This is a genomic window from Pandoraea sp. E26, from assembly GCF_000681415.1.
GTDB lineage: Bacteria > Pseudomonadota > Gammaproteobacteria > Burkholderiales > Burkholderiaceae > Pandoraea > Pandoraea pnomenusa.
Genome location: NZ_AYXJ01000006.1, coordinates 1 through 115343, shown reverse-complemented (window position 1 = coordinate 115343; position 115343 = coordinate 1). Strand labels below are relative to the sequence as shown.

Genomic DNA, 115343 nt, shown 5'->3' with positions numbered 1-115343 from the left:
TGCCGGCAGGCATGGAAGACTTCCACGCCATCGAAGCCCACGGCCGGCGCTGTCTCGAGGACGGCGCGCTCGCTCGCCGGTGCGCGCAGGTCGGCCCGGACGATGTCGCCCAGATTCTCTACACCTCGGGCACCACGTCGTTCCCGAAGGGCGCCATGGTGCGGCACGGCGCGCTGCTCGGGAACAACCACTACGCGGCGCAGTGCCTGCGACTGACCTCTCGCGATCGCTACTTGTCGTGCGTGCCGCTGTTTACCGCCACGGGCACGTTCTACACCCTGGCGATGGCGCTTTCCGGCGCGGCGATGGTCATCGCGGACCAGTTCTCCGCAAAGCTGTTCTGCGAGCTGGTCGAACGTGAGCGCATCACCGTGAGTTTCTTCGTCGATACCATCGTGCAGGATCTCAAGGCGTTTCCCGACGTCGGTCGATACGACCTGTCGAGCCTGCGAACCGGCACGGGCGCACCGCTGCCCACGGCTTCGTTCGAGTGGGTGAGCCGCACGCTCGGGGTGCCCGAACTGGTCAGCGCGTACGGCATGTCGGAGACATCGAACGCCGTGGTGCGAACGCGCTGGGACGACCCGTACGAGAAGCGCTCCCGCACCAACGGCAGGCCAGTGCGCGACGTACGGATCCGCATCGCGGACATCGAGACCGGCGAGCCGCTGCCAGCGGGCCAGATCGGACAGATCTGCGTCTCCGGCTACGTGGTGATGAAGGGCTACTACCGCATGCCGGAGGAGGATCGCAAGGCCATCGACGCGCAGGGATGGCTGCTTACCGGCGATCTCGGCGAGCTCGACGGCGACGGCTATCTGACCTATCGCGGGCGCGTGAAGGAGATGATCAAGCCGGGGGGCTTCAATGTCGCCACGCAGGAGATCGAAGTCTTCCTCAAGACTTATCCCGGCGTGCGTCAGGCAGTCGTGGTCGGGGTGCCGGATGCGCGTCTGGGCGAAGTGGGCTATGCGTACGTCGAGCGCCAGACGGGCGCGGACATTTCGCCGCGCGCGTTGCAGCAATATTGCCGCGAGCATATCGCGAGCTACAAGGTGCCGCGCTATGTCGAATTCGTCGACGCCTGGCCGCTTACCGGAAGCCAGAAGATTCGCAAGCTCGAATTGCGCGAGCGCGCGACGCGCAAGCTCTCGGCCGGCGACGGCGACCCGCAGCACGTTTGGCGCGACGCGGCGGAGCGCGTGGATGAACCCACGCACATCAGCGATAGCGAAAGCGCGGGCGCCGGCGGTGGCGGCAACGACAAGGGGACGCTCGCATGATTCGCTACCTCGCGCGCCGGGTGGCGCAATCGCTGATCACGGTGCTGCTCGTCACGCTGGTGATCTTCCTGATCGTGCGGCTCATCGGCGATCCGACGCACCTGATGCTGCCGCCGGAAGCGACGGAAGCCGATCGGGCGGTGCTACGTCACCAGATGGGGCTGGACCGTCCCGTTCCGGTGCAATACGCCAGTTATCTCTGGCATCTGCTACAGGGGCAGCTCGGCATGTCGTACCGGTTCTCGCGGCCGGCCCTCGACGTGGTGCTCGGCGCGTTGGGACCGACGCTGCTGCTCACGACGTCTGCGCTGGCGCTGGGCATTCTGGTGGGCGTGCCGCTGGGCGCGGTGGCGGCCGTGCGCCGCGGCGGCGCGGTGGATCAGTGCGCCAAGCTCTTCGCGGTCCTGGGGCAGGCGGCGCCGCCGTTCCTGTTCAGCCTGCTCTTCATCCGCCTGTTCTCGATTCAGCTGTCATGGTTCCCGACCAACGGCTATGGCACGTTTTCGCATCTCGTCATGCCGGCCGTGGCGCTGGGCTGGTATTCGGCGGCGGGCATCATGCGGCTCACGCGTTCGAGCATGTCCGAAGTGCTCGACACCGAATACATCAAGTTCGCGCGCATCAAGGGGGTGCCGGAGCGCACCATCATCTTCCGGCACGCGCTGCGCAATGCGCTGCTGCCGATGATCACCTTCACCGCGCTTCAGTTCGGCATTCTGATGGGCGGCGCCGTGTCGGTCGAATTCATCTTTTCGTGGCCGGGCATCGGTCGTCTGATCCTCGACTCGATCTCGAACCTCGACTACACGGTCGTGCAGGCCGCCGTCACGGTCGGCGCGCTGATCTTCACCTTGCTCAACCTGGCGGTGGACGTGCTCTACGCCTACGTCGATCCGAGGATTCGCTATGCATGAGGCCACTCCCCTCGACTTGCAGCAACGTCCGGCCGAGACCTGTGTCCCGGTACCGCAAGCGCGCGCGCGCCGCCGCCTTTGGCGCGACGTCCAGCTCTGGTCGTGCCTTGTGCTCGCGCTGGCCCTGATCGTCGTCGCGCTCGCGCCCCAGTGGTTCTCGCCTTACGACCCCAATGCGATTTCGTTGAGCGACATCCTCAAACCGCCCTCGGCGGCGCACTGGTTTGGCACCGACCAGCTCGGACGCGACCTGCTCTCGAGAGTGATCTGGGGCTCGCGCATCTCGCTGTACGTGGCGTTCTGCGCGGTGCTCATCGCGGGGATTTTCGGCAGCCTGTTCGGCATAGCGGCGGGGTTTCTCGGCGGATGGGTCGACGCGGTGGCGATGCGGGTGGCCGACATTCAGCTGGCCCTGCCCGCGGTCATTCTCGCCTTGGTGCTCGTGGGCGCCATCGGCTTCAGCGTCTTCAATCTGGTGATCGTGCTGAGCCTGGCCAACTGGGCGCGCTTCGCCCGGGTCACGCGTTCCGAAGCGCTCTCGCTGCGCTCGCGAGACTTCGTCTTGCTGGCCAGGCTGGCGGGCGCATCGCGCTTTCGGGTGATGTTCGCCCACATCGTGCCCAACGTGGTCAACACCTTCATCGTGCTCGCCACGCTCGATATCGGCACGATCATCATTCTGGAAGCGACGCTCTCGTTCCTCGGTCTCGGTGTCCAGCCGCCCACGCCGTCGTGGGGCGCAATGATCGCCGACGGACGCGGTTATCTGGAGACCGCGTGGTGGATCTGCGGCATTCCGGGCATGGTCCTGATGGTCACCGTGCTGCTGGCGAACCAGTTGGGTGACGCGTTGCGCGATCGCCTGAGCCCAACGATGTCGAGGGGGTGGTGATGAGCGTTCATCCACTGCTCGAGGCGCGCCATCTCACCACGATGCTGCGGGGCAAGCACGGCGTGGTCACCGCCGTCGACAACGTGAGCCTGCGCGTGGACGCCGGCCGGTCGCTCGCGCTGGTCGGCGAGTCCGGGTCGGGCAAGAGCATGACATGCAACACATTGCTCGGCCTGTTGCCGTCGAACGGCCGCCTGGTGCACGGCGAGGTGCGCTACAAGGGGCGCGATCTCGCAAGACTGTCGTCGGCGGAGATGGCCAAGGTTCGCGGGCGCGAGATCGGCATGATTCTGCAGGACGCGATGACCTCGCTCAACCCGCTGCTGACCATTGGCGATCAGGTAGCCGAAATCTTTCGCGTGCATCAGGGCATACGCGACAAGGCCGAACTGCGCCGCCGAAGCGTGGAAGTGCTCGAGCGCGTGAAGATCCCGGCCGCGCTGGAGCGGCTCGACAGCTATCCGTTCCAGTTCAGCGGCGGCATGCGCCAGCGCGTGTCCATTGCCATCAATATCGCGCTCTCGCCCGAGTTGCTGATCTGCGATGAGCCCACGACGGCGCTCGATGTCACTGTCCAGTTGCAGATACTCAAGCTGCTTCGGGAGCTTCAGCAGCAGCGCAACATGGCGCTCATCTTCGTCACCCACGATCTGCATCTGGCGTCGCAGTTCTGCGACGACGTGGCGATCATGTATGGCGGCCGCATCGTGGAGTCAGGGCCGATTGCCGATGTCTTTGCGCGCCCGGCCCACCCGTACACCGCCGGCTTGCTTCGCGCCGTGCCGTCGCTCGGGCGGTATGAAAAGCGGCTCGAGGCGATTCCGGGACAACAGCCGGGTCTGACGGACTGGCCGCAGGGGTGCCGGTTCGCGCCGCGCTGCCCGCTCGCCACCGAGCAATGTCGGCGTCAGTATCCGGACTGGTTCGAGTGGCAGGGTGGCGCGCGGCGCAGCGCTTGCTGGCAGACGATGCAGATGCTGTCGAAATCGGCGCCGCCGGCCGGTCGTACTGATCCGGCAACGTCCGCGCGCAGGGAGGTGGCGTGATGTCGCAACCGTATCTTTCGGTTCGAAACCTGAGAAAGACCTACGACGTGCGTCGCGGGTTGCTGGGCCGTGCGCGCCCGCTTCATGCGGTGGCGGACGTGAGCTTCGACGTCGAGCCAGGGGCGACCTTCGGACTCGTCGGCGAGTCGGGCTCCGGCAAGAGCACCATCGCGAAGATGCTGATGCTCGCCGAACCGGCCACGAGCGGCGACGTGATGGTCGACGGGCGGAACGTCCGGCAACTCGACGCGGCCGCCCGGTCGGCGTTTCACCGCGTGTTGCAACCGGTGTTGCAGGACCCGTACAGCGCTCTCAATCCGCGTATGCGCATTGGCAGGATCATCGACGAGCCGCTGCGCATTCACCGCACGCTGGACGACGCGTCGCGCGCTCGCCGTGTGGCGGAGTTGCTGCAACTTGTCGGATTGCCCGGCGCAGCGCAACGCAGGTTCCCGCACGAGTTGTCGGGCGGACAGCGTCAGCGCGTGGCGATCGCGCGTGCGCTCAGCCTGAGCCCGCGCTGCATGATTCTCGACGAGCCGGTGTCCGCGCTCGATGTGTCGATTCAGGCGCAGATTCTGAACCTGCTCAAGGATCTCCAGGGCACGCTCGATCTGACGTATCTGCTGATCTCGCACGATCTCGCGGTCGTGGCTTACATGAGCCAGCGCATCGGCGTGCTGTATCTCGGCGAATTCATGGAAGTGGCCGATACCGCCACGCTCATGCAGGGCGCGCGCCACCCTTACACGCAGGCGTTGATTGCCTCGGTCGATGCGCGCGGCGGGCACGGGGCGCAGGCGGTGGCCGGCGAGATTCCGTCGCCCATGAATCCCCCGGCGGGGTGCCCGTTTCATCCACGCTGCCCGCACGCGCTCGCACGCTGTCGAGAGGAAAAGCCGGTGGCGCGGGAGATCGCGCCGCGCCACTGGGTGACGTGTCATTTCGCGGAAACGATTCCCGTCGCGACAGCGAACACCGCTGCGCGCGCCATCGGCCCGAAGGCGATAGAAGCCGCCCATCGCTCCGCTCCGGAGGCTCAGGCGGTCCCCTTTCAGGAGGCAACATGAATTTTGCGGAAACCCCCTCGTTGTCCAGGCAGGGCAACCCCGACGTGCTTGCAGCGCTCGAAGCCGTCGTGCAAAGCCGCTTTCCGGCGCGCGAGCGTGCATGTCACGACGCGGCTGCCATGCCCTTCGAGAATCTGCAGGATCTGTTCGAGCTGGGCTTGCTCACCGCCACGGTGCGAAAAGAGCACGGCGGCCTGGGCAGCAACGTGATGTCGGACGATCCGGCCACCTTCCTGCAGGCCATGCGCCGCGTGGCGCGCGTGTCGCCGGGTACGGCGCACTGCATGCAGGTGCAGAACCACGTGGCGTGGGCGATCGACGAACTGGGCACCGACGCGCAGCGCGAGCGGTTCGTCAAGCCGATGACGCAAAAAATGAGCGTGTCGTCGTTCGTCGGCAGCGAGGCGGGCCGCAAACACATGTACGTGCTCAGGACCACGGCGAAGAAGGTCGAGGGCGGCTACATCGTCAACGGCAACAAAAACTATGCCACCAACGGTTACGAGAACGGTGTCGCCATCGTGTTCGCGACCATCGAAGGCGAGACGGAATACTTCAAGTCGCACCTGATGGTCATCGTCGAGCCGGGAATGGAGGGCCTCACGATCAATCACGACTGGTACCGCCCGACCGGCATGCGCGTGTGCCCGAGCCCGGAGATCTATCTGAACGATGTGTTCATCGACGAGCTGCACGTGCTGGGAGAGCCGGGCGTGTATCCGCGCGGGCGCTGGCAGGGGCGCTTTCATCTCGGCTTTACCGCGAACTACCTCGGCATGATCGAAGGCGCCTATGAGTGGGTGCGTCGCAGTCTCGTCGAACGCGGCCGGGGCAAGGATCCGTTCGTGCAGTTGCGCATGGGCGAGGCGAAGACGCAGTTGCACGGCGCGCAGGTGGTGTTCGAGAACGCCATCGATGCCTGGCGGGCGGGAGACGTGCAGCGCGCCGAGCTGATCTCGATGCAGGCCAAGTCGATCTGCGCGCACGCCGCCCTGGAGATGTCGCATACGCTGATCATGCTGGCCGGCTCGACAGCGCTGTTCGACGAATTTCCGCTTGCGCGTCTGATCCGGGATCTGAATACGCACATCCTGCACGTCGGACACGACAAGACCGCGCAGATCGTTGGGGCGGCCGAACTCGGCGAATCGTTCGATTCGACGCTCCAGCGCTGAGCGCGTGCGTCGATTTCGTCAATCTTGTCTTCGAGAGTTTCCATGGATTTTCAGCTCACCGATTCGCAGCGCGAACTGATCGACGCGACCGAGAAACTGTGCCGTCAATTGCTCCCGCTGGCGAAAGAGGCCCACGAGGCCGAAGCGCAAGGCGACTTCGCGCCCTTGCAGCGACTGCGTCGCCAGATGGCCGAAGCCGGGCTGCTGGCGCTGAACATGCCACAGGAGTACGGCGGCATGGGACTGCCGCTGCTCGAGACGTTGTTGCTCATCCAGACCATCCAGCGTGTGGATTCGACAATGGGCGGTCTGGCGCACCGTACGTCCACGGGCGCGATTGGCGCGGTGCTGGAGCTCGGCACGCAGGCGCAGAAGTCGCGCTTCGTCGCCGGTGTGGCGCGCGGCGAGATCGGGGTGTCGATCGGCATCACCGAGCCCGATGCCGGTTCGGCCGCCACGGCAATGAAGACGCGCGCGCGCATCGAGGGCGACGACGTGATCATCAACGGCCAGAAGATCTTCATCAGCGCGGCCCGGGGGCATCACTTCACCATGCTCTACTGCCGTTTTGGCAACACCGGGCGCGCGAGCGACATCGGCGCGATCATGGTGCCTCACGATGCGCCCGGTTTTACGTGCAGCGGCGGTACGCTGAACATGGCGGGCGAGCGGCAGTACGAGCTCTACTTCGACGACTGTCGCGTGCCCCGGGCGAATGTCCTCGCCGAGAGCCGCGCGTTCGCCAAGCTCATCAGCGTGTACAACGTCGAACGCCTGGGCAGCATCTCGCGCATGCTGGGATCGGCGCAGGCCGCTTTCGACTTCGCACTTCAGTACGTTCAGGAACGCAAGCAGTTCGGGCGCGAACTTGCCGACTTTCAGGGGCTGCAATGGATGCTGGCGGACATGAAGGTCAAGTTCGAGGCAGCGCAGTTGCTGACCTGGCGCGCCGCGGCCAACACCGCGAGCGGGCTGCCTTCGCCGCTCGAGACGTCGGTGGCCAAGGTGTACGTGGCGCAGGCGGCCAAGGAAATCTGTGACGACGCGATTCAACTGCTCGGCGGCTACGGCTACATGACGGAGTACCCCGTGGAGGGGCGCTACCGCGAAGTGCGCGGCGGTTCGATCTACGGCGGCACGCTGCAAATTCACAAGAACATGATCGCGGGCCATCTGCTCGGCCGGAAGAACAGTCAATGGGCGACGACGTCCGGGGAGTCGACCGAATGAAGGCGTCTGCCCTTGGTGATCGCGATCCGGTCATCGTCGACGTCGTGAGAACGCCCGTCGGCCGACGCGGTGGCGCCCTGCGCGAGTGGCACGCGGCCGCGCTGCTCGCCCAGGTGCTGGGTGCCGTGCTGGCGCGCACCGGCGTGCCGGCCGATGCGATCGACGACGTGGTCGCGGGCTGCGCAACCCAGGTTGGCGAACAGGCCGGTAACATTGCGCGCACCGCGCTGTTGATGGCGGATTTTCCGGTGACGGTGCCGGGGACGACTGTCCAACGTGCCTGCGGTTCATCGCAACAGGCCATTCACTTTGCCGATAACCTGATTCGCGGCGGCACCTGCGACGTGGTGATCGCCGGCGGCGTCGAACTGATGTCCAAGACGCAAGGGGGCAACGATGACCCGCGATACGGCAAGCGCTATCCCGACGCACTCGTCGAGCGCTTCTCGATGCCGTCGATGGGCATTGCGGCCGAGCGCATTGCGGCGCACTGGAAGCTCGAACGTGCCTATCTGGACGAACTGGCGTTGCGAAGCCACGTGCTGAGCGCGGCCGCGTACGACGCGGGCAGGTTCGCCCGCCAATGGGTGCCGGTCACCGGCGCCGACGGTGAGCCGCTTGCGCGAGACGAAGGGGTGCGTCGCGACACGTCGCTGGAGAAGCTCGCTTCGCTCAAGGCGTCGTTTCGCGATGACGGCCGGGTGACGGCGGGCAACGCGAGTCAGGTCTCCGACGGCGCGGCGGCCGTGCTCCTGATGACGGCGGCGAAGGCGCGCGAGTATGGCCTTCGCCCGCGCGCCGTGTTGCGAGCACAGCTGGTCGTCGGCGTGGATCCCGCGATGATGCTGACCGGCCCGATCCCGGCGACACAACAGATTCTCGCGCGCAGCGGGCTCGCGCTCGAAGACATCGACCTGTTCGAGATCAACGAAGCGTTTGCGTCGGTGCTGGGCGCGTGGCTCGCCGAGATCCGGCCCGACCTGTCGCGCGTGAACGTCAACGGCGGGGCGATTGCCATGGGACACCCGCTGGGGTCGACGGGCGCCCGCCTGATGGCCGGACTCGTCGATGAACTCGAAGCGCGCGGCGGACGTTACGGGTTGCAGTCGATGTGCTGCGGCGGAGGGCTGGGAACGGCCACGATCGTGGAGCGCGTGGAGTGATGGCGCATGGGCGCAGGCAACACTGGCAAGCACGAGGAGCGAGGCGATGACGGAAATCGACCGTTCATGGATCGGCACGACCGCGCAGGCGTTTCGGGTTGACGTCGAACGCGGCGCGATTCGTAAATTTGCCGACGCGATCGGCGACGACAACCTTTTGTACCGTGACGACGCCTTTGCCCGCCGTCACGGCTACGACGGCATTGTGGCGCCGCCGACGTTTCCGACATGCTTTCGCGCGTCGCAGGATCCCCCGTGGATCGCCACGCTCGACCGACGTCGTATCGTCGCGGGGGAGATGGGGTTTCACTATCACCGGCCCATTGTGGCCGGCATGCGGTTCGAGTGCCGTCTGCAACTGGTCGGCATCGACGACAAGGAGGGCGCACGCGGCGCGATGTCGCTGCTGCGCCAGGTGATGTCGGGGCATCTCGTGGGCGACGACGGTTTGGCGCACGAATGCGTTTTCACCGTGCGACGCACCACCGTCTATCGGTCTGCGCAGCAGGTGACGTCGAGGAGTCTGGCATGAACGGGATGCATCTGTTGCATGCGCGCGTGGGCGACACCTTTGCGCTCTCGGTGCCGGCGGTGACCACCACACAACTCGTGCGCTATGCCGGGGCCTCGGACGACTACAACCGCATTCACTACGACCAGGGGTACGCGCAGGAGGCGGGACTGGGCGGTGTGATTGCTCACGGCATGTTGACGATGGGCTTCATGGGGCGCGCGGTGTCGGACTGGGCCGGACCGTCGGCGGTCATCGTCGATATCGAGGCGCGCTTCAATGCGCCGGTGCGTCCGGGCGACGCCGTGATGGTGGTCGGCACGGTGGCCGATTGCGCGCAGGGTGACGATGGGCGGCGACGCCTGCGTTGCGACATCGTGGCACGCGTGGGCGACCGGACCGTCGCCCGCGGGGCGGCGGTGGTGGCGGCGCCTCGCGCTCAGTGAGTGAAGTCGCATCCGGTACCGTGCAATACCGATCGGCATGGCCCCAGGGTCACGGGGTCGGGCGCGTCGCGGTGCGATGCGACAGGATTGTCATGATGCTTTTCGAGGAGGCTTCCGTGAACGCCACGTTCGATGCCAGCCATTTCCGTCACGCGCTGGGTCGCTTTGCGACCGGCGTGACCATTGTCACGACGACCACGCCCGACGGCACGCCGATCGGGCTTACGGCCAACTCCTTCAATTCGGTGTCGCTCTCGCCGCCGCTCGTGCTATGGAGCATCAACAAGCGCTCCCGCAGTCTCGAGGTGTTCGAGACGTCGGGGCGATTCGCGATCAATGTATTGTGCGCGGATCAGATGCCGCTCGCGGCCCGGTTCGCATCGCCCGTGCCGGACCGCTTCGAAGGGGTGCAATGGCGCAGCGGGCGCGGGGGAATGCCCCTTTTCGACGGTTGCGTGGCGTGGTTCGAATGCAATCTGACGTTCAAGTATGAGGGCGGCGATCACTTCATCTTCGTCGGCGAAGTCGTGGATCTCCACCATTGCGACCGGGTACCGCTGCTGTACGCCGCGGGCGCCTACGGCGTGCCTACGCCGCATCCGGATCTCGCCATCGGGTGACGCGGCCCACGCTGCGCAGGGTAGCGCTATTCCCAGCGCAGCGATTCGACCTCGAGCTTCTTCTCCAGTGCGCGCACTTCCTTTTGCAACAGTTTCGCCATTTCGATGCGCCGCTCGCCCGAGAGCCGGGATTCGATGGCGGCGATGCTGATCGCCGCATACGGGGTGCCCTGCCGCGGACGAATCGCCAGCCCGATGGCCGAGACGCCCGGCAGAACGTCTTCTTCGTTGATCGCGTAACCCGCCTCGGCCGATATCGCCATGGCGTGCTCCAGTCGCGACTGGGTGGAATTGCCGAAGCTCGCGAGACGTCCGGCGTTGGTCGCCATGACCCGTGCGCGCTCGTCGGGCGGGAGCGCGATGAGCAGCGCGAGACTCCCTGCGCCCACGCCGAGCGGACGGCGTCCACCGATTTCGAGCGTACGCGTCTGAATCGGGTAGCCGCCTTCGATGAGGTCGATACAGACGGCGTCGAGTCCGCTGCGCACCATCAGGAAAACCGAGTCGCCCGACTTTTCCGCCAGTGCTTGCAATGTGGGTTGGCACAGCTCGCGCAGACTGAAGTGCGGGGAGGCGGCCAGCCCGAGTTCGTAGACCACGTGCCCGAGATGGTAGTGCCGGGTCTCGCGGTTCTGCATCAGCATGCCTTGCGCGACCAGTCCCTTGACGATGCGGTGCGCCGTTGGCCGCTCCAGCGACAGGGCGTCGGCAATATCGGACAGGCGCAGGCCTTTCATGCCGTGTGCGGCCACTTCGCGCAGCACGGTGACCGCGCGGTGGATGCTCTGGGTGCCGAGCGGCGGCGTGGCACCCGCGGGAGTCTCCGGAGGGAGGGGGGCGCTGGCGTTCGCTTTTGGCCTGCGAGCCTTCGGCGCGGTTTCGACGCTTTTTGTGGACACGGTGGAAAGTGGAGCAGAGGATTGCACGCTATCGGAGGCCGGCACAATGGGCCATCGGACAAAGGGACTTCGGATTCCCGGTCCGATTAACGTGATCGTACTATATCCACTTCCCGCCGCGTTCACCTAGGCCGAACGCAACGCCGTTTTCAGCACCTTGCCATAGTGGTTCTTAGGCAGTGCGTCGAGCGCCACATATCGCTTGGGGCGCTTGAACCGTGCGATATGCGCCAGGCAGAATGCGTCGAGAGCGGCGCTGTCGAGCGTGTCCCCCGGGGTGCAAACCACGTACGCGACCACGACTTCGCCCCACTCGGCGTCCGGCTCGCCGATCACGGCCACCTCCGCGACGCCGTCGGCGCGCAGCAGCACCTCCTCGACTTCGCGCGGATAGATGTTCGTGCCGCCCGAGATGATCACGTCCTTCGAGCGGTCCTTGAGCGTGAGGTAGCCGTCGTCGTCCAGCACACCGATATCGCCCGTCCACAGCCAGCCGTCGCGTAAGGTTTTCGCCGTCGCCTCCGGATTGCGCCAGTAGCCCTGCATCACTACGTCGCCGCGCACCACGACCTCGCCGGGCGTGCCCGCCGCGACCGGCTCGCCGTCGTCGTCGACCACGGCCACTTCCACCATGGCATGCGCGTGGCCGACCGACGCCAGACGCGACGCCCAGCGCGGATGTTCGCTCGCCGCGATAGCCTCGCGCGGGAGCACCGTGATCGTCATCGGTGACTCGCCCTGGCCGTATATCTGCACGAAGCGCGGTCCCATCACCGACAGCGCGCGCTCGATGTCCGCCGCGTACATTGGCCCGCCGCCGTAGACGAGCGTCCTGAACCCGTCCGACTTTGCCTCCGTGGCCTGCGCATGCCGCACCAGACGGTTCACCATGGTGGGCGCCGCGAAACACGAAATGTTCCCCAGTGACGCCGCCAGGGCGAACATCTCCTGCGCATCGAACCCACCGGACGCGGGAAACACGTGGCCCGCCGCCTGCATCATGAAGATCACGCTGTAGAGTCCCGCCCCATGTGACATCGGGGCCGCGTACAGGGTGCGGTCCTCGCGACCGGGTGTGTCGACGTCCGTCAGGTAGCACGCGGCCATCGACCACAGGTTTCGATGGGACAGCATCACACCCTTCGGCCGCCCGGTCGTTCCAGACGTGTAGAAGATCCACGCCATATCGTCGTTTCCGCGCGACGCGACGGCGCCAGGCCGGAGGCTGCCCGCTGAGTGCCCGCTTCCTTGACTCGCTTCGACCTGGAGCCACTCGGCGACGCGGCTGTCCTCCGGTGTCATGCGCACGACCGACGGCGACACGAATTCGGCGATGGACTGGAGATCGTCCGCCTGCGCCAGCAGAATGTCCGCCGCGGCGTCGCCGACGATGAAGGCCGCCTCGCGCGGATGCAGCTTCGCGTTGATCGGCACGGCGACGAGCCCGGCCCACCAGATCGCATACAACCACTCGAGGTACTCGGGCCGGTTGCGCATCCACAGCGCCACTCGAGCGCCGTCGGCCAGCCCCATCGAGCGCAGGCCGGCAGCCAGGCGTGCGCAGCGCCGGGCGAGCGTTGCGTAATCGTGCAGCGGCGTGTCGCCAAGATACGTCGCGATGTGATCCGGATACCGCTGCGCGGCGCGGGCGAGGGTATTGGCAATGTTCATGACGACCTCGCCACACCGGTACTGCCCGCACCGACGGCGTCGGCGGAGGCCGCGCGGCGCGTCGTCACCGTCAGGAAGACGAAGAGCAGCAGGCCGTACACGAGCACCATCACGCCGAGCGTGGTCATGCTCGCGCCGTAGCCGCCGAAGGTGTCCTTGGCCCATCCCGTCAGATAAGGCCCGACGAAGCCGCCGAGATTGCCGACCGAATTCACGAGGCCGATGCCCGCGGCCGCGGCCGCGCCCGTCAGGAACATCGGCGCCAGCGGCCAGAAGAGAATGTTCGACGCCAGAATACCGGCTGCCGCGATACAAAGGCCCAGAATGCCCACGTAGGGAGATGCGGCATTGCCGGCCATCACCAGGCCGACGGCGCCAATCGCGGCAGGCAGCAGGATGTGCCAGCGACGCTCGCCGGTCTTGTCGGAGTGGCGCGCATTCACGACCATCGCCACGCCTGCACAGATGTACGGCACCGCGCTGAGCAAGCCGGCCTGTGTGTTGTCCAGTCCGCCGATGCCCTTGAGGATCTGCGGCATCCACAGCGTGATACCGAACAGGGCCGTGATGTTGCAGAAAATCGCGAATGCCAGCAGCAGCACCTTGCCCGAGAGCAGCGTCTCCATGACGCCGTATTGACGGGCGCGCTCCTTGGCCGCCTTTTCCTGCGCGAGCGTGCGCACCAGCCATTCACGTTGCGCATCGGTGAGCCACGCGGCTTTGTCCGGCGCATTGCCCAGCACGAAGTACGCCACGACGCCCACCACCACGGCCAGGCCGCCTTCGAGCAGGAACATCCATTGCCAGCCGCGCAGTCCGGCGAACTCGTGAAACGACGTGAGGATCGCAGTGGAGAGCGGCGCGCCGATCAGCACGGCAAGGGGCAGCCCGAGAATGAAGATCGCCGTCGCGCGGGCCATGGCGCGTCCCGGAAACCACAGGCTCAGGTACAGCACGATGCCGGGAAAGAAGCCCGCCTCGGCCACGCCCAGAAGGAAGCGCATCGTGTAGAACGAGGTTTCGCCGGAAACGAAAGCGAAGCCCGCCGATACGATGCCCCACGTCACCATGATGCGCGCGATCCAGATTCGCGCGCCGACGCGATGCAGGATCAGGTTGCTCGGCACCTCGAAAACGAAGTAGCCGAGAGAGAAGATACCGGCACCGAAACCATAAACGGTGGCGGTGAATCCCAGATCGCCATTCATGTGCAACGCCGCGAAGCCGACGTTGACGCGATCGAGGAACGCCACGATATAGCAGAGAATCAGGAAGGGCAGGATGCGGCGAAAGAGTTGGCCGATCGTTTCCTGCGCGATGCGCGAGTCCAGTGCGGCGGCGTTATCGCCGTTCGCGACCGTTTGGCTCGCCTGTGTTGCGATGGTCGGGTTCAAGGGGTGTCTCCGTCATAGTTCTGTTTTGGAATGCTGACCACTACCAACTGCTTGCCACGGACTGCGTGACGCTACTGCCAAACGGCAAGAAGATACGAATGCGGCTCGCCTACCGCTTGTAGTCGTGCCCGTCCCGCTCAAGCAAACGCAACAGCGACGGCCATTCGCGATCGCCGGAGCCGCGCAGATCGTTCACCCACTGATGCGCGGTCAATTCCGCGATCTCGCGCGACGGAATCCGCAGGGCCGCGCCAGTGCTCTGCGCCAGCAGCTGCGCCCTCGCGGCTTTCTCCAGATAGAACATCTCGACGAACGCATGCCCGACCGAGCGGCCCACCGTAAGTGTGCCGTGATTGCGCAGAATCATCGCAGCACAGTCGCCCAGGTCGGCCAGCAGCCGCTCGCGCTCGTCGATGGTGAGGGCGATGCCTTCGTAGTCGTGATAACCGAGCCGGCCCACGAAGCGCATGGCATGCTGGGTGATCGGCAGCAACCCGTCTTCGAGGGCGGACAGCGCCATGCCCGCTTCGGTATGCAGATGCATCACGCAGGCGGCGTCTTCGCGCGCCGCATGAATGCAGCCGTGAATGACGAACCCCGCCGCGTTCGGTCGGTGGGGCGACTCGCCCACGACACGCCCGTCGAGATCGATCTTCACCAGATTCGACGCGGTGATTTCGTGAAACGACAGGCCGAGCGGGTTGACGAGAAAGTGATGGTCCGGGCCAGGCACGCGCGCCGACAGATGGGTGTAGATCAGGTCGTCCCACCCGTTGAATGCGCAAAGCCGGTAGGCCGCCGCAAGATCCTCGCGCACGCGCCGCTCTTCCGGCGTAATGCCCGTGTCGGCAAGCCGCTCGCCGACGGGCAGGTCAAAGGAAGAAAAAACTGTGTCAGACTTCTGCATCCCGTTCTCCGAGCCGATGCACCGTTGGCAGGGTTGCCTGCCGAATAGCTTTCGATACGGTGCTATTATTTATGAACTAAACGTTTAGTTTAGTATTTGTCCGGACACAACGAATGTCAAGTCAGTCGAATCCCGAATCTCCGGCGCCCGGTCGGCGCGGTCGCAAGCGCAGTGTCGAAGCGGAGCGCGCCGTACTCGATGCGGCTTATCGTCTGTTGCTGGAGCAGGGGCTGCACGCCACCACGATGGAAGCGATCGCCACGGCGGCAGGCGTGAGCAAGGCCACGATCTACAAGTGGTGGCCGAATCGGGCCTCGGTCATCATGACCGCGTTCCTGCGCGAAGCGGGGCAGGCACTGCCGTATCCAGAAGAGTTGCAACTCGACAGCATCTTCGCGCGTCTGCTGAAGATGGCCGAAGAATTCTGCGGACCGATGGGCACGATGATCAGCGCCCTGATCGCGGAGGGGCAGTCAGACCCGGAGATCGCACAGGCATTTCGCGACGGCTACGTCTCGGCACGACGCCAACAGGGTGTGGAAATCGTGCGCGATGCGATTGCACGTGGCCTGATCAAGCCGGGCGATCCCGACGTCGTGCTCGACATCCTTTACGCGCCGCTTTACTACCGTCTGCTCGTGGGCCACAAGCCACTCACGCGCGCGTTCGTCCGCGAACACGTCGATCTCGTAATGCAGGGGCTGCTGGGCCCCAACGGCACCGTACCCGAATTGACCCGCACACGCTCGCGGAGCGCCGGCACAGGTGTTGGGAAAACCTCGCGGGCACGAAGTCCGGCGAAAAAAACAGCTTGACGTCTCCAGCGGGGTTGCGGATAAACTAAACGAATAGTTTAGAAAATAAAGCGACCACATCATCCAATGGAGACGCGCCGTATGAACACATCCTCTGGCCGCGCGAAGCGCGATTCCCTGAACGCATTGCGCGATCGCGGGCATGCTGTGGTGGTGACCGGCGCGAGCGGCGGTATTGGGTTGGCGGTGGCGAACCGTTTGCACGACGATGGCTGGCATGTGGTGGCGACGGATCTGGACACGGCCCGGTTGAAGGACGTTTTCGGCGCGCGTGCGGGACAGGCGCGTTTGCAGCTTTCGGCGCTCGACGTGACCGACCACGGGGCGGTCGATGCATTGGCGGCGTCGCTGCGCGAGCGCGGCGTGGCGGGCCTGGTGAACGTGGCGGGTGTGCTGCAGGATGTGGTGCCCATGCTTGGCATGAACGACGACATGCAGCGGCGCGTGTGGGAAGTGAACTACTTCGGTGCCCAGCATTGTCTGCGGGTGTTTGCACCGCTCATGACGCAGCTGGGTGCCGGCGCCGTGGTGAACATCACGTCGATCAACGAACTGCGCCCGTTGCCGCTGCATGCGTATTCACCGGCGAAGGTGGCGTTGGGTGCGCTCACCCAGCTTGCGGCGGGCGAGCTGGGCGCGTCCGGCATTCGTGTGAATGCGGTCGCGCCAGGCTTCACGCTCACCCCCATCTTCGAGGACAAGCTTGCAACAGGCAAGCGCAGCGCGGCTGCGATCGAGGCCCATTCCGCACTGGGGCGGCTGGTGGGGACCGACGAAATCGCCGCGGCCGTGAGTTTCCTCATGTGCGACGAATCGAGTGCCATCACGGGCGTGAGTCTGCCGGTCGACGCGGGATGGCTCGTGAGTTCGCACTGGATGAACTTCCGCGAACTGGCCCACTCCTGAAAGTTTGGATAGGCACCCTGAAGAAACTCAAGACATTTCCGTAGAAGCCTCGAATTTCAGCACCTACGCGCGAATGATCGACGACCCTCCGACCGCCATCCAGGAAGCGCTGCATCAAACGCCATCTTTGCGGCGGCCGTCGTCGGATCGCCGTGTTGTCGGCGATCCGACGAGGTGACGCATCAAAACGCCCGACGGAAGATCTCCTCGATCTCGGCTTGCTCGGCGCGTCGCGGGTTCGTGAGGCCGCACGCGTCCTGCATGGCGTTCGCCGCCAGCGTGGGAATGTCCGATGTCTTCGCACCGAGTGCCTCGAGACCGGCCGGAATGCCGATGTCCTTCGACAGGCGCCGGATCGCGGCGATGGCCGCCTTCGCACCTTCCTCGGCGCTCAGTCCGTCGACCTTCTCGCCCATCGCCTGTGCAATGTCCCTCAGGCGCGCGGCGCTCACACTCGCATTGAACTCCTCGACGTGCGGCAGCAGCACCGCGTTGCACACGCCGTGCGGCAAGTCGTAGAAGCCCCCGAGCTGGTGCGCCATCGCGTGCACGTAACCGAGCGACGCATTGTTGAAGGCCATCCCCGCCAGGAATTGCGCATAGGCCATGTTCTCGCGCGCCGCCATGTCGTCGCCGTGCGATACGGCGCGACGCAGGTTCTGCGAAATCAGCGTTACCGCCTTGAGCGCACACGCGTCGGTAATCGGCGTGGCGGCCGTCGACACGTAGGCCTCGGTCGCGTGCGTGAGTGCGTCCATGCCCGTGGCGGCGGTCAGCCCCTGGGGCATCGCCACCATCAGGGCCGGGTCGTTGACCGACAGCAACGGGGTCACGTTCCGGTCCACGATCGCCATCTTCACGTGCCGCTTCTCGTCCGTGATGATGCAAAAGCGCGTCATCTCGCTCGCGGTGCCTGCCGTGGTGTTGATCGCGACGAGCGGCAACTGCGGCTTCTTCGATTGGTCAACGCCTTCGTAGTCCGCAATGTGCCCGCCATTGGTCGCGCACAACGCAATGCCTTTCGCGCAGTCGTGCGGCGAGCCGCCGCCGAGCGAGATGACGAAATCGCACTGATGCTCGCGCAACATCGCCAACCCGGCTTCCACGTTGCTGACCGTGGGGTTCGGCTTGGCGCCGTCGAACACCACCGACTGAATGTCCTCTCGTGCCAGCAGCCCGGCCACCTTGTCGGCGACGCCGGCCCTGGCGAGGCCCGCGTCGGTCACGATCAACGCGCGGCGGAACTGATATTGACGCAAGGCGGCAATCGCCTCGTCGAGACTGCCCACGCCCATCATGTTGACGGCGGGAATGAAGAATGTCGTGCTCATGGTCATGCTCCTGATCTGTTCTGTGAGGGGCACACCGCGCGCGCTGCCGACGGCATCGTCGCAGCCGGCCGGACGCGCCGGCGGTGTCCAGAATCAACGCTTGCAAGCACTGAGGACAGCATCGCACCCAGGGCGCGATGTGTCCTTGATCTGCTGCAAACCGGGCAAGGAATAGAGCGAACGCTCAAAAGAACCCGAGCGGGTTGACGTCGTAGCTCACCAACAGATTCTTCGTTTGCTGGTAGTGGTCGAGCATCATCTTGTGGGTCTCGCGTCCGATCCCCGACTTCTTGTAGCCACCGAACGCCGCGTGCGCGGGATAGAGGTGATAGCAATTGGTCCACACGCGCCCGGCCTGGATCGCACGCCCCATCCGGTAGGCGCGATTGATGTCGCGTGTCCAGACCCCGGCGCCGAGACCGAACTCGGTGTCGTTCGCAATCGCGAGCGCCTCCGCTTCGTCCTTGAACGTCGTCACGCCCACCACCGGCCCGAAAATCTCTTCCTGGAACACGCGCATGCGGTTCTCGCCCTTGAGCAGCGTGGGCTGGATGTAGAAGCCCGAGGCGAGCGGGCCGTCGAGCATTTCGATGCCGCCGCCGGTGAGTATCGTGGCGCCTTCCTTGCGGGCGAGGTCGAGATACGTGAGGATCTTGTCGAACTGCTGTTGCGACGCCTGCGCGCCCACCGCGGTTTCCGTGTCGAGCGGATCGCCGCGCTTGATGCGGGCCACGCGCGCCATGACCACTTCCATGAACGGCTCGTAGATCGACTCCTGCACGAGCGCGCGCGACGGGCATGTGCACACCTCGCCCTGGTTCAGGAAGCCGAGCACCAGCCCTTCCGCCGCCTTTTCGACGAATTCGGGTTCACCGCGCATGATGTCGTCGAAGAAGATGTTCGGCGACTTGCCACCCAGCTCGACCGTGCTCGGGATCAGGTTGGCGGCCGCGCGCGCGAGAATCTGTCCGCCGATCGGGGTCGAGCCCGTGAAGGCGATCTTGGCGATCCGCCGGCTTGTCGCCAACGCCTCTCCCGCCTCCTTGCCAAAGCCCTGCACAATATTGAGCACCCCAGGCGGGAGCAGATCGCCCACGAGCTCGGCAAACAGCGTGATCGAGAGCGGCGTCTGCTCCGCGGGCTTGAGCACCACGCAGTTGCCGGCAGCCAGCGCGGGCGCGAGTTTCCATGCCGCCATCAGCAACGGAAAATTCCACGGAATGATCTGACCCACGACGCCCAGCGGCTCATGGAAGTGGTATGCCGCCGTGTGGGCGTCGATCGCGGCCGCCGTGCCTTCCTGCGCACGAATGCAGCCCGCGAAGTAGCGGAAGTGATCGATGGCGAGCGGCAGGTCGGCGGCGAGCGTCTCGCGCACAGGCTTGCCGTTGTCCCACGTCTCGGCCACGGCGAAGCGCTCCAGCTGGCTCTCGAGCCGGTCGGCGATTTGCAGCAGAATGCGCGAGCGCGCCTGTACCGAGGTCTTTCCCCATTGCGGCGCGGCGGCGTGGGCCGCATCGAGGGCCAGCTCGATGTCGGCGCCGCCGGAGCGGGGAAACTCGCCGATCACCCCGCCCGTAACCGGCGACGTGTTGGTGAAATAGCGTCCTTCCACGGGCGGCACGAATTTGCCGCCAATGTAGTTCTCGTAACGCGGTTGCAGGGACAGCAGGGCACCGGGAGTGCCGGGAGGGGCGTATCGCATGTCGTGTCTCCGGATATTGTCGTGTCGGTGGCGCGGCGGCCACGCCACACCCCCAAAGCAATTCGCGGGCCACCCCGGTGCGCGCCAGGCGCCACGGGCATGGCCGGCACGCTGCCCGGTGCCGGGTGTGCCGATTCCGTGACACATCTGTGCCATGCCATGACGGGGGTGTCTCACCGTCGTGACAGGCAATCGCCCTGTGCCGGTCGATTGACATAGCGCATTGCAAACCCCCCCGGCATGCGACATGCTTCAGGGACGAATACGAGATCCGCAGATCATCCGGCAGGGGGAGACGACCAATGCCAGTCAATACCGAGTCGGCACACGCGCGCCGTGTGCTGAGCGTTGCCCAAGGGCGCCCGGCGCCGGGCGCCGCCGAGACCGACCCGAATATCGCCAGCTCGTGGCGCCGCTGCCTCGACGCGCATGCGCTCGACCCGGGCGCGCGCATGGCACCGCGCGTGCTCGCGTCGTCGGAGCTGCGCGAGCGACGCAGCGCGATGGAGCAGTTGCGTTCCGTGTCGATGCCGGTGCTCGAACGCTTGCAACGACAGTTGATGAATCCGCACCAGGCCGTGTTGCTGAGCGCGCCCGACGGCGTCATCGTCGATTCGCGGCTCCAAGACGGCACGCGCGACGACTTCCATCGCGCCGGTCTGTGGCCCGGCGCGGACTGGAGCGAATCGTGCGAAGGCACCAACGGCATCGGCACGTGCGCGGTCGAGCGCACCCCCGTCATCATCTGCCAGCAGGATCATTTCCGGGCGTTGCATACGCCGCTTACCTGCACGGCAAGTCCCGTCTTCGCGCCACACGGCGATCTGCTCGCGGTGATCGATGTGTCTTCGACGCGCGCCGACCTCACGCGCCAGAGCCAGTTTCACACGCTTGCCCTCGTCAACCTGTCCGCCAAGGTTGTGGAGAGCGAGTATTTCTTCCAGCACTATCGCGACGAATGGCTCCTGCAACTCCAGGAGCAGGCCGATCATCTCGGCGGTTTCGCGCAGGCGCTGGTCGCGTTCGACGACGCCGGGCGGGTGCTCGCCGTCAACCAGAGCGCGCTGAACCGGCTCGGCACGACGCGCGAGGGCATCGTCGGCACACGCGTGGACCGGTGGTTCGCGCAGCCGCTCGACGCGCTGTTCGCGCAGGCGCATCCGACGCCCGGCGCCTGCTGGCCCATTCGGACACATACCGGGGAAGCGCTGCTCGCGATGGTGCGCGCGCCGCTGCGCTCGGTGCGTGCGCCACGCGCGTCACCCGGTACGGCGACGACGCTGCACGGCGAGCGCGTCAAGCCATTCGCTGATGCCACGCTCGCACAGGCGTTCTCGCGCGCCTGCCGCGTTTTCGCCCACGACGTCCCCGTGCTCATCCGTGGCGAGACCGGGAGCGGCAAGGAAGTGTTCGCGCGCGCGGTGCACGCCGCCAGTGCGCGGGCCAGCGGCCCGTTCGTGGCATTGAACTGCGCGGCCATCCCCGAATCGCTGATCGAGAGTGAGTTGTTCGGCTATGTCGGCGGCAGCTTCACCGGCGCGCGCAAGGAAGGGATGAACGGCAAGCTGTGGCAGGCCAACGGCGGTACGTTGTTTCTCGACGAGATCGGCGACATGCCGTTTGCGATGCAAACACGCCTGCTGCGTGTGCTGGAGGAGCGCATGGTGTCGCCGCTTGGGGGCGGCGAGCCCGTGGCGCTCGACATTCGCGTGCTCAGCGCGACGCATCGTGACCTGTCCGAGCGGATTGCCGCGCGGGAGTTTCGCGAGGACCTGTTCTATCGTCTGAGCGGTCTCGAGGTCAGCGTACCGCCGCTGCGAGAGCGCGAAGACAAGCGTGACCTGATCTTCCAGCTACTCTCGCAAACGGACGCGCACGGCCGCATCGCGCTCACGGACGAAGCGCAGGAGCGCCTGTGCGCTTATGCGTGGCCTGGCAACGTGCGTCAGATGCGCAGCGTCATTCGCACGCTCGTCGCGCTCAGCGAGCAGGATGTGATCACGGTGGATGACTTGCCGCAGGCGTTGCGCGAAGCGCGCGGCTCGATGCCGACCGGCGCCGGGCCGGAGGTGCCGACGGAGGCGCCGCTGGAAGCCGCGGAGCGTCAGGCGCTGCGCGCCACGCTCGACGCCTGCCAGGGTCAGGTCAGCGCCGCGGCGCGCAAGCTCGGCGTGAGCCGCAACACGCTGTACCGCAAGCTCCGGCGCTTCGGCCTGTTGCGGGGGTAAACGCTCCGGATCGTCGCGACGGGTGACGATCCGGTGCAGACTTACTTCGACGGGATCGGTGTTGCGCGATCCACCGGCACGGCGGTCACGCTGTTCTGCGGCGAGCCGTCGATGAGCTTGTCGGAGTAGGTGAGGTAGACCAGCGTATTGCGCGCCCTGTCGACCATGCGCACGATGCGCAGTCGCTTGAACAGCGGCGACATGCCCTCGGAGAAGACCTCCTCTTCCTTCGGCAATGGGCCGGTGAACGAGATCGGCCCCACCGGGCGGCAGGCAATCGACGCTTCCGCCCTGTCCTCCGCGAGGCCGACCATGCCTTTCAGGCCGCCCGTCTTCGCGCGCGAGACGTAGCAGGTGACGCCTCGGACCTTCGGATCGTCGTAGGCGTCCACGACGATCTTGTGATCCGGTCCCAGGAACTTGAATGCGGTGCTGACGTCGCCGATGCGCTCGGCATGCGCCCAACCCGCGGTGATCATCAATGTCAGTGCGACGGCTGTCTTCTTGAGCATGTCCTGTCTCCGGCAGCGGGAGCAGGCGTGTGTCGCCTGCCAAATCCGTGCCCGTGCGTGCCGGATTCTACTCGCGTCCCATGTTCGACGTGCGAAGCCATTGTGTGAAGGGCGTCGGGTCCATATCCGAGGTGATGTACAACTGGCGCCGTGCCGCGTCGTACATGGCGCCGAGTCTGGCGAGTTCGTCTTTCGCGCCATAGGTGTCGCCGCTCAGGTAGCGCCGCGTCGGCCGGGCGTCGGGCGGCATCGCCATGTTACGCAGGAGCGCGTCGTCCGCACGCGGTGTGGTGCGCGCCAGATCGAGCAACCCGATGAAGCCGCTCTGCCGGGTGCTGTCCGCGGGCGTGATGAGCGATATCGATTCTCTGGCGCGGGTGAGCGCGACGTAGAACAGGTTCTTCTCGCTCTCCAGCGGCGCGAACGGGTTCGGGAACTCATTGCGTTCGAGATAGGGCATGACGACGTGATCGAATTCCCGGCCCTTGACGTTGGCGACGGTGTCGATGCTGATGCGCGCCTGAGTGCGGCCCTGACGCGCGCCGGCCAGGCGCGCCATCATCGCCTCGAAATAGGCGGCGAGCGGGGTGTCGTCCTGGGGCAGCGTCGAGGCGAAGGCGCGCAGCGACCGCTCGACGAGGTCGACGTCGTAGGGCCGGGCGTACAGGCGTGTGGCGACCGACTGGAAGTCGACGCGTTGACGGATGCGTCGGAACGCTTCGCGGGCGGTGAGGGTGGCGGCGTCGGCGCGCAGCTCGCGAATCAGGCGTCCGATGTTGGCCGCCGGCGTCTGCTGCGGTGCGCCCAGCAGATACGACGTATAGATCTGTTCGAGCAGTTCGGGGTGTTTTGCCGTCAACTGGTACTGATCGCGCGTGAGACGGATGTTCGCGAAGATGCCGAGCACCGCGGCGACCGACATGCGCTCGCGTTCGTCGATGGTCTCGTGCGCGCGCAGCGTCAGCGCGAATACCGCGCGAACGAAGCGGATCTCCTCGCGGAACTGGAATCCTTCCTTGTTCGGCGATTCGAACGGCATGTCCGCTTGCCACAAGGCCTGCTCGATGGCCGCGCCCTGATGCCAGTCTCGCAACAGCACGGCGCACGTGGCGCGCCGGTCGCTGTCACCCAGCCATTCGCGAAGGTCGGCAAGCACCGCCCGGGCGGTCGCGTCTGCGTCGCTGCCGGTCGTGATGACCGCGACGGGCGTGTGGCGTCGCACGAACGATTCGACGGCCTTGCGTTTGAAGGCGCCCACCGGGTAGGCGATGTGCGGTCCGTGACGGAACGTGCGCGTGAGCGGGTAGGTCGCGGTGCCGGAGAAGTCCGCGTGAAAGCGCTCGCCCATATAGGCGTCGCTCGCCCCCATGGCGCCGTGAATCACCTGATCGCGATCGCCCACGCCGACGAAGCGGCAGTTCAGGGTGCGCAGCAAATGGCGCAGCACACGATACGAGGCTTCGTTGAAATCATGCTGCTCGTCGCACACGATCAGTCGGCATGCGGCAAAGTAATGCGGCGCCACGCTGTCGCTGTCGATCAGTCGGGCCAGATCGTATGTGGCGTCGAAACGGTCGCGGAAAAGCGGTTCGTCGCGAGAGCCTAGACGCTCGCGCTCATAGGCTTGCGTGACGGCGTATTGCGCTCGTGTGACGTCGAGCTGGAAAAGACGCTCGTCGAGCAACTCCTCGTCCACGTCGTCGAACAGTGCGCCGCCGGCCTTGAGCTTGCGCATGGCCTCGAGGCACAGCGCCACGTTGATGTGGTTGTCGTCGAAGGCGCCGGCCGGATGGCGGTGCCCCAGTTCGTCGCGCAGCGTCTGCATCGCGTCGGCGAGGTAGCCGGTGAGGAAGCTGTCGCGTTGCACCCGGCGGGCGCGGTCGTTGGCGCAGGGCAGGGCGTCGAGCACGTCGTGGCTGTAATCGTCGAACGTCGACACGCGCACGCGCTTGCACAACTCCGGGTGGATGCCGCTGCGCTGCAACCGCGCGCGCAGCACGTCGGCCGCCGTGGTCGTGAAGGTGAGCGCGAGGATCTGCTCGGGCGGCGTGCCACCGGCGATGGCCTCGCCGATGCGTGCGACGAGCGTGGTCGTCTTGCCCGTGCCCGCATTGGCCATGGCGATGCAGATCCGCTCGCCGGCCAGCGCGATGGCGATCTGCTCGTCGGTCAGCGCCGGGCCGTTGGGCACGAATCGCGGCACGCGAGCGGGAGATGTCGTGTCGCTCATGACGTCAACCTTTGTTTGCTGAGGGCGGAGCGGCGGACACCGTGTTGCGCGTCTGCCGGATGTGGCACGGATTTTACCTGCGTTGCCTGGCGCGCCGCCGGTACCGTCGCGACAATGGAGGCGGAACGAGGACTGGCGAGAGGGGAAGTCGCCAGGGCGACGCCCGGAGGGCGCTTCGCGTGTGCGTCGGGCGCCGTCCCCGCGCGCCAGTTGCCGACCGACGTCAAATACGATATAGTCACGCCTCTTCGCGCGGGGGGTATAGCTCAGCTGGGAGAGCGCTTGCATGGCATGCAAGAGGTCAGCGGTTCGATCCCGCTTACCTCCACCAAACGAATGACGGTTTTCCGTCCCCTTCGTCTAGAGGCCTAGGACATCACCCTTTCACGGTGAGTACAGGGGTTCGAATCCCCTAGGGGACGCCATCTATCGGCAGCGGTGTGACTTTGGCACATCGATGCCGGCCGGCGTCGGATTCGGCAAAACGAAAAAGCCGGATGTCTTCACGACATCCGGCTTTTTTGCGTTCGGCGCCTTCGGAAGCGCGGCTTACCGATAGCCGTCCGGGTTCTGCATCTGCCAGCGCCAATGGTCGGCGCACATGCGATCGATGCCGTACTCGGCTTCCCATCCCAGCAGGGTGCGGGCCAGATCGGTCGCCGCATAGCAACTCTCGATGTCGCCCGGGCGGCGCTCGGTCACCTTGAACGGCACCGGGCGTCCGCTGGCCGCTTCGAATGCCTTGATCACCTCCAGCACGGAATAGCCGCGCCCGGTGCCGAGGTTGACCGTGAAGCCCCGGTTGAGCCGCTGGAGCGATGCCAGCGCGGCCAGGTGACCGCGGGCGAGATCGACCACGTGGATGTAGTCGCGGATGCCCGTGCCGTCCGGTGTGTTCCAGTTGCCGCCGAACACGTTCACCGCGGGGCGTTTGCCGATCGCTACCTGCGCGACGAACGGCATCAGGTTGCTCGGCACGCCCACGGGGTCTTCGCCGATGCGTCCGCTCTCGTGCGCGCCCACCGGATTGAAATAACGCAGCAACGCGATACGCCAGGCCGGGTCGGCCGTCGCGACGTCGTTGAGGATGGTCTCCGCCATGAGCTTCGTCTGCCCGTACGGGTTCGTTGCCGATAGCGGGAACGACTCGTCGATCGGAACGGACGCGGGGTTGCCGTAGACCGTGGCCGACGAGCTGAAGACGAGATCCTTGACGTTGAAGTCCCGCATCGTCTCGACCAGCGCCAGCAGGCTGTCGAGGTTGTTGCGGTAGTACTCGACGGGCTTTTCCACCGATTCGCCCACCGCTTTGAGGGCCGCGAAGTGAATCGCGCCGGTGAAGCGGAAGCGCGCGAACAGGTCGGCTAGCAACGGCTTCGAGCAGGCGTCTCCCTCGATGAAAACAGGCGCGCGTCCGGCGAGTTCGCCGACGCGGACCACCGACTCGCGGTGGCTGTTGACCAGATTGTCGACGATGACGACGTCATAGCCGTGCGAGAGCAGTTCGACGCACGTATGCGAGCCGATGTAGCCTGCGCCGCCCGTGACGAGAATGGTTCCGGAATTGTTCATGTGTTGCGTTCCAGGCACGATGTGCGTTGCCTATTCGACGGTGACGGATTTTGCCAGATTGCGCGGTTTGTCCACATCCGTGCCCCTCGCGCACGCGGTGTGATAGGCCAGCAGTTGCAGCGGCACCACGTGAAGCACCGGCGAGAGTTTGCCATAGTGCTCCGGCATGCGAATGACACGAATGCCCTGCGCGCTGCTCATTTTCATGTCGTCGTCGGCCAGCACGAAAAGTTCGCCACCGCGCGCGCGCACTTCCTGCATGTTGGATTTCAGCTTCTCGACGAGCACGTCGTTCGGCGCGACGGTAACGACCGGCATCTGCTCGCTCACAAGGGCAAGGGGGCCGTGCTTGAGCTCTCCCGCAGGATACGCCTCTGCGTGGATATACGAAATTTCCTTGAGCTTGAGCGCGCCCTCGAGGGCAATCGGATAATGCAGTCCGCGCCCCAGGAACAGGGCGCTCGGCACGCTGGCGAACTTCAGCGACCAGTCGATCAGTTGCGGCTCCAGCGCGAGCACGCTCGCGACCGCCGCCGGCAAGTGGCGCAGCTGCGTGAGGTAGTCCGCCGCGCCGTCGGCGTCGATACGACCGCGTTCCACGCCGAGCGTGACCGCCAGCGTGAATAGCGCGACGAGCTGGGTGGTGAAGGCCTTGGTCGATGCCACGCCGATCTCCGCCCCCGCGCGGGTGATGAACGACATCGCCGTCTGACGCACGAGCGCGCTGGTGGCGACATTGCAAATCGCCAGCGTGTGTTCGTGACCGAGATGCTGGGCGTGCCTGAGCGCGGCCAGCGTGTCGGCGGTCTCGCCCGATTGCGAGATGGTCACCACGAGCGCTTGCGGATTGGGTACGGATTCGCGATAGCGGTATTCGCTGGCGATCTCGACCTGCGTGGGAATGCCGGCAAGCGACTCCAGCCAGTACTTCGCCGTCAGCCCGGCGTAGTAGCTGGTGCCGCACGCGAGGATCAGGACGCTGTCCGCGCGACCGAGCGCCTCCGCGGCAGCCTCGCCGAACAGGGCCGGCGAGAACGCGGCGATGCCGGAGATCGTGTCGGCGATCGCGCGAGGTTGCTCGAAGATCTCCTTTTGCATGTAGTGCTGGTAAGGCCCGAGCTCGACTTCCGCCTGATAGGCGGCCATGGTGCGCACCGGGCGCGTCGCCTCGACGCCACGACTGTCGAGGATCGTCACCGTGTCGGGGGTAAGCAACGCCACGTCGCCCTCCTCGAGATAGGTGAAGCGATCGCAGCGCCCGGCAAGCGCAAGCGCATCGGACGCCAGGAAATGGCCGTCCGGCGCGAAGCCGATCACGAGCGGCGATCCCTGCCGGGCGCACACCAGGCGTCCGGGTGCGTCGTCGCTGACGACGGCAATCGCAAACGCGCCATGAAGTTGCGCAATGGCCGCTCGCACCGCCTGCACGAGATCACCGCGCCCGCCGCCATGCAGATGGGCATCGACCAGATGCGCGATGACTTCGGTATCGGTCTGGCTGGCAAACTCGTAACCCTTGGCGCGCAGCGCGTCGCGCAGGACTTCATGGTTCTCGATGATGCCGTTGTGCACCAGCCCGACGCGGTCGCGCGAGAAGATCGGGTGCGCGTTTTCGGTGGCCGGCGCGCCATGGGTCGCCCAACGGGTATGCGCGATGCCGAGCGGCGCGGCCAGGGCCGCCTCGGCCGCCTGCGCCCGCAGTTCGGCAACGCGCGCCACGCTGCGCACGCGGGTGAGCTTCTGTTGCGCATCCAGCACGGCGACTCCGCACGAGTCGTAACCGCGGTATTCGAGACGCCGCAGTCCTTCCACCAGCACCGGCACCACGTCGCTGCGCGCAACGCCGCCTACGATTCCACACATGACTTTCCCCTAAAGGCAATTGACGGGTGGCACCCCATGCGCCGTTTCGGCGAACGATGGCGCGTGCCTGCCCTGATTGATATTCCGCTCATGGATGTCCGGCATTTCGGTCGCGGTGAGCCGGTGTCGCTTACCTGCCTGTCCTGTTGCCTCGCGACCTGTTGGCGCCTCGCTGGTGGCCCGGCCGGGTCTCAATCCAGCGCGGACGCCGGATTGACCTGCATCAGATGGCCGTCGCCGACGTACGGCACGAGTCCGTCGGCACGGATGCGGTTGACGGTCTGTCGGGCACATGCGACGTCGTCCGGCGGGCAATAGTCGATCGCGATGACGGGAAGCCCGTAGTTCTCGCGAATCTCGCGGGCGCGGGCGAGCAGCCATTCGCGATCCTTGTCGGACACGGCCACGTAGCGGCGCTGCGCCTCGTCCCAACCGCGATAAAGCGACTCGAAGGCCACCGCCGAGACGTCGTCATGCACTTCGGGCATCAACTCGAATCCCCGGTTCATGATGACCTCGGCGCGCGGAAAGCGACGATGAATGCGTTTGATGACGGCGACCAGACCGGCTCGCTGCCGCGCGCGCTCGGCGTCGGTCCTGCTCACGAGCTGGTACGAGTCGAGCGTGTCGAGGAAAAAACCGCGGTAGCCGTTGGCCCATAGCGGCGCGATAACCTTGTCGACGAAGAACTGCGGCCATCCCGGCGCGGACTGGTCGATGACTTCGGACTTCCATTCGCCGTTGCGGCCGATGCGCCAGGCTTTGGGCATGGCCTTGTAGTAGTCGCGCGAGGGCAGCACTTCGCCCACGCTGACATACGCGATCCAGCGCATGCCCTTCGGTTCCGCGCCGGAAGCTTCCGCGACCTTCGGGACGAAGCCGTTGTCCGGCTCCACCACCGCCTGATCATATCCGGCGAATGCGCTGGGATCGATCGTCTCGCCGTAATAGAACGCGATGCGCCCGGGCGAGGGCGCCTGTGCCGACGCCGCATTGAGAAAACAGCCGGCGAACAGGCCCGCCATGCCGCGGGCGAGTCGCATCAGTGCTCGGCTGCGCCGCGCGGGCGGCCGCTGTATCGTCTTGTCGGACATATCGACGTCAGGCCAAATCGTCAGTGCTGGTTCTGCAGCATGTAGGTTTCGTATTCCAGCGCGTCGAGGCGCCGGTCGAGCAGTTGCATCGCGACGATGACGACCACCGCCAGCGCGAGCGCAAATCCGTATCCGTAGGTGTTTGGGCCCAGCATCAGCGTACCCCATGTGAACACGCCGTTGGCGACGACCATCGCGAACGTGAGCGCCAACACCGTCAGGCGCCGGTCGAGATAGAAGAAGATGTTCAGAATGCCCAGGAAGAGCACCTGCAAGCTCGCGGAAATCACGTCGATGTGCAGCAACGGCAGGTACAGCACGGAAATGCCGATCAGCCGCAGCAGATGGTCGCCGAACGCGAAGATCAGCAGCGTCACCACGGCCTGGATCTTCAGGATTTCATATAGACCGGTGCGCACGGAGCGCACCATCATGTCGCGCGACTCTTCGATGTACTTGAGCGTGCCGCCGGTGCGCACCGCGTTGTAGAACTGGTCGTAATACTCCACGAAGTCGGTCTCGATGCGCAGCAGGAACACCGCCATGCCGGGAATCACGCAGAGGTACGAGATGAACACCGGGAGATCGTAAATCACCGACGCGCGCAGCGGTCCGATCACGTCCTGCCCGGTCACCGGGTAGAACCAGAACATGAACTTGTCGAGCCAGATGCCCAGGTTGAAGAGCAACCCGACGAACATCAGCGACGGATAGGAGAAACGGCGATCGAACACCTGCCAGAGCAGGTACTCGTCGGTGCGGTAGTTGCGGTGAATCAGGCACCCCATGCCGAGCAGCAGGATCAGGTGGCCGATGACGAAGCCGCCGAGCAGGCCTTCGAGTCCATGACGATTGAGCAGCACGGCGCTCACCACCGTGACGCCGTATCCGACGAAGAAGATCGCCAGAATGGCGCGGTACTGCTTCACGCTGGTGAGAAACAGTACGCCGATCCAGATGTTGCTCACGATCACGAAGCCCGCGAGCATCAACAGGCGATAGCCCGTCGACTGGTCGCGGAACGCGGTGAGCGCGAGGATCAGACCGATGAGCCCGGTGCCGACGGTCGTGACGAGCGAGACCGCGTTGTAGTTCGGGAGCACCAGATCGGGACGCCGCTCGAACAGGCGGTCGCTCAGGAATCGCGTGAAGGAGAGTTGCAGCACACCGGTGACGACCAGGCTGAACGCGATCAGGTAAGTGACCGACACCTGGAACTGCACGATCAGACCGGGCGGCTGAACGACCGCCAGGCTCATCATGCCGATGAGCAGGATGCCGAGAATCGACAGAATCAGCGGGCCGGCGCTGATGACGCCGGCGTAGCCATAAGCCGCAAGCGTGCTCGTCAGCGTGTCGCGCCGCAGGATCTTGCGCAGTTCGAAGCCAATGCCGGCCATCAGACCCCTCCCGCTGCCGTGGCGCGTTCCGAGCGCGCGAGCAGCATCTCGTACAGATGACGATAGGCGTCCTGCATCTGTCCCAGTGTGTAATAACGTTCCACGCGCGCGATCGCGGCGCGTTGCGCGGCGTGCCAGGTCCGCGGTTCGAGCAGGTCCACCACGGCCTGGGCGAAGTGTTCGGGGTTCGCGATCTGCACGACCTTGCCGGCCGCGCCGAGCGCCCGGTCCTCGTCGCCCAGCCCCTCGACCAGTTGGCGGCACGATCCGACGTCGGTCGTGACGACCGGCACACCGGCCGCGTAGGCTTCGAGCACCACCAGCGGCAGCGCTTCGGAAATGGACGACAACGCGACGACGCCCACCTGCGGCAGGATGTCGGCGACGTTCTGGAAGCCCAGGAACCGCAGGTTGTCTTCCATGCCGAGGCTCGCGGCGATGTCGCGACATTCCTGCGCGTAGGCCGGATCTTCCTCCTCCGGACCGACGATCCAGCCTTGCAGGCCGGGCATCTGGCGGCTGGCGATGAAGATCGCGCGAATGAAGGTCTTGATGTCCTTGATGGGGACGACGCGACCGATCAGCGCCACGACGGGCGGGATTTCGGCGGGGCGTCGTGCGCGCAGCGGCGCGAACTTTTCCACCGGAATGCCGTTCGGGGTATTGCGTGTCTTGTGCTCGGGAGCGCCGTCGGCGATCTGGCGCAGACGATTGCCCTCGAACAGCGCGGTGATCTCGTCGGCGGCTTCGTAACAGACGCGCCCCAGTGCCTCGAAGAAGCGCACCCACAAATCCTGGAAATAGCCAACGCGCGAAATGTCGCGCTCGAAAAGACCACGGTTGTCGCGAATCCATTGCCCCTGGAGCAGGTCGATCTTGCGCTCCTTGGTGTAGATGCCGTGCTCGGAGACGAGCAGGGGGCGCTGGTGCTTGAAGCGCAGCAGCGCGCCGAGAAAGCCCGCATAGCCCGTGGACACGGTGTGATATACCCGGGCAGGAACCAGCTGGTCGCAAATGCGTGCGAGCTGCCAGAGCGGCTTGTGCATGATCCGCACGGTCCAGAAGTAGTCGGTAAACGAGGGGTCCAGACAGTACTTCTTGTAGCGCTCGGAAATGACGTCCCAGGATCGGCGGCTGTGCAGGAAGTTGGCCTCGCTGATCTGGCCGTCGTCGCCCATCATGGGGATCACGTCGTGAATCAGCTTGCCGATGCCCTGCAGGTCGTTGCGCTGGCGCAGCATGTCGTGCATCTTCTCCATCTGCGCGAACGCCTGCGCATCGCCTTCGACGGCACGCACCGGGGGCGGCGCATCGAACTCGTAGAGATAGTGCTCTTCGAAGTGCACGATGTTGTCATGCAGCTTGTAGACCTTGTCGCCGTAGTCTTCCCGGCGGCTGCCGATGAACACGACGGCAAACGTCAGGTCGGGGAACGCGCGGATCATCTGATCCACCCATGACGACACGCCTCCGCGAACATACGGGAAGGTGCCCTCCAGAAGCAACGCGATGTCTGCCGGCCGGGCGAGACGTTCGGATGTACGCATTAGCGGGTCCAGAAACGCATGACGGGATTGAGCGTCGGTGTGGACGTACCACTCCCGAGGCTGGCGAGCATGGGCCCGACCCGTCCGTATTGATGTTTGAGGAAGGCGACTTCGGCAAGCCAGGGCACGAGCCGGTCGGCGGGGAAGTGATGCGCTTCCGCGCGCTCCAGGCATGCCTGAGCCTCGTCCGGATCGCGGCGAAGCAGCGCGCAGCGGCCCAGGAGATACCACATGGCGGCGTCGCTCTCGCGATGCGCGAGCGCTTCGCGGGCATACTTCTCGACCTGCCCCAACGTGAATCGGTAGACCTCGCCGCGCACGAGATTCTGATAGATCAGCTCCCAGTACAGCTCGGCCAGGCGGTGACTTCCCTCCGCGCGCTCGTCGTCGTTGGCGGCGCGCTCCCGCTGCGAGCGCGCATCGAAAATGCGCTGCATGATCTGCTTTTCCACGCCGTCGACGATGCCGTAGGCGAGCAGGCGGATTTCCTCCACCGGGTCGGACAACAGATCGCGCATGATCTCGCCGGTCGCCCGCGACGGCAGCGCCTGCACCGACACCAATGCCGCCACGCGATCCTCGTTCGTGCCGCGCACGTTGCGCAGACGGGCGCGCAGGCGCGCCCCGGCGCCGTGCGTGACCTGCGAGACGAGGTACGTCACGAACTCTGGCCGGTCCACGGCGCCCGAGCGGGCCAGCTCTCGCGGCGGGGGGAACACGAAGCCGATCGTCATGATGCCCAGGAACAGCACCAGACCACCCACGGGAATGAACAGACAGACGGCGAAGCTGTGCCAGAACGCGCCGTTTCGCCCGTGATAATGCTCGGGCAGCGCCGCACGCACGAACGTTGCGGTCAGCCCGGCGCTGAGCGTCTGCCACGCGAAGAAGAGCAGCAGCGGATCGATCGCGCCGACCGGCGCGAACAGGGTGCGGATCGCCAGCGCCTGTGCGAGCAGGGCCACGATCCCGATCACAGCCACCAGCAGTTTCTTAAGCATGATCTTGGCAGCGCTCCAGCAGCTTTTTCAGTCCTTCGCCCGGCGCGCGTTCGTCGACGCTCGCCGTATGCACCGCGATGTGCCCCGTCTGGAAATCGAGCCCGTACTGCTGGCGCAGCCCGTTCTCGATGCGCAACAGGTAGCCGTCGATGCCGCTGTCGTCGGTAATCGGCATGAGCGAGATGGCAATCTGATGGCGCGGCGTCGACTGGATCCATTGCGCGTCGAGCGCGCGACGTGAGCGCACCGTCTGCTCGAACAGCGAGTCGCCGCTGGCGCCGCGGGGGAACACCAGCGCGACGAGCGACGATTGAATACCGCTCTCGCGCTTGGCGCGTGCCAGGCGCCCGAGCTCCAACGCGAAGTCGTAGGGCGCGGCCGGGACTTCGTCGCGCACACTGGCCACCGGGGCCTGCTGGGCCACGCCGTCGGCGTAGTACGACAGCAGAACGAGCAGCAATTGCAGATTGTCGTGATTGAGCGCGAGGAACGACATGCTGCGCACGATCAACATGCCATTGATCTCGCCGTTGCCGTCGGTCAACGGCGCACACACCACGTAGGCGCTGTCTTCGCCCACGGTCGTGTCTTCGCGCACGTGCGCGAGGCGACCTTCGCGCAGGCAGGTCTGCACGAGCGGATCGCTCTCGTCGGGCGCGAAGGCTTCGCCCACGCTGGCCACGGCCGCCGTGTCGAGACGGTTGCGGTGCACGGGGAAGAGCGACGCCGTTTCGATCTGGCAGGTGAGCGCCGCGAACTCGAGCATCGGCTGCGCATTGGGCAGCGGTGTGTCCTTGCCCGGCGCGTCCTCGGTGAGCGTGAGCTCGCGCAGTCGGGTGATGGCGTCGCGCATGGTGCTCGGCTTGGTGAGCAAGTCACGTTCGAGCCGTTCATGCGACACGCGCAGCAGGTAGTGATTGCTGGTCAGCGCGAGGAGACGATCGTTCAGGTACGTGTTGATGCCGCGCGCGCGCGTTGCCCGATTGCCCCAGATGTCGCAGAAGTGTCCGCCAACGACGATCATCGTGAAGCCGCCGGTGAAGAACATCGTCGGGAAGGGCTGGCCGTGCTGCCCATACAGGCCGTACCAGGCGGCCGCGAGCACGAGGCCCGCCACCACGCCGAGCAGTGCGCCGTATCGCAACGCCATGACGAGGGCGACGAGCCACATCCACGGAAAGCCCAGCTCGATGAGCAGCGGATCCTGGGGATGCAGCAGCCAGGCGATGGCCACGGCCAGCGCCATGCCCGTGATGACCTCGAACACCATCACGGGGCGTGTCGCCGCCGGCGCGAGCAGGCGGCCATAGGTGCTCACATTCCCGAACGGCTCCGAGCGCCGCACCTGCCCGGCAACCCTGGGCTTCGCGTCGACGGAAGCGTCCTGTTGATTGGCGGTATTCACGATGATTCCGTTACTGTTGCGCCAGCGGTGCCAGCAGATTGCGAATCAATGTCTGGCCCACGCCGGCGAGGCTCGAACGGCTCCAGCCGCTGCGGCTGCCCGTGGCGCTCCAGACCGTGTTGCCGTTGGACACGTCGATGACATCGAACGTCACGCCCGCGACCGGCTCGCCGTCGACGCCGACCTTGTAGCGCCATTCCGTTACCGCGCCCGAGAGCGCGTACTTGGCGCCGATCTTGCGCGCCCATGCGAGTGCGCGCACGCGGGTCTGGGCGTTGTTGCCGCCGATCAGCGAGTCGCCGCCGTCGGGGTCGCCCACATAGCGGTGCAGGTCGGTAAAGCCGTTCTGCACCAGGATGCTCTGGGCGATGCTCTCCGCGCGCTGCCCGGCATCAGGCGTTTCGGTCGTGTTGGCGATGGGCAGAATCACCCAGCTCGCCGTCTTCGGCAGCTTCGGTGCGTCGCCGACGTTCATCGTCGAACAACCGGCCATCAACACGGCGAGGACGGCGACGCCGAAAAAGCGCTGCCACTTCTTGAATGCGTTGGTCTTCATGGTACGGCTCTCCCTTGCGGATGCGAAATATCAGTAGAACAGTCGGTAGGCGACACCGACCTGCGTGGTGGCAACACCAGTGCCGTTGGTGATGTCGTGCGAGTAGTAAATGCGTGCGTGGTCGTTGCCGATGACCGACCCGGCGATGCCCAGGTTGACCTGGGGCCCCCAGCCCTGCTGGCTGTCGTGAATGTAGCCGGCGTCCAGATACGGCCGCCAGGCGCGACGGTAGGTGTTCTGGTAGTCCTGGCCGAATCCGGCCATCACGCCGTATTGCGTGGTCGTGATCGGCATGAACTCGGACGCCAGGGGTACCGTGCCGGTCGGCAGCAGGACGGCGAGCGAATTGACGGTGTTGTTGCTCGGCGTATAGATGCCGCGCTCGGCCACGAGGCGGATGTTCAGGTCGGGGTAATCGATGCGCAGCTTGTATCCCAGTTCACCGCCGAAGCGCCAGCCGCGGCCGAGGTAGGTGCGGTCCTGAGCGTGAAAGCGATCGTATTCCGCGTTGGCCTGACCATACCACCGCCCGTCGCCCGCCCACAGCATCTGCATGCTGCCGAAATCGCGGGTGGCCGCGACCTGTGTGTTGGGCGCAATGTCGGTGAACTGGTTGTAGCCGACCTGGAACGTGGTCGTGAGCGGCGAGTTGCGGTTGAACGCGGCCGACACGAGCCCCGTGAAGAAGCTGTTGAGTTCGGTGCGATGGCCGAGCGTGAACGCCAGATCCCGATCGACCGTGCGATCGCGCACGGTGAAGTTGAATATCCGGTCGTGCGCGGGCACCCAGGCCAGCTGCGAGGTATCGACGGTTCGCTGGTTGCGCTGAATGGCCTCGAGCGTCACGCCGATCCGGCTCGTGAGGTTGAGGCTGCCGATCAGCGAACTCTCGAGGTAGCTCAGCGGCGCCTGACGGGAATAGAAGAGATCGAAGCCGGCGTTGGAACGGTCGCGCAGGATCGTGTCGGTAAACGTCGTGTGAACGGCGTCGTTGTTCGGGGCGCCGTCGGCGGCGCGCCAGGCGAGCGTTTGCGCCTGCGGTGCGCGGCCGAGCCGCTCGTTGGCCTCGATTTCGTTCTCGATGGGCATGCGGCCCTGACGGCGATCGAGCAATTGCGCCATCTTGTCGCGATCGTTGTTCTCCAGCGCGAGCGCGATCTCGGCATCGGCCGGGCGCAGGAGCCGGTTCGTATACTCGCGCGCCAGCCATGCGCGCGCGAGATCGAAATCCTCGCCGGAGAGTGCCCAGGCGAGCCCGACGTCGCGCGTGGTCGCGCTGATGACGGCCTGACGCGACATCAACGACGGATCGCGCTGCCCGGGGTTGTCGGTCGCGGGCTTGAGCGGGGCCAGCTCGGCCGAGTCGCCGAGCAGCGAGTCGGCGACCTTGGCGCTGTCGGCGGAGCGTCGATCCTCGCGCAGGAGGTTGACGAGCAACTGACGCGACGTGTCCGCGTTCGAGAACACCTGCGCCAGCGTGACGCGTGCGGCCTGGGCTTCGAGCACGCCGTCGTTGTCGGACGTGAGCGCGGCCAGACGTTGCACCACGGCGCCCTGGCGGCGGCGCGACGCGAAACGCAACTGCCCCGATTCCGCACGGGCCTGAAGATCCTTCCAGGCGCCCTGGCGAATCTTCCAGGCCGTGCCGGCGTCGCCGGCGGCCTCTTCCGCGTCGGCGAGCGACAGCATCCAGAGCGGATCGTCGTCGGAGAGCGCGGCCTGCTGGCGCAGATAGGTCAGCGCCTCGCGAGGATTGCCCAGGCGCAGCAACCCCGCACCGTAGGCGCCCCAGTAGCTGGCGTTGTCGGCGACCATGGGACGGTAGTCGTGCAGGACCGTGCGAAGCTCGTCGTCGCTGCCGTAGTCGACCAGCGCCCACAGGTAGGCCACGCGGACTTCGTCGCCGGCGTTGTCCAGTTTCGAGGCGACGCGCAGATCGTCCAGCGCGGCGTCCCAGCGCTGGATCTGCTGGAAATAGACGGCGCGCGTGGCGAGCAGGTCGCCGGATTTTGCGAACTTGTCGCGCTGTTGCGCATCGAGGCCGTCGAGCAATGCCTGCACGCGGTCGTAGGCCCGCGCCTGCGTATAGAAGTAAATCGCCGCCTGCAGCGCGAGGTCCGAATCGTTCTGCCTGAACTCCGCTTCCGCCGTGCGGCCGGCATCGAGCGGATAGCCCTGGTAGAAGTACGTCATCGCGTTGAAGTCGAGCGCCTCGGCCTTGCCGGTGCGCAACAGCTGTCGATACGCGAAGTTGGCGTCCTCGTCGCTTTGCGTCAGACGCGCGACCTCGGCGTAGGTGCGCCAGTAACCGGCGTCGGCGGGCAAGGTGCCCGCGACGTCGCGCACGCTGCGCAGCTCGGCCAGTGCCTGCGCGAGATGCCCCTTCTGATACAGCAGGCTGGAAATGCGCAGCGCGTACTGGGACGACGGGCCGAACTCCTTTTGCAACGTCTGGAACGTGGCCAGGGCTTCGGCATCCTGGCCGATGCGCTGCGCAACGTCACCTTCGCGCTCGAGCAGGGCGCGACGCTGGCTGCCCGTGGCATGGCGCTTGAGATAGGCGAGCCCTTCCTCCGGACGCCCGAGCCGTTCGTACGTGTTGACGATATCGTCCTTGAGCTTGAGGTTGTCCGGCTGGCGGTCCGCCTCGAAAATCTGGGCCGCCAGATAGGCGTGGTCGTCGTTGAGTTGGGGGGCGAGCTGGTAGACGTTTTCCCACGCCTGCGCGTTGCCCGTGGATTCCGCGTACTTGAGCCAGTAGGCCAGTGCCAGCGGCGCGTGCCCGTTCCACTGCGCGACCTGAGCGAGACGGCGCGTCCAGACGAGCGGGTCGAGCTTGCGTTGCAAGGCCTGCTGCGCGAGTTTCTCGGCGTCGTCGAGCTGACGCGCTTCGACGAACGCCTTGAACGCCAGATCGTAATCGCTGGCGTTCACGCCGTTGGCGTCGGTGCCCCCGGCGGCGGGTCGCGAGGGCGAGTCCCAGTCGGGACTGGCCGGGATGGCGAGCCTGGCTTTCGGGTCGGCCTGCGCCGGTTGCGAGGACGGCGCGGCATCGGCGGCACTCGCGCCTCGGGCCAGACCCACGTCAGCCACCCGGATGATGCGTGGGCCGTTCGACCGGTGCAGTGCACGCACGCCCGCCGGTCCATCGAGGTAGCGAAAACGTGCGGGCGCGGCGCCGTCGAGACCGCGGCCATCCGCGCCCACGCCGGGCAGCCAGCCCGCAAGGCGGAGGGTTGCGCCATGCGACGTCGGCGTGAGGCTCGAGAGCTTGGTGAGTGCGCGGGCGTACGTCGTCATCAGGTCGGTTCGGCCCGCCTGACGGGCCACGTCGAGCAGATAGCGCAGCGTAACAGGATCGTTGGACAGATCGCCGATGCGCTTTTCCCCTTCGGCGCAGGCGCGCGCCACCTGATTCGCGGAGACGAGCACCCGCATGCCGGCGAGGAACAGCCGCCGACGGTCGTCGCGGGTGCGGGCCACGGCCTGCGCGGCGAAATAGGCGTTCGCGGCGTCATCGTAGGCGGACTGGGACAGCGCGGCGTTGGCGAGCTTTTCCTGCCATTGCGCGGCATTGGCGGCGTCGGCTGCCGCCAGCAGGCGGTAGTCGCGCAACATCAATTCGGTCGCGCCCGCCAGACGGGCCTTCTCGGCGAGCATGCGCAGCGTCGGCACGTCCCATTGATATTGCGACGTGGCGTCGAGCAGTTCCACGTACTGCGCCATGCGCTCGGCGCGGGCCGGATCGTCGGCCGGTACGTCGTAGGCGCGTTGCTCGGCGGCGGCCAGGGAGAGCAGGATGCCGCGACGGCGATTCTGTTCGTCGGGCATGGCGCGCAGCTTGTCCGCCACGCGCGTGGCATCGTCCCAGCGGCCGAGGCCGAGATACTGCTGGCCGAGCAGGTCGAGATAGCGCGGTGCGTCGGGCTCGATGCGCAGCCAGGCTTCGAGATAGGCGACGGAGAGCTCGCTCGGCGGTTGCGACGCCACCGAACGCGTTTGCTCCTCATCGCTCGGATGCGCCGCGCCGAGCGCGAGCACGACGCCGGCGCCGATGGCTGCCGTCAGCCACGGCGGGCTCAGGCGCTCTCGCTTCTCGACCGGCCGGGAAGCGGCGGCGCTGTCGAGCGCACGGTCGTTGGGTCGCGTTGCGTCAGTCACATTCCACCCCGATGACATGCATGGTGACGGGCTTCTCGGCAACGCCCGAGACATCGACGCGCAGGCGGCCGGCGCCATCGGCACGACCCTTCGTCACGCCGTCGACGCTCAGGCGGCACCCTGCGGCATTGGCGACGCTCACGAACGGCTTGTAGTACCCGCCGAACCGGAACGACAGGTTGCGGCCCGTGCGCTTGAAGTCGCGCACGAATCCGGCAGCCTCGCTGATGTAGGGCGTACGGTCGCCGCCCTTCGCGCCGATCGAGAATTCGGCCGTGTCGCCGCCCATGTGGATGTAGAGGCCGCCTGGACCCGGCAGATAGCCTGCGATGTCCTCGGACGTGCCCATGACGGGCACGCCTTCGCCCGGCCAGCGCATTTCGCGCAGATCCGCGCCGCTGCGAACGCGCCAGCGCACAGGGGCACCGTCTGCCGTCACTTCGCGAGCGACCGCGACGCGACGCCAATCCAGCACGCGCCGAATGTATTCAGTGGTGAAGATCGGGAAGACCGGTTGCCGGAGCACGGCGTTGTAGACGTCCTTCAATGCGTTGAGCGAGGCGACCTTCGTGCCCGAGTACATGTGGTAGTAGAGGTTGACGGCCTTGAAACGGATCGGCTTGTCGGTCATCTCGAAGGTCTCGAGCACGCGCGTGTAGCCGTAATACGGGCCGAGCCAGTCGTTCGTGTAGACGTTCTCGTCCATCACCGCCGCGTACACCTGGAATTCCGTGGGCAGCAGGCCCTTCGCCACGCCGTACGGCGCGATGTTGGTCCAGCTGTTGTTCGTCTTCGTGATGATCGTATCGCCGCCATTGATCGACAGCACGCCCGCCTTCCACGCCTTGCGAATGGCGATGGCCGGCGCCTGGGCGTCGCCGGGCCACTGGAGCACCACCACCTTCTTTCCGGGAGGCGCCAGTCGCTGGTTGATGTAATCGATCGATCCCTGGATCTCGCGATCGAGGTTGAACCGGTAGTTGGGAATGTCGAGCGAGAAGGCGTCGTCGCCGCCCCATTCCTTGTTGGCCTTGCCGTAGATGCGCTCGCCAGTCTTCTGATTGATCTGTTCGAGGTTGAACGGGTGGGAATAGGTATGCGTGCCGATCTCGACGTTGGGCAGCGCGAACATCTTGCGCGCGATCTCTTCCAGGCGCGGCGAGATCTTCGGGTACAGGCCCGTGGGTCCGACTTCCCCCTCGATCACCGACAGCGTGGTGGGGACGAGGTATTTCGAGAAGATCTGCTCGTACAGCGCCATCGAACCGTAATCGACGCCGGGGAACTCCGCGCGCGACGCGAAGCCGTCGCCGTCGACGTGCACGAACATTAGACGGCGCCCGTTTTCGGTCGTCACGTCGGGCACGGGCATCTGCGGCAGCGCGAGTGCCTGGCGCAGGAAGTCGATGGGCTGGATCGCCCAGCGTTCCTGTTCGATGCCCGCGAGCGACGTCACACCGTACGGGTTGAGGGAGTAACCGCCCCACGGCAGCATGCCGGCCATGTCGTAGGTGTAGTCGCCGGCCTTGAGGCGAAGCAGCGGCTCGCCCTTCGGGCCGACACGAACGCCAAGGGCGTCGCGTACGTCCGGCGTCGGCATGATCTCGAAGCCGATCATCGGCGACTTGCTTACCACCCGGGGCTCGACGGCGCCCGGCACGGTGCCCGCCACGCGTTCCAGTCCGAGCACCTGCGCCGTCTGCTGGTCGATGGGGAAGCCGAACTGGCCGATCACCGCCACACGCATGCCTTCGCGGATGCGGGCGAGCAACCAGCGGCGCCAGGCACCGGCGTTGTTCACGTTGCGGTCGATCGACACGACGATGCCCGCATACCGGTCGGTGCGCACGTTCGCCGGCATCTGGCCGCTGTTGGCATTGACGTACTGGACGTCGTAGCCGAGGTAGTTCAGCGGCATCGAAATGTCGCGCGCACCGGTGGTCAGGTCGATCGGCTCGCCGTCGCCCGGCGTCTGCACCATGAGGATCTTGCGCGGCATCACTTCGATACGGCCAACGCCGACGGTTTGCACGTCGGGATCCGTGACGAAGGCACGCACGCCTTTCTGATCGAGCGAGCGCGCCGTGGTGCGACGGCAGGCGAGGTCGGCGCTCTCGCAATAGTCCATGGCGAACGTCGGCAGATGCGCCTGCTTGCGCAACGCGTCGAGCTGCGCGAACGCCGCCGCCTGCACGTTGGCGGGGGTGTCGACGAAGATCATCGCCGCCGCGTCGTAACGGCGATACAGCCCGTCGGCCAGCACGCCGGCCAGCGCGGGGGCGAGCGAGGCCGCCGTGTTCAGGTGATTCCTCAGCACGAGCCGGGCATCGGGGTAGCGTGCATGAATGGCTTGTACGCGCGCGACGATGCGTGCATCGCTCTCGGCGTCGCCGGTGAGCGGTGCGCCGTCGTCGATCAGGAAGTTGCGAAAGCCTTTTTGCCACAGCGGCGCGATACGCGCGTCGACGAAGGCGTCGGGCGTTTGCGTCGTGTCGCGCGCGTCGGCGCGCGCGAACCATTGGGTGCGGGGAGCGATCGAGGCGTCGGGCAACGATGCCTGTGCCGGATCGATCACGACCCAGTCGAATGCCTGAAGCGCGTCGACAGGAATATCGTCGCCGTAGTACAACGCGATGTCCGGGATGGCCGACTGCGGCGAAGCCAGGGACAACGATGTCGTCGACTGGGCCTGCGCGGCTGTCGGGGCCGCCGCGACCCCGACCGTGCCGATCGCCACCGCGGCGGCGAGCAGCAGGTGAGCCATCGCTCGTGCAGGCCGTGCGATCACCGGTGCGGTCCCCCCGAGGTCCATGACCGTTTGACCATGGTGCGTTGTCGATGCGTCGTGTTGTCCAGTCGAAACCATTGGCATGAGTGCAATTTGCGTTCCACGATCCACCGCTCGTCATGGGGACAGCAGGTCGATCGATCGTCGGATTAGCGCTGGCGTGCGGCCAGTACGATCGGATGCCGCGCTCGCGCGATAGATGACCACGAGTGCGGGTGATGCACATGCTGTGCCGAAGACGGGTGCGTGAATGACGTGCAACGGGCAATCGTGGCGATTGCGCGTTCCCCGACACGACGCGTCCGTGTTCCCGGCGTTGTCGCGATTGCGCGCTGTCGACGCGGCTCGGTCAGGATTCCAAATCACAGGATTCCGAAGCGGTCGAGAACGCAAAACGCCGGATCCGATGCGGGATACAGCGTGAAATTGCGCGGCAAGTTCTTGTCGACTTGCTTAGGCGACGAACTCTAAAGTACGGCCGTCCCAATAACGTCCCCCAAAAACGTGCATGGTCGTGCGGTAAATCCAGGCCCGTCGGGCCGCGGTGAGGGAAGCGACCGGCATTGCATGTTTCGCAGCATGGAAGTTGCAAAAGACGCGGGCATTTCCGGTGCGATGGCGCGTTTGCGCGCGAGGTGAAATGGGCGATGACGGCGGTGTCGTCTGGCGCAACGTAATGGACGCGAAGCGTAGCATAAGTGCGTGACACCATAAAGCGCCCTTGTGGTGCTTGGCACACCCATGTGTCGCGGCTATTTCGTCTGGTCAAATAGTCGGGGTCGAGCCATCCCGACAGGCACCGACAAGCAGGGGAGGCGTGCGGTGAGGCGACCCGGAAAACAAAACGCCCGCCGGAGGGCAACCGGCGGGCGTTTCGATTCGTTTCGCCGTGCGTCGACGGCGCGATGCTCAGTACGGATACACCGTGTCGTTCGCCACGGCACAGCGCTGACCCTGCTGCACGCGCAGCGGCGGCGCCTGCGTGACCGTGGCGACGCGGCCGTCGTCCAGACGCACGGTGATGCGATAGAGCACGTTCGGCTCACCCATGCTGTTCTCGATGCGGTTGCCCGCGATGCCGCCGATGACCGCGCCGGCAATGGTGGTGGCGGTGCGTCCGCGTCCGCCGCCCATCGTGTTGCCGAGCAGCCCGCCCGCGGCACCGCCGAGGACCGTACCGAGAATGTTCGGGCTGTTATTGGCGCCGTTCAGTTGTTCGATCGACTGGACCGTTCCGTAGAGCGCTCCCTGCTGCTGGGGCTGCTGGTATCCCTGCTGATAGCCTTGCTGGTAACCCGGCTGATAGCCCTGCTGGTAGCCCGGTTGCTGGTATCCCTGTTGGTATCCCGGCTGCTGGTAGCCGCCATATTGCTGGCCCGGGGCCACGCAACCGGCGAGCATGACGGCGGCCAGGGCCGCGCTGATTCCCGTAAGTGCTTTGATGTTCATTTTGGATCGTCCTCGTGAGCGTGAGGTAAATGCGGCGTCACCGCAGATCGAGCGTGACGTTGCGCACAATGTGGCACATCTGTTGCGACCACGACGCGGAATGTAGGGTTCCGCCGATCTTTATGCTGTAAGAAAAGGTAAGCGTTTGTAATGACGCGGCGTGGCGCACGCCGCCGGCGCCGAGGTCAGGCTCGGCATCGCGTCGACAGGCGTTGGTGCGCGCGAGGCTGCCACGGTTCCCTTCCAAAGGGCTCCCCGATGATATTCCCATCAGGCAAGACGTGGGGGGCATGCTCTGTAAATGCTTAATCCCAAAGTGGAATCCTCTCGAATTTTCACGAAATATCGAGTGTTTGAGAAGTAATATCCCGGATATTGATCGTCTCGCGCGGGAATCATCTAAGCATATAACCAGAAATCACTTGGATGAGGCGGTACCAAGCGGTAACATCGCGACCTTTGGCGACGGCTGCCCCCTGGGCCTTGTCGCTCCCACTCACGCATTTTTCCATTCCGTTTCATGTCCGTTGACGTTTCCCTGTCTTCCGCCGCGTCTGTGCACGCTGGCTCCGCGGCGTCGGCCGCGTCCGCTGGCTCCGCCGGCTCTGCCGTCATCCGCTCGGCGGCCGACGTTGCCCGACTCGTCAACGAGGGCGGCGCCCGCGTGTCGAACGCCCGATGGATCGTGGCCATCGCACTGGGCGGTGTGTTCCTCGATGCCTACGACCTCGGCGCACTCGCCTTCGGCCTGAAGGACGTGACACGCGAGTTCAATCTCACCCCGGCGGGCACTGGCATGGTGGCGTCCGCGATCACTTTCGGTGCCATTGTCGGGGCGTTCCTTGGCGGGTTCCTGACCGACCGTATCGGCCGCTATCGGGTGTTCATGGCCGACATGCTGTGCTTCGTGATCGCAGCCATCGCCTGTGCGCTCGCCCCCAACGAGTATGTGCTCGCTGGCGCACGTTTCGTGATGGGGTTGGGCGTCGGCATCGATTTGCCGGTGGCCATGGCGTTCCTCGCCGAGTTTTCCAAGCTCAAGGGGCGGGGGAACAAGGCCGCGAGGGTCGCGATGTGGTGCCCGACGTGGTACGCGGCGATCTGCGCGTCGTACCTGCTGGTGCTGCTGTGCTACTCGGCGCTGCCGTCGTCGCACAGTGCGCTGCTGTGGCGCATCATCCTGGGCTTCGGGGCAATTCCCGCACTGGCGATCATCGCCGTGCGCAGCCGTTATATGAGCGAGTCGCCGGTGTGGGCGGCTAACCAGGGCGATCTCGAAGGCGCGGCGAAGATTCTGAAGCGCTCGTACGGGATCGACGCCGTGGTGGCGACGGATGCCGAGCGCGCCGCGCCGAAGCGTCCCGCGTCGTGGAGCAACTACGGTGCCCTGCTCAAGGGGGTGTACCTGCGTCGTACCACGCTCGCGACGATCATCGCCGTGGCGTCGTCGTTCGCCTATAACGCGGTGGCGTTCGGGCTGCCCGTGATCATCGCCAGCTTCCTTGCCCAATCGATGCTCACGACGATCCTGATGTCGCTCGCGCTCAATCTGCTGTTCGCATTCACCGGCGGCCTGCTGGGTGTGCGCCTGGTGCCGAAGGTGGGGGCCTGGAAACTCACGGTGGTCGGCTACGCGTTTCAACTGACGGCGCTCGTCGGCCTGGCGCTCGTGGGCAAGCCCGCGGGGGGTGTCCAGGTGGCCTGGGCGCTAGGCTTCCTTGCGCTGTTCCTGCTGGGGCAGGGCTTCGGTCCGGGCGCGCATTCGATGACGTTCGCGTCGCTGAGCTATCCGACGTCGTTGCGTGGCGTGGGCGTCGGCTTCAACCAGACGCTCATGCGCGCCAGCTCGACGGTTTCGCTGTTCCTGTTTCCGGTGCTGGCCGCCGCGCTCTCGACGAAAGTGTTCTGGGTGATCGCCGCCGCGCCCGCGATCGGCCTGCTGGCCTTGCTGGCGATCCGGTGGGAGCCGTCGAATTACGACGTCGATGCGGAGGACTTCTGACGCTCACTGAGAGGGCGACGTGCAGAATGACACGGCCGCCTTCATGGCGGCCGTTTTTCGTTGTGGGCCGGGCAGCGGCCCGCCCGTCGACGATTTGCGCGCTCGCTCCGGAAAAAACGGCGCTTCGTGTGAAGCGCCGTGCCCCCTGATTGCGCCGCCGATCGGTTCGCGAGCCGATCGGCCCGGACCGGCCCGGGCTTTCCGGCGTCAGCTCGGCCGCGAGGGCGACCCGCCCGCCAGGGCGGCGCCGCCGCCCATGATGTAGTTCTCCAGTTGGTCGATGACGAACTGCTGCTCCGACATGATGTCCTTGACCAGGTCGCCGATGGACAACAGGCCGACCAGCTCGCCGTCCTTCATGACAGGCAGGTGACGAATGCGGTGCTCCGTCATCAGCGACATGCAGTCCTCGTTCGATTGCTCGGGCGTGACGTAGCGCACGGCCGAGGTCATGACGTCGCGCACCGGCGTGTTGACCGAGGTCCGGCCCATGAGCGCGACCTTGCGGGCGTAATCGCGCTCGGTGAAGATGCCGACGACCGAGCGGTCGTCCTCACTCACCAGCACCGCGCCGATGCGTGCTTCGGCCATCAGGGTCAACGCATCGAGTACCGAGTCGGTCGGGCGCACTTTGTACACCGTGTCGACCGATTTCGACTTCAGGATCTGAGCGACTGTTTTCATGGTCATCCTCCTGCGGGCTACGGGTACTTACAGCATAGATGAGGGCTCGCCGCGCGTCATGCCCGCGTTGTCCCCAAGCGCCGCGAGGCGACGTCCCGCGTCGCCGGGCGGACGGAGGGGAAACCACTGCGCGGGGCCCATTGTGGCGCTCGCAACGCGTGAATTGGTGCATTGCGCCACATCCGGGCGGCAAAAGCCGTCAAAATGACTCGGCGAGCCATTTTTTTTCCACGGGCGGCACAGAAAGGCGTATCCTAGCGGGATCGGCGAAAATTCGCCGATCATCGCCTGACGATCGCGAAATGCTTTATCGGCGCCGCTGACAGCCATGTCCTGCGAGCCGAATCACTCGCTGTGCCGATGACGCAGACCCCAAGGTCTTCGCCCTCCCGACACGCACTGCTCGTCATTGCGGCACTGCCGCAATGTGCCTTGCTCCTTCGAACCATCGCCGCGTTTCGGCGCACCGCCATCCCGTCATGGCCGGTCCGCCGGGTAGGCTCCTTTTGGCGTTCGATGTACACCCCGGCGTTTTTGTGGGTGCGGCGAAGGTATTGGCGAACGAACCTTCAGTAACACCGGTGCTGCGCCATCGCGAGCGGCACCCTCAAGAGGATACGATATTGGCCAAGGAAGAACTGATCGAATTCAGCGGACACGTCTCGGACGTACTGCCGGACAATCGCTTTCGCGTCACGCTCGAAAACGGCGTGGAAGTGATGGCATATGCGAGCGGCCGCATGCAGAAGAACCGCATCCGCATCCTGGCGGGTGACCGCGTGACGCTGGAAATGTCGCCCTACGACCTGAGCAAGGGCCGCATCAACTACCGTCACAAGAATTAAGTCGGAGAAGTCTGGCTTTTGCGCGCAAGCCGTTGCCCGTCGCGGGCATCGCCGTGCCGCGCATTGAAGCGATGTGCGGCGACCCGGTGGTCGCTGCTCGTCACTTCGAATTTCACACATCCACGTTCGTGGAACCATGCTTGCGCGGCCGCCATCAGCGCGCGTCCGACGCTCGAACTCCCCATATCCTCAGAGTTGTTCGAACCGGTCGAAACGGCGATTGGTGTACTCGATCTCGCTCTCGAAGTCTGTCACGCGCGCGCCGGGCGGCCCGTGCCGCATCCATTCGAGCATTTTGTCGACCTGATCGGGCGTGCCTTGCACCACGGCCAGGATGTCGCCCTCGGGCAGGGCCTGAACCCAGCCGCGTACCCCGATCAGATGCCCTTCGCGCACCGCTGCCTGACGGTAACCGACGCCCGTGATCTTGCCGCGCAAACGCACGGCAACGGTTTCGAGCGGGGAACTGGACGAAAGTGACTTCATGGCAACAGGGCAACAGGGCAACGTAGACGGAATGGCACAGGGCGGCGCCGGCCGGGCGGCAGGGAACGGCGATTGTAGCGCCATCGCCCGGCACTTGCCGTAGCGGGCCCGCGTCGGGCGACGACGTCGCGACGTCGGTCCGTACGCCGGGGCCCGGTTCAACCGACTTTCGGCACGAGCCTCAGGCGCGTGATCTCCGACGGCGCGCCAAAGCGCTTGGGCGGCCCCCAATAGCCTGTCCCGCGGCTCACGTAGATTGCCAGACGTCCGAGCCGGTGAAGGCCGTGCACATACGGCTGCTGCAACGGAACGAAATACATCCACGGCCAGAATTGTCCGCCGTGCGTGTGACCCGAGAGTTGCAGGTCGAAGCCGGCCTCGTGCGCGGCCGGTGCGCTGCGCGGCTGATGGGCGAGGAGCACGCGCGGGGCGTCTTCCGGCGCGCCGGCAACGGCGGCCAGTGGATCGCTGCGCTTTTCCGGATCGAAATGATGGGCGGTGAAGTCGGTCACGCCGGCCACGGTCAGCCACGCCCCTTCGTGATCGAGCACGACATGTTCATTCTCCAGCACCGTGAGACCGATGCGGCGCAGCTCCTCGACCCAGGCAGGCGCGCCGGAGTAGTACTCGTGATTCCCGGTACAGACGTACGTCCCGTGGCGCGACGTCAGCCGAGCGAGCGGCGCGATGTGCTCGCGCAGGGCTGGCACGCCGCCATCGACCAGGTCGCCCGTGATGGCCACGAGATCGGGATCGAGCGCGTTCGACGCGTCGACGATGGCGTCGATGTAACCGCGGCGGATCGTCGAGCTGACGTGAATGTCGCTCAGTTGCACGATGGTGAAGCCCTTGAGCTCGGGAGGCAGATCGGCGATCGGCACGTCGACGTGGACCACGCGCGCGAGGCGCCGGGCATTGTAGAAGCCCAGAATCGTCGCCACGGCGGTCAGCGCCAGCACGATTACCGCCGAGCGCACCACGAGTTGAGGATCGTGCGTGGAGAACAGCATGGCCGCGCCGAGCACGACATCGCGCAGCAGTGTGAGCACGAATAGCGTCGAGAAGACGCCAATGGCCGTCATGCCGGTCCAGGTCAGGAGCGTGGCGAGTGGCTCCTTCTGAATCGCCCGGCTCATCAGGCCGAGGGGAATCAACACGGTCGAGGCTACGAGCCACAGCCCGCCAAGGACCTTCCATACGGCGGCGACGGGCAGCGGCGGGAGCAGGCGCCAGCCGATGTAGGCGTGCAACAGTGCGATGATCGCCAGCATCAGCCAGCGCGGGCGCGCGGGGAGCGTGCGTTTCGTTGGCTTGCCGTGCAGATGCGCCGCGTCGGATGACGCCGGCGATGCCTGCGAAGCTTGGGACGATTGCGACATGGCGTTGTCTGGTCGAATTCCGGAAGACGAGGGAGTTATGCGGGCACTTTGCCCGATGGCAAGTGCCGTCGGCGGATCACGCCCGGGGCGCGGGATATTTTCGTGCGTTCATGACGAGCTTTTCGGCGATCGCGCGATTCAGGTCCACACCGAGCACCGACGACAGCCGCACGAGGTACATGGCGATATCCGCCAGCTCCTGCTCGACGTGGCGGGCCTCGCCGGACTGCATGACGGCGCTGGCTTCGGACTCGGTCTGCCATTGAAATATCTCGACGAGCTCTGCCACTTCGACGGACAACGCCATCGCAAGGTTCTTGGGCGTGTGATACCGATGCCAGTCGCGCGCGTCGGCGAACGCATGCAGCGCGGCGTCGAGCCCGGCGGTGTCGATCAGGCGCTCCGGTGCATTGCTTGATGGGGCGGAGCCTGGCGCGGTGGATTTCGGGGTAGCGGACATGGGGTGCAATATTCGGAGGTCGTCCGTGGCCGGTGCGGTCACGCCCTGAACGGCGAACCAGGGCGCTGACGGGACCGTGGGCCGGGGCGGCGACGGATTCGGATGCGCAGGCGCGACAAAATGGCGCGGGAACGGGTTATGGTAGCGCGTTGGCGCAAGATGCGCCGTGCACCGAATCGATGCTTCCCAGCCGTCCCCGACCCTCCGCGAGCCGCATCCCGTGAACCGCACACCTTACCCTCCCGCCGACGTCGCGGCGACCGGATTGCCCGACGCGTCGGCATCGTACCCCGTGACGCTCGTGCCTTCGGGCTGGCAGTTCGACGCCCCGGCAGACACGCCGATCCTGCTCGCGGCGCTCACCGCGGGGATCAAGCTGCCGAGCCTGTGCCGCAATGGCACGTGCCGTGCCTGCCTGTGTCAGGCGCGCACGGGCGGTGCACCGGCGCCGGTGACGTACCGCATCGAGTGGCCGGGTCTGTCGCGCGAAGAAAAAGCGCAAGGCTGGTTGCTGCCATGTTGCGCCTACGCGCGGGGCGAGCTCGTCATTGACGCGTTCGATGCCGCACGTGTCGCGCTTTGATAAACTTGCCGCTATCCGAGGCTCGCGCCAGAGCGTCGTCACTGTTTCAGGATCAGGAAAGCCGAATGGCACAGTACGTATTCAGCATGAACCGCGTGGGCAAGATCGTGCCGCCCAAGCGTCACATCCTCAAGGACATCTCCCTGTCGTTTTTCCCGGGCGCCAAGATTGGCGTGCTGGGCCTGAACGGTTCGGGCAAATCGACGCTGCTCAAGATCATGGCCGGCGTCGACAAGGAAATCGAGGGCGAGGCGATCCCGATGGCGAACCTGAATATCGGTTACCTGCCGCAGGAGCCCCAGCTCGATCCGGAGCAGACGGTGCGCGAGGCCGTGGAAGGCGGCATGGGCGAAGTGATGCAGGCGCGCGCGAAGCTCGACGAAATCTATGCGGCCTACGCCGAGCCGGACGCCGACTTCGACGCCCTGGCCGCCGAACAGGCCAAGTATGAAGCGATCCTCGCCGCGAGCGACGGCAACAACATCGAACAAACGCTGGAAGTGGCCGCCGACGCGCTGCGCCTGCCGGCTTGGGACGCCAGGATCGGCGTGCTCTCGGGGGGCGAGAAGCGTCGTGTCGCGCTGGCGCGCTTGCTGCTCTCGAAGCCGGACATGCTGCTGCTCGACGAGCCGACCAACCACCTCGACGCCGAATCCGTCGACTGGCTCGAACAGTTCCTCACGCGCTTCCCGGGCACCGTGGTGGCCGTGACCCACGATCGTTACTTCCTCGACAACGCCGCCGAGTGGATTCTCGAACTCGACCGCGGTCATGGCATTCCCTGGAAGGGCAACTACAGCTCGTGGCTCGACCAGAAGGAACAGCGCCTGAAGCAGGAAGAGGCGAGCGAGTCGGCGCGTCAGAAGGCGCTCAAGAAGGAACTCGAGTGGGTGCGTCAGAACCCGAAGGGCCGCCAGGCGAAGTCGAAGGCGCGTCTTGCCCGTTTCGACGAGCTGAACAGCCAGGAATACCAGAAGCGCAACGAAACCCAGGAAATCTTCATTCCGGTGGGGGAGCGCCTGGGCAACGAAGTCATCGAATTCAAGAATGTGTCGAAGGCTTTCGGCGACCGTCTGCTGATCGACGACCTGAGCTTCACGGTGCCGCCGGGCGCCATCGTCGGCATCATCGGCCCGAACGGCGCCGGCAAGTCGACTTTCTTCAAGATGCTCACGGGCCGCGAACAGCCGGACAGCGGCGAGATCAAGGTCGGCCCGACCGTGAAGATGGCCTACGTCGACCAGAGCCGCGATGCGCTCGATGGCACCAAGACGGTGTTCGAAGAGATCTCGGGTGGTGCCGACGTGCTGACGGTAGGCAAGTACGAAACGCCTTCGCGCGCCTACATCGGCCGCTTCAACTTCAAGGGCTCGGACCAGCAGAAGCAGGTCGGCTCGCTATCGGGCGGCGAGCGCGGCCGTCTGCACATGGCCAAGACGCTGATCTCCGGCGGCAATGTGCTGCTGCTCGATGAACCGTCGAACGATCTGGACGTCGAAACCCTGCGTGCACTCGAGGATGCGCTGCTCGAGTTCGCCGGCTGCGTGATGGTCATCTCGCACGATCGCTGGTTCCTCGATCGTATCGCCACGCACATTCTGGCCTTCGAAGGCGACTCGCATGTCGAGTTCTTCCCGGGCAACTACCAGGAGTACGAGGCCGACAAGAAGAAGCGCCTCGGCGAGGAGGCGGCAAAGCCGAAGCGTATCCGCTACAAGCCGATCGCGCGGTAATGCAGGAAAAGGCGCCGCAAGGCGCCTTTTCTGTTTCAGCGGCGCCCGGTAACGTCCAGGCGGATGCAGGGGATACGCCGGCGCCGAAACCCGTGTTCGACGAGCCGTGCCGATGCAGGCCACAATCGCATCGCATGACCCGCCATCTTGACGAATCAGGAGTGTGCAAATGAGCCAGCCAGTGAATCAGTTGAATGGAAAGGTCGCCGTGGTCACCGGTGCCGCGAGCGGCATCGGCAAGGAAATCGCCCTCACGCTCGCGCGTGCCGGCGCGGCAGTGGCGATCGCCGATCTGAACCAGCAGGGCGCCGACGCCGTGGCCGAAGAGATCAAGGCCGCAGGCGGACGCGCGATGGGCGTGGCGATGGACGTGACGAACGAAGACGCCGTGAACAGTGGCATCGACAAGGTGGCGGACACCTTCGGTTCGGTCGACATCCTGATTTCGAACGCCGGCATCCAGATCGTCAACCCCATCGAGAACTATGCGTTCTCCGACTGGAAGAAAATGCAGGCCATCCACGTCGATGGTGCGTTTCTCACCACCAAGGCGGCGCTCAAGCACATGTACAAGGACGACCGGGGCGGCATCGTCATCTACATGGGTTCGGTGCACTCGCACGAGGCGTCGCCGCTGAAGTCCGCCTACGTGGCGGCCAAGCACGCCCTGCTCGGCCTGGCGCGCGTGCTGGCCAAGGAAGGCGCGAAGCACAATGTGCGCTCGCACGTCATCTGTCCGGGCTTCGTGCGCACCCCGCTCGTCGACAAGCAGATTCCCGAACAGGCAAAGGAGTTGGGCATCCCGGAAGACGAGGTCGTCAAGAAGGTCATGCTCGGCGGCACCGTCGACGGTGTGTTCACCACGGTGGACGACGTCGCGCAAACCGCGCTCTTCCTCAGCACGTTCCCGACGGCCGCGTTTACCGGTCAGTCGTTCGTGGTGAGCCACGGCTGGTTCATGCAGTAAGCACGTGGCGCGTCGGCCTCGCGCCGGCGCGCGCCCGGTATCCGGTCGGTCCTCGACCGGTACTTCGTCCGCACCGCCGGTTTCGTCAGGCAATTGCCGGGCAATGCCGGGCATCAGGAGAACGAACATGACGGCCAATCCGCCGAAAGTCCCCAACCGCGCCATCGATCTGCCGCCATATGAGACCGTCGCGCTCGTGCTGCAGGGCGGCGGCGCGCTCGGGGCGTATCAGGCGGGGGTGTACGCGGGGCTGTCCGAAGCGGGCATCGCGCCGAACTGGATCGCGGGCATTTCCATTGGCGCGCTCAATACGGCCGTCATTGCGGGCAATGCGCCCGAGCGGCGCGTGGCGCAGCTCGAAGCTTTCTGGCGAACGATTTGCGAGCCGGGGGTGTTCCCGCCGCTGCCCGTGCCGCTGGAGGCCGCCATCCTCAATGGCCCCGAGTCCGGGCGCATCGCCTACAGCGCCTGGCAGGCGTGGCGTGCGCTGATCGAAGGCCAGAAGGGATTCTTCACGCCGCGTTGGCCGCAGCCGCTGCCCACCGCCATGGGCGACCCGGCCCATGCGAGTTACTACGATACGTCCGCGCTACGCAGCACCCTGGAGCGTTTCGTCGACTTCGACCGGATCAATTCGCGAGAGATTCGCGTGTCGGTGGGCGCCGTCAACGTCCATACGGGCAACTTCGTCTATTTCGACAACACGCGGGAAGTGCTGCGGCCGGAGCACTTCATGGCGTCCGGCGCGCTGCCGCCCGGTTTTCCGGCGGTGGAGATCGACGGTCAGTATTTCTGGGACGGCGGTCTGGTCTCGAACACGCCGCTGTCCGAAGTGCTCGGCACGTCGCCGCGTCGCGATACGCTCGCGTTCCAGGTCGATTTGTGGAGCGCTCGCGGACCGCTCCCCGACAATCTGAACGATGTGGCGGATCGGCAAAAGGACATCCAGTTCTCGAGCAGGACGCGCCTGGTGACCGACAATCTGCAGCGTGCACAACATTTTCGACGCGTGCTGCGCGAGGTGCTCGAGCGCGTGCCGGCCGAGGTGCGTGCACGCGACCCATGGTGTCACGCGGCCGAGGAGATTGCGTGCAGCAAGCGATACAACGTGGTGCAGCTCATTTATCGCAACAAGGAGTACGAGGGACACTACAAGGACTATCAGTTCGGCCTGGCCACCATGCTCGATCACTGGGCGAGCGGGCTGGACGACGTGCGACGCACGCTCTCGCATCCCGAGTGGCTGGCCATGCCCGGCGAGTCCACCGGCTTCGTCACGCACGACATCCATCGCCACGAAGTGGTCTGACGCGGCCGCGTCACGTTTCGGCCGTCAGCCGCCGTCAGCCGCCCTCATCCGATTCCCCGACATACCACCCCTGCGGCGTGCCCCCCGACACGCCGCAGGGCCCTGCGACCGGCGCTCGCGAATCGCCGGCACTTCAATGAACCGTCTCCTCACTGCGCCAATGCCGCCTCCAGTCGCAGCTTCAGCGGTTGCAGGTCGAGGAGCATGGCCGTGCGCGCCGAGCCGTCGGCGGCGGGCAGCTCCACGGCTTCGCGCATGTCGTTGCGCATCTCGTTCGTCGCGCGCCCGAGCAGCAAGGCAGGGACGGGCAACTTGTCGGCTTCATCGAGTGTGACGATGTTCTCGATGGCGTCGACGAGCAGCCCGAACTTGTCGTGGCCATGTTCGATGACGAGGATCTTGCGCGTGTGCGCGTCGTCGTGCGGCGGCATGCCGTAGAGCGCGCGCAGGTCGACGATGGTGATGAGTTCGCGGCGCAGGTTGAGCATGCCGCGCACGAACGACGGCGCGCCGGGCGCGGGCATGACATCGGGCGAGTCGTGGATGATCTCGCGCAACTGGTCGAGTCGCACCGCGAGCATGTGCTGAAGTCGGAACGATACGTAGGCGTGCCGTGAACCGCGCGACGACTTCGCTGTCCGCCATGCCCCGTCGGCCGACCCGGCGCGCTGCGCGCCTGGCGCTTCACGGTACAGCTCCCGATGGCCGCGTGTGAGCTCGATCACCTGCGCATGCGTGAACAGTTCGTCGGCGTTGAGCAGCACGATGTCGTCGGCCGACTCGCGGGCGATGCAGCCCGAAAAGAGCTGGGCGTGCGAGGCGCTGAACGAGGGCATCGCGAGCAGTTCGTCGGCGTAGTATGTGACGATGCTGTCCACCGCATCCACGAGCAGGCCGAAATGCACGTCTTCCTGCTTGACGATCAGAATGCGACGCGGGTCGGACGGCGTGCCCACGGTCCCGGCGTCCGGGCGGTTGGCCTGCAAGCCGAGGAAATGGGCGAAGTCGACGACCGGAACCACGGTGCCGCGCAGGTTGAGCATGCCCACGCAGAACACACTCGCCAGCGCGGAGTTCTGGAGCGCCGGAATGCGGATGATCTCGCGAATGGCGCTCATCGGCAGCGCGAGGCGCGAGTGCTCGACCGTGAAGGACACGCATTGCAGCCGCTGACGTTGCAGCCGACGCTGAGGCGCCGAGAGCGCCTGGCGGGCGAGCAACTGCGGCATGTTGCGGATGTGCACGAGCGCACCTGGCGAGAGAATCTGCAGGATGCGGTCGCCGTCGTCGAGCTTGATCGCGCCGGCGACGACCTGAGGTGCCGTGTGCGACGGCGCGTACTCGAAACCGGTGCGCTGCGAGGCGCGCACACGCAGGATCTCGCTCGTCGCGTCGAACAACAGGCCCACGCGCACGCCGTCGACGTCGACGATCGCGATCTTGCCGTGCACGGCCCGCATTGTGGGCAACGCCTGTAGCTCATGCGACCCTTGCGACGCATGCGCTGCGTGCGCCTGCGGTTCGGCGTCGGGCGCGCAAGGGACCATGTCCAGCAGGGGCTTGAGATCGACGATGGGAATCAGCGTGCCGCGCAAATTGAACAGCCCGAGCAGGAACGATGGCGAGAGCGGTACCGGGGTGACACGCTCGGGGTAGTTCACCACCTCCTGCAGGGCGGCGATCGGGAGCGCGAATTCCACATCGCCCAAATGGAACGAGCCGAAGACTTCGACGTCGTCGGACGTTGCCTTGCGCGATGCCGGCGTTTCGATGGCGGGCGCGGTGGGAGCGATGGAGGCGGCCGAGTCGATGCTCATGTGCGGCGCGGCGGGCGTCACCGGTGCCTCGGCGGCGATGCCTGCGCGAGGCGCACCGCGGTAAGCGCCATAGCCTTCGTAAAGCGAGACGGCGGGCGGCACGGTCGAGGGCAGCACTGAGGGGCCGGTCACGGCGTCGCGAGACAGAAACGGAAATCCCGGTGTGCGTGCGTTCATGATTCGCCTTCCACGAGTCGGAGCGCCGGGCGGCGAGGCACCGCCGCGCTGCCGTTCGAGCCGATCGCGCGCACGTGAAAGGCGTGATGCGCGCAATCGATCGTCAATTGCCGCCCCACTTCGCCGCCGACTTCGACATGAATGATGGGGATGCCCGTTGCGGCGATCAGCGCCTGCGCCATCCTGGCGTTAGCCACGCCGATCAGGCCATGCCTGGCGGGCGGCTGGTGCGGCATCATGTTGCCGCCCCCGGCGATCACGGCTTCGATCTCGCTGCGGCGCGCGCCGTCGGCTTTCATCAGCGCGAGCAGCGACGGGACGGCTTGCGTGACGTACTTGGCGCCGATCGCGAGCGTGGGCGTCGGCGCTTCCGGCAGGAGGCAGTGCGCCAGGCCATACAGGCCTCGCGCGCGCCATAGAAGACCGATACCGACGCACGAGCCGAGGATGGCGCGCAGCACATCTTCGCCGCGCCCGATACGCACCTCGCCCATCAACACCTGAATATCATGCGACGACCCCATTCGGCGCCCCCTGATTCCGGTAAATGAGCGGTTGTTCGAACTGATAGCCTGTCGACAACCGCGCGAGCGACTCCGACTCCCCGACGACCAGCACGCCGTCAGCGGCGATGGTTCGTCGCACGTTCTCGAGAACGCGCTCCTGATCGCCTGTCTCGAAATAGATCAGCACGTTGCGCAGCATGACGAAATCGAACGCTTCGCGATACGTCAGTCGTTGGTACAGATTGTGTTCGGCGAACGTGACGTGCGCGCGCAACTCCGGCGCGATCGCGAACCCGCCCTCGACCGGGCGGAAGTACTTCGCGAGCATCGCCGGGCGCTGTTGGCGCAGCGCGTCGATGCTGCGCCCGCCATAGGTACCCGCCATGGCCGCGGCCAGCACCTGACTGGAGATGTCGGTCGCATGGATCTGGTACTGAAAGCCGGGGTGACGCGCACGGAATTCCTCGCAGAGCATGGCCGCCGAATAAGCTTCTTCGCCGGACGACGCGGCGGCCGACCACATGCGCAACGTCCGTCCCGGGTGCGCCGCGTGCCAGCGCGGCAGGAAGTGCTGGGCGAAGTAGTCCCACACGCGTGGCGTGCGAAAGAACGTGGTCTCGTTGGTCGTGACCAGATTCACGAAGTTGCGGACTTCGTCGGGTGTGTTTTCCAGCAGCGCGAGATAGTCGCGATAGCAGCGCAGCGAGAGCGTGCGCAGGCGCGGGCGCAGGCGGCCTTGCAGCATCGTCCACTTCTTCTCGTTCATCGAGATGCCGGTGTGCCGGTGCACGGCGCGCAAGAGCGCCTGCTGCGTACCGGGATCGGCGTCGGCTTCGATTTCCATGGCGTGCCTCCGGGTGGACGTGAGATCCGGCGCGCTTCGCAATCACGCGCCAGGCAGATGCAGGCCGCGGCATGGCGTATGCCGGATGGCGGCCGAATGGCGCTTGACGCTTACACCTTGAACCGCGACACCGTCCGGTCGAGCTCCTGTGCTCCCTGATTGAGGCCAGTCGTCGCCTGAGCGATGGTCTCGCAGGCAGCGGCGGACTTCTCCGTTTCCTCGGCGACGTGCTGAATCGCGAGGCTGACTTCGCGCGCGGCCACGAGCTGTTCGTCGGCCGCGCAAGAAATCTCGGAGATCGCCTGCGTGGTGCGGGACACGCCACCCACGATCTTCTCGAAGGCTTCGCCCGCCTGGCGCGACACCTCGCTGCCCTGGGCCACGCGCTTGGTGGACTCGTTGATCAGCTTGGAAATCTCTTTGGTCGCCTGCGACGAGCGCTCGGCGAGCTTGCGGACTTCGTCGGCCACCACCGAGAAGCCCAGGCCGTGTTCGCCTGCGCGCGCCGCCTCGATGGCCGCGTTGAACGCGAGCAGATTGGTCTGCCCGGCAATCTCGCCGATGACTTTCACGATCTCGCCGATGTCCTCCGAGGACTTGTTGATCAGTTCCATCGCCTCGACAGAGCGGGCGATGGCGCGCGCGCCGGTCTCGGCTTCCTGCTGCGTGGACTTGGCGAGCTGATCGGCGCCCTTGGTGTTGTCGGCGATCGAGTTGATCGACGCCGTCAGTTCCTCGATCGACGCATTCATCTCTTCGACCGTCGCGCCGAGTGCCTGAGCCCCGGTCGCCACTGTGTTGGCGCGCTCGGCAATGTCATGCGATGCGCCGGAGAATTCGCCGGCCGAATTGACGACCTTGCCGATCACGCCGCGCAGGTCGTCCATCATGTGCCGGATGCCATCGGCCAACTGATCGATCGGGTCGGTGCCCGCAACGGCGATTTCGCCCGTCAGGTCGCCGGCGGCCGCTCGATTGACGGTGTCGAGCAGCTGCGCGACCTTGCGCTGATCGTCTTCCGCGCGCCGCTTCACGCTGGCTTCGAGTTCGACCTGCTGGGTAATGTCGGTGGCGAATTTCACCACCTTGTAAGGGCGGCCGTTCGCGTCGAGGATCGGGTTGTAAGTCGCCTGAATCCAGACTTCGCGAGCGCCGCGCCCGAGCCGCTTGTAGCGTCCCGCATCGAACTCCCCGCGATTGAGCTTGGCCCAGAAATCCTGGTATGCGGGCGAGGTGACGTAATCCGGTTCGCAGAACATGCGATGGTGCTGGCCGCGAATGTCGTCGAGCGAGTAGCCGAGCGTTTTCAGGAAGTTGTCGTTGGCCGTGATGACCGTGCCGTCGAGATTGAATTCGATCACCGCCTGCGCGAGGTCCATGGCCCTGACCTTGCTCTCGAATTCCGCCTGACGGCCGCGCTCTTCGGTAATGTCGGTCGCGAACTTGATGACCTTGTAGGGCGTGCCGTTGGCATCGAGCACCGGGTTGTATGAAGCGCGAATCCACACCTCGCGCCCACCTTTGCCGATGCGCTTGTATTCGCCACTGTCGAACTCGCCGTTGCCGAGCTTGGCCCAGAACGCCTGATAGGCAGGCGATGCCGCATAGGCCGGTTCGCAGAACATGCGGTGATGCTGCCCCTGGATCTCGTCGAGCCGATAGCCCACGGTCCGGAGAAAATTCTCGTTGGCATGCAGGATGCGGCCCTGCAGATCGAATTCGATAACGGCCTGCACCCGATTGAGCGCTGCGCTGACGGCCTGCAGTTCCTGTTGCTCCATCTGGAGTTCAGGCGTGGCGATTTCCATGACTTTCCCCCTTGATACGCTTGCCCCGGCGCGTGTCGTGCGACCGTCACGAAAGAAAACCTGCGCACACCGGCCCCCGAAACGCAGTCCTCTATAGACGCGATTACGACAGTGCGAAAGTCAACTTGAGATCAGTACGTACCCGAATGTGGTTTTTCACCCGAATTCGGGAAGTACCGTGAAAGCCGCGCGTAACAAGGCTTTAAAGATAAATGAACCACGCGTGAAGTCGACGCTGTTATAGCGTCAATACATTTCAAACGCTCAAATGAAATGAAATCCGCACGCAAACGGTGCAGGAATCGGTCGCGACCCGATGTCGGAATTCATCTCGACATTGAATCGGAAGGAGGGAGAAAAAGACCTCCTCCCGCGTTGGCGACGGGAGGAGGCGTGTACGCAAAGTCGCACTCTTCGGGGCAATTGAAAGGGCGACGTCGTTGACGACGCAAGCCGCGTGCCAGATGCGCGGACGTTGCCAACCCGCGTCGTTGCTGGCCTCGCCGGTGATACATGCGCGCATGTTACGGCCACGGGCGATCGACGTTACGTAACAAAGTGCGACACATGCCTCGTTTGGCAACCTTCGCTTACACGGCTTACAGACGCGTGATGGGCTTCGCGCGGGGGCGGCGATATAAAGAAAGCGAACGAATTCACGTTCCCGATTCGCGTCCTCTCTCAGGAGTCAGATCATGAAATTGCTTGTCGCTGCCTTGCTCGCCGCCACGCTCGCCGGCTGCGTCGTCGTTCCCGCGCGCCCCTATTACGGTGGATATTACGGACATCCGTGCTGTTATCGCTATTGATTGGCAATGCGAGTGAGCAGTGAAATCGGCGGCGTCATCGAATCTTGAATGATGCGGTATGCGAGCTGCTGATGAATGGCGCGCAATTCATGAAAAAGCCCCGCGGGTTGGCTCCCTGCGGGGCTTTATTTTCGACTCGGGCTCGGTCCGGCTCGGTCGGGCTCGGTCGGGCTCAGCGGCGATGGTCCCAGCCGCGTCCGCGGCCGTAATCGCGACGATCCCAGCCGCCGTGGTGACGCCAGTGTCCCGGCGGTGGGCCGCGCCAATAACGCGGCGGCGGGCCATAGTAGACGGGCGGCGGCGGGGCCACCATCATCGGCGCCGGAGCCGCATAGACGGGCGGCGGCGCGTAGACCGGGCCCGGTGCGATGATGGCCGGGCCGGGGATGCCGATGTTGACCGAGACGTCGGTGCGCGCGAAGGCGCTGCCCGAGATGAGCGTCGCGGCCATTCCCGTGGCAGTTGCCGTCATGATCCAGAATTTGCCTTGCATCTGATCTCCTTGTCATCTGCGCTTCGCCGGGCATCGCCGCGATGCGATGCGCCGCGAAGCGCGATCCGTGAACGTGATTTTACGGATCGCGTGTGCGCACCGGTGCTACGGTCGCACTACAGATGTAACAAGGCGTAAGGAAGCGCTGGACCCACGTCACCAGGACGGCGGACGAGGCACGATGCGGCGGCAGGGCACCCCTGCGATTCGCCCGACGAATCGGTTGCCCCATGAGCCTGCGGGGCACCGCTGGCTGAGGGCCGCGCCCCGGCGTCAGCGCCGATCGTGGTCGCGCGGCGCGAGAAAGCTGGCGGGGCGTTGTCCCCGGCGCGCCGATGTCGCGAAGTACGAAGGACGACGCAGGTCTTGCGTGTCGTGTGGCGAGCGCCAGTAAGGGGTGCGTGGTGCGCCGAGCAGATCGCCCGGCCGGTGTGGCGAGAGCGGAGGCACCGAGGCGGGCCATGCGACCTGACGCCAACGGGCGCCGGCGGGCACGACGAGGACCAGCATGACGAATACCAGCGTTACAACGGCGTAGACGGCGAGGGGCGAGAGGGCGGTCTCCATGACGAACTCCGGTCACCAACATGTCACACCACGGGGGAACGCGGCCTGGCGCGCAAAGTGTGGCGTTTCTACTATAGTCCATGCGCTCCGAGTCGCATGACGTGCCGTTCGCCGTGGAACGGTCGAACGGTCGAACGGCATGGCGATGGCGAGCACGTCTGTCTGCGCGATCCGAACGACATCACGCTTGGCGCCATGCGTGCAGACTCCCGAGTCGGCGGCCGGGCAAGGGCAGGGGGCACTCGATACGCTGCAACGCCGGGTCGGTGCGACTCAGGCTTCGGCGTCCTTGCCGAGGCCGTCCCAGCTGGTGGATACGGGCGGTGCGACGCCGAACAGGTCGATGATCCGATCGACGGTGTCGTCGACCATGGCGTCGATCGACTCGGGACGGTTGTAGAAGGCAGGCAGCGGTGGATAGACGATGCCGCCCATTTCCGTGACGGCCGTCATGTTGCGCAGATGCGCGAGATTGAACGGCGTTTCGCGCACCATCAACACGAGGCGGCGGCGCTCCTTGAGCGTGACGTCGGCCGCGCGCGCGATCAGGTTGTCCGACAGGCCGTGCGCCACGCTGGCGAGCGTCTTCATCGAACACGGCGCCACCACCATGCCCGCCGTGGCGAACGATCCGCTGGCGATGTTCGCCCCGATCTCGCGCACGCTGTGGTACTGATCGGCCAGCGCCTGCACGTCGGCGCGATCCATGCCGAGTTCGTGCCGCAGCGTGAGCCAGCCGGCGCCCGAGACGAGCAGATGTGTCTCGACTCCGCCCATGGCCCGCAGGCGCTGGAGCAGCCGCACACCGTAGATGGCCCCCGTCGCCCCCGTGATCGCCACGATCAGGCGCACGGGACGGCCGCCGTGCGCGGCGCGCGAGGCGCCTGTCGACACCGTCATCGAAGGTCGCTTACGCGAGTTCGGCGAGCACCTGCTTGAGTTCTCCGCTCTGGTACATCTCCATCATGATGTCCGAGCCGCCGATGAACTCGCCCTTGATGTAGAGCTGGGGAATCGTCGGCCAGTTGGCGAATTCCTTCACGCCCTGGCGGATTTCCTCGTCCTGGAGCACGTCGACCGTGAACAGGTCATCGACGCCGCAGGCCTTCAGGATCTGAATGGCGCGGCCCGAGAAGCCGCACATCGGGAATTGTGCGTTGCCCTTCATGAAGAGCACGACGGGATGATCGGTGACGATTTGCTGAATGCGTTGCTGGGTGGTCATGGTGGAAAGCCCGTTGGGATGCCGGAAAGTCGGCGTATCCGGCATTTTAGCGGTTTTCCGCCGCGTCCGTCGGTGGCGCTCAGAGGCGCCGTCCGCCCGTGGTGCGCTCGATCCCCGCGAGGTCGCGCTCGGAGACGACGTCCACGAAACCCGCCGCCACGCAGAGGTCGCGCACGTCGGCCGCCTGATGATAACCATGCTCGCACAGCAGCCAGCTTTGCGGCAGCAGTCGGGACGGCGCGCCGGCCACGATGGTGCGCAGCGCGGCGAGGCCGTCGGCGTGATCGGTCAGGGCATCGACCGGTTCGAACCGCAGGTCGCCCTGGCAGAGGTGTTCGTCGCCCGCCACGATGTACGGCGGATTGGAGACGATGATGTCGAACGGCGCGCTCTGCGACGGCAGGCCGGCGTACCAGTCGCTCTCGACAAACTGTACCCGGGCGTCCAGGCCAAGCTGACGGGCATTCGCTTGCGCCACGGCGAGCGCGTCGGCCGAGCGGTCGAGCGCGATCACCCGGGCGTCGGGACGGCTGTGGGCGATGGCCAGTGCAATGGCGCCGCTGCCGGTGCCCAGGTCGAGCACGCGCGGCGAGCGCCGGCCTTCGAGTCGCGCGAGCGCCAGTTCCACCAGCAGTTCGGTCTCGGGCCGGGGAATGAGTACCGACGGGCTGACCGAGAGCGTCAGTCCGAAGAATTCACGCGTGCCGGTCAGATACGCAATGGGCTCGCCCGCCACGCGGCGCGCCTGGAGCACGCGGTAGGCGGCAACCGTCTGCGGCGCGAGCGGTTCGCGATCGCGGGTGATGAGTTGCGTGCGACTCCATCCAAGGACGTGCGAGAGCAGAATGCGCGACTCCGACGGCGGCAGTCCCGGCTCGCGCAGCAACTGCGCGACGGTCGCCTCCGGCGGCGCGCTGGCCGTTTCCCTGGCGGTGTCCGGCGCACCTTGCGACATCACGCCGCCTCGCCCAGCGACGCCAGCAACTCGGCCTGGTGTTCGGTCACCAGGGCGTTGATCATTTCGTCCAGATCGCCGTCCATGATGTACTCGAGCTTGTAGAGCGTGAGGTTGATGCGGTGGTCCGTCATCCGGCCCTGGGGGAAGTTGTACGTGCGAATGCGCTCGGATCGGTCGCCCGAGCCGATCAGGCTCTTGCGGGTGGCGGCTTCCTTGGCCTGCTGGGCGCGCATCTGGGCGTCCTTGATGCGCGCGGCAAGCACCTTGAGCGCCTTGTCCTTGTTGCGGTGCTGCGAGCGATCGTCCTGGCACTCGACCACGATGCCCGTGGGCATGTGCGTGATACGCACCGCCGAATCGGTCTTGTTGACGTGCTGGCCGCCCGCACCCGACGCGCGGAAGGTGTCGATGCGGATATCGGCCGGGTTGATCTCGACATCGGCGACATCGTCCGCCTCCGGCATCACGGCGACCGTGCACGCGGAGGTGTGGATGCGGCCCTGCGTCTCGGTGGCGGGTACGCGCTGCACACGGTGCCCGCCCGACTCGAACTTCAGTCGGGAGTAGGCGCCCTGGCCGATGATGCGCACGATCACTTCCTTGTAACCGCCCAGATCCGATTCGCTGGCCGACATGATCTCGACCTGCCAGCGCTGGCGCTCGGCGTAGCGCGTGTACATGCGCAGGAGGTCGCCCGCGAAGAGGGCCGACTCGTCGCCGCCGGTACCGGCGCGGATTTCGAGGAAGATGTTGCGGTCGTCGTTGGGATCGCGCGGCAGCAGCATGCGTTGCAACGTGCCTTCGAGCGTCTCCATGCGCGCGCGGGCATTCGCGGCTTCGTCTTCGGCGAATTCGCGCATCTCCGGGTCGAGCGCCATTTCCTGCGCGGCCGCCACGTCGTTGGTTGCCTGGCGGTAGTGCTGGTACTGCTCGACCACCGGCGCGAGCTCGGCGTGCTCTCGCGTGAGCTTGCGGTAGTTGTCCAGATCGCGGGTAACGTCGCCCTGGCTCAATAGGCCATCAAGCTCGACCAGACGTTGCGTCAACTGGTCGAGCTTGGCTTGCATGCTCGCTTTCATCTATTTTTCGGCGGATCCCGAGGTGCGGAACAGTTCGGGAATGAGGTGGATGATTTGCTCGCGCGACTCGCCGCGCGCCGTATTGAGCGCGTGCGTCGGGCCGTGCAGGAACTTCCGGGTGAGGGACTGGGACAGGGCTTCGAGCACGGCGGCAGGATCGTCGCCACGCGCGAGCATGCGTTGCGCACGCTCGAGTTCGGCCACTCGCATGGCCTCGGCGCTGCCGTGGATGTCGCGGATGACCGGCACGACGCTGCGCGCGTCGAGCCATTGCATGAAGTGCTGCACGCGCGTCTCGATGATCGCCTCGGCTTGTGCCACGGCGGCCTGACGCAGCGCGTTGCCTTCGCGCACCACCGCGCCGAGATCGTCGACGGTGTACAGGAAGACGTCGGTCAGACGGCCGACTTCCGGCTCGATGTCGCGCGGCACGGCGAGATCGACCATGAACATCGGCTTGTGCTTGCGGGCCTTGATCGCGCGCTCCACGGCGCCCAGGCCGATGAGCGGCAGCGTGCTCGCCGTGCACGACACGACGATATCGAATTCATGCAGGCGCTGCGGCAGTTCCGAAAGTCGGATCGCCGTACCGCCGAGACGCTCGGCCAGCTTCTCGCCGCGTTCGGCCGTCCGGTTGGCGATGTAGAGCGCCTTCGGGTTCTGTGCGGCAAAGTGCGTCGCGCACAGGTCGATCATCTCTCCCGCGCCGATGAAAAGCACCTTCTGCGTACTGATGCTCTCGAAAATGCGCTGGGCCAGTCGTACGGCCGCAGCCGCCATCGACACCGAATGCGCGCCGATCTCCGTCTGGCCGCGAACTTCCTTGGCCACCGCGAACGTACGCTGGAAAAGCTGATTCAGATATGTGCCGAGCGCGCCTGCCTCGGCAGCCGTGCGTACGGCGTCCTTCAACTGGCCAAGAATCTGTGTCTCGCCGAGCACCATCGAGTCCAGGCCGCTCGCCACGCGAAACGCATGACGTACCGCGTCGGACTGGGGTAGGGCGTACAGATGGGGGGCGAGGTCGCTGGCGGGAATATTGTGGAATTGCGAGAGCCAGTGCACCGCGCGCTCGCGCGCGGCCGTATCGTCCGTCACGCAGTAGATCTCGGTGCGGTTGCACGTGGACAGGATGGCTGCCTCGGGGGCACTCGACCGACCGGTCCACAGGCTCTTGAGCCCCGCCAACGCCGGCTCGATCCGCTCGAACGGAAACGCCACCCGTTCGCGCAGCGAGACGGGCGCCGTGTGGTGATTCAGGCCGAGAGCGAGCAGTTGCATGATGTGGGGGATCCGATAGCCCCTGATTATAGCGCGTCGACGCGATGCCCGTTTCGTTCGCACCCCGTACGCCGCGCACTGGATCAGCGTAACCCATCATCGCGCAGACGCCCGGTTTTGACAAATAGGCGCGGGTTATACCGGGCATAGCGACATAGGGTGCGTCGGCCCCATCTCCGCGAAAATTCTGATATATCAGCAGCCTGGGCGTTGCGTCGGCGTGCCGCGACACGCCTGTCGAAACCTCGGCGCACGGTTGGGATTCGGGGATATACTGCGTTCGGGTTCCCGTCATTGGAGTCACGTCATGGGCATTATCGGCACCATCGTCGTCGGTCTGGTCGTTGGCCTCATTGCACGCGCCCTGCATCCCGGGCGGGACAGCATGGGCATCATCATGACCATCATTCTCGGCATAGCGGGCGCGCTGCTCGCCAAGTATGTCGGGCAAATTCTCCACATCTACACCGAAGGCCAGGCGGCCGGCTGGATCGCATCGATCATCGGCGCGATCGTGCTGCTCGTGATCTACGGCGCCATCAAGCGCGGCCGTACGGCCTGACGTTCGCGCCGCCGGACCGATCATGGATATTCTCGTGCTCCTGCTCGTGGGGTTGGTCGCCGGCTGGCTGGCGGGGCTGGTGGTTGGGGGAGGACTCGGTCTCGTGGGCGACATCGTCGTCGGTGTGATCGGGGCGTTCATCGGCGGCTGGTTGCTGCGCCATCTGGGTATCGCGGTGGGATACGGCACGCTCGGGCGGATCATCACGGCGACGATCGGCGCGATCGTCCTGCTCGCCTTGTTGCGGCTGGTACGACCCGTGCGGCGTTAAGCCGCACCCGGCTATCGGAATTCGGGACGTCTCGCGGCGTGCCCCACGCGTTTTCCTGCATTCGGCTATGCTTGTCGGCATCGCCTGGGCCCTATTGTCTTGACGTCTTGACTACGCGTGCGGCGTCGCCGCCACGTTCGATCCCCGTCTTCCGTCCTCCGGCGTGGCTGCCACGCCCGGCCAGGGGGTGGCGGCGCTCCTCGCAAGCTGGTACGCCCGATCCCCCAAAATCAAGAATCACATGTCTGCGACACGCAAATCCGTGCGGCCATTCATTGTGGCTTCCGTCATGGCGGCGACTTCCATGGTTGCCATCGAAGCCACGATCATCTCGACGGCCATGCCGCAAATCGTCGCCCAGCTCGGCGGCCTGAATCTCTATAGCTGGGTCTTCTCCGCGTTCCTGCTCGCGCAGACGGCCATGACCGTGGTGTTCGGCAAGCTGGCCGATCTGTACGGCCGCAAACCCGTGATCCTCGCGGGCATCGCCATCTTCCTGATGGCGTCGGTCGGTGGCGGGCTGGCGTGGTCCATGCCGGCCATGATCGCCTTTCGCCTGTTGCAGGGCGTGGGCGCGGCCTGTATCCAGCCGGTCAGCCTGACCATCATTGCCGACTACTACCCGATCAGCGAGCGCGGCAAGGTGCAGGGTTACCTCGCGAGCGTGTGGGCCATTTCGGCGGTGCTCGGCCCGATGCTCGGCGGTCTCATCATCCGCGACCTGTCGTGGGCGTGGATCTTCTGGATCAACATCCCCATCGGCCTGCTCGCGGCGCTGGGCTTCGTCCTGCACCTGCATGAGGATGCGCCGCGGCAGCGTCCGAGTATCGACGTACTCGGCGCCGGGCTTTTCACCGTGGCGGTGGCGGGGCTCATGATTGCACTCACCGATGCGAATGCGTTCACCGACACGCATGTGTGGGCCGGCGTGCTCGTGTGCCTGATCGCCTCGCTGCTGTTCGTGTGGCAGGAGCGACGCGCCCGGGACCCGATGATTTCCTTCGCGCTGTGGAGCCGGCGTCCGATTGCGGCGGCCAATGCCGCGACGCTGCTCTCGGGCATGGTACTCATGGGCCTGACGACATTCCTGCCGATGTACGCGCAGGGCGTGTTGCGCCAGACGCCGGTCGTGGCCGGCATGGCGCTCACCATGATCATGGTCGGCTGGCCGATTGGCTCGACCGTGGCCGCCAAGACGTTCACGCGCTTCGGCCTGCGCCGCATTCTGGTGGGCGGCAGCCTGCTCATGCCCGTGGGTGGGCTCGTCTTTGCGCTACTGGGGCCGAGCAGTTCGCCGCTGCTCGCCGGCTTCGGCTCGTTGCTGATGGGCTTTTCGATGGGCACCGGCAGCGTGAGCGCGCTCGTGCTGATCCAGGAGCTGGTCGACCCGACGCAGCGCGGCAGCGCCACGGCGTCGAACATCTTCTCGCGCAATCTGGGCAGCACCCTGGGTGCGACGCTGTTCGGCGCCGTCCTCAATTTCGGGCTGACCCGTTCGGACGGGCTCGCGCCGGTGACGTCGGACCAATTGCGTCACGTGCTCGAAGACCGGGGCGTGGCGACGGTGGCCGATCAGGCGATCCGCGCCGTGCTGCATCACTCGCTGCACCTCACGTTCCTGTCGATGCTGGCGATTTCGATCGGCGTGGTGCTGTTGCTGCTGCTGGTGCCGACCAACGCCGTCGACCGCTCGCGCAACATCAAGCGCGACAAGCCGGAGTTCGTGCCCGGCGGGCATTGACCGGCTCGCGGCGCGAACGGCCGACGCGTTACCGCGTCGCCGTCTCAGCGCGACGCCTCGGGCACCAGATGCAGGCGCGACTCGGTGGCCGCCTCGACCGCCGCACGTGAATAAGGCAACTTGAAGTACTCGCCGTCGAGCCACTTCTGCGCAAGGTCGCGATAGTGTGGGCTGTCCGGGTTGCCCGATTCGCCTGGCAGGTTCATTGCGCGGGTGTTGTCCCAGTTGCCCACGTCGACCACGATCCGGAACGAGGGACCGTTGGTCTGGCGGAAGTCGCTCACGCGGTACGTCGACTGGTTCGGCGTGAACGGGCTACCGCCCTTCGGAAGCGGGCCGACATTGAGCCTGGCGCGCATGTCGGCGTCCACGGCGTCGGCCAAGGGGTGGGCGTTCAGATTCGTCTGAAGCTTGCCCCATCGCCATGCACCCGGATCCGCGCCCTGGAGCTTCACCATTTCGGTCCATGCGTCGCCCAGGCTCGAGAGCAGCACGGCGTTGCGTTTGGCGTCGGCGTTCGCGCCGAAGCGGGCGTCAGGTTGCTCGAGGGCGTCGAGCATGGCGGCCGGATCGGGAGCGCCGAAGCTCTCGGCGGCAGTCCGGGGCAGCACGGCGTTCTTGTACGCGCGCCCGAGATGCCGGCTGAACCAGACCTCCTCCAGCGCGGCCGGTGCCGAATCCGCACCCATATGGGCATCCCAACCCTTGAGCAGCTTCAGCGCGGCGGCCGTGTTCGGGTCGTCGCTCGACAGCGGCGCGAGCAGTGCCACGAGACGGCGCGCCGGAATCGACACGATGTCGTTCTGCAGCCGCTCCGAATCTTCCAGCGACACTTTCTCCTTCGCCTTGAGCACTTCGTCGATGCGCGCGTGCCGCGAGCCGTTGGTCCACTCGAACCCGAGCTTGCGTTCGGCGTACGGGTAGCCGGGCGGCATGTTCATTTCGTTGGACGTCGTGAAGTAGCCGCTCGACGGGTTGTACGCCGAAGGCAGTTGATCGCGTCGCCAGAAGCCGGCCCATTCGTAGCGCCCATCGCCGGGCACGGGCATCAGGCCATCCCAGTTCGGCCGGATCGGCGCCATGCCGCTCGGCACCCAGCCGATGTTGCCCGCGGCGTCGGCGTAGACCTGGTTGACGGTCGGCGCGCCCCAGGTGTCGAGCGCCGTCTGGAACTGGGCATAGTTCTTCGCGCGCATGTAGCGCATGGCATCGAAGTATGGCGACATGCCCGGTTCGAGCCAGGCCGTGCGAACGGCATATGCGCGATGCCGGGCCGCGTCGACATGGATCACCGGCCCGTGCTTCGTGAACTTCAGGTCCGTCTGTACCGGGGGGCCGTCGCGTACCGGGATCGCTTCGTGCACCGTGCGCATCGGCACCCATTTGCCTCGGTAGCGATACTGGTCGGGGTTGGCCGGATTCAGGTCATAGACGTACAGGTCCTCCTGATCGATGTTGAAGATCGTGAGGCCGAAGGCGATGGTGCCGTTGTGCCCGATCGCCACGCCGGGGATGGCCGGCTCGCCGGCGCCGATCAGATCGAGCGTGGGCGTGCTCACCTGCACGATGTAGCGCAGGCTTGGCGCGGCATAGGCGCGGTGCGGGTCGTTGGCCATGATCGCGCGGCCCGTCGACGACTTCTGCGGAGAAATCACCCAGTTGTTGCTGCCCTCGGCCGATTCGGTCGATACGTCGTAAGGTCCATTCCCGGCGAGCTGCACCACGTCGGCGTCGGCACGCTGCAGCGAGTCCTTCGTGATCTTCACGCCCTGGGTGGCCAGCTCGAAGACCTTGAGCAGATCGTCGGGAAGGCAGGGGTCGAGGCCCGCGGGGACCTGGGTCTTCCATGCGGGTTGCAGGCCGACGCGCACGCCGTCGGCGTCCAGCGACGCCTTGCAGACGACCTTCGCGCGCGCCACTTCGCTCTTGAGGTTGCGCGTGAGCCCGTGACTCCGGATGCGTACGATGTCCTCGGCCGTCCACTTCGCCGGCCAGTAGCCTACCTTGCGGAACTCATACGGCATCTGGTCGGGGTGCGCGGCGAGCCAGTCGATGTAGGCGTTCACCCCGGCTGCGAACGCTTCGGCCGCGGGTTTCGCGTCGGGACCGTAGCGGCGCCATTCGGTGGCCATGTCGCCGCGATAGATGAAGCGACGCGCGGCGTCGTCCTGCGCCACGTAAGCGCGTCCGAAAACTTCGGACAACTGGCCAAGGCCGCGACGTCGCCACAGGTCGATCTGGAACAGCCGGTCGCGCGCGGCGTTGAAGCCCTGTACGAAGAAGCCGTCACGCTCGTTGGCGGCGAAGATGTGAGGGACGCCGTTATGGTCGATCAGGATGTCGGCCGGCTGCAACAGACCGGCGACCGTAAGCGTCTGCGACGGCGGCGGCGTGCCGTTCGCGGTGTCGGCGTGCGCGGACGCGCTCCACGTCGTGATGGCCAGGGCGAGCACGCTCGCGGCGTGGGTGGCGTTGAGGCGTTGCATTGTCTTCCTCCTGTTGTCCGGCGGGTATTGTTATTGCGGAGTACAACACAATCCTAGACGCATCGTACAGGCATGCAAGACCTATTCCGGGGAATGGAACAATTTTCTTAATATCTTTGTAATTCCGGGGTGCGGCATCGGCGGGGCGGGCCCGGTCGGGTGTTGGTGTCGGCAGTCGAACCGGGGGAAGGGCGGAGGGGGACGTTGCCGATGCGCGCCGGGACGTATGCGATCGAGGGCGCAATGCGAGGCGGTCCGGCGCGACCCGGCGAGTCAGCGGACGATGAACCGGCGCGTGCGAGAGGCGATCGGTTTGCCGCCGTTGGCGTGCGCGCGCAGCGCCTTCCTTGGTGATGTCGTTCGCTCGTCCGCCTCGTGTAGCGGAGCGTGCGACGGCAGGTGGCTGACCTTCACACTCGTTTGATAGCGGCGTCGCACCAGATACAACGGGCGGCCCTTCGATTCGTAGTAGATGCGTCCGACGTATTCGCCGATCACGCCGATTCCCACGAGCTGGATGCCGCCGAGGAACAGGATGCCGACGAGCAGCGAGGCGTAGCCGGGCACGTCGATGCCGTGAACGAGCGTGCGTAACACGATGTAGCTGCCGTACGCGAGCGAGAGCAGGGCGAGCGAGACGCCGATGTAGGTCCAGCACCGCAGCGGCACGGTGCTGAAACTGGTGATGCCTTCGAGCGCGAAATTCCACAGTCGCCAGCCGGAGAATTTGGATACCCCGGCCGCCCGGGGATCACGCGTGTATTCCACGATTTCCGTGTGATAGCCGACCCAGGCGAACAGTCCTTTCATGAAGCGGCGGCGTTCGGGAAGGCGTCTCAGTGCCGTGATCACGCGGCGATCCATCAGGCGGAAATCGCCCACGTTCTCCGGCAGCTTCACTTCCGACAGGCGATTGTGCACGCGGTAGTAAAGACCGGCGGCCAGGCGTTTGGCGAGACTGTCGCTTGCCCGGTTGGTGCGCTTGGCCAGTACGACTTCCGCACCGTTGCGCCAGCGCTCGATCATCACCGGGATGAGCGCGGGCGGGTCCTGGAGGTCGGCGTCGATGGGAATGACGGCATCGCCGCGCGCTTCGTCGATCCCCGCGCTCAACGCGGCTTCCTTGCCGAAGTTGCGGGTGAAGTCGATGACGCGGATGCGCGCGTCCGCACGGCGCAGGGCCAGCAGTTCGGTCAGGGTGTCGTCGGTGCTGCCGTCGTTGACGCACACGATCTCGAAACGTACGCCTGGCAGGTGGTCGATGACCTGCGACACGGCCCGATGGAACGCGCCGAGCGCGGGGGCCTCGTTGTGGCAGGGCACGACGAGCGAGACGAGCGGCGTGCGGGACGCGGCCGAGGACGTCGGCGAGAGAGGCAGCGTCGGCGAGGAACGGCGTTCGGAGCGGTTGGCGGCGCGCGACATGGTCATGACCTCGTGTACGCGGGGGCGCCGGACGGCCGGTGACAGGCGAGGATGGCCGGCCGGGCGCCGCGGGCGTTGGACGTATCGGCACTGTCGGGCACGTGCGCGAGGCAGCGGCGACGTCGCCACAGCATCGCTAGCGTGAGCAGCGGGATGACCGGCATGAACTGGAAGCCGATGTGCAGTACACCGAACAGTCCGAACGAGGGCGTGAGCCACAGCACGACGAGCCACTCGCGCTCGCCGCGCAGCCAGCCGCGCGACAGGCCGTCGCGCACGTACCACGCGACGACGAGCGCAAGGATCGCGAGATCGTAGTCGTACAGATAGGGGCTCACGAGCGCGGTTGCGCACAAGAGCGTGGCGGCGCGTAGCGCAAAAGCGGTCGGACGGCGCCAGAAATCGATCATGACCGCCACGGCGCCCAGGGCGACGATCCCATGCACGACGGCGGACACCACGAGCGGCGCGCCAAGCATCTTCATCATCACGAAGATCGTTGGCACGCGGGCGATCTGCGCGGTGCCGTCCACGATGCTCTGTCGCGCGAAGGTCGTGGCATGCAGGAAGGTCGGATACACCTCGGGCCCGAACACGACGGCGGCGAGCACCGTGGTGGCGACGACGGTTGCGACGCACGCGGCCAGCGCGCGCCACGCGCGGGCGCACAGAAATGCCAGCGGAAACAGGATCGCAATGTGTGGCTTGACGAAAAGCAGCCCGGCCAGCACGCCCGCCCAGACCGGCCGCTTGCGCAGCAGTGCCAGCGAGAAGCCCGCCAGAGCGGTGGTGTACAGCGCGATCTGGCCGGCGACGATCACGAGCAGCACGCCGGGGAAACCGACGATCGCCAGGCGGGCGTCGCGCCATGGTGCGGTACGTCGCAGGGCGGCGTAATAGAGCGCGAAGCCGACGGCGGCATAGACAGCGTACGCGTAGGTGAAGGGCAGGAGCGCGACGGGCGCGAGCAGGATCATCATCACGGGCGGGTACAGCCACGGCATGACGCCGCCCATCTGGCTCGCCCATGGCTCCGCGGCCAGTTGGGCTCGGAACATGACGTCGATGTTGTAGGCGTCGAGCGCGTGGCCTTGCAGCACGAAATGGGAGGCACCCCAGAACGGCAGGAAGTCGAGGCCGATGGGGCCGATCGTCGGTGGTGAGACGGCGTAGCGTCGATAGGCCCAGGCGCCGAGCACGACGAGCGCGATGAAAACCGCCGCGCCGCTGTACAGGCGGATGCGGGCGCGATCGTCGGACCAATGCCGGGGTTCGCGCGTTGTCAGTTCAACGACGGCCGACGACTTCGATGCCATGCAAGAACCTCCCGTGGGCTGCATGAAATGACGATGTTCGACAACGATGACTGCGCCGGTAGCGATGCGACGCGTTGTGCGTCGGGTCGCAACGATTGTCGCGGGATGGGAGCGGTTTTCTCAAGCCGGACATTCCCGGTGTGGCGAGCGGGCCGGTGCATCGGGCGAGCGCGTCTCGCGACGACGCAAATGCTCGCCGACACGGCGCCCCGCCTGACTTTCATATTAGACGAGACGGCCTCCAAAGCGTCATGTCCAGGGGGAAGACGCGTGGGTTCCGGTCCACGGTGTGGCAAACCAGCGTTTGAACTGGAAATTCAAGGCACGCCGGCGCGCAATGTGCCGCGCGTGTGGCGCCGCAGGCGGGGAGGGGAAAAGCCGGAGGGCCCTTTGCCGCGTGTCGCTATCGGGTGAGGCCGATGCCGTGCCACCAGAGTGTGTTCAGCGGCACCACGGTGACAAGCGAGAGGAGGGCGGTGGCGACGCAGAATCGGGTGGCGTCGCGAACGCCGATGCCCGCGAGCGCCATGGCGAGCACCAGCGGCGGCGCCTGATACGGCAGGGCGATAGTGGAAAAGCCGACGGCCTGTGTGAGCAGAACCGCCTTCATGCCGAGCGGCGCGCCTGCGGCGAGGGTGGGAACCAGTGGCGTGTAGAGTGCCGGCGCGGCGTTGGACGTGACGAGAAACGTGAGCGAAATCGACAGGGCGACGAGGACCAGGTACGCCGCCGAGCTCGACATCTGTGCAAGATCGAGGCGGATGAGTGCGGGACGCAATGCGTTGGCCAGTCCGGCCTGGTCGACGGCGGCGGTCAGTCCGATAACGGCGGCGACGAACCACAGCGGGGCGAGTTTGACCTGCCTGAGGAATGCGTCGGGATTCACCAGCCTCAGCGGGCCGAGGCACAGCAGCGCGATCCCCAGGCCGACCCAGCCGGCGGCGATGTGGTGCCACGGCTCTGTCAGCCACAGACACAGCATGGCCGACAGGGCGGCGAGTAGCCGCCACTCGCCGGGGCTCATGACCCTGGGCGCGGCGGCAATTTCGCCGTTTCCGTCGCTGCGGGTGGGCGTCAGGCGATCCGGGAAGAGGTACAAGGCGACGACGATCAGCACGACGCCGCGCATCACCGCGAGCGCGGGGATGAGCGCGAGCGAATATTCGCCGTAGCTCAGGCGCCACCCGAGCACGGTCTCGGCGGTGCCTGCCATCACGAGATTGGGAAGGTTGGCGGGAAGCACGGCGCTCGTCAGTTCGCAACTGGCCAGCGCCGTGGCGAGCAGGAGTCCGATGCGCCCGGGCCGTGCGCTTGTGAGTCCGACGCGTTCGCAGAAGCTGAGCACGATGGGAGTAAGGATGGCGATGCGCCCCAGTGTCGACGGCATGACGATGCCGAGAAGAAAGGCGATCGTCACGAAGCCGGCCAGCGCGGCGCCATAGGCGTGGCCGCAGTGGTCGGCCAGACGTGACGCGATGCGCTCGGCCAGGCCGGTCGTGCCGAGCGCCATGCCGATGACGGCGCCGCTGAAGACGAGCCAGAACGCGCTGGACGAGAAGCCGGAGAACGCGACGTTCGCGCCGAACGACGTGCAGGTCGCGAGCAGGAACATGAGGAGGAGGGAGACGAGGAGATCCGGCAGCCATCCGGTGGCCCAGTAGCTCAGGCAGAGCAGAACGACGATGGCGACAGCGAGCCCGTCGCCGCGCAGGCCGGCGGCGTACAGCGCGATGCCGGCAACGCCCGCCATCGTGGCGAGCAGCGCGTGGCGCCAGAGGTGGCGTCGGCAGAAAGCGTCGCCGGGCGAGGCCGAGGGCGTTGCCGACGCCGGAGAGGTCGAGGAGGTCGAGGAGGTCGAGGAGGTCGAGGAGGTCGAGGAGGCGCTGACCGGAGGCATGGGTGTCACCTGTCATCAAATAATATATAATTTTAATTAATTATATATTGTTAACGGATGAGGCGAACGATGCGTCAGTCAGCGGGCACGGGAACGGCGGTCGAGCGCGCGTATGAGGCTCTGCGCGAGCAAATCGGACGTGGGGAATTGAAGCCGGGCGAGGCATTGCGCCAGGACCATCTGGCGGCATCACTGGGGGTGAGTCACGTGCCGGTGCGCGAGGCGTTGACGATGCTGGCGGCCGACGGTCTGGCGACGAGCCGGGTCAATCGGGGCACGGTGGTGACGGCATTGACGGAGGCCGATGCGTTGGAGCTGGCGGATTTCCGCGCGGTGCTCGAGGGCCGTTTGATGGCCTTGGCCATGCCGAATCTGTCGCGAGCGGATATCGCTCGGGCATCGGCGGCGCTAGACGCCCTGGAAGCGGCGACGGATCTGGCGGACATCGTGGCGCGAAACGCGGCGTTTCACGCGATGCTCTACGCGAAGGCGGACCGGCCGTACTTCCAGCGCGCGGTGGCGACGGCGCGTCTCAATCTCGGCCGCTATCTGTTTCTCTCGTGGCGCGCCGAGGGCAACGCCGAACGCTCGCATGCCGAACACCGGACGCTGCTACATCTGTGCGAGACCGGCGACGATGCCGGCGCCGTCGCGCTGGTGGCGCAGCACAACCGCCAGACCGGCGAGCGCATCGCGCAGATCATTCGGGAGGAATGGGCGCGGTGAATACGCCGGATGGCGAACCGATTCGTGCCGCTCCGCAGAGCGTCCTGCGAGCGGCATGAGGACAAAGAAAAAGCCCGCGCGAGGCGGGCTTTGTCTGAGGCTGGAACGGGCTCGGACGTTGATCAGACGTTAAACAGGAAATTCATCACGTCGCCGTCGTGCACGACGTATTCCTTGCCTTCGGCGCGCATCTTGCCGGCTTCCTTCGCGCCTTGTTCGCCCTTGTACTGGATGTAGTCGTCGAACGCGATGGTCTGCGCGCGGATGAAACCGCGCTCGAAGTCGGTGTGAATCACGCCGGCGGCCTGGGGCGCCGTGTCGCCGACGTGGATCGTCCAGGCGCGCACTTCCTTCACGCCAGCCGTGAAGTACGTCTGCAGGCCCAGCAGCTTGAAGCCCGCACGGATCACGCGATCCAGACCCGGCTCGTCCATGCCCATGTCCGCCAGGAACTCCGCCTTGTCGGCGTCATCCATGTCCGCGATTTCCGCTTCGATGGCCGCGCACACCGCGACCACCGGTGCGTTCTCGGCCTGCGCATACTGACGCACGGCGTCCAGGTGCGGGTTGTTCTCGAAGCCGTCATCCTTGACGTTGGCGACATACATCGTCGGCTTGGCCGTGATCAGGCAGAACGGCTTGATCAGCGCCAGCTCGTCGTCGGAGAGCTTGAGCGAGCGCACCGGACGCGCCTCGTTGAGCACCGGCACCACCTTCTCGAGCACCGCCACCAGCTTCGCCGCTTCCTTGTCGTTGCCCGACTTCGCCGCCTTCGTATAGCGCTGCAGCGCCTTTTCGACCGTGCCCAGGTCGGCCAGCGCCAGTTCGGTGTTGATGACCTCGATGTCGGAGATCGGATTCACCTTGCCGGCCACGTGAATGACGTTCTCGTCCTCGAAGCAGCGCACCACGTGCGTGATGGCGTCCGTCTCGCGGATGTTCGCGAGGAACTGGTTGCCCAGGCCCTCACCCTTGGACGCACCCGCCACCAGACCGGCGATGTCCACGAACTCCACCGTGGCCGGCAGAATGCGCTCGGGCTTGACGATCTCGGCAAGCTTGCCCAGTCGCGGGTCCGGCACCTCCACCACGCCGACGTTCGGCTCGATGGTGCAGAACGGGTAGTTCTCGGCGGCGATGCCCGCCTTGGTCAACGCGTTGAAAAGGGTCGATTTGCCGACGTTGGGCAAGCCGACGATGCCGCATTTGAGGCTCATGCTAAATCCTGTGTGTCCGAAGCGGCGTCGAATGCGCCGGCGGGAGTCCCTGTGATCGCGCCGTCATTGCGTCGCGGAAAGTCCGCTATTGTACCCGTTCTGCCGTCAACGCCACCCGCTTCACCCCCCTCGGCGCCGTCAGCTCAATTGCTTGGCCGAGAACGTGTCGCACTTGTGCATGTCGCCCGACTGCAGGCCCTGACGCAGCCAGTACACGCGCTGCGCGCTCGTGCCGTGCGTGAACGATTCCGGCACCACCCGGCCCTGCGATTGCTGCTGCAACCGGTCGTCGCCAATGGCCGCCGCCGCCTTCAGGCCCTGCTCGATATCGCCCGGCTCCAGCAATTGCTGGTTCGCCCTGGCCGCGTTGTTCGCCCACACGCCCGCCAGACAGTCCGCCTGCAACTCCAGACGCACCGACAACGCATTGGCCTGCGTCTCGCTCATGCGGCGGCGCAATTCGTCGAACTTGTCCGATATCCCCAACAGATTCTGGATGTGGTGGCCGACCTCATGCGCGATGACATACGCCTGCGCGAAGTCGCCGCCCGCCCCGAAGCGCTGACGCAATTCGTCGTAAAACGCCAGATCGATGTAGACCTTGCGGTCGCCCGGACAGTAGAACGGCCCCATCGCCGTCTGGCCGGTCCCGCAGGCGGTCGGCGTCGCCCCGGAGAAAAGCACCAGTTTCGGCGCCACGTACTGACGCTCGACCTGCTGCGGGAATACGGTAGTCCACGTGCGCTCGATGTTGCCAAGGACCTTGCGCGTGAAGACGGTCTTCGGATCGTTGGCCGGCGCCGCGTTCGGGCTCGATTGGGGCTGCGACTGCGTCTGCCCCTGGATCATCTGCGAACCCTGGATGATTACCCTCGGATCGATGCCGAAGAAGTACGACGCGGCCAATGCCACCACGAGGGTGCCGATGCCGATGGTGGTGCGCCCCCCGAAGCCGCCGCCCCGGCGATCTTCGACATTCTGGCTCTCGGATTCGTTGTCGAGGCGCATGGCAGACTCCCTTTCGATATTCACTATGCGCGCCAGTATAGCGCCGCGAAATGACGTGCGACGTTGTGTCCCGGTCGCCACGTGCGGCCCGGGCGTCGCTCGCGCGGCAGGCGTGCGACAATACGCCATCTCGTTTTCTGAACCCAGCCGGCTCGCGCGATCGATGCGCTGGCGCTGCATTCGCCGCATGTCCCAAACGCAAACCTCCAGCCAAACGCACGACGTCGTCGTCGTCGGTGGCGGTCTGGTCGGCAAGGCCGCCGCCTTGCTGCTCTCGCAGGCTCGCCTGTCCGTCGCGCTGCTCGCCCAGCCGGCCGCTCCCGCCACCGCCGGGGGCGACGTGTGGGACGCACGCATCTACTCGCTTTCGTCGAGCTCGCAAGCCCTCTTCGAGCGCATGCGGGTCTGGCAAGCCGTCGATCCGGCGCGCGTGAACCCCGTCTACGACATGGAAGTCTTCGGCGACGAGCGCGGTAGCCTGCACTTCTCCGCCTACCAGGCCGCCGTGCCGCAACTGGCCTGGATCGCCGAATCGTCGAATCTCGAACGCGCCCTCGACGCCGCCCTGCGCTTCTCGCCGCAGGTCCAGTGGCTCGACGCCCGCGCCGATGCGCTGGAAGTCGATGCCGCCGCGGCCTCCGTGCGCCTGTCCGATGGCAAGACCTTGCGCGCCGCCCTCGTGGTCGGCGCCGACGGTGCCCATTCGTGGGTGCGCCGCACCGCCGGTCTCGACGGCTCGGTGCACCGCTACGAACAACTCGGCGTGGTGTGCAATTTCCGCGCGGAACGCCCGCATCGCGACACGGCGTTCCAATGGTTCCACGACGGCGAGATCATCGCGCTGCTGCCGCTGCCCGATCAACATGTCTCGCTGGTCTGGTCGGCCGCCGACGAGCACGCCAACCACCTGCTTGCGCTCGATCCCAAAGCGCTCGCGGCGCGCGTCGACACGTTCTCGAGCGGTGAACTCGGGCGTCTTGCGCCGGTCTCAGCGCGCGCCCAGGGTTTTCCGCTCGTGCTCGCGCAGGCCAGGCGCCTGATCGCCGCGCGCGTGGCACTGGTCGGCGATGCGGCGCACGTGGTGCACCCGCTCGCCGGACAGGGGATGAATCTCGGCCTGCGCGACGTGGCGGCGCTTGGCGACGCCGTCGCCGCGCGCGAGTCGTTCCGGGATTGCGGCGACGCGGCAGTGCTGCGCCGCTACGAGCGCGCCCGCAAGGAAGACATCGGCAGCATGGCGCTCACCACCGACGGCCTGCACAAGCTGTTCTCCACGCGCAGCCCGCTCGCGAAGTTCGTTCGCAATGCCGGACTCGACGGCGTGAACATGCTGCCGTTCGTCAAGAAATTCCTGATCGGCCGCGCACTGGGCTGACCCGGCATGACCCTCTGGGCGCGCGCTCGGCATTTGCCGTTCGCGCTTCCCGCTAGCCATACTTCTGGAGATTTTCGATGTTGCAACGTACTCGCGCCGCGGCGCTCGCGTTCGGTCTGACGGCACTTTGCGCCGCGACACTCACGACGTCCGCCTTCGCGCAGAACAAGGCCGACGCATCGCTCGATCGCGTGAAGGCCGCGGTGCAGAAGACGCTCGGCGCCGACGCGCCGATCAAGTCGGTGGCGCGCACGCCGATCCCCGGACTCTACGAAGTGTCGATCGGCGGCGAGATTCTCTACGCCGACGAGAAGGCCCAATACGTGATCCTCGGCGGCAACCTCGTCGACACGAAAACGCGCCAGAACCTGACCGAAGCGCGTCAGTCGGAACTCAACAAGGTCGATTTCGCCAAGCTGCCGTTCGATCGCGCATTCAAGTACGTGAAGGGCAACGGCAGCCGCAAGATCGCGGTGTTCTCCGACCCGAACTGCCCGTATTGCAAGCGCTTCGAAGAGACGCTCAAGTCGTCGAAGATCGACAACGTCACCGTCTATACCTTCCTCTACCCGGTGCTCGGCCCGGACTCAGACGCCAAGTCGAAGGCGATCTGGTGCGCGGCGGATCCGGTCAAGGCGTGGCACGACTGGATGCTCGACAAGAAGGCACCGCCCACGGCCACGGCCAAGTGCGACGACGCACCCGTGAGGCAAAACGTGGCACTCGGCCACCAGTACAACGTGACGGGCACCCCCACGATCATCCTGGCCGACGGCCGCCGCCTGCCGGGCGCCGTGCCCGCCGAAGAACTCGAAAAGGCGCTCGCCACGGTCAAGTAACCAGGCCACCGGCCACCGCACGCCCGACCTCCCGACAACAAGAAGCCGCCACGTCATGACCGCCACACCCGTCTTGCCCGCCGTTCGGTATGCGATCGTTCCGAAGTCGCCCGCCGCCCACCTGTTCGAAGTGAGCGTCACGGTCTCGAACCCTGCCCCCGAAGGACAGCGTTTCACGCTGCCCGCATGGATTCCCGGCAGCTACATGGTGCGCGAGTTCGCCCGCAACATCGTGACGATCGGCGCGACCTGCCGGGGCCGCAAGGTCGCGCTCGACAAGCTTGACAAGCACACCTGGCAGGCCGCGCCCTGCAAGGGCACGCTGATCGTGACGTATGAGGTGTACGCCTGGGACCTGTCGGTACGTGCCGCGCATCTCGACGACACCCACGGCTTTTTCAACGGCACGAGCGTGTTCCTGCGCGTGGAAGGGCAGGAACACGCGCCGTGCGAAGTCGACGTGCTGCGCCCGCGCGGCGCGGCATTCAAGTCGTGGCGCGTGGCCACCGCGCTCGCCCCCGCCGAGGGCACGGCAGCGCTCGACTTCGGCCGTTATCTCGCCGTCGACTACGACGAGTTGATCGATTCCCCGGTCGAGATGGGCACCTTCGTGCACGGCACCTTCAAGGCGTGCGGCGTGACGCACGAAGTGGCGATCACCGGACCAGTGCCGAATCTCGATCTCGAGCGCCTGCTGCGCGACATGAAGAAGATCTGCGAGTCGCAGATCCGACTGTTCGAGCCGGGCGCCAGTTCGCGCTCGCGTGTGCCGATGTCGCGCTACGTCTTTCTGCTCATGACAGTGGGCGACGGCTACGGCGGTCTGGAGCACCGGGCATCGACCGCGCTGCTCGCCAGCCGCAACGACCTGCCGGTGCAGGGCCAGGCGCGCATGAGCGACGCGTACCGCGGCTTCCTCGGCCTGGTGAGCCACGAGTATTTCCACACGTGGAACGTCAAGCGAATCAAGCCGGCGGCATTCGCGCCATATACGCTCGATCAGGAGAATTACACGCGCTTGCTATGGCTGTTCGAAGGCTTCACGTCGTACTACGACGACCTGATGCTCGTGCGCAGCGGTGTGATCGCCCCCCCGGCCTATTACGAGCTCGTTTCGAAGACGGTCGCGAGCGTGCTGCGCGGCAGCGGCCGCCTGAAGCAGACGGTGGCCGAGAGTTCGTTCGACGCCTGGACGAAGTATTACCGTCAGGACGAAAACGCGCCGAACGCCATCGTGAGCTATTACACCAAGGGCTCGCTCGTGGCGCTGGCGCTGGATCTGACCATCCGCTCGCAAACGCGCGGCCAGAAATCGCTCGACGACATCATGCGCGCACTATGGCAGCGATACGGGCGTGATTTCTATCGCGGCGCACCGGTGGGCATTGACGAGGCTGCCGTGCAGCCGCTGTTCGAGGAAGTCTCCGGCCTCGACCTGTCGGACTTCTTCGCCACGGCGATTCACGGCACCCGCGATCTGCCGCTGGCCGCGCTGCTCGAGCGCATGGGCCTCACGCTCGAACCGGTGACACCCGAGAATGGCCGTCCCTCGCTCGGTGCGAAGACGACCCGGCGCGGCGACGATCTCACGCTCTCGCAGGTGCTCGATGGCGGCGCCGCGCAGGCAGCGGGACTGTCGGCCGGCGACGTGCTCGTGGCAATCGATGGCCTGCGCGTGACGACAGGCAATCTGGACAAGCTGCTCGAGCGCTACCGCGCCGGCGACCGGGTCACCGTCCATGCGTTTCGCCGCGATGAATTGCGCGAAACCCCCCTCACGCTCGACGCCCCCGAGATCACGCAGTACCGCATCACCGAGACGCGGGATCGCGCCGCAGCGCAGCGTCGCGAGAAGTGGTTGTCGGCCTGAGCACCCGAGCGCCGTCGCGCGCCGAGGGCGGCCGGGGAGCCTGATGGCCGTCGATCGGACTTCGCCTGTCCGGTTCCGGTGCTCCGGCGCAAGCAGGCTCAGGCGGTGAGCGGACCCGGCACCGCCGGGTCGCGATTCTCTTCCGGGCAGGTGCGCGCCACGGCCAGCATGTGCTCGATGAAGGCCTGTGTCTTGCGCGGCAGGAAGCGCCGCGACGGCGTGACCAGATTCACCGGGCTTTCCGGCAGCGACCATTCCGGCAGGACTTTCACCAGACGCCCGCCGCGCAGCGCGTCTTCGGCCAGTATGTCGGTCAGCGCGGCAATGCCGCTGCCCGCAAGCGCCATCTCCTTGACCATTCCCATGCTGTTGACCTGAATCGCGCCCTGCATCGTGATATCCACGCGCTGGCGACCCTTTTGCAAGGTGTCGGAGGTGAACAGGCGCCGCGAGCCCTGCAGGATCACGAACCGATGGCCCGCCAGTTCGTCCGGCGTGGCGGGCAACCCGGTGGCGCTCAGATACAGCGGGCTCGCGTAGAGGCTGCGGGTGAGCATGAGCAGCGGGCGCGCTACGAGCGTCGAGTCGGAGAGCTGCCCGGCACGAATTGCCACGTCGACACGCTCGGCAATCAGATCGACCTGTCGCGAACTCAGGTCGATGTCGACCGTGATTTCAGGATAGGCCGCGCAGAAGGTGGCGAGCGGCACCGCAAGCCACTGCGCCGCGAAGTCGGCCGGGGCGGTGATGCGCAGCCGCCCGCGCGGCTTGCTCGACAACTGCGACGCGAAGTCGCGCGTCTCTTCCACTTCCTCCAGTATCGGCAGGCAGCGCTCGTAATACGCTTCGCCGACTTCCGTCAGTTCGAGCCGTCGCGTCGTCTTGTGCAGGAGCTTCGTGCCGAGGCGGGCCTCGAGCCTCGAGAGGCGGCGGCTCACGGTGGCCTTCGGCAGATCGAGCCGTTCGCCCGCCCGCGTGATGCTGCCGGAGCGCACGACCTCCGCGAAGATCAGCATGTCATTCAGATCGTCAATCATCGCGCGCGCTCCTCGGTGACGCGGTCGTCCCGTCGCCGCATGCGGCATGACAGGGGCGTGAACAAGTTAAGAACGGGACAACGCAGCCCGAATCCGAGCTTTGGGATCATTGTTCCAAAAAGGGAACAAACAATTCGATTTTACCGGCTTGTTTCATTTTTGGGGGTAACTAGAATTCATCCCAAGCCGACGTGCAATTCACGGCAACCCCGAAGCGGGGCGCCTGCGCGGACGGATCCTCTTACACCCCAGGCTCAGGAGCCAGTGAAATGACCACCATTCTCCAGATCAATTCCGCCGCCCGCTCGCAAGGCGCGAACTCGACCACCCTCGCCAACGAAACGGTGGCGCAACTGGTTGCCAAGCACCCCGGCGCCAACGTTGTCGTGCGCGACCTGCTCTCCGATGGCGTGCCGCACCTCGACGAAGCCGTGATCGGTGCGTTCTTTACGCCCGAAGAGCAGCGCTCGGCCGAGCAGAAGGCCATCATCGCCCGCAGCGACGAACTGATTGCGGAAATCCAGGCCGCCGACTATGTCGTGTTCGGTGTGCCGCTGTACAACTTCCAGGTGCCGACGCAGCTCAAGTCGTACTTCGACTGGATCGCCCGTGCCCGCGTGACGTTCCGTTACCGTGAAGACGGCAGCGTGGAAGGCCTGATCCAGGGCAAGAAGGTGATCGTGGCGTTCGCGCGCGGCGGCAACTACAAGGACACGCCGGCCGACAGCCAGACGCCGTATCTCAAGACGATTCTCGGCTTCCTCGGCATGACGGACGTGACGTTCATCTTCGCCGAAGGCCTGGCACGCGGCCCGGAATCGGCCGCTGCCGCCTTCAAGGGCGCCCGCGAAGCCATCGCCGCGCTGTAATCGCGCAGCGCTCAAGGCTTCGGCTACCGCTTCACCCGCACGCGCAGGTCCCCACATGGCCCATCCGACGCCCCTGCATCCGCGTCAGACCCGGCGCCCGGCTGCCCACGCCGGCGCGAGTGCCATGCCGCGCGTGCTTCCCGTCTCCCGTCCCGGCCGTTGTGCAGCGGCTGCGGGGGCGGGCGTTTTCGATCAGATCGACGAGACCGATCCGTTGCTGTCGATCGACATCTTTCGCCGCCACGGCGCATGCATTCCGCCGCATCCGCATGCCGGATGCGTGGTGGCGACTTATCTTTTTCCCGATACTGAAACCTCGCTGCGATGCCGACACGCGCATGGCGGCGATGACACGCTGCGTCCCGGCGACATGCTGTGGCTCGAAGCGAACTGCGGCACGGTGCACGAGGAATCGCCCGGCGACATGCGCGCCGCGGTACGCGGCGTGCGAATGATCGTCAACCGTGCAGGACGTCACGCCCAGGGCGCGCCCGCGCAAACAGTGGTGCGCAGGGAGGTCATGCCGCACTGGCGCGAAGGCGACGTCGACCTGACGTTGATCTGTGGCCAGTGGGGTGAGCGCAGCGTGGCGCGAGCCGAGGGCGCGCGCACGACGCTGCTGCAATTCGACTGGCGCGTCGACGCGCTGCGCACGCTGGAGATTCCGTGCGACGGACGTCGCTGGGTGGCGTTGATCGTACAGGGCGAGGCCGCGCTGGCCGGTCATGCACTGCGTGCGCAAGGCGCGGGCGCGCAGGCCGTGCGGCTGCCGCCCGGCGTGTGGCAATTGGCTGGCCGAGGTGGCGCACGCCTGGTGCTTGTCGGCGGCGAGCCGCTCGGCGAACCCGTGGTTTATCGCGGTAACTTCGCCGCGCGCGACGAAAGCGATCTGGTCGAGCTGACCCGCCGCTATCAGCAGGGCGCGATGGGCGTCCTGACGCCACTTGCCGAAACGCTCGCATAAGCAAAGCTCCCGGCATCGCGGCCGGTTCCCCCCGCCAATCGAATCACATCGCCTCGCTTCGAATCGCTCGATTTCGCGTCTCGATGCCAGGCGTCGGTGCGTCCGGCACGACCGACGTCGCGGCGACAGGTGCCGGGCACCTGCCGGCGCGATGGCAGGCTGGGGGCAGGCACCGTCAGTCAGGCAGGCGCCAGTCGATGGGCGTCTTGCCGTGTTGTTCGAGGAAGGCGTTGGCGGCGCTGAAATGGCCGCAGCCGAGAAAGCCCCGGTGCGCCGAAAGCGGGGACGGGTGCGGTGCTTCCAGCAGCAGGTGGTCGTGTCCGGCGAGCAGCGGCGCCTTGGCCTGCGCGTGACTGCCCCAGAGCATGAAGACGAGCGGCTCCGGTTGCGTGGCGAGTCCGCTCAGCAGTGTGTCGGTGCACGCCTGCCAGCCGCCGGTCTTGAACGGCTTCGCGTGGCTGGCCGCATGGCCCGCTTCCACCGTGAGGGTCGTGTTGAGCAGCAGCACGCCTTGTTTCGCCCACGCGTCGAGATTGCCGTGCGATGGGGGCACGATGCCGAGATCCCGCTCGATTTCCTTGTACATGTTGCGCAGCGACGGCGGCACGCGCACGCCGCGTTGCACGGAAAACGCCATGCCGTGCGCCTGGGCAATGCCGTGATCGTCGCCGTGATACGGGTCCTGACCCAGGATCACGACCTTCACGTCGCGGGGCGACGTCATGCGCAACGCGTGAAAGATGTCGGCGGGATACACGGTCTTGCCCGCCGCGACTTCCGCATCCACGAACCGGCACAGGGAAGCATAGGCGTCGCTTTGCACGAACGGCGCGACCAGCGTCTTCCAGTCGCGCGGCAGGGCGTCGAACTGGTCCTCGATGCGCCCCTTCAGTGGCCCGGCGGCCTCGGGATGGCTGTCTTGCGCCACGGCGCGCGGTGCCGCCGGTTTCGTCGCACGGGGCACTGCCGCACCCGACTTCGGCGGACGACCGCGACGACGTACCGCAGTGGCGGCACTCGCTTCGGCCGGCGGTTGCGTGGTGGTCGAAGTCGGGTGCGTCGCGTCCGTCATGCCGGTGGTGGCGGTGGTGCTGGCGCCGGAAGCGGCCGCCGCACCGGCGGCCTCCGGAACCGGCTCGTCGAAGAGCGAACGTTGTCGTGCGTCGGACGTTGCCGAGGAGGTCGCGCGGGAGCGTGATGCCATCGATGCGTGTATGAAAAGTTCAAGAAGCGGCGCGGTCCGGCAAGCGCCGGGCGCCGCGCCCGTCGGCGTTCAGTGGCCGAGTATCTTTTGACGTAGTCGATAACCGCGCTGCGCCTTGCTCACGTTGTCGCTGCGCAACTCCGGGAGCGCTGCGCGCAGGTCGGCCGCGAGGGCGTGCAGAATGCGCTCGCCCTGGCCTTCGCGGTCGTCGTCCGGGGCGTCGAGCAGTTCGAGTTCCACTTCGACGAGCGGTTCCGTATGCCGGGTGCCGTCGATCGCCACGGCGACCTCGCCCTGGTCGAACGCAATTTCCACGGCCGTGCCGTCGCCGGCAATGTAGCGCCACAGGCGGCGCACGAAATTCGTCTCGAACTGCGCCACGACGTTCGCGCCTTCCGAGCGAAGCAGCTCGACAGTCTGCGGCACATCGCATGCGGCGATCAACGCGGCGAGTTCGAGCGCCTCGCCCTTGACCGACAGTTCCCACTCGTGGCGCACGTGCAGGCCGTCGCGGGCTTCGCCCACGGACTTTAGCGTCTGCAGCCACTGCCCGGCATGGCCGTCGCGCGCGACGTAGCGCAGCCGCAGGGCCGCCTTGGCGTGCGCGAGCGCGAGCGAGGGCGTGTCGAAGTACCGATTGACGAGATGACGCTCGCCGCGCGCCTCGGCGCCGGGCAGGTGGTCGAGGTGTGCGATCAGCGCGTCGGCGCGCGCGGCGGGCAGGTCGCCCGGCAGGGCGAGTTTGAGTTCGCGTTCGATGGCCATCGGTGTGCGCTCCGCGAAATCAGCGAGGCATGTCGAACAGCGTGGCCAGGGCATCGCCCGGCTCGGGCGCTCGCATGAAGGCTTCGCCGACGAGGAAGGCATTGACGTTGGCCGCGCGCATGCGCGTCACGTCATCGCGCGACAGAATGCCCGACTCCGTCACGACGACTCGATCGTCGGGAATGTGCTTGAGCAGGCCCAGCGTGGTGTCGAGCGAGACCTCGAAGTTGTGCAGGTTGCGGTTGTTGATGCCCAGCAGCGGCGTGCGCAGCGCGAGCCCGGCCTCGAGCTCGCGGCCGTTGTGCACTTCCACGAGCACGGCCATGCCCAGCTCGTGGGCCTGCGCCTCGAGATCGCGCATCTGCGAGCGCTCCAGGGCGGCGGCGATGAGCAGAATGCAGTCGGCGCCCATGTCGCGCGCCTCGTACACCTGATAGGCGTCGATCATGAAGTCCTTGCGCAACACCGGCAGGTCGCAGGCGGCGCGTGCGGCTTTCAGATAGGCCGGCGCGCCCTGGAAGAACTGGACGTCGGTCAATACCGACAGGCAGGCGGCGCCGCCACGCTGGTACGACTCGGCAATTCGTGGCGGCACGAAGTCCTCGCGAATCACCCCCTTCGACGGGCTCGCCTTCTTGATCTCGGCGATCACGCCGGGCAGTCCGGCGTCGATCTTCGCGCGCAGCGCACCGACGAAGTCGCGGGTGCGCAGGGCGCTGTCGTTGACCGTCGCCTCGGCGTCGCGCCGCAGGCTTGCGAGGTCGCGGGCGCGCTTCGCGGCGGCCACTTCTTCGGCCTTCACGGCCAGGATCTTGTCGAGAACGGTAGACATATCGATGTGGATTCGGAGGTTCAATGAAGGTCGGGCGTCACGTGTCGGATGCGCGACGCCGTCGCGTCGGTTCAAGCCTTGAAGCGCTGCGTGAACTTGACGAATGCGTCGAGCTTCGCCCGGGCAGCGCCGCTGGCGATCGACTCGCGCGCCATGCCGATCCCCTCGCCGATCGACGCCGCACGATTGGCCGCGTACAGGGCGGTGCCCGAATTGAGCACCACGATCTCGCGCGCGGTACCCGGCTTGTCGTCGAGCGCTTCGAGGAGCATCGTCTTCGACTCGTCGGCGCTGCCGACTTTCAGGCTGCGATTGCTCACCATCTGCAGACCGAAGTCTTCCGGATGAATCTCGTACTCCGTGACCTTGCCGTCCTTGAGCTCGCCCACCAGCGTGGCGGCGCCGAGCGAGACTTCGTCCATGCCGTCCTTGCCGTAGACGACGAGCACGTGTTCGGCACCCAGCCGCTGCATCACCCGCACCTGGATCCCAACCAGATCGGGGTGGAACACCCCCATGAGCTGATTGGGCGCGCCTGCCGGATTCGTGAGCGGCCCCAGAATGTTGAAGATCGTGCGAACACCCATTTCCTTGCGCACGGCGGCCACGTTCTTCATGGCGGGATGGTGGTTCGGCGCGAACATGAAGCCGATGCCGACCTCGCGCAGGCACTCGGCCACCTGGTCGGGCGAGAGCATGATGTTCACGCCCAGGGCTTCGAGCACGTCGGCGCTGCCCGACTTCGAACTGACGCCCCGGTTGCCGTGTTTGGCGACCTTCGCACCGGCGCCGGCCGCCACGAACATCGACGCCGTGGAAATGTTGAACGTATGCGACACGTCGCCGCCGGTGCCCACGATGTCGACGAAGTGTTCGTCGGCCGGCGCATCCACGTGGTTGGCGAACTCGCGCATCACTTGCGCGGCGGCGGCGATCTCGCCGATGGTTTCCTTCTTCACGCGCAGGCCGGTGATGATGGCCGCTGTCATGACCGGCGAAATCTCGCCGCGCATGATCAGGCGCATCAGATGAAGCATCTCGTCGTGAAAAATCTCTCGGTGTTCGATGGTGCGCTGCAGGGCTTCTTGCGGGGTAATCATTGCGTTGTCTCGTATCGGTTCGGCGTTCGTCGTATGCGGCTGGGCGGCTCGGGGCGGGTGGCGGCGCGCGTCAGGCGGCCTGCGCCACGCGCGGCGCGGCCTGCAGAAAGTTGCGCAGCACGTCGTGGCCGTGCTCCGAGAGAATGGACTCGGGGTGGAACTGCACGCCTTCGACGTCCAGCGTCTTGTGGCGCACGCCCATGATTTCTCCGTCGTCCGTCCAGGCCGTCACCTCGAGGCAGTCGGGCAGCGAGGCCCGCTCGATCGCCAGCGAGTGATAACGCGTGACGGTGAAGCGCCTGGGCAGGTTGGCGAACACGCCTTGCTGCGTGGTTTCGATCTCGCTTACCTTGCCGTGCATGATCTGCTGCGCGCGCACGACCTTGCCGCCGAAGGCTTCGCCGATGGCCTGATGGCCGAGGCAAACGCCGAGAATGGGAATTTCGCCCGAGAATCGCTTGAGCACGTCGAGCGTGATGCCCGCATTGGCCGGGCAGCTCGGGCCCGGCGACAGGCAGATGCGATCAGGGGAGAGTTCGGCGATCGCGTCGAGCGTGATTTCGTCATTGCGAAAGACGCGTACGTCTTCGCCCAGTTCACCGAAGTACTGGACGATGTTGTAAGTAAACGAGTCGTAGTTGTCGATCATCAGCAGCATGATGGTCCCTGTTCGTCGGGTGACAAAGGATTGTCGAACGCATGAGATTTGCGAATTCCCCCTGAGCGTGCCCCCACATTGAGTTCGCGATCCGCGGGGGAGGGCGCTATGGGGATGAGATGGACGTGGCGGGTTACCGCCACCAGCGCAGGGCGGCGGTCAGGGGCGACCAGAGGAGGGAGAAGGGCTGATGCGACTTCATGGTGAAGCCGATTGTAGCAGTATCTGCGGCCCGCCGTGGCGGGGTGTCGCAAAAAGCGGCCAATCGGCGAATTTCACGCGCCATCGGGGTAATTCTTGCAAGAATGTGCGCCCGACGGCGGGCTTCGGTAGACGAATCTGCGGCCTGGGAGGCGCGCCCGCTCAGCGTGGCCCGAGGATCGCCGCGAGCGCATCGTCCGGCGGCATGCCGCTTGCGCGCCGGACGATGCCCTGGGCGTCGCGGTACACGATGCCCGGCGTTCCCCGGAATCCCAGTTCCGCCATCAGCCGCTGATTCGCATCGAGCTTCTGTGCGACGGGCTTCGACACATTCCGTGCGGGTTTGATGCCGCCTTGCGCGAATTGCCGCTCGTTCCGGCGCAGGGCGGCCGACGCGTCGGCCGCCTCCAGGATCGCGGCCGCCTTGGTGGCGCTGTCGGCTCGGATCACGCCTACGACGACGTGCCGCAATTGCACTTTCCCCGCCGCCACCCACGGGCGGGCGATCTCCCAGAAGCGGTTGCAGTACGGGCAATTCGGATCGCTGAACATGAAGACCACGCGCGGCGCCTCGATCTTGCCGTCCTGCACCCAACCGGACGACGCGAGCCTTGACCACATGGCCTCGCCCATGGGCTTTTCGACCAGGGCTTTCACTCGCTCGACATCGAGCGGTTTGCCGTCCGCCCCGATGCGGGACCCGACGATGGCCCCGCCATCGCGCGACAGGTAGACGGCGAGCGGCTGCTGGCCGGCAAAACCGGCGTAGCCGCGCAGATCCGAACCCGTCTCGAATGGCTGCAAGCCACTCACGCCTTCGCGCTCGAGCGATTGCAGGACAGCCGGTTTGTCTGTCGCCGTGGGAGCGTCGGCCGCTGGGCTGCGTGTGGGCAACGCGAGCAGAACGGACGACGAGATGGCAAAAGCGAGACACAGGCGAGTGGACATGGCGAACTCCTTCGGCGCGCGGGACGCCGGATGGTGGGAAGCGGCAGGCGAGGCCTGCCGAAGAGCGGCTGAAACCTCCGGGGGCCGCGGGAGCGTCGTTCGTTGGGTCGACCTGCCTTCCTGCGGCATTTCCGGACAAGTCGGAGCGTGTTCGATCAGGATTAATCGAAAGTGAATCCGTTACCGTGAGGGCTCGACGCGATCATTCAGATACGCGAACTACGTGAACTGGACCAGGCGAGCGGGAGGCGTAGCGCAATGCGAGTGCTGCTGGCGGAGGACGACCCCAGGATGGCGAGGCGAATCGCGGGCGCCTTGCCGACTGCGGGCATCGACGTGACGGGAGTGGTCTGCGGCGAGGCGATGCTCACCGCGCACGCCGAAGACCGGTTCGATGCGCTGGTGCTGGATCTCGACACAACCGGCGCCGGTGGCCTGGGCATCATTGCGCGTTTGCGCACCGTGGAAGCGGATGTGCCCGTGTTGCTCATCACGTCGGCAAGCGCGGTGGAGCACAGGGTGGCCGGGCTGAATGCGGGGGCCGACGACTATCTGGTCAAGCCCTTCGACGTGCGCGAGCTGGCCGCGCGGCTGCACGCGCTGATTCGTCGCACGCAGGGTCGCTGCGCGCACCTGATCGAGGCGGGGCCGCTACGGCTGGATCCCGCGAGCGGGCTGGCGTGGCTGGGGCAGGCGCCTGTCGCCTTGTCGCGCCGGGAGATCGACTTGCTGGCGTGTCTCGCCAGCCATCGTGGACGATGGGTGCCGCCCGACACTTTGCATGCCAGGCTCTACGGCATGACCGCGCGAGTGCGCAGCAACGTGCTCAACGTCCACATCCACAACGTGCGTCGCAAGCTCGGCGGCAGTGCGATCCAGACGTCGCGCGGGCTTGGCTATCGCCTGGGGTGGGCGCTTGCAATACCGGAACCCGCAACGGGCACCGACACGTCGGTCAGGCGGTTCGCCTGCGCTTCGACGCGGTGGCCGCAGTCGCTTTGACGGCCGCTTTGGCGGTCGTTGCAGCGGACGTTTTGGCGGGGACTTTGGCGGGTGCTTTTGCGGGCGCTCTTGCGGGCGCTTTTGCGGGCGCGTTGGCGTTCGCCCTGCCGCGGGGGGCACGTGGCGCGCTGGCCGGCCGACGCGCCGACGCTTCGTCTTCGCGCTGTGCGGCGGTTCGTTCGAACACGTCGAGCACGCGGGCCAGATCGCTTTGTTCGCTCGCGTCGAGCGGCACGGCGAAGCTCAGATCCCGCACGGCCTTTGCCACCCGCCGGATGTTCCCGGGCGACGCGTGCGCGAGCATCGCGGGAATGGCCGCCATCGCCGTGTCGGGGGCCATGCGCAGCAGGCCGGCCTGACGCCGGATGATTTCGCGAAAGGTCTCGATCGAGAGATCGCGCTCGCCGCGCGGCAACGAGCGCGCCAGATTGAACTGCCGCTCGTCGGCTTCGCCGTGCAGGCGATGCACCCAGAGCAGCGCCCGGATGCCCGCTTCGAGCAGGCCGCCTTCGTGGAGCTCCTTCTGGCGGTGCTCCAGTGTGTGCCGGACGAACGCCACATGCTCGGGCGATGTGCCGGGGTGCACCCGGACGGCCGCGTCGTCGCTGCCGTGCAAGCCGGCGAGCGCCTGGACCCAGGCTTGTCCGTAGACGAACTCGAATGCCTTTTCGCAAGCGTCGTCGCGCACGTCGCGATAGAAGTCGAGCGATTGCTCGATGGCCGACGAGACGGCCGTCTCCAGCGCGAGGAAGGGGTTGTCGGGCGCCACCGGATGCCTCGATTCACGCACCCGCTCCGCCTTTTCGGCAAACGGTACCGCGAACGGATTGCGGTCGGACCAAAGTTCGTAGCTCACCCGCAACGGGTGGAGCAGTCGCATCCAGTAGGCGGAGGTCGGCGTGACCATCGACCGCACCCACGGTTGCACGAGGCTGCGATACAGCCCGAGATGGATGTCCGACAGATGCGCCACCGTCGCAAAGCGCCGGTCGCTCTGCGCGTCCGGCTGCACGATGGCCCGGACGTCCGCCACACTGCGTCGCTGGATCGACATCACGTAATCGCCGTCGACCAGCTCGCGGTGCGGCGTGTCGGCGGTCTTGTCCGCGATTTGCGCCTGATAGATGCCGGCGGGCAGCACGTCGATCAGGTCGATGTTGTTCACGAACTTGCGATGCTCCTTTCGTCCCGTGCTGCCCGACACGAAGATGCCCAGGTGCCCGATGCTCTCGTGCGTCGCATAGACGATGGTCTGGTCGTGGCTGAGCACTTCCGCGTCGTCGCGGTACATGTCGGTCACGAAGCCGAGCGCCTGCGGCGGCGGTGTGATGTTGTCGCCATAGGAGCAGAACACGACGATGGGCGAGCGGATGTTGCGCAGGTCGAGCCGCACGCCGTCGCTCGTGATCAATTCGGCGCTGGTGAGCCGGTTGCCGATAAACAGGTTGTCGACGATGTATTGCATCTCCTGCGCATTCAGGAAGACGTGTCCGCCCCAGTACTTCTCGAAGCCGAGATAGCGCGGCGCTTCGGTGTCGACGTTGGCGTAAAGGTGATATTTCTTGCGCCACAGCGTATTGGCCGGATCGAGGTTCTCGAAGTTCTGCACGAGCCACGCGCCGTCGAAACGCCCGTCGCCGAGGTCGCTCGTGAGGGCCGTGAGCCAGCTGCCGCCGAGCAGCCCGCCGGAGTAGCGCATGGGATTGCGTCCGCGCCAGCCCGCCCAATAGGACAGCGGCGCACCGGCCACGATGATCGGGCCGAAGAGCTCCGGACGCATCGCCGCCGTCATCAGGATCTGCCAGCCGGCCTGGCAGTTGCCGATGACGGCCGGCTTGCCTGCGCTGTCCGGGTGCAGCGAAATCACTCTCTCGAGGAACGCCGCTTCGGCGTGCATGACGTCTTCGACCGTTTGTCCCGGAACCGGGTCGGGCAGAAAACCCACGAAATAGCACGGATGGCCGGCGCGCAGGGCCGCGCCGATCTCGCTGTCGGGCTTGAAGCCGCCGATGCCCGGGCCATGTCCGGCGCGCGGATCGACCACGACGAAGGGGCGTGCGTTGGGCTGGGTCGGTGTGTCGTGCGGCGGCACGATGCGCATCAGGCAGTAATTGCACGGTCGCGGCAGATCGTGACCATCGAGGACGACCTCGGCGGGAAAGTCGAGCACGTTCGGAGCCGACTCGGCGAGGTGGGCCTGATACTGGTTGCCGCGCTGTCGCATGACGTCGGCGAACAGCACGCTGCGCTGCCAGGCGTCCACGGCATACTCGGCGGCGGCCGCCATCCACGGCAGGTGCGAGAGCCAGGGCGAGTCGGCGGTCGACGACGCCGTGGCGCGGGACGAAGCGGGGCGTTCGAGTGCGGCGGAGGCAGTCGACCTGGCCGATTTGGCAGACGCAGTGGACAACTTGGCGGGCATGGCAATGACCTCTCAGATTTGGCATGACGGCGCGCCGTTGGGGACGTTCGCTCTCGCGCGGCGTCACGCCATCGAGCTGAGCGTGCGGCGAAACCGTCGCAGCGAGAAGGCGAAGAACACCGCGCCGATGCCGGCGAGTGCCAAGAACTGCACCCAGACGACACCGATCCCGGCGCCACGGAACAGGATCGCCTGTCCCAGTTCGACGAAATGCGTCGTGGGCGCGGCGAGCATGACGTCCTGCACGAGCTTCGGCATGCTCTCGCGCGGCGTGTTGCCGCCCGAGAGCATTTGCAGCGGCAGCAACACCAGGATCAGCAACATGCCGAACTGCGGCATCGAGCGCGCGACCGTCGCGAGAAAAATGCCCATGGACGTGGTGGCGAACAGATGCAGCGTGGCGCCCAGCAGGAACAGCGCCACGGACCCACCGATCGGCACGTGCAGCGCACCGCCGACGATCAGCCACAGCGACATGGATGCCGCGATCAGGACCACCAGTCCCATGGACCAGACTTTCGCCAGCATGATCTCGGTCGGTGTCACCGGCATGACGAGCAAATGCTCGATGGTGCCGTGCTCGCGCTCGCGAATGAGCGCCGCGCCGGTCAGGATGATCGACAGCATCGTGATGTTGTTGATGATCTCCATGAGCGCGCCGAACCACGCGCGCTCCAATGTCGGATTGAAACGCACGCGCAGTGCGAGATCGACCGGGAGTTCGGGGGTGGCGCGATATCGCTGCAGGAATTCGCGCACTTCGGCCGAGACGATCTGCTGCACGTAGCCGCTGCCGGAGAACGCCTGGCTCATGCGCGTGGCATCGACATTGAGCTGCACTTCGGCCGCACGTCCCGCGAGCAGGTCGCGCTGGAAGTTCGGCGGAATGTTCAGCGCGAACGTGTAGGCCCCCTTGTCCATGCCACGGTCCACGGCGTCGGCCGTGATCATGCGCGGCATGGTGAACTGCGGCGGGTAGAAGGCCGAGACGATGCGCTGCGAGAGCGGCGAGACGTCCTCGTCCACGATGGCGATCGGCGCGAGGTGCAGCGTGTCGGGCTGCGCGGTGGCCGCCGAATATACCGCCGCCGTGAACGTGTAGATGATCAGCACGAGCATCATCGGGTCGCGCGCAAGGCTCCACAGTTCCTTCACGCCGAGCCGGTAGATGTTGGCCAGATGCCGCAGCACCGCAGGCGTGCGACGCGGCGGTGCCGCGTCCGCCCCGGCGGGGGCCGGGGGCGCGGAAGGCGAGGCAGTGGGCGAGCCAGTGGGGGAGGCGGTCGGTCGCGTCATCACTTGTCCTGTTTCCTGAGCAGCAGGATCGTGACGCCCAGAATCACGGGCACGGCGACCAGCATCGGCCAGAAGGCGTCGCCCAGATCGGCGAAGCCGAGGGCTTTGTTGAACACGCCGCGGCTGATGATCAGCATGTACGTCGCCGGATAGATCTCGCCGATGAAGCGGCCCGAACCCTCCATCGACGGCACCGGCGTGAGCATGCCGGAGAACTGGATCGCCGGGATCATGGTGCCGATCATCGTGAAGAAAAGCGCCGCGATCTGGCTGCGGGTGAAGGTGGACGCGAGCAGGCCGATACCTGTCGCGACCACGTTGAAGATGAACACGGCGGTGACCAGCGTCAGGAAGCTGCCCTTGACCGGCACGCCGAACAGCGTCACCGCCATCAGCGTCATGAGCAGGAAGTTCAGCATCGCGAGCGCGACGTACGGAATCTGCTTGCCGATCAGGAATTCCGTGCGCGTGACGGGGGTGACGTAGAGATTCAGGATCGAGCCAAGCTCTTTCTCGCGCACCACCGACAGCGCCGTGAGCATCGCGGGCAGCATCAGCAACAGCAGCGGGATCACCGCGGGCACCATCGCGGGCAGGCTCCTCACGTCGGGGTTGTAGCGAAAGCGCGTCTCGAGGTCGAGCGAGGCGGTCGGTCGCACGCCGAGTCTGCGCAGCGACTGATCGGCGAGCCAGTTCTGGTGCATGCCCTGGACGTAGCCCTGCACGGTTTCGGCCCGCATGGGCATGGCGCCGTCGATCCACGCACCGATCTGCACCGCCTTGCCGCGCGACACGTCGCGCGCGAAGCCCGGCGGGATCTCGATGGCAAGTGCCAGCTCACCATTGCGCATGCGCCGGTCCATGTCGTCGTAGCCGGTGAGCGGCGGCTGCTCGATGAAGTAGCGCGAACCGGCGATGTTGAGCGCGTAGTTCTGGCTGAGCGTGGTCTGGTCGCGGTCGAGTACCGCATAGCGCAGGTCCTCCACGTCCATGTTGATGCCGTAGCCCATCACCAGCATGAGCACGAGCGAGCCCACCAGCGCCAGCGCGGCGCGTACCGGGTCGCGCTGCAGTTCGAGCATCTCGCGCCAGAGGTAGCTGATCATGCGCGCGGGCGAGAATGCCTTGCGCGACGCCTGGGCGGCCGAGGGCGCGGCGGATGTGACCGGTGCCTGCGCCGCCGCAGGCGCTTCGGGCGTGCCGCCGCCCGCTTCGACGAGATACTCGATGAAGGCCTGCTCCAGCGTGGCCGCGCCCTTGTCGCGGGTGATCTTCGCGGGCGGGTCGGAGACGAGCACCTTGCCCGCGTGCATCAGCGAAATACGGTCGCAACGCTCGGCTTCGTTCATGAAGTGCGTGGAGATGAAGATCGTCACGCGATCGCGGCGCGACAGCTCCACCAGCAAACGCCAGAAGGTGTCGCGCGCCACCGGATCGACGCCCGACGTCGGTTCGTCGAGAATCAGCAGCTCGGGCTTGTGCACCATCGCCACCGCGAGGGACAGGCGCTGGCGCATGCCCAGCGGGATGCTGTCCGGCAAGGCGTCGATCACGTCGGCCAGTCCGAATCGTTCGACCATTTCGTCCACGCGCGCGCCGACTTCGTGCGCCGGCACGTGGAACAGGCGGGCATGCAGCACGAGGTTCTGGTGCACCGTGAGTTCGGTGTAGAGCGAGAAGGCCTGCGACATGTAGCCCACGCGCCGCCGCGTGTCGATGTCCCGGGGATCGACTTCGTGACCGAAGAGCCATGCCTGGCCGTCGCTCGCCTGCAGCAACCCGGTGAGCATCTTCATCGTGGTGGATTTGCCGCAACCGTTCGAGCCGAGAAAGCCGAAGATCTCGCCGCGCCGGATGCGAAAGTCCACATGATCGACCGCCACGAAATCGCCGAAGCGCATGGTCAGGCCCTTGGCCTCGATGGCGATCTCGGTGTGCTCGTCGACGTGCAACGGCGGAATCGCGACCGGCTCATAGCCGACTTTTTTCTCGTCCGGCAGCAGGTCGATGAACGCCGCTTCGAGATTGTCGCGGCGCGTGCGCGCGAGCAGCTCCGCCGGGGTGCCGGTGTCGAGAATGTTGCCCGCGTCCATCGCCACGAGCCAGTCGAAGCGCTGGGCCTCGTCCATGTAGGCCGTGGCCACGATCACGCTCATGTCCGGGCGTTCGCGTCGAATGCGCGCGATCAGGTCCCAGAACTGCGCCCGCGCGAGCGGATCGACGCCGGTGGTCGGCTCGTCGAGAATCAGCAGGTCCGGGTCGTGAATCAGTGCACAGCACAGACCGAGCTTCTGCTTCATGCCACCGGAGAGCTTGCCCGCAGGGCGCCCGAGAAAGGGGTGCAGGCCGGTGCTGCGCGTGAGATCGTCGATCCGGCGGCGGCGCTCGGCGGCGTTGTGGCCGAACAGGCGCGCAAAGAACTGCAGGTTCTCCTCGACGGAGAGCGTCGGATAGAGGTTCTTGCCGAGCCCTTGCGGCATGTAGGCGATGCGCGGACATACGATGTCGCGGTGCGCTTTGCTCGCCATGTCGCCGCCGAGTGCTTCGACGGTGCCGCTCTGCACGGCGCGTGCGCCGGCAATGAGTGAGAGCAGCGTCGATTTGCCCACGCCATCGGGGCCGATCAGCCCCACCATGCAGTTCGCGGGCACGTCGATCGAGACATTGTCGAGCGCGAGCGTCTTGCGCCCGTAGCGCATCGACACGCCGGCCACATGGATGACCGGCGGCAGGCCGCTTCCCGGCCGGGGCGGGTCGGGCATCGCAGGCAACGGGGACGTCGTGGGTACCGTCATGACACTCGACTCAACGCGACGGCAACTTCGTCTGTAACTGCGGCGGCCACGGCCGCTCGCTGTCCGTCTTCACCCAGGCCACGCCCGGCAGGCCGGTCTTGACCACCGTCAGGTGCTGTCGCAGCAACTCCGGCGCGATCTGCGCGCGCACGCGGAACATCAGCTTCTGGCGCTCGCTCTCGGTCTCGACGGTCTTTGGCGTGAACTGTGCGGTGCTGGAGACGAACGAGATGCTCGCGGGGATCACGAACTGCGGCGCGGCATCGAGAATGATGCGGGCCTCGGCGCCCATCGCGAGGCGTCCCGCCACCTCGGACGGCAGGAAGAACGTCATGTACACGTCGGACAGGTCGACGAGGTTGAGCACCTTGCCGCCGGCGCCCAGCACCTCGCCGGGCTGGGCCACGCGATACTGCACGCGGCCGTCGCGCGGGGCGCGCAGTTCGCTGTCGGTGATGTCGGCTTCGATGCGGTGGATGGTTGCCTGGGCGGCCTGCACGGTGGATTTCGCGCCCGTGACTTGCGCGTTGGCGGCCTCGACGGCGGATTGCGCCGCCGCCACCTGGGCGCGTGCGGCCGTGACAGCCGCGCGGGTGCTGCGCACGCGCGCGCGGTCGTCGTCGAGCTCCTGGACCGATGAGGCGCCTTCCTTCGACAGCGTCTCGGAGCGCGACAGGCGCCGCTGCGCCGCATCGAGTTCGGCTTCGCGCGCGGCAACGTTGGCTTCGGCGGTCGCCTTGTCCGACAGACGCGCCGCCGCCTGCGCCTGAATCGCGGCGACGTTGGTCACGGCCTGCTGATACTGTGCACGCGCTTCGTCGCGCTGCGCATTGAGGGTATCGATCTGCATCTTCGCGAGGACCTGCCCGGCTTTGACGAAGTCGCCTTCCTTCACGTAGATGGCCTCCACGCGTCCGGCGAGCTTCGTCGCGATATCGACTTCCGTGGCCTCGATCCGACCGTTGCCGCTGGCAAAGCCCGCGCCTGGCCCGGTGTGGTTGTAGGTCTTCCATCCATACCAGCCCAGGCCGATCACGACCAGCACGGCCAGTGCGGAAACCATCAGTTGCTTGGCGTTGGGAAGCGTCATGTTCTTTTGCCTCTTGAATTCATTGGGCGGTCCGCGTGGCGTTCGTTCTGCCCGGTGCCCCGGGCGCAGCGACATTGCCCGCCGGTGAGGGCTCGATCACGCGGGGCGTGCGCGCGAACGGGCCGGCAGGTGTGTCGGCCGCCGGCATCAGGCGGCTGCCGCCGCCGAGTGCCGTGTAGAGCGATACGCGCGCGGAGAGCAGCGCGCGACGCGTTTGCACCGTCTGTTGTTCGATCGCGAGGAGATCGCGCTGGGCGTCGAGCACTTCGAGGAAGGCCGCGGCGCCGTGGTCGTAGCGCAGCTTTGCGAGACGGGCGCGCTCCGACTGGGCGTCTTGCGTGGCCTGCAGGATCGAGACCTGATCGGCCAGCCAACGGCGCGCACTGAGGGCGTCCGCGACGTCGCGAAACGCGCCTTGAATCGCCTTCTCGTAGTTGGCAACCGATTCCACCCGACGCGCTTCGGCCAGGTCCAGGTTGTTGACGAGGCGCCCGCCCTGGAAGATCGGCAGGCTGATGCTCGGCGTGAAGGTCCACGCGGCGCTGCCGGCCTTGAATAATCCGTCGAGCGCACTGCTGGCCGTGCCGACCGAGCCGGTGAGCGTGATCTGCGGAAAGAACGCCGCGCGCGCCGCGCCGATGTTGGCATGCGCCGCGCGCAACTGATACTCGGCCGCGATGATGTCGGGCCGGTCTTCGAGCAGCGAGGACGGCAGCCCCGGTTCCAGATCGCGCATCAGCGCCGCGTCGTCGAAGGTGTGGTCGAGGGCATGCGGCGAGGTGTCGATCGGTGCGCCCACGAGCACCTGCAGCGCATGCGCCTGCGCGGCGCGTTGCTGCTGGAGCTGCGTGACGAGCGCGCGCGCCTGCTGCCACAGTGTGGTGACCTCGGTCAGGTCGAGCTTCGACGTGGCGCCGACCTGCTCGCGACGGGTGAAGATGCGCAGCGATTCGGCGCGGCTGTCAACCGTCTGCTGCGCCAGTGCAATGCGCTCGTCGAACTCGCGCAGGCTCAGCCATGTCTGGGCCACCTGGGAAATCAGACTGAGCTCGAGTGCGCGGCGAGATGCATCGGATGCCAAATAATCATCGAGCGCGGCATCCTTGAGATCGCGGATGCGCCCCCAGAAGTCCAGCTCCCATGTCGACAGCCCAAGTCCGACCTGGTACTGGCTGCTGATGTACGGATTGCCGGTAATGCTCAGGTCACGCGGCAGGCGCTGCCGGGTTTCGTTCGCTCCCACACCCAGCGACGGAAGCAGGTCCGCGCGTTGAATGCCGTACACCGCGCGCGCCTGTTCGACGCGCGCGAGCGCAACGCGCAGATCGCGATTGTTGGCCAGCGCGGTCTCGATCAGGCCGCGCAACTGCGGATCGGCGAAGTATTCCCGCCAGCCCAGCGAGGCCGCCGGTTGCGCGGCCGCGGTGGCGGGCGACGTGCTGACATCCGATGTCCATACGCTGGCCACCGGGGCCGCAGGACGCTCGTAGGTCGGCGCCATCGAAATGCAACCGCTGGTCAGGGTTGCCAGGACGGCGCTCAGGGTGGCCGTCACGGTCGTCGCAAGGGGGGACGCGACGCCGGAACGCATACGTGGATTGCATGGTTTCGCCATAGAAGTCTCGACCTCCCGACGGACATCCCACTATAGCGTGGCGACGTCGATCGACGTATACGAAAGTGGTCGAAAAAAAGCGAACGGTTGTGCTAAATCAACAAGGGCCCCGAATCGACTAGAGGATCAACTCAGTCGATTCGGAGCCCTGTGTAATGTCGCGTCATGCAGTGGTCACGGAAGTCCCGCCCGTTTCAGGTGCTGTTGCGCCAATTCGGGGATTCCGCGCGTTGGCGGGGGGGCGTTCCGTTTGTTCGGTGGGATGCGTCAAGTTGGTGCGCGCACCCGCCGGGGCGCCATGCCCCGGCGCCGCGAGCTCGGGTCAGAATTCGGCGTCGAGGCCGTCCTGCACCTGCTCGGCGGCGCGTAGCACGGCGCGCGCCTTGTTCTCCGTTTCCTGCCATTCCGACTCGGGGACCGAATCGGCGACGATGCCGGCGGCGGCCTGTACGTAGAGGTTGCCGTCCTTGATCACGCCGGTCCGGATGGCGATGGCCACGTCCATTTCGCCGCCGAACGACAGGTAACCCACCGCGCCGCCGTACAACCCGCGCTTCACGGGTTCGAGCTCGTCGATGAGTTCCATGGCACGTACCTTCGGTGCGCCGGTAAGCGTGCCGGCGGGGAACGTGGCGCGAAGCACGTCGATGTTCGACAACCCCGGTTGCAGGCGTCCTTCCACAGAGCTCACGATGTGTTGCACGTGCGAATACTTCTCGATCACCATCTTGTCGGTAACTGCCACGGTGCCCGTTTGCGCGATGCGCCCCACGTCGTTGCGCGCCAGATCGATGAGCATGACGTGCTCGGCGATTTCCTTCGGATCGCAAAGCAATTCGGTGGCCAGCTCGGCGTCGCGCTCGGGCGTGGCGCCGCGCGGGCGCGTGCCCGCGAGCGGGCGGATGGTGACGATCTCCTGTTCGCCGTCCGGCGTTTGTCGGCGTTCCTGACGCACGAGGATTTCGGGCGACGCGCCGACCACCTGAAAATCGCCGAAGTTGTAGAAATACATGTACGGCGAGGGGTTGAGCGAGCGCAGCGCGCGGTAGAGCGAGAGCGGGGCGTCGCGATACGGCTTGATGAGACGCTGGCCGACCTGCACTTGCATGAGTTCGCCTGCCGCGATGGCCTCCTTGGCCTTGGCGACGGCCGCGAGATAGTCCGGCTTGGCGAATTCGCGGAACGTCTCGGTGCGTACGCTGCCCGAGGTGACTGGCGCGTCCACCGGCGCCTTTAGGCGAGCGCGCAGTTCGCGCAGCCGCAGGCGGGCCTTCGAATAAGCCTCGGGCTGGGTGGGATCGGCGTAGATGATGAGGTAGAGCTTGCCGGTCAGGTTGTCGATCACGGCGAGTTCTTCGGTGAGCAGCAACTGGATGTCGGGCAGATGCAGGTCGTCGCGCGGCGTGGTGTGGGCCAGCTTTTTCTCGATGTAGCGCACGGCGTCGTAGCCGAAGTACCCGGCGAGGCCACCGCAGAAGCGCGGCATGCCCGGGCGCAGGGCGACTTTGAAGCGGGCCTGGAACCGGGTGATGAAGTCGAGCGGATCGCCTTCATGCGTCTCGACGATCGCCCCATCGCGCACCACCTCGGTCTTCGGACCGAAGCTGCGCAGCAGCGTGTGGGCGGACAGGCCGATGAACGAGTAGCGGCCGAAGCGTTCGCCGCCGACAACCGATTCGAGCAGGAAGGTGTTGGCGCCGCGCCGGTCGCCCAGCGCCAGCTTCAGATACAGCGAGAGCGGGGTGTCGAGATCGGCGAAGGCCTCGGCGATCAGCGGAATGCGATTGAAGCCCTGGTTGGCCAGCGATTTGAATTCGAGTTCGGTCATGTTGCACTCTGCCTGCAGGTTTGCCGGCGGGCGGTCCCGCGATGTCGGCGTGGATTGGCGTTGAGAATACCTGAGTGATGTCGGGGTGGACGTGCTGGCCCGCGCCCGGGGCGCAACGTAGGCGCGAGGCACGGGCAAACGCCCGCGGGATCGCCGCGCGAATTGCGTCTCGACGCATCCGCCCGCCGTGTAGCACGGCGCGCAGACAAATGACTTCTTGGGAACAACAACGATGCAAGAAACGGGTTGCCGAAGACGAGCTTCGGCGGTCCCGGCCACCCCTTGGAAGGGTTCAGCAGGACCAGCGTCGCCAGGGCCAGGCCCCCCGGTCGATCACGCCAAGACTCCGTTTCTTGTTCAGGAACATTGCGCTTGAATGCAGTGTGGAAGACGGCGAATTCAGCTCGCCAGATCGGACGTCGCCTTGGGCAGAATCGCCCGGGCGGCGCCCAGAATTGAGGCGACTATACCATCCGTGTCGATCGTTTGTATAGATTCGCCATGGTTGTAGCCGTACGGCACGGTGAGCGAGGCGCAACCGGCCGCACGGGCCGCCTGCGCGTCGTTGCCCGAGTCGCCGACGAGCACCGCCTGCGACGGCGATACGCCGAAGGCCTCGCACGCCTTGACGAGCGGCATCGGGTCGGGCTTGCGCCTGGGCCACGAGTCCCCGCCGTAGACGAGATCGAAATGATCGGCGAGCGCGTAGTGTTCGAGCAGCGCCACGGCGAAGCGGTGCTGCTTGTTGGTGATGCAGGCCACGGGCAGCCGCGCCTCGCGCAGCGCTGCCAATCCCTCACGCACTTCGGGATAGAGCACCGTGTTCTCGCCGTTGATCGACGTGTACACGGCTTCGTATTTGTCCTGGGCACGCTCGAACAGGGCCTCGATCTCGCTGTCGGGGAAGCGCTCGGCGAGTGTCTTGCGCACGAGGTTGGCCGTGCCCTTGCCCACGAAGGTCATCAGGCGCTCGGTCGGCACGGGGGCGGCGCCCAGGTCGGCCAGCATCGCGTTGAGCGCCACGCCGAAGTCGCCGGCGGTGTCGACGAGCGTGCCGTCGAGGTCGATCAGCACGGCACGAATGCCGTCGAGCCGGAGATGCGGGTTCTGGATCATGCCACGCTCGCCAGTTGGGCGCGCATCTGATCGATCACCGCCTTGTAGTCGGGTTTGCCGAAGATGGCGGAGCCGGCCACGAACGTGTCGGCGCCGGCGGCGGCGATCTCGGCGATGTTGTCGACCTTCACGCCGCCGTCGATCTCCAGGCGGATCTCGCGACCGGTCTCGGCCCGGTAGGCGTCGATGCGCGCGCGCACGGCGCGCAGTTTATTGAGCGCCTCGGGAATGAACGACTGGCCACCGAAGCCGGGGTTGACCGACATGATCAGCACCATGTCGAGACGGTCCATCACGTGGTCGAGGTAGTGCAGCGGCGTGCCCGGATTGAAGACGAGCCCGGCCTTGCAGCCGTTGTCGCGAATCAGGCCGAGCGTGCGGTCGATGTGGTCCGACGCTTCGGGGTGGAACGTGATGAGATTGGCGCCCGCCTTGGCGAAGTCGGGCACGATGCGGTCGACCGGGCGCACCATCAGGTGGACGTCGATGGGCACGTCCACGTGCGGACGAATCGCCTCGCAGACCATCGGGCCGATGGTCAGATTGGGAACGTAATGGTTGTCCATCACGTCGAAGTGAATCCAGTCGGCGCCGGCCGCCACGACGTTGCGGACTTCCTCGCCAAGCCGGGCAAAGTCGGCGGACAGGATGCTGGGGGCGATACAGAATTGCGTCATGGCGAGGTGGGGCGGTAGCGTCAAAAGCGCTATTTTAAAGCTTTCGCCTGACACCTGCCCGCGGTGCTCTCCACAGTGCTCTCATTGGCGAGGTCCGCACCGGCTTCGTGTGGTGGGTCGGCACGGGGGGCACGGGGGCACGGGGGCACGGGAGCACGAGGGCATTGGGGCGGCAAGTCGGCTGCAAGCGGGGCGGACGCGCATGAGCATCACGCCCGCCGGGTCGGCAGGGCCCCGGGATGTCCGCCGGTTGCGACCCGCGACGACTTGCCGCAGAATGCCTTGCAAAACGCGATGACGCGCGCCATGTCGCGCCAAGCGCAATGGTCGCGACGCCGCGGAACCGACCGACGACAGACCGACAGCCGGCGGCCCGACCGCCATGACCAGAACGCCATCAGAGAGCACGCATGCGCAACAGGAACACCCGATGAGCCAGTACGAATTTACCGTCACGGTGCGCCCGCAATACCTTCCGGAGCAATCGGAACCGGATCGGCGGCAATTCGCCTTCGCGTACACGATCACGATCGTGAATACCGGAGAAACGCCGGCACAGCTGATCTCGCGCCACTGGGTGATCACCGACGGCGACAACAAGGTGCAGGAAGTGAACGGCCTGGGCGTGGTGGGGCATCAGCCGTTCCTCAAGCCCGGCGAACAGTTCGAGTACACGAGCTGGGCCATGGTCGGCACGCCGGTCGGCACCATGCGCGGCGAGTACTTCTGCGTGGCGGAGGACGGCACCCGCTTCGAAGTCCCCATCGCCGAGTTCGCGCTCACCATGCCGCGCACGCTGCACTGAAATCGGGCATGAACGCAGTCACCGGGCGTCAGCGGCGGTCGTCGGACCAGTCTTCCCGCTTCAACGGATCGTCGGACGCGCGAGCGGTCGCGTCGGCATCGATCGGGTCGACGGTGTCGCTCGGCATCGGCCGGCTCGCCCGTGTCTGGCGCACCCGGCGGTGGGGCGACGGCCTGCGACGCATCACCACGATGGCCGCGATGATCACGACGGCAAGCAACACTTCCGGCAGTACCAGCAACGCCGGATATTCATCGAACAGATTACCCATGACGCTTTTCCTGAATGTGTTCGGGCGGTGGCGTGCCGGCCGGGGGCTGGCACTCGCCGCGTTGGCGGTATTGCTTTACGGTTGTTCGAGTGTGCCTCCGAAGGGCACCTATCGTCCAGGCACGCCACCATCGACCGTGGCCACGCCGCCCTCGGGCGCGGGACGCATGCAACCCGTATCGTGGTCGCAGGTCGACGGCTGGCAGGATGATTCGCTCATCGGCGCCCGGCTCGCGCTCGCGCAAAGCTGCGTCAAGCTGAGCCGCCAGAGTCACTGGCAAATGGCCTGCCGGGCCTCCGAGCAGCTCGACGATCTCGATCCGGCGGCGGTCCGTCAATTCTTCGAACAGTACTTTACGCCGTTTCGTATCGCGAACTCCGATGGCACGCAAACGGGCCTGATCACCGGCTACTACGAGCCGTTGCTGCACGGCTCGCGGGTGCGGGGCGGCGTGTACCAGACACCGCTCTACAAATGGCCGGCCGGCCGCCGTGCCGGATCGCTGCCCCCGCGGGCGGAGCTCATGCGCAGCGGCATGTTGCGCGGCAACGAACTGGTGTACGTGGACGACCCCATCGAAGCGTTCTTCCTGCAGGTGCAAGGCTCGGGGCAGGTGCTGCTCGACGACGGTACCGTCATGCGCGTGGGCTATGCGGGCAATAACGACCAGCCGTACAAGTCGATCGGCCGCTGGTTGATCGACCGCGGCGAGATCACGCCCGCGCAGGCGACGATGCAGGGCATTCGGGCGTGGGCGCGGGCCAACCCGTCGCGTGTGGACGCACTGCTCGACGTGAACCCGCGCTTCGTGTTCTTCCGCGAGATGCCGAACCACGGTGTGGGCGGCATCGAAGGCCCGATCGGGGCGCTCGGGGTGCCGCTGACGGCGGAGCGTTCGATCGCCGTCGATCCGGCGTCGATCCCGCTGGGCAGCCCGGTGTTCCTCTCGACCACGCGCCCGCCTTTTGGGCCGCAGGCGAATACGCCAATCAACCGGCTGATGTTCGCCCAGGACACCGGCAGCGCCATCAAGGGCGGCGTGCGCGCCGACTTCTTCTGGGGACTGGGCGACGACGCGGGCGATCTCGCCGGGCGCATGCGCCAGAGCGGCAAGATGTGGGTGTTCCTGCCGAATCAGTGACGCCGCGCGATGCGCCCCGCGCTCAGGAAGAAAAAAGCCCGCGGATTCGCGGGCTTTTATCTTTCGTCACGGCGCCGTGACGGCAACGGATTGTGGCGACCCGTCGCTTCGCGGTGGATGCCGTGTCGGTCGGGGGATCAGCGCGGGCGCTTGTCGAGCACGCGGCGGGCCTTGCCGACGGAGCGCTCGATAGCGCCGACCGGCTTCACGCGAACCGCGCACGACACGCCGATCAGCGTCTTGATATCGCGCTTGAGCTCGCCGCCCGCCGATTGCAGCGCGCTGTCGTCGTTGCAGCCGACCGCCGCTTCGACTTCAACGGCCATCGTGTCCATCGGGCCTTCCTTGTCCAGGATGATCTGATAGTGTGGCGAGAGCACCGGCTGGCGCAGCAGCAGTTCCTCGATCTGCGACGGGAACACGTTCACGCCGCGGATAATCATCATGTCGTCCGAGCGGCCGGTGATCTTCTCCATGCGACGCATCGTGCGGGCAGTGCCCGGAAGCAGACGCGTGAGATCGCGCGTGCGATAGCGGATGATCGGCAGGGCTTCCTTCGTGAGCGAGGTGAAGACCAGCTCGCCGAATTCTCCGTCGGGCAGCACTTCACCCGTCTCCGGATCGATGATCTCGGGATAGAAGTGATCTTCCCAGATGGTCGGGCCGTCCTTGGTCTCGGCGCATTCGCACGCCACGCCGGGTCCCATCACTTCCGACAGTCCATAAATGTCGACCGCGTCGATGCCCATGCGCTTCTCGATGGCCGTGCGCATGTCGTTCGTCCACGGCTCGGCGCCGAAGATGCCGATGCGCAGCGACGACTCGGCCGCCACCAGACCCTGGCGCTCCAGCTCGTCGGCGATCGCGAGCATGTAGCTCGGCGTGACCATGATGATGTCGGGTTTGAAGTCCTGGATCAGTTGCACCTGCTTCTCGGTCTGGCCGCCGCCGAACGGAATTACCGTCAACCCGGCGCGCTCGGCGCCGTAATGCGCGCCCAGACCGCCAGTGAACAGACCATAGCCGTAGCTGACGTGCACCTTGTCGCCGCGACGGGCGCCGGACGCGCGGATCGAACGCGCGACCAGGTCGGCCCAGGTGCTGATGTCGTTGGCGGTATAGCCCACGACCGTCGGCTTGCCCGTGGTGCCCGAGGAGGCATGCACGCGCGAGACCTGCTCCATCGGCACGGCAAACATGCCGAACGGATAGCTGTCGCGCAGATCCTGCTTCGTCGTGAACGGGAACTTGGCCAGGTCGGCCAGCGAGGTCAGATCGTCCGGATGGACGCCGGCCTCGTCAAACTTGCGGCGGTACACCGGCGAGTTCTCATAGGCATGCCGCAGCGTCGTCTTCAGACGGTCGAGCTGAAGGGCGCGCAGTTCGTCGAGGCTCGCTTTCTCGATCGGCTCGAGCGGCAAGGCGGTGGTCATGACTGTCTCCTTGGGACTTGCTACTTTCTACTACTACTCACTATGACGTGTATGTCTCGTGCCTGCATGCCCGGACCCACGTACTGCCCGGGGCCCGTCAGACGACGTTGCCCTTGATCTGTGCGGACTTGCCGCGGAACATGGCGACCACTTCGCCGGCCGAATTCGTCAGCCGGATGTCGTAGATGCCGTGACGCCCCGAAAGTACCTGCTCCTGCGCCTCGGCGGTGAGGGTGTCGCCCCCGGCAACCGGCTTCAGGAATTCGATGCTGCAACCGGCGGCGACCGTGTTGATGTTGTAGCTGTTGCACGCGAACGCAAACGTCGAATCCGCGAGCGTGAACATCAGGCCACCATGGCAGATGGCGTGGCCGTTGAGGAATTCGTCGCGAATACGCATCGACATGCGCGCATAGCCCGGACGCACTTCCAGCAATTCCATGCCGAGCCACTGGCTGGCGCGATCGGTGCTGTACATCGCCTCGCCCGTGGCGCGGGCGAGCTCTTCCGGTGTCATCTCACTGGGTGCCTTGGCGGCGGGGGAGGTCAGGCTCATCGTGTCTCTCGTCTTGTTTTGATATCGGTCTCTCGCGCGGCATGCGGTCTTGGCCGGGGCAAGCGCGCTGGGTGAGGGCGTCGGTCAGCGACCCTCGAATTTCGGTGCGCGTTTCTCGAGAAACGCGTTCACGCCTTCGGCGTAGTCGTACGAGGCGCCCAGCGCCCGCTGCGAATCGCGTTCCAGGTCGAGCTGCTGATCGAGCGTGTTGGTTGCCGACGCGTACAGCGCTGCCTTGATGGTGGCGAGCGCTCGCGTGGGTTGCGTCGCCAACTGGGCGGCAAGCTTCTGGGCTTCGGACATCAGCGCATCGTCGTCGACACAGCGCCAGATCATGCCCCACTGCTCGGCTTGTTCGGCCGAGAGCTTGTCGCCGAGCATGGCGAGCGCCATGGCGCGCGCCATGCCCACGCGTTGCGGCAGGAACCAGGTGCCGCCGGTATCCGGCAACAGGCCGATCTTCACGAACGCCTGCACGAAATTCACCGAGGCGCTGGCGAGCACGATGTCACACGCGAGTGCCAGGTTCGCGCCCGCGCCGGCCGCAATGCCGTTCACGGCGGCAATCACCGGCACCGGCATCGCGCGCAGCTTACGCACCAGCGGGTTGAAGTTCTCGTCGATCAGCGCACCGAGATCGGTCGAGGCGCCCGGCGTGAAGTCGAGATCCGCCAGATCCTGGCCGGCGCAGAAGCCGCGTCCGGCGCCGGTCAGCACGATCGCGCGCGCGCCTTGCGCCTGCGCGGCGTCGAGCGCGTCGCGCAATTCCGCATGCATCTGGCGCGTGAAGCTGTTGAGCTTCTCGGGACGGTTGAGCGTGATCGTCGCAACGTTGGCCTGCAGCGAGAGCTGAATCGTGGCGGTCATGAGTGTCTTCCTCCGGGTGTCTCTTGTCTTGGCGAAGCGCGATGAGCGATCAGACGCGTTCGATGGCGATGGCGATGCCCTGGCCCACGCCGATGCACATCGTGCACAGCGCATAGCGGCCGCCGGTGCGATGCAGTTGATACATCGCGGTCGTGACCAGACGCGCGCCCGAGGCGCCCAACGGATGGCCGAGGGCGATCGCACCGCCGTTCGGATTCACGCGGGCGTCGTCGTCGGCCACGCCGAGCTGACGCAGCACTGCCAGCCCCTGGCTGGCAAAGGCTTCGTTCAGTTCGATCACGTCGAACTGGTCCAGCGTCATGTTCAGCTGCTTGAGCAGCTTGACCGTGGCCGGGGCGGGGCCGATGCCCATGATGCGCGGCGCCACGCCCGCCGTGGCCATGCCCAGTACGCGCGCGCGCGGCGTGAGACCGTGCAGCCTGGCGGCACTCTCGCTGGCGAGCAGCAAGGCGCACGCGCCGTCGTTCACGCCCGAGGCATTGCCGGCGGTCACGGTGCCGTCGGGACGCACCACGCCCTTGAGCTTGGCCAACGCCTCGAGGCTCGTGGCGCGCGGGTGCTCGTCACGTTCCACCACGATCGCGTCGCCCTTCTTCTGGGCGATCGACACCGGCGTGATTTCCTGCGCCAGCGTGCCGTCGGCCTGCGCGCGCGCTGCCTTCTCCTGGCTGCGCAGCGCGAAGCGGTCCTGGTCTTCGCGATTGATCTTGAAGTCGTCCGCCACGTTCTCGGCCGTCTCGGGCATGGAGTCCACGCCGTACTGCGCCTTCATCAGCGGGTTGATGAAGCGCCAGCCGATGGTGGTGTCGAAAATCGCCGCCTGACGCGCGAAGGCGCTGTCGGCCTTGCCCATCACGAATGGCGCGCGAGTCATCGATTCGACGCCGCCGGCGATCATCAGCCCGGCTTCGCCGGCCTTGATGGCGCGCGCGGCGGTGCCGATGGCGTCCATGCCCGAGCCGCACAGGCGGTTGAGCGTGGCCCCCGGCACGTCGATCGGCAGCTCGGCGAGCAGCGACGCCATGCGGGCCACGTTGCGGTTGTCTTCGCCCGCCTGATTGGCGCAGCCGTAGATTACGTCGTCGATGAGCGTCCAGTCGACGTTCGGGTTGCGCGCCATGAGCGCCTTGAGGGGAATGGCGCCGAGATTATCGGCGCGCACGTCCTTCAGGGCGCCGCCGTAGCGGCCGATGGGGGTGCGGATCGCGTCGCAGATGAAGGCTTCGGTCATGATGTCTCGTTCCTGTCCGTGGTGATCGGGAGATGGCCCGGTGACGGTCGATGGCGGTCGATCGTGCCCGGGCGGCGGCGAGTGACTATGGTAGTGACTTGCCGCCGCGATGGCGCACGATGTCGGGTTTTCTCTCCGTCCCCTCTATATAGTTGAGTGTTGTGTCGCTCAGGCGGTCGCGTCGGCGGAGCGGGCCGGCACGTGATGGCGGCTCTGCACCACGCGGAAACGGTTCGCCACGAAAGCGGCGTCCGCCAGGCTCGCATTCGCGGCCGGGTTGCCGCCCGTGCCGTGATAGTCCGAGAAGGCGGCCGACTGGTTCACGAACACGCCGCCCGTGAGGTTCAGCGACAGCGCCACGCGGCCCTCGATAGCGGCGTCGAGCGCCTGGGCCTCGCCTTCGGCCGACGTCGTGTAGGCCGAGAGCGTGAGCGCACCGTGTTCGGCGGCGATGCGTCCGGCCAGCGCGAAGGCCTGTGCGCTGCTGTCGACGGCGATCACGAAGGCGATCGGGCCGAACCACTCACGCGTGAAGGTCGCCTCGTCGGCCACGTCGAGGGCCACGATCAGCGGCGTGCGAACGCGGGCGTCGGCGAAAGCCGGGTGCAGCAGCGACTGGCTGTCGAGGACCACACGACCGAGACCGCGGGCTTCCTCGATCCGCGCGAGCACGCCCTCGTTCTGGATCGCTCCGAGCAGCTCCACGGCCTTGGCCGGGTCGCTGCACGTTTTTTGAACGCTGCCCGCGATGGCGGACACGACCTCGTCGAACGACACCTTGCCGTCCGGGGTCTGGATGCCGTCGCGCGGAATATAGATGTTCTGCGGTGCGGTGCACATCTGACCCGAGTACAACGCCAGCGAGAAGCCGATGTTGCGGGCCATGCCCTTGAGGTCATCCGTCGAGTCGATCACGATCTGGTTCACGCCGGCCTTCTCGGTATAGACCTGTGCCTGACGGGCGTGGGTCTCGAGCCAGTCGCCGTTGGCGGTGCTGCCCGTGAAGTCGATCACGCGCACTTCGCCGCGCTGGGCGAGCTGCTGGACGATGGCGCCGTCGTTCGGGTTGGTCGCGGCGAGCGTGACCACGTCCGGATCGAAGCCGGCTTCCTTGAGCACCTCGCGAGCAATCTTCACCGTGATGGCCAGCGGCAGGATCGCACCCGGATGCGGCTTGACGATCACGGCATTGCCGGTCGCCAGGCTGGCGAACAGGCCGGGATAGCCATTCCACGTGGGGAACGTACAGCAGCCGAGGACCAGTGCCACGCCGCGCGGCACCACCGTGTAGCGCTTTTCCATGGCGAGCGGCGGGTTCTTGCCCTGCGGCTTCTCCCAGTAGGCGTCGGCCGGAATGCGGCGCAATTCGTCCCAGGCGTAGGCCACGGCTTCGAGGCCGCGATCCTGGGCGTGCGGGCCGCCGGCCTGAAACGCCATCATGAAGGCCTGGCCCGTGGTGTGCATGACGGCGTTGGCCATCTCGAAGCTGCGGGCGTTCAGGCGCTTGAGGATTTCGAGCGAGACACCGACCCAGGCGTCCGGCGTGGCGGCGCGGTACGACTTGTGCGCGTCGCTCACGCGGGCGAGCAGGGTGTCGATTTCGAAACCGGGATAGGTCGTGCCCAGGGCGAAGCCGAACGGCGAGGTTTCCTGGCCGACGCTTCCCGTGCTGCCGCGCTGCTCGAGCGGGAAGGCGGCGTTCAGATACTGCTTGAAGGCGGCTTCGCCGTCGGCGGCCGCCGTTTCGCCATACGCGCGCGGGCTCGGCATTTCCGTGAACGGGCTCCAGTAACCACGCGTGGCGATGGCCTGAAGGGCGCGCTCGAGAGTCTCTTGGTGTTTGGCGAAGAGGGGATGGGTCATGGTGGTGGATCTGTCCGTGTCGGGATGCGGCTGGCGGATTCGCTACCCGCCGGCGGGCACGTTCGTGCTGGCGCGCGGCAGGACGCAGGTGACGGCACCCGGTCGTCGTCGATATGCGTTGTCGACATTAATTAACCGACCGGTTGGTTTGTTAATATAGCATCAAATCTGCCGGGCGTGGCGCGTGATGACGCCGGGTTTTCCCCGACGGCCGGACGGTCTCCTGGCTCGCCGTCGGGCGTCAAGGCTGAACGTCTGCTTGGCGGAACGACAGGTGCGTGCCCGGGGGATCGATGGCATCATGCCCTGAACCTTTGTTTGCAGTGATGTGCCGTTACCTACCCCCGAAACACAAGACAAGACTTTGACTGGAGGAAGAAGAGGATGACGTACGAGAACATTCTGGTGGAGACGCGCGGTCGCGTTGGTCTGATCACGCTGAATCGTCCGAAAGCGCTCAATGCGCTCAACGATGCGCTGATGGACGAACTCGGCGCCGCGCTGACCGCCTTCGATGCCGACGACGCCATCGGATGCATGGTGATCACCGGTAGCGAGAAGGCGTTCGCTGCGGGCGCCGACATCGGCATGATGTCGAAGTACACGTTCGCCGATGTGTTCAAGGGCGATTACATTACGCGCAACTGGGAGACGGTGCGCCGCATCCGCAAGCCGGTGATCGCGGCGGTGTCGGGCTTCGCGCTCGGCGGCGGCTGCGAACTGGCCATGATGTGCGATTTCATTATCGCGGCGGACAACGCAAAGTTCGGTCAGCCGGAGATCAAGCTCGGCGTGATTCCGGGCGCGGGCGGCACGCAGCGTCTCACGCGCGCCGTGTCGAAGGCCAAGGCGATGGATATGTGCCTGACCGCCCGGTTCATGGATGCCGCGGAGGCCGAGCGCGCCGGTCTCGTATCGCGCGTGGTCCCGTTCGACAAGCTGCTGGACGAGGCGATCGGTGCGGCGAACACCATCTGCGAATTTTCCCTGCCGGTCGTGATGGCGGCCAAGGAAGCCGTGAACCGTGCGTTCGAATCGACCCTCGACGAGGGGGTGCAGTTCGAGCGTCGCATTTTCCATTCGCTGTTCGCGCTGGAAGATCAGAAGGAGGGCATGGCCGCATTCGTCGAGAAGCGCAAGCCCGTTTTCAAGCATCGCTGACGCTGTTGTGAAAAACGGTGACGACCTCCTTTGCGGGGGTCGTCCTTGTGGTAGGCTGCCGGTTTTTTCAGCAAGGGACGAAACGATGTCGACCAAACGACGTACATTGGCGCTGGCGCTCATAGTGGCTTCAGGGCTGCTGTTGAGTGCCTGCGGGAAAAAGGAAGAATCGGCCGCGGGCCGCTCGGTGGGGCCGGACGGCGCGCAACCCGTGTATGTCGTCGGTTCGGACGCCGCCTATGCGCCGTTCGAATTCGAAACGGATACCCGACAGATCGCCGGCTTCGACATCGACGTGATGAAGGCCGTTGCCGACAAGGCGGGCATTTCCGTCCGCTTCATCAACACGCCTTTCGAGGGAATCTTCAATTCGTTGGTGCAGGGTGATCGGGACATTCTGATATCGGCGATTACGATCACCGACGAGCGCAGCAAGCAGATGGATTTTTCGACGCCATACTTCGAGGCGTCGCAGTTGATTGCCGTGCCGGTCGACTCGACGGTGAAGAAGTTCGACGATCTCAAGTCGCTGAAGGTGGGTGTGCAGACTGCGACTACGGGCGACGAGGTCGTGCAGAAGCTCATGGGCAAGAACAACCCCGCCGTCAAACGCTTCGAAGGTACGCCGCTGGCGATGAAGGAGCTCGAAGCGGGTGGCGTGGATGCTGTCGTGGCCGACAACGGTGTGGTGGTGAACTTCATCTCCAACAATCCGAACGCGAAACTGCGTACTGTTTCCGACAGCAGCTTCCCGAAGGAGTATTACGGGATTGCGGTGCGCAAGGGCGACACCGAGTTGCTGGCCAAGATCAACAAGGGCATCGAGGCGATCAAGGCTGACGGAACGTACGACGCCATCTACGCGCGCTACTTCGGCAAGAAGTCGTAGTCGGTCGGTGCGCTGGACAATAAGGGCATCGACACCGGTGGGTGACGATGTCGGATGAAAAAGCCCCGTCCCGACGGGGCTTTTTCATGGCTTTTCAAAATATTTTCACAAAGGGCTTGCCAGCGTTCGGGGTTTTCACTAATATCTCGTCTCTCGC

97 protein-coding genes and 2 tRNA genes (1 of these 99 running past the window's edge) are annotated in these 115343 nt (G+C 66.0%); 36 read left to right on the top strand and 63 right to left on the bottom strand.

What is annotated here, in order from left to right; genetic code table 11:
• From W930_RS25935 to W930_RS0103375, 11 genes are all read left to right on the top strand, one after another.
• Nucleotides 1–1283 carry the 3' portion of an AMP-binding protein gene (locus W930_RS25935; RefSeq protein ID WP_158516347.1) on the top strand. Its footprint begins 586 nt before the window's first position, so the window shows 1283 of its 1869 coding nt (coding positions 587–1869); the start codon falls outside the window, past its left edge; it ends in the stop codon at nt 1281–1283.
• Entirely contained in the window at nt 1280–2197 is a 918-nt protein-coding gene (locus W930_RS0103420; protein WP_023872459.1) for an ABC transporter permease, read from the top strand. Before W930_RS25935 ends, W930_RS0103420 begins: the two co-directional genes overlap by 4 nt.
• On the top strand, nt 2190–3089 hold the full coding sequence (locus W930_RS0103415; protein WP_023872458.1) for an ABC transporter permease: 900 nt from the start codon (nt 2190–2192) through the stop codon (nt 3087–3089). Before W930_RS0103420 ends, W930_RS0103415 begins: the two co-directional genes overlap by 8 nt.
• A complete protein-coding gene (locus W930_RS25930; protein ID WP_023593952.1) occupies nt 3089–4135 on the top strand; it encodes an ABC transporter ATP-binding protein in 1047 nt (348 codons plus the stop codon). Before W930_RS0103415 ends, W930_RS25930 begins: the two co-directional genes overlap by 1 nt.
• Nucleotides 4135–5205 (top strand): ABC transporter ATP-binding protein, encoded by a 1071-nt coding sequence (locus W930_RS25925; RefSeq protein WP_023872457.1) that lies wholly within the window; start codon nt 4135–4137, stop codon nt 5203–5205. The genes W930_RS25930 and W930_RS25925 overlap by 1 nt, the downstream gene beginning before the upstream one ends.
• Nucleotides 5202–6380 (top strand): acyl-CoA dehydrogenase family protein, encoded by a 1179-nt coding sequence (locus tag W930_RS0103400; protein ID WP_023593954.1) that lies wholly within the window; start codon nt 5202–5204, stop codon nt 6378–6380. Before W930_RS25925 ends, W930_RS0103400 begins: the two co-directional genes overlap by 4 nt.
• 42 nt (nt 6381–6422) lie before the next feature.
• A complete protein-coding gene (locus tag W930_RS0103395) occupies nt 6423–7610 on the top strand; it encodes an acyl-CoA dehydrogenase family protein (RefSeq protein WP_023872456.1) in 1188 nt (395 codons plus the stop codon).
• Entirely contained in the window at nt 7607–8773 is a 1167-nt protein-coding gene (locus W930_RS0103390; protein ID WP_023872455.1) for a thiolase family protein, read from the top strand. Before W930_RS0103395 ends, W930_RS0103390 begins: the two co-directional genes overlap by 4 nt.
• Nucleotides 8774–8819: 46 nt before the next feature.
• Nucleotides 8820–9305 carry a MaoC family dehydratase N-terminal domain-containing protein gene (locus W930_RS25920; protein ID WP_024788442.1) on the top strand — a complete coding sequence of 162 codons (486 nt, stop codon included), beginning with the start codon at nt 8820–8822 and terminating at the stop codon, nt 9303–9305.
• Nucleotides 9302–9730 (top strand): MaoC/PaaZ C-terminal domain-containing protein, encoded by a 429-nt coding sequence (locus tag W930_RS0103380; protein WP_023593958.1) that lies wholly within the window; start codon nt 9302–9304, stop codon nt 9728–9730. The genes W930_RS25920 and W930_RS0103380 overlap by 4 nt, the downstream gene beginning before the upstream one ends.
• Nucleotides 9731–9822: 92 nt before the next feature.
• Nucleotides 9823–10350 (top strand): flavin reductase family protein, encoded by a 528-nt coding sequence (locus W930_RS0103375; RefSeq protein ID WP_023872451.1) that lies wholly within the window; start codon nt 9823–9825, stop codon nt 10348–10350.
• A gap of 26 nt (nt 10351–10376) precedes the next feature.
• Here the strand turns inward: W930_RS0103375 and W930_RS25915 are convergent, their stop codons facing one another.
• The 4 genes from W930_RS25915 to W930_RS0103355 all read right to left on the bottom strand — a co-directional run bounded on the left by W930_RS25915 (nt 10377) and on the right by W930_RS0103355 (nt 15221).
• A complete protein-coding gene (locus W930_RS25915) occupies nt 10377–11249 on the bottom strand; it encodes an IclR family transcriptional regulator (protein ID WP_024788439.1) in 873 nt (290 codons plus the stop codon).
• Between the two features lie 126 nt (nt 11250–11375).
• The gene (locus W930_RS0103365) at nt 11376–12920 is read right to left on the bottom strand and encodes a class I adenylate-forming enzyme family protein (RefSeq protein WP_024788438.1); all 1545 of its coding nucleotides are present in this window, start codon (nt 12918–12920) and stop codon (nt 11376–11378) included.
• Nucleotides 12917–14314 (bottom strand): MFS transporter, encoded by a 1398-nt coding sequence (locus W930_RS25910; RefSeq protein ID WP_115344422.1) that lies wholly within the window; start codon nt 14312–14314, stop codon nt 12917–12919. The genes W930_RS0103365 and W930_RS25910 overlap by 4 nt, the downstream gene beginning before the upstream one ends.
• A 109-nt stretch (nt 14315–14423) precedes the next feature.
• A complete protein-coding gene (locus W930_RS0103355) occupies nt 14424–15221 on the bottom strand; it encodes a class II aldolase/adducin family protein (RefSeq protein WP_024788437.1) in 798 nt (265 codons plus the stop codon).
• A 113-nt stretch (nt 15222–15334) separates the two neighbouring features.
• On the opposite strand from W930_RS0103355, the gene W930_RS25905 reads away from it, so the two are divergent.
• Together W930_RS25905 and W930_RS0103345 are read left to right on the top strand one after the other, a co-directional pair.
• Complete coding sequence (locus W930_RS25905) at nt 15335–16036, top strand: TetR/AcrR family transcriptional regulator (protein WP_023593964.1); 702 nt, start codon at nt 15335–15337, stop codon at nt 16034–16036.
• An 81-nt stretch (nt 16037–16117) separates the two neighbouring features.
• On the top strand, nt 16118–16942 hold the full coding sequence (locus W930_RS0103345) for an SDR family NAD(P)-dependent oxidoreductase (RefSeq protein WP_023593965.1): 825 nt from the start codon (nt 16118–16120) through the stop codon (nt 16940–16942).
• A 182-nt stretch (nt 16943–17124) separates the two neighbouring features.
• Here W930_RS0103345 and yiaY read toward each other — a convergent pair whose 3' ends face one another.
• Both yiaY and W930_RS0103335 read right to left on the bottom strand, forming a co-directional pair.
• Nucleotides 17125–18273, bottom strand: coding sequence for an L-threonine dehydrogenase (gene yiaY / locus W930_RS0103340; RefSeq protein ID WP_023593966.1), 1149 nt, complete (start codon nt 18271–18273; stop codon nt 17125–17127).
• A gap of 184 nt (nt 18274–18457) precedes the next feature.
• Nucleotides 18458–19978, bottom strand: coding sequence for an aldehyde dehydrogenase family protein (locus tag W930_RS0103335; protein WP_028730781.1), 1521 nt, complete (start codon nt 19976–19978; stop codon nt 18458–18460).
• A 302-nt stretch (nt 19979–20280) separates the two neighbouring features.
• On the opposite strand from W930_RS0103335, the gene W930_RS0103330 reads away from it, so the two are divergent.
• A complete protein-coding gene (locus W930_RS0103330; protein ID WP_023872446.1) occupies nt 20281–22206 on the top strand; it encodes a sigma-54-dependent Fis family transcriptional regulator in 1926 nt (641 codons plus the stop codon).
• A 41-nt stretch (nt 22207–22247) separates the two neighbouring features.
• Here the strand turns inward: W930_RS0103330 and W930_RS0103325 are convergent, their stop codons facing one another.
• Together W930_RS0103325 and W930_RS0103320 are read right to left on the bottom strand one after the other, a co-directional pair.
• Nucleotides 22248–22718 (bottom strand): CreA family protein, encoded by a 471-nt coding sequence (locus W930_RS0103325; RefSeq protein ID WP_023593969.1) that lies wholly within the window; start codon nt 22716–22718, stop codon nt 22248–22250.
• A 67-nt stretch (nt 22719–22785) separates the two neighbouring features.
• The gene (locus W930_RS0103320; RefSeq protein ID WP_158516346.1) at nt 22786–24948 is read right to left on the bottom strand and encodes a UvrD-helicase domain-containing protein; all 2163 of its coding nucleotides are present in this window, start codon (nt 24946–24948) and stop codon (nt 22786–22788) included.
• 255 nt (nt 24949–25203) lie between these two features.
• Between W930_RS0103320 and W930_RS0103315 the strand changes: the two genes are divergently transcribed.
• Both W930_RS0103315 and W930_RS0103310 read left to right on the top strand, forming a co-directional pair.
• Nucleotides 25204–25279, top strand: a tRNA-Ala gene (locus tag W930_RS0103315).
• An 18-nt stretch (nt 25280–25297) separates the two neighbouring features.
• Nucleotides 25298–25373, top strand: a tRNA-Glu gene (locus W930_RS0103310).
• Between the two features lie 124 nt (nt 25374–25497).
• Here W930_RS0103310 and galE read toward each other — a convergent pair.
• The 12 genes from galE to W930_RS30010 all read right to left on the bottom strand — a co-directional run bounded on the left by galE (nt 25498) and on the right by W930_RS30010 (nt 44031).
• Nucleotides 25498–26520: a UDP-glucose 4-epimerase GalE gene (gene galE / locus W930_RS0103300; RefSeq protein WP_023872443.1), complete on the bottom strand. Its 1023-nt coding sequence runs from the start codon at nt 26518–26520 to the stop codon at nt 25498–25500.
• Between the two features lie 30 nt (nt 26521–26550).
• Nucleotides 26551–28383, bottom strand: coding sequence for a glutamine--fructose-6-phosphate transaminase (isomerizing) (gene glmS, locus W930_RS0103295; RefSeq protein ID WP_023593972.1), 1833 nt, complete (start codon nt 28381–28383; stop codon nt 26551–26553).
• 191 nt (nt 28384–28574) lie between these two features.
• Entirely contained in the window at nt 28575–29426 is an 852-nt protein-coding gene (locus tag W930_RS0103290) for an endo alpha-1,4 polygalactosaminidase (protein WP_023593973.1), read from the bottom strand.
• A 71-nt stretch (nt 29427–29497) separates the two neighbouring features.
• Entirely contained in the window at nt 29498–30877 is a 1380-nt protein-coding gene (gene pelG / locus W930_RS0103285) for an exopolysaccharide Pel transporter PelG (RefSeq protein ID WP_023593974.1), read from the bottom strand.
• Complete coding sequence (gene pelF, locus W930_RS0103280) at nt 30877–32424, bottom strand: GT4 family glycosyltransferase PelF (RefSeq protein WP_023593975.1); 1548 nt, start codon at nt 32422–32424, stop codon at nt 30877–30879. The genes pelG and pelF overlap by 1 nt, the downstream gene beginning before the upstream one ends.
• Entirely contained in the window at nt 32424–33425 is a 1002-nt protein-coding gene (locus tag W930_RS0103275; protein ID WP_023593976.1) for a lipopolysaccharide assembly protein LapB, read from the bottom strand. The genes pelF and W930_RS0103275 overlap by 1 nt, the downstream gene beginning before the upstream one ends.
• Nucleotides 33418–34830, bottom strand: a complete 1413-nt coding sequence (locus W930_RS0103270) for a PelD GGDEF domain-containing protein (protein ID WP_023593977.1) — start codon at nt 34828–34830, stop codon at nt 33418–33420. The genes W930_RS0103275 and W930_RS0103270 overlap by 8 nt, the downstream gene beginning before the upstream one ends.
• A gap of 10 nt (nt 34831–34840) precedes the next feature.
• The gene (locus W930_RS0103265) at nt 34841–35386 is read right to left on the bottom strand and encodes a hypothetical protein (RefSeq protein ID WP_023593978.1); all 546 of its coding nucleotides are present in this window, start codon (nt 35384–35386) and stop codon (nt 34841–34843) included.
• A gap of 30 nt (nt 35387–35416) precedes the next feature.
• Nucleotides 35417–39547: a tetratricopeptide repeat protein gene (locus W930_RS25900; RefSeq protein WP_023593979.1), complete on the bottom strand. Its 4131-nt coding sequence runs from the start codon at nt 39545–39547 to the stop codon at nt 35417–35419.
• The gene (locus W930_RS25895) at nt 39540–42311 is read right to left on the bottom strand and encodes a hypothetical protein (RefSeq protein WP_024788433.1); all 2772 of its coding nucleotides are present in this window, start codon (nt 42309–42311) and stop codon (nt 39540–39542) included. Before W930_RS25895 ends, W930_RS25900 begins: the two co-directional genes overlap by 8 nt.
• A 933-nt stretch (nt 42312–43244) precedes the next feature.
• A complete protein-coding gene (locus W930_RS0103250) occupies nt 43245–43784 on the bottom strand; it encodes a glycine zipper 2TM domain-containing protein (RefSeq protein WP_023872441.1) in 540 nt (179 codons plus the stop codon).
• 37 nt (nt 43785–43821) lie between these two features.
• Nucleotides 43822–44031, bottom strand: coding sequence for a hypothetical protein (locus W930_RS30010; protein ID WP_141572520.1), 210 nt, complete (start codon nt 44029–44031; stop codon nt 43822–43824).
• Nucleotides 44032–44304: 273 nt separating this feature from the next.
• On the opposite strand from W930_RS30010, the gene W930_RS0103245 reads away from it, so the two are divergent.
• A complete protein-coding gene (locus tag W930_RS0103245; protein ID WP_024788432.1) occupies nt 44305–45786 on the top strand; it encodes an MFS transporter in 1482 nt (493 codons plus the stop codon).
• A 207-nt stretch (nt 45787–45993) separates the two neighbouring features.
• On the opposite strand, the gene W930_RS25890 is transcribed toward W930_RS0103245, so the two are convergent.
• Both W930_RS25890 and W930_RS30005 read right to left on the bottom strand, forming a co-directional pair.
• Nucleotides 45994–46470, bottom strand: a complete 477-nt coding sequence (locus tag W930_RS25890) for a CBS domain-containing protein (RefSeq protein WP_023593983.1) — start codon at nt 46468–46470, stop codon at nt 45994–45996.
• A gap of 27 nt (nt 46471–46497) precedes the next feature.
• On the bottom strand, nt 46498–46800 hold the full coding sequence (locus W930_RS30005; protein ID WP_063598629.1) for a hypothetical protein: 303 nt from the start codon (nt 46798–46800) through the stop codon (nt 46498–46500).
• Nucleotides 46801–47093: 293 nt separating this feature from the next.
• Here W930_RS30005 and infA point away from each other — a divergent pair, with 293 nt between their 5' ends.
• Nucleotides 47094–47315, top strand: coding sequence for a translation initiation factor IF-1 (gene infA, locus W930_RS0103235; RefSeq protein WP_010808709.1), 222 nt, complete (start codon nt 47094–47096; stop codon nt 47313–47315).
• Nucleotides 47316–47504: 189 nt separating this feature from the next.
• Here the strand turns inward: infA and W930_RS0103225 are convergent, their stop codons facing one another.
• The 3 genes from W930_RS0103225 to W930_RS0103215 all read right to left on the bottom strand — a co-directional run bounded on the left by W930_RS0103225 (nt 47505) and on the right by W930_RS0103215 (nt 49640).
• A complete protein-coding gene (locus W930_RS0103225) occupies nt 47505–47801 on the bottom strand; it encodes an acylphosphatase (RefSeq protein WP_023593984.1) in 297 nt (98 codons plus the stop codon).
• A gap of 158 nt (nt 47802–47959) precedes the next feature.
• On the bottom strand, nt 47960–49072 hold the full coding sequence (locus W930_RS0103220) for a metallophosphoesterase (protein ID WP_024788430.1): 1113 nt from the start codon (nt 49070–49072) through the stop codon (nt 47960–47962).
• Between the two features lie 184 nt (nt 49073–49256).
• Nucleotides 49257–49640 (bottom strand): nucleotide pyrophosphohydrolase, encoded by a 384-nt coding sequence (locus W930_RS0103215; RefSeq protein ID WP_023593986.1) that lies wholly within the window; start codon nt 49638–49640, stop codon nt 49257–49259.
• Between the two features lie 220 nt (nt 49641–49860).
• On the opposite strand from W930_RS0103215, the gene W930_RS0103210 reads away from it, so the two are divergent.
• From W930_RS0103210 to W930_RS0103195, 4 genes are all read left to right on the top strand, one after another.
• Nucleotides 49861–50223: a 2Fe-2S iron-sulfur cluster-binding protein gene (locus tag W930_RS0103210; protein WP_223272034.1), complete on the top strand. Its 363-nt coding sequence runs from the start codon at nt 49861–49863 to the stop codon at nt 50221–50223.
• 65 nt (nt 50224–50288) lie between these two features.
• Nucleotides 50289–51956, top strand: coding sequence for an energy-dependent translational throttle protein EttA (gene ettA / locus W930_RS0103205; RefSeq protein WP_023593988.1), 1668 nt, complete (start codon nt 50289–50291; stop codon nt 51954–51956).
• Between the two features lie 181 nt (nt 51957–52137).
• Nucleotides 52138–52923 (top strand): 3-hydroxybutyrate dehydrogenase, encoded by a 786-nt coding sequence (locus W930_RS0103200; RefSeq protein WP_023872435.1) that lies wholly within the window; start codon nt 52138–52140, stop codon nt 52921–52923.
• A gap of 127 nt (nt 52924–53050) precedes the next feature.
• The gene (locus tag W930_RS0103195) at nt 53051–54232 is read left to right on the top strand and encodes a patatin-like phospholipase family protein (RefSeq protein ID WP_024788429.1); all 1182 of its coding nucleotides are present in this window, start codon (nt 53051–53053) and stop codon (nt 54230–54232) included.
• Nucleotides 54233–54381: 149 nt separating this feature from the next.
• On the opposite strand, the gene W930_RS25885 is transcribed toward W930_RS0103195, so the two are convergent.
• The 11 genes from W930_RS25885 to hemA all read right to left on the bottom strand — a co-directional run bounded on the left by W930_RS25885 (nt 54382) and on the right by hemA (nt 65796).
• Nucleotides 54382–56226, bottom strand: a complete 1845-nt coding sequence (locus W930_RS25885; protein WP_023872432.1) for a chemotaxis protein CheW — start codon at nt 56224–56226, stop codon at nt 54382–54384.
• On the bottom strand, nt 56223–56750 hold the full coding sequence (locus W930_RS0103185) for a chemotaxis protein CheD (protein ID WP_023593992.1): 528 nt from the start codon (nt 56748–56750) through the stop codon (nt 56223–56225). The genes W930_RS25885 and W930_RS0103185 overlap by 4 nt, the downstream gene beginning before the upstream one ends.
• Nucleotides 56734–57576: a protein-glutamate O-methyltransferase CheR gene (locus tag W930_RS0103180; protein ID WP_023872431.1), complete on the bottom strand. Its 843-nt coding sequence runs from the start codon at nt 57574–57576 to the stop codon at nt 56734–56736. Before W930_RS0103180 ends, W930_RS0103185 begins: the two co-directional genes overlap by 17 nt.
• 110 nt (nt 57577–57686) lie before the next feature.
• Complete coding sequence (locus tag W930_RS0103175) at nt 57687–59384, bottom strand: methyl-accepting chemotaxis protein (protein WP_023872430.1); 1698 nt, start codon at nt 59382–59384, stop codon at nt 57687–57689.
• A gap of 981 nt (nt 59385–60365) precedes the next feature.
• Nucleotides 60366–60686, bottom strand: a complete 321-nt coding sequence (locus tag W930_RS0103165; RefSeq protein WP_023872428.1) for a hypothetical protein — start codon at nt 60684–60686, stop codon at nt 60366–60368.
• 273 nt (nt 60687–60959) lie between these two features.
• On the bottom strand, nt 60960–61253 hold the full coding sequence (locus W930_RS0103160) for a hypothetical protein (RefSeq protein ID WP_023593997.1): 294 nt from the start codon (nt 61251–61253) through the stop codon (nt 60960–60962).
• A gap of 273 nt (nt 61254–61526) precedes the next feature.
• The gene (locus tag W930_RS0103155) at nt 61527–62153 is read right to left on the bottom strand and encodes a UbiX family flavin prenyltransferase (RefSeq protein WP_023593998.1); all 627 of its coding nucleotides are present in this window, start codon (nt 62151–62153) and stop codon (nt 61527–61529) included.
• A 10-nt stretch (nt 62154–62163) separates the two neighbouring features.
• Complete coding sequence (gene grxD, locus W930_RS0103150) at nt 62164–62478, bottom strand: Grx4 family monothiol glutaredoxin (protein ID WP_023872427.1); 315 nt, start codon at nt 62476–62478, stop codon at nt 62164–62166.
• A 79-nt stretch (nt 62479–62557) separates the two neighbouring features.
• Nucleotides 62558–63433 (bottom strand): peptide chain release factor N(5)-glutamine methyltransferase, encoded by an 876-nt coding sequence (gene prmC, locus W930_RS0103145; protein ID WP_023872426.1) that lies wholly within the window; start codon nt 63431–63433, stop codon nt 62558–62560.
• Nucleotides 63433–64515 (bottom strand): peptide chain release factor 1, encoded by a 1083-nt coding sequence (gene prfA / locus W930_RS0103140; RefSeq protein ID WP_023594001.1) that lies wholly within the window; start codon nt 64513–64515, stop codon nt 63433–63435. The genes prmC and prfA overlap by 1 nt, the downstream gene beginning before the upstream one ends.
• Complete coding sequence (gene hemA / locus W930_RS0103135) at nt 64516–65796, bottom strand: glutamyl-tRNA reductase (RefSeq protein ID WP_023872425.1); 1281 nt, start codon at nt 65794–65796, stop codon at nt 64516–64518.
• Between the two features lie 307 nt (nt 65797–66103).
• Here hemA and W930_RS0103130 point away from each other — a divergent pair, with 307 nt between their 5' ends.
• The 3 genes from W930_RS0103130 (at nt 66104) to W930_RS25880 (ending at nt 68370) form a co-directional block, all read left to right on the top strand.
• Complete coding sequence (locus tag W930_RS0103130) at nt 66104–66358, top strand: GlsB/YeaQ/YmgE family stress response membrane protein (RefSeq protein ID WP_023594003.1); 255 nt, start codon at nt 66104–66106, stop codon at nt 66356–66358.
• Nucleotides 66359–66380: 22 nt separating this feature from the next.
• Nucleotides 66381–66629: a GlsB/YeaQ/YmgE family stress response membrane protein gene (locus W930_RS0103125; protein ID WP_023594004.1), complete on the top strand. Its 249-nt coding sequence runs from the start codon at nt 66381–66383 to the stop codon at nt 66627–66629.
• 241 nt (nt 66630–66870) lie between these two features.
• Nucleotides 66871–68370, top strand: a complete 1500-nt coding sequence (locus tag W930_RS25880) for an MDR family MFS transporter (protein WP_023594005.1) — start codon at nt 66871–66873, stop codon at nt 68368–68370.
• A gap of 44 nt (nt 68371–68414) precedes the next feature.
• Here W930_RS25880 and W930_RS0103115 read toward each other — a convergent pair whose 3' ends face one another.
• The 4 genes from W930_RS0103115 to W930_RS0103100 form a co-directional block, all read right to left on the bottom strand.
• Entirely contained in the window at nt 68415–70856 is a 2442-nt protein-coding gene (locus W930_RS0103115; RefSeq protein WP_023872424.1) for a penicillin acylase family protein, read from the bottom strand.
• Nucleotides 70857–71129: 273 nt separating this feature from the next.
• Nucleotides 71130–72287, bottom strand: coding sequence for a glycosyltransferase family 2 protein (locus W930_RS0103110; protein ID WP_023594007.1), 1158 nt, complete (start codon nt 72285–72287; stop codon nt 71130–71132).
• Nucleotides 72284–73597: a glycosyltransferase family 87 protein gene (locus W930_RS25875; protein WP_023872423.1), complete on the bottom strand. Its 1314-nt coding sequence runs from the start codon at nt 73595–73597 to the stop codon at nt 72284–72286. The genes W930_RS0103110 and W930_RS25875 overlap by 4 nt, the downstream gene beginning before the upstream one ends.
• A 403-nt stretch (nt 73598–74000) precedes the next feature.
• On the bottom strand, nt 74001–75494 hold the full coding sequence (locus tag W930_RS0103100; RefSeq protein WP_080685173.1) for an SLC13 family permease: 1494 nt from the start codon (nt 75492–75494) through the stop codon (nt 74001–74003).
• A gap of 69 nt (nt 75495–75563) precedes the next feature.
• Here W930_RS0103100 and W930_RS25870 point away from each other — a divergent pair, with 69 nt between their 5' ends.
• Nucleotides 75564–76220, top strand: a complete 657-nt coding sequence (locus W930_RS25870) for a GntR family transcriptional regulator (protein ID WP_023594010.1) — start codon at nt 75564–75566, stop codon at nt 76218–76220.
• A 122-nt stretch (nt 76221–76342) separates the two neighbouring features.
• Here the strand turns inward: W930_RS25870 and ychF are convergent, their stop codons facing one another.
• Nucleotides 76343–77437, bottom strand: a complete 1095-nt coding sequence (gene ychF, locus W930_RS0103080; protein WP_023872420.1) for a redox-regulated ATPase YchF — start codon at nt 77435–77437, stop codon at nt 76343–76345.
• A gap of 138 nt (nt 77438–77575) precedes the next feature.
• A complete protein-coding gene (locus tag W930_RS0103075; protein WP_023594012.1) occupies nt 77576–78445 on the bottom strand; it encodes a neutral zinc metallopeptidase in 870 nt (289 codons plus the stop codon).
• 187 nt (nt 78446–78632) lie between these two features.
• On the opposite strand from W930_RS0103075, the gene W930_RS0103070 reads away from it, so the two are divergent.
• The 3 genes from W930_RS0103070 to W930_RS0103060 all read left to right on the top strand — a co-directional run bounded on the left by W930_RS0103070 (nt 78633) and on the right by W930_RS0103060 (nt 82529).
• A complete protein-coding gene (locus tag W930_RS0103070) occupies nt 78633–79820 on the top strand; it encodes a UbiH/UbiF family hydroxylase (protein ID WP_028730776.1) in 1188 nt (395 codons plus the stop codon).
• A 77-nt stretch (nt 79821–79897) separates the two neighbouring features.
• Nucleotides 79898–80659, top strand: coding sequence for a DsbC family protein (locus W930_RS0103065; protein ID WP_023594014.1), 762 nt, complete (start codon nt 79898–79900; stop codon nt 80657–80659).
• A gap of 73 nt (nt 80660–80732) precedes the next feature.
• A complete protein-coding gene (locus W930_RS0103060; protein WP_115344582.1) occupies nt 80733–82529 on the top strand; it encodes a M61 family metallopeptidase in 1797 nt (598 codons plus the stop codon).
• Nucleotides 82530–82627: 98 nt separating this feature from the next.
• Here W930_RS0103060 and W930_RS25865 read toward each other — a convergent pair whose 3' ends face one another.
• On the bottom strand, nt 82628–83566 hold the full coding sequence (locus W930_RS25865) for a LysR family transcriptional regulator (protein ID WP_023594016.1): 939 nt from the start codon (nt 83564–83566) through the stop codon (nt 82628–82630).
• Between the two features lie 269 nt (nt 83567–83835).
• Between W930_RS25865 and W930_RS0103050 the strand changes: the two genes are divergently transcribed.
• Nucleotides 83836–84435, top strand: coding sequence for an FMN-dependent NADH-azoreductase (locus W930_RS0103050; protein ID WP_023594017.1), 600 nt, complete (start codon nt 83836–83838; stop codon nt 84433–84435).
• Between the two features lie 55 nt (nt 84436–84490).
• On the top strand, nt 84491–85399 hold the full coding sequence (locus W930_RS0103045) for a pirin-like C-terminal cupin domain-containing protein (RefSeq protein WP_023872418.1): 909 nt from the start codon (nt 84491–84493) through the stop codon (nt 85397–85399).
• 175 nt (nt 85400–85574) lie between these two features.
• On the opposite strand, the gene W930_RS0103040 is transcribed toward W930_RS0103045, so the two are convergent.
• From W930_RS0103040 to dsbG, 6 genes are all read right to left on the bottom strand, one after another.
• A complete protein-coding gene (locus tag W930_RS0103040; RefSeq protein ID WP_063504878.1) occupies nt 85575–86603 on the bottom strand; it encodes a uracil-DNA glycosylase in 1029 nt (342 codons plus the stop codon).
• Nucleotides 86604–86672: 69 nt separating this feature from the next.
• The gene (locus W930_RS0103035) at nt 86673–87368 is read right to left on the bottom strand and encodes a CYTH domain-containing protein (protein ID WP_023872416.1); all 696 of its coding nucleotides are present in this window, start codon (nt 87366–87368) and stop codon (nt 86673–86675) included.
• A gap of 19 nt (nt 87369–87387) precedes the next feature.
• A complete protein-coding gene (gene trpC, locus W930_RS0103030; RefSeq protein ID WP_023872415.1) occupies nt 87388–88200 on the bottom strand; it encodes an indole-3-glycerol phosphate synthase TrpC in 813 nt (270 codons plus the stop codon).
• Between the two features lie 71 nt (nt 88201–88271).
• The gene (gene trpD, locus W930_RS0103025) at nt 88272–89300 is read right to left on the bottom strand and encodes an anthranilate phosphoribosyltransferase (protein ID WP_023594022.1); all 1029 of its coding nucleotides are present in this window, start codon (nt 89298–89300) and stop codon (nt 88272–88274) included.
• A 70-nt stretch (nt 89301–89370) separates the two neighbouring features.
• Complete coding sequence (locus W930_RS0103020; protein WP_023594023.1) at nt 89371–89958, bottom strand: aminodeoxychorismate/anthranilate synthase component II; 588 nt, start codon at nt 89956–89958, stop codon at nt 89371–89373.
• A gap of 363 nt (nt 89959–90321) precedes the next feature.
• Nucleotides 90322–91107 (bottom strand): thiol:disulfide interchange protein DsbG, encoded by a 786-nt coding sequence (gene dsbG, locus W930_RS0103015; RefSeq protein ID WP_023594024.1) that lies wholly within the window; start codon nt 91105–91107, stop codon nt 90322–90324.
• 258 nt (nt 91108–91365) lie between these two features.
• Between dsbG and W930_RS25860 the strand changes: the two genes are divergently transcribed.
• Complete coding sequence (locus tag W930_RS25860; RefSeq protein ID WP_023872410.1) at nt 91366–92109, top strand: response regulator transcription factor; 744 nt, start codon at nt 91366–91368, stop codon at nt 92107–92109.
• Here W930_RS25860 and W930_RS25855 read toward each other — a convergent pair.
• The 8 genes from W930_RS25855 to rpe all read right to left on the bottom strand — a co-directional run bounded on the left by W930_RS25855 (nt 92063) and on the right by rpe (nt 104948).
• On the bottom strand, nt 92063–94396 hold the full coding sequence (locus tag W930_RS25855; protein ID WP_051399300.1) for a DUF3141 domain-containing protein: 2334 nt from the start codon (nt 94394–94396) through the stop codon (nt 92063–92065). The two genes, W930_RS25860 and W930_RS25855, sit on opposite strands and share 47 nt — an antisense overlap.
• A 198-nt stretch (nt 94397–94594) precedes the next feature.
• Nucleotides 94595–95722, bottom strand: a complete 1128-nt coding sequence (locus tag W930_RS0103000; RefSeq protein ID WP_024788605.1) for an ABC transporter permease — start codon at nt 95720–95722, stop codon at nt 94595–94597.
• Between the two features lie 104 nt (nt 95723–95826).
• On the bottom strand, nt 95827–98589 hold the full coding sequence (gene rbbA, locus W930_RS0102995; RefSeq protein ID WP_023872406.1) for a ribosome-associated ATPase/putative transporter RbbA: 2763 nt from the start codon (nt 98587–98589) through the stop codon (nt 95827–95829).
• A 43-nt stretch (nt 98590–98632) separates the two neighbouring features.
• The gene (locus W930_RS0102990; RefSeq protein WP_023594029.1) at nt 98633–99712 is read right to left on the bottom strand and encodes an HlyD family secretion protein; all 1080 of its coding nucleotides are present in this window, start codon (nt 99710–99712) and stop codon (nt 98633–98635) included.
• 19 nt (nt 99713–99731) lie between these two features.
• Entirely contained in the window at nt 99732–101303 is a 1572-nt protein-coding gene (locus W930_RS25850) for an efflux transporter outer membrane subunit (protein WP_023872405.1), read from the bottom strand.
• A 346-nt stretch (nt 101304–101649) separates the two neighbouring features.
• Nucleotides 101650–103155, bottom strand: coding sequence for an anthranilate synthase component I (gene trpE / locus W930_RS0102980; RefSeq protein WP_023872404.1), 1506 nt, complete (start codon nt 103153–103155; stop codon nt 101650–101652).
• Nucleotides 103156–103554: 399 nt separating this feature from the next.
• A complete protein-coding gene (locus W930_RS0102975) occupies nt 103555–104271 on the bottom strand; it encodes a phosphoglycolate phosphatase (RefSeq protein WP_023594032.1) in 717 nt (238 codons plus the stop codon).
• Nucleotides 104268–104948, bottom strand: a complete 681-nt coding sequence (gene rpe, locus W930_RS0102970) for a ribulose-phosphate 3-epimerase (protein WP_023594033.1) — start codon at nt 104946–104948, stop codon at nt 104268–104270. Before rpe ends, W930_RS0102975 begins: the two co-directional genes overlap by 4 nt.
• Nucleotides 104949–105378: 430 nt before the next feature.
• Between rpe and apaG the strand changes: the two genes are divergently transcribed.
• The gene (gene apaG / locus W930_RS0102965) at nt 105379–105753 is read left to right on the top strand and encodes a Co2+/Mg2+ efflux protein ApaG (RefSeq protein WP_023872403.1); all 375 of its coding nucleotides are present in this window, start codon (nt 105379–105381) and stop codon (nt 105751–105753) included.
• Between the two features lie 28 nt (nt 105754–105781).
• Here the strand turns inward: apaG and W930_RS0102960 are convergent, their stop codons facing one another.
• A complete protein-coding gene (locus W930_RS0102960; RefSeq protein ID WP_023594035.1) occupies nt 105782–106024 on the bottom strand; it encodes a hypothetical protein in 243 nt (80 codons plus the stop codon).
• Between W930_RS0102960 and W930_RS0102955 the strand changes: the two genes are divergently transcribed.
• Entirely contained in the window at nt 106023–107165 is a 1143-nt protein-coding gene (locus tag W930_RS0102955) for a murein transglycosylase A (RefSeq protein WP_023594036.1), read from the top strand. The two genes, W930_RS0102960 and W930_RS0102955, sit on opposite strands and share 2 nt — an antisense overlap.
• Nucleotides 107166–107302: 137 nt before the next feature.
• On the opposite strand, the gene paaK is transcribed toward W930_RS0102955, so the two are convergent.
• The 5 genes from paaK to paaN all read right to left on the bottom strand — a co-directional run bounded on the left by paaK (nt 107303) and on the right by paaN (nt 113136).
• Nucleotides 107303–108598, bottom strand: coding sequence for a phenylacetate--CoA ligase PaaK (gene paaK, locus W930_RS0102950; protein ID WP_023594037.1), 1296 nt, complete (start codon nt 108596–108598; stop codon nt 107303–107305).
• A gap of 97 nt (nt 108599–108695) precedes the next feature.
• Nucleotides 108696–109154: a hydroxyphenylacetyl-CoA thioesterase PaaI gene (paaI, locus tag W930_RS0102945; RefSeq protein ID WP_023594038.1), complete on the bottom strand. Its 459-nt coding sequence runs from the start codon at nt 109152–109154 to the stop codon at nt 108696–108698.
• Between the two features lie 84 nt (nt 109155–109238).
• Nucleotides 109239–110021 carry a 2-(1,2-epoxy-1,2-dihydrophenyl)acetyl-CoA isomerase PaaG gene (paaG, locus tag W930_RS0102940; protein ID WP_023594039.1) on the bottom strand — a complete coding sequence of 261 codons (783 nt, stop codon included), beginning with the start codon at nt 110019–110021 and terminating at the stop codon, nt 109239–109241.
• A gap of 49 nt (nt 110022–110070) precedes the next feature.
• Nucleotides 110071–111273, bottom strand: coding sequence for a 3-oxoadipyl-CoA thiolase (gene pcaF, locus W930_RS0102935; RefSeq protein ID WP_023594040.1), 1203 nt, complete (start codon nt 111271–111273; stop codon nt 110071–110073).
• A gap of 168 nt (nt 111274–111441) precedes the next feature.
• Nucleotides 111442–113136 carry a phenylacetic acid degradation protein PaaN gene (gene paaN / locus W930_RS0102930; protein ID WP_023872398.1) on the bottom strand — a complete coding sequence of 565 codons (1695 nt, stop codon included), beginning with the start codon at nt 113134–113136 and terminating at the stop codon, nt 111442–111444.
• 384 nt (nt 113137–113520) lie between these two features.
• Here paaN and W930_RS0102925 point away from each other — a divergent pair, with 384 nt between their 5' ends.
• Both W930_RS0102925 and W930_RS0102920 read left to right on the top strand, forming a co-directional pair.
• Nucleotides 113521–114297: an enoyl-CoA hydratase gene (locus W930_RS0102925; protein WP_023594042.1), complete on the top strand. Its 777-nt coding sequence runs from the start codon at nt 113521–113523 to the stop codon at nt 114295–114297.
• A gap of 85 nt (nt 114298–114382) precedes the next feature.
• Entirely contained in the window at nt 114383–115186 is an 804-nt protein-coding gene (locus tag W930_RS0102920) for a basic amino acid ABC transporter substrate-binding protein (protein ID WP_023594043.1), read from the top strand.
• The last annotated feature ends 157 nt before the right edge of the window (nt 115187–115343 follow it).

Coding starts and splice junctions, on each gene's coding strand:
- W930_RS0103420 (WP_023872459.1), top strand. CDS start 1,280: ATGATTCGCTACCTCGCGCGCCGGGTGGCGCAATCGCTGATCACGGTG.
- W930_RS0103415 (WP_023872458.1), top strand. CDS start 2,190: ATGCATGAGGCCACTCCCCTCGACTTGCAGCAACGTCCGGCCGAGACC.
- W930_RS25930 (WP_023593952.1), top strand. CDS start 3,089: ATGAGCGTTCATCCACTGCTCGAGGCGCGCCATCTCACCACGATGCTG.
- W930_RS25925 (WP_023872457.1), top strand. CDS start 4,135: ATGTCGCAACCGTATCTTTCGGTTCGAAACCTGAGAAAGACCTACGAC.
- W930_RS0103400 (WP_023593954.1), top strand. CDS start 5,202: ATGAATTTTGCGGAAACCCCCTCGTTGTCCAGGCAGGGCAACCCCGAC.
- W930_RS0103395 (WP_023872456.1), top strand. CDS start 6,423: ATGGATTTTCAGCTCACCGATTCGCAGCGCGAACTGATCGACGCGACC.
- W930_RS0103390 (WP_023872455.1), top strand. CDS start 7,607: ATGAAGGCGTCTGCCCTTGGTGATCGCGATCCGGTCATCGTCGACGTC.
- W930_RS25920 (WP_024788442.1), top strand. CDS start 8,820: ATGACGGAAATCGACCGTTCATGGATCGGCACGACCGCGCAGGCGTTT.
- W930_RS0103380 (WP_023593958.1), top strand. CDS start 9,302: ATGAACGGGATGCATCTGTTGCATGCGCGCGTGGGCGACACCTTTGCG.
- W930_RS0103375 (WP_023872451.1), top strand. CDS start 9,823: ATGATGCTTTTCGAGGAGGCTTCCGTGAACGCCACGTTCGATGCCAGC.
- W930_RS0103365 (WP_024788438.1), bottom strand. CDS start 12,920: ATGAACATTGCCAATACCCTCGCCCGCGCCGCGCAGCGGTATCCGGAT.
- W930_RS0103355 (WP_024788437.1), bottom strand. CDS start 15,221: ATGCAGAAGTCTGACACAGTTTTTTCTTCCTTTGACCTGCCCGTCGGC.
- W930_RS25905 (WP_023593964.1), top strand. CDS start 15,335: ATGTCAAGTCAGTCGAATCCCGAATCTCCGGCGCCCGGTCGGCGCGGT.
- W930_RS0103345 (WP_023593965.1), top strand. CDS start 16,118: ATGAACACATCCTCTGGCCGCGCGAAGCGCGATTCCCTGAACGCATTG.
- yiaY (WP_023593966.1), bottom strand. CDS start 18,273: ATGAGCACGACATTCTTCATTCCCGCCGTCAACATGATGGGCGTGGGC.
- W930_RS0103335 (WP_028730781.1), bottom strand. CDS start 19,978: ATGCGATACGCCCCTCCCGGCACTCCCGGTGCCCTGCTGTCCCTGCAA.
- W930_RS0103330 (WP_023872446.1), top strand. CDS start 20,281: ATGCCAGTCAATACCGAGTCGGCACACGCGCGCCGTGTGCTGAGCGTT.
- W930_RS0103325 (WP_023593969.1), bottom strand. CDS start 22,718: ATGCTCAAGAAGACAGCCGTCGCACTGACATTGATGATCACCGCGGGT.
- W930_RS0103320 (WP_158516346.1), bottom strand. CDS start 24,948: ATGAGCGACACGACATCTCCCGCTCGCGTGCCGCGATTCGTGCCCAAC.
- galE (WP_023872443.1), bottom strand. CDS start 26,520: ATGAACAATTCCGGAACCATTCTCGTCACGGGCGGCGCAGGCTACATC.
- glmS (WP_023593972.1), bottom strand. CDS start 28,383: ATGTGTGGAATCGTAGGCGGCGTTGCGCGCAGCGACGTGGTGCCGGTG.
- W930_RS0103290 (WP_023593973.1), bottom strand. CDS start 29,426: ATGCGACTCGCCCGCGGCATGGCGGGCCTGTTCGCCGGCTGTTTTCTC.
- pelG (WP_023593974.1), bottom strand. CDS start 30,877: ATGGCCGGCATTGGCTTCGAACTGCGCAAGATCCTGCGGCGCGACACG.
- pelF (WP_023593975.1), bottom strand. CDS start 32,424: ATGCGTACATCCGAACGTCTCGCCCGGCCGGCAGACATCGCGTTGCTT.
- W930_RS0103275 (WP_023593976.1), bottom strand. CDS start 33,425: ATGCTTAAGAAACTGCTGGTGGCTGTGATCGGGATCGTGGCCCTGCTC.
- W930_RS0103265 (WP_023593978.1), bottom strand. CDS start 35,386: ATGAAGACCAACGCATTCAAGAAGTGGCAGCGCTTTTTCGGCGTCGCC.
- W930_RS25895 (WP_024788433.1), bottom strand. CDS start 42,311: ATGGCTCACCTGCTGCTCGCCGCCGCGGTGGCGATCGGCACGGTCGGG.
- W930_RS0103250 (WP_023872441.1), bottom strand. CDS start 43,784: ATGAACATCAAAGCACTTACGGGAATCAGCGCGGCCCTGGCCGCCGTC.
- W930_RS0103245 (WP_024788432.1), top strand. CDS start 44,305: ATGTCCGTTGACGTTTCCCTGTCTTCCGCCGCGTCTGTGCACGCTGGC.
- W930_RS25890 (WP_023593983.1), bottom strand. CDS start 46,470: ATGAAAACAGTCGCTCAGATCCTGAAGTCGAAATCGGTCGACACGGTG.
- W930_RS30005 (WP_063598629.1), bottom strand. CDS start 46,800: ATGGCTGTCAGCGGCGCCGATAAAGCATTTCGCGATCGTCAGGCGATG.
- W930_RS0103225 (WP_023593984.1), bottom strand. CDS start 47,801: ATGAAGTCACTTTCGTCCAGTTCCCCGCTCGAAACCGTTGCCGTGCGT.
- W930_RS0103220 (WP_024788430.1), bottom strand. CDS start 49,072: ATGCTGGCGATCATCGCACTGTTGCACGCCTACATCGGCTGGCGCCTG.
- W930_RS0103215 (WP_023593986.1), bottom strand. CDS start 49,640: ATGTCCGCTACCCCGAAATCCACCGCGCCAGGCTCCGCCCCATCAAGC.
- ettA (WP_023593988.1), top strand. CDS start 50,289: ATGGCACAGTACGTATTCAGCATGAACCGCGTGGGCAAGATCGTGCCG.
- W930_RS0103195 (WP_024788429.1), top strand. CDS start 53,051: ATGACGGCCAATCCGCCGAAAGTCCCCAACCGCGCCATCGATCTGCCG.
- W930_RS25885 (WP_023872432.1), bottom strand. CDS start 56,226: ATGAACGCACGCACACCGGGATTTCCGTTTCTGTCTCGCGACGCCGTG.
- W930_RS0103185 (WP_023593992.1), bottom strand. CDS start 56,750: ATGGGGTCGTCGCATGATATTCAGGTGTTGATGGGCGAGGTGCGTATC.
- W930_RS0103180 (WP_023872431.1), bottom strand. CDS start 57,576: ATGGAAATCGAAGCCGACGCCGATCCCGGTACGCAGCAGGCGCTCTTG.
- W930_RS0103175 (WP_023872430.1), bottom strand. CDS start 59,384: ATGGAAATCGCCACGCCTGAACTCCAGATGGAGCAACAGGAACTGCAG.
- W930_RS0103165 (WP_023872428.1), bottom strand. CDS start 60,686: ATGCAAGGCAAATTCTGGATCATGACGGCAACTGCCACGGGAATGGCC.
- W930_RS0103160 (WP_023593997.1), bottom strand. CDS start 61,253: ATGGAGACCGCCCTCTCGCCCCTCGCCGTCTACGCCGTTGTAACGCTG.
- W930_RS0103155 (WP_023593998.1), bottom strand. CDS start 62,153: ATGACGGTGTCGACAGGCGCCTCGCGCGCCGCGCACGGCGGCCGTCCC.
- grxD (WP_023872427.1), bottom strand. CDS start 62,478: ATGACCACCCAGCAACGCATTCAGCAAATCGTCACCGATCATCCCGTC.
- prmC (WP_023872426.1), bottom strand. CDS start 63,433: ATGTCGCAAGGTGCGCCGGACACCGCCAGGGAAACGGCCAGCGCGCCG.
- prfA (WP_023594001.1), bottom strand. CDS start 64,515: ATGAAAGCGAGCATGCAAGCCAAGCTCGACCAGTTGACGCAACGTCTG.
- hemA (WP_023872425.1), bottom strand. CDS start 65,796: ATGCAACTGCTCGCTCTCGGCCTGAATCACCACACGGCGCCCGTCTCG.
- W930_RS0103130 (WP_023594003.1), top strand. CDS start 66,104: ATGGGCATTATCGGCACCATCGTCGTCGGTCTGGTCGTTGGCCTCATT.
- W930_RS0103125 (WP_023594004.1), top strand. CDS start 66,381: ATGGATATTCTCGTGCTCCTGCTCGTGGGGTTGGTCGCCGGCTGGCTG.
- W930_RS25880 (WP_023594005.1), top strand. CDS start 66,871: ATGTCTGCGACACGCAAATCCGTGCGGCCATTCATTGTGGCTTCCGTC.
- W930_RS0103115 (WP_023872424.1), bottom strand. CDS start 70,856: ATGCAACGCCTCAACGCCACCCACGCCGCGAGCGTGCTCGCCCTGGCC.
- W930_RS0103110 (WP_023594007.1), bottom strand. CDS start 72,287: ATGACCATGTCGCGCGCCGCCAACCGCTCCGAACGCCGTTCCTCGCCG.
- W930_RS25875 (WP_023872423.1), bottom strand. CDS start 73,597: ATGGCATCGAAGTCGTCGGCCGTCGTTGAACTGACAACGCGCGAACCC.
- W930_RS0103100 (WP_080685173.1), bottom strand. CDS start 75,494: ATGCCTCCGGTCAGCGCCTCCTCGACCTCCTCGACCTCCTCGACCTCC.
- W930_RS25870 (WP_023594010.1), top strand. CDS start 75,564: ATGCGTCAGTCAGCGGGCACGGGAACGGCGGTCGAGCGCGCGTATGAG.
- ychF (WP_023872420.1), bottom strand. CDS start 77,437: ATGAGCCTCAAATGCGGCATCGTCGGCTTGCCCAACGTCGGCAAATCG.
- W930_RS0103075 (WP_023594012.1), bottom strand. CDS start 78,445: ATGCGCCTCGACAACGAATCCGAGAGCCAGAATGTCGAAGATCGCCGG.
- W930_RS0103070 (WP_028730776.1), top strand. CDS start 78,633: ATGTCCCAAACGCAAACCTCCAGCCAAACGCACGACGTCGTCGTCGTC.
- W930_RS0103065 (WP_023594014.1), top strand. CDS start 79,898: ATGTTGCAACGTACTCGCGCCGCGGCGCTCGCGTTCGGTCTGACGGCA.
- W930_RS25865 (WP_023594016.1), bottom strand. CDS start 83,566: ATGATTGACGATCTGAATGACATGCTGATCTTCGCGGAGGTCGTGCGC.
- W930_RS0103050 (WP_023594017.1), top strand. CDS start 83,836: ATGACCACCATTCTCCAGATCAATTCCGCCGCCCGCTCGCAAGGCGCG.
- W930_RS0103045 (WP_023872418.1), top strand. CDS start 84,491: ATGGCCCATCCGACGCCCCTGCATCCGCGTCAGACCCGGCGCCCGGCT.
- W930_RS0103040 (WP_063504878.1), bottom strand. CDS start 86,603: ATGGCATCACGCTCCCGCGCGACCTCCTCGGCAACGTCCGACGCACGA.
- W930_RS0103035 (WP_023872416.1), bottom strand. CDS start 87,368: ATGGCCATCGAACGCGAACTCAAACTCGCCCTGCCGGGCGACCTGCCC.
- trpC (WP_023872415.1), bottom strand. CDS start 88,200: ATGTCTACCGTTCTCGACAAGATCCTGGCCGTGAAGGCCGAAGAAGTG.
- trpD (WP_023594022.1), bottom strand. CDS start 89,300: ATGATTACCCCGCAAGAAGCCCTGCAGCGCACCATCGAACACCGAGAG.
- W930_RS0103020 (WP_023594023.1), bottom strand. CDS start 89,958: ATGCTGCTGATGATCGACAACTACGACTCGTTTACTTACAACATCGTC.
- dsbG (WP_023594024.1), bottom strand. CDS start 91,107: ATGTCCACTCGCCTGTGTCTCGCTTTTGCCATCTCGTCGTCCGTTCTG.
- W930_RS25860 (WP_023872410.1), top strand. CDS start 91,366: ATGCGAGTGCTGCTGGCGGAGGACGACCCCAGGATGGCGAGGCGAATC.
- W930_RS25855 (WP_051399300.1), bottom strand. CDS start 94,396: ATGGCGGCCGCCGCCGAGTATGCCGTGGACGCCTGGCAGCGCAGCGTG.
- rbbA (WP_023872406.1), bottom strand. CDS start 98,589: ATGCCCGACCCGCCCCGGCCGGGAAGCGGCCTGCCGCCGGTCATCCAT.
- W930_RS0102990 (WP_023594029.1), bottom strand. CDS start 99,712: ATGACGCTTCCCAACGCCAAGCAACTGATGGTTTCCGCACTGGCCGTG.
- W930_RS25850 (WP_023872405.1), bottom strand. CDS start 101,303: ATGCGTTCCGGCGTCGCGTCCCCCCTTGCGACGACCGTGACGGCCACC.
- trpE (WP_023872404.1), bottom strand. CDS start 103,155: ATGACCGAACTCGAATTCAAATCGCTGGCCAACCAGGGCTTCAATCGC.
- W930_RS0102975 (WP_023594032.1), bottom strand. CDS start 104,271: ATGATCCAGAACCCGCATCTCCGGCTCGACGGCATTCGTGCCGTGCTG.
- rpe (WP_023594033.1), bottom strand. CDS start 104,948: ATGACGCAATTCTGTATCGCCCCCAGCATCCTGTCCGCCGACTTTGCC.
- apaG (WP_023872403.1), top strand. CDS start 105,379: ATGAGCCAGTACGAATTTACCGTCACGGTGCGCCCGCAATACCTTCCG.
- W930_RS0102955 (WP_023594036.1), top strand. CDS start 106,023: ATGACGCTTTTCCTGAATGTGTTCGGGCGGTGGCGTGCCGGCCGGGGG.
- W930_RS0102960 (WP_023594035.1), bottom strand. CDS start 106,024: ATGGGTAATCTGTTCGATGAATATCCGGCGTTGCTGGTACTGCCGGAA.
- paaK (WP_023594037.1), bottom strand. CDS start 108,598: ATGACCACCGCCTTGCCGCTCGAGCCGATCGAGAAAGCGAGCCTCGAC.
- paaI (WP_023594038.1), bottom strand. CDS start 109,154: ATGAGCCTGACCTCCCCCGCCGCCAAGGCACCCAGTGAGATGACACCG.
- paaG (WP_023594039.1), bottom strand. CDS start 110,021: ATGACCGCCACGATTCAGCTCTCGCTGCAGGCCAACGTTGCGACGATC.
- pcaF (WP_023594040.1), bottom strand. CDS start 111,273: ATGACCGAAGCCTTCATCTGCGACGCGATCCGCACCCCCATCGGCCGC.
- paaN (WP_023872398.1), bottom strand. CDS start 113,136: ATGACCCATCCCCTCTTCGCCAAACACCAAGAGACTCTCGAGCGCGCC.
- W930_RS0102925 (WP_023594042.1), top strand. CDS start 113,521: ATGACGTACGAGAACATTCTGGTGGAGACGCGCGGTCGCGTTGGTCTG.
- W930_RS0102920 (WP_023594043.1), top strand. CDS start 114,383: ATGTCGACCAAACGACGTACATTGGCGCTGGCGCTCATAGTGGCTTCA.